Source organism: Mahella sp., from assembly GCF_020054945.1.
GTDB lineage: Bacteria > Bacillota > Clostridia > Mahellales > Mahellaceae > Mahella.
This window is the reverse complement of record NZ_JAIHAU010000005.1, coordinates 1-101,947: the sequence shown is the minus strand read 5'-3', so window position 1 is coordinate 101,947 and position 101,947 is coordinate 1. Positions and strand designations below refer to the sequence as shown.

Below are 101,947 nucleotides of genomic sequence, written 5' to 3'. Positions count from 1 at the left end.
CGACAGCATGGTGCGTATGGCACAGGATTTCAGCATGAGATATCCATTGGTAGACGGGCATGGTAATTTCGGATCAATAGACAATGATCCTCCGGCGGCCATGCGTTATACCGAGGCGCGCCTGTCGCGACTGGCTATGGAGATGCTGACCGATATAGATAAGGAAACCGTTGATTTTATACCGAATTTTGATGAAACCTTAAAAGAACCGGTGGTGTTGCCTTCGCGTTTCCCCAACCTTCTAGTCAATGGCTCGGCTGGTATAGCTGTGGGAATGGCCACTAATATACCGCCGCATAATCTGAAAGAAACCATAGATGCGGCTATAAAGATCATGGATGATCCTGATATATCCGTAGATGAATTGATGAGAACACTCAAGGGTCCGGACTTTCCTACCGGCGGCATTATAATGGGAAGAGACGGAATAAAGCAAGCATATAATACCGGCCGCGGCAGGATAAAGGTAAGGGGTAAGACATCTATAGAACCTTTACCAGGCGGAAGATCGCGTATAATAGTAAGCGAGATACCTTATCAGGTCACTAAGTCTGATCTTGTTATACAGATAGCTAATCTGGTAAAAGATAAAAGAATAGACGGAATAGCCGATATAAGGGACGAATCCGATAAAGAAGGTATGCGCATCGCCATAGATTTAAAGCGCGATGTAAACCCAAATGTCGTATTGAATCTGTTATATAAACATACGCGCCTGGAAGATACATTCGGTATTATAATGCTGGCTTTAGTCGATAATCAGCCTAGAGTGCTAAATATAAAGCAGATGTTCTATTACTATATAGACCATCAAAAAGACGTCATAGTAAGGCGCAGCCGATACGATCTGGAAAAAGCCGAAGCTAGAGCTCACATACTGGAAGGTCTGCGCATAGCGTTGGATCATATAGACGCTATAGTAGCGCTTATACGTTCGTCAAAGACAGACCAAATAGCCAAAGAAGCATTAATGTTTCAGTTTAATCTGTCGGATAAGCAGGCCCAGGCCATATTGGATATGAGGCTCAGGCGGTTGACGGGTTTGGAAAGGGATAAAATAGAAGAGGAATATACCCAGCTTGTGAGCACCATAGAGTATTTACGTCGTGTGTTGACCGATGAGGGCATGGTATATAAGATAATAAAGGATGAACTTAAAGCTATACGCAACAAATACGGCGATGACAGGCGTACACAGATAAGCAGTAAAGCCGATGAAATGGAAATAGAAGATTTAATACAGGATGAAGATGTGGCCATAACCCTGACCCATTTCGGATATATAAAGCGTTTACCACTGGATACTTATAAATCTCAGCGACGCGGCGGCAAGGGTATAACGGGCATGCAGACCAGGGATGAGGATTTTGTGGAACACATATTCGTTACATCTACGCATAGTCATATGCTGTTCTTTACCAATAAAGGAAAGGTGTATATGATGCGCGCATATGATGTGCCGGAAGCAGGCCGCCAGGCTAAAGGCACAGCCATAATAAACCTCTTGAACTTATCGGTGGGTGAAAAGGTAAGTGCTGTGATACCCATAAGGCGCATAGACGACGAAAAATACCTTATAATGGCCACGCGTGAAGGTTATATAAAGAAGACTTCTATAGAAGAATACGATAATATCCATAAAAACGGCCTCATGGCCATAGGCCTTGGCGAAGGCGATGAGCTGATAGGCGTTGAACTGACCAACGGCAATAATGAGGTTATAATAAGCACAAAAGAAGGGATGGCCATCCGTTTCCCGGAAGAGGATGTGCGGCCTATGGGCAGAACTGCCCACGGTGTTAAGGCTATAACGCTCAACTCTGGCGATAAAGTGATAGATATGGAACTGGTCGATGAATCCGCAGATCTTCTTATGGTAAGCGAGAACGGTTACGGCAAGCGGACGCCGCTTAAAGAATACAGAAGCCAAAGTCGCGGCGGCAAAGGTATTATCACCATGAAGATCACCGATAAGACCGGACCGCTGGCAGCTATAAAAGTGGTGCATGAAGATGATGAGATAATGATGATAACGTCCGATGGTATAATAATACGCTTGGGAGTCAAGGGCATACCGTTACAAGGGCGCAATACTCAGGGCGTGACATTAATGAAAGTGGAAAACGGTCAGAGAATAGTTTCTCTTGCCAAGTTTGAAAGCGAGGATTGATAAAAAGCCGCGGAGTCATACCCGCGGCTTTTTATCAAACACTACATTTTTGTTTTTAAAAATGTACCCAGTGCTTTGTCGGTATTGCCTATGTGCTTTATAAGCCAGTCGACTACCGTACGGTTGGTTTGCAGCACTAGCTGTATACCGGGGCCTTCGCTTTCGAATTTCTTCTTGAGCTGGCCGAAGCTGCCGATAAAGCCGTCATGCATAGCTTTATGAGCATTATAATCCGGATAATCATACTGCTGCATGTATTTTTCTTCGGCGCCAAAATGTGTCACCACATAATCGCCGAGAAAATCTATTATTTCGCCCACGACCTGTTTACCCTTGCCTTGATTACAGGCATCAAGAAGGGCATTTACCCTATTAAAAAGTTCCTTATGCTGGTTATCGATCTCATCGATGCCAACGGATAACGACTGATCCCACTGTATGGCCATTAAAACACTCCTTTCTCTATTGATGTTTTATCATATTCTCCTGATATCTTTTATTGCGTATGTATAACAATATGTCGATGGCTACCATGATGCTGTTGATTATATAAAGTATTATAACATTATCATAGCTGTAGAAAATCTTATGCAGTATACCGGATATATATCCGATCAGCAAAAGCAAAGAAAATACCAGGCTTTTTCCGGCAGTAGACCTGGACTTATACGATTTATAGATGGAAAAAGGCCATGCTGCTCCAAAGCAAAGCAGCATAATTGACTCAAATATACTCACTGATGTATGCTCCTCTCTACAAATGATATTCTAGCATTTGTGCATGATAATTGCAAATATCAAAATGTTTTTGATTGCAATGCTATTTTCCCCTAACTGATTGTAAGATTATGAGTCGTTGACAAACTAAGATTATATTATTAAAATTACATATGGGCAATGTTAACGAAAGGGAAAATATAAAATGATTAATAAAAAGGAGATTCAAGACCAAATAATTCAGGCAGTCGAAACAGTAAAACGGGAAAATCCCATGGTGGGGTCAATTACCAATACTGTAACGATCAATTTTGTAGCTAATGCTCAGCTTGCCGTCGGGGGTTCTGCTGCTATGGTTTATTTGCCCGATGAGGGTGAATTTTTGGCGAAAGCCAGTGGGGCCACTTACATAAATGTCGGAACATTTATACCACTTTATGAACAGACCTTACCTCGCGTAGCAAAAATTTTGCATGAAGCGCGGAAACCATGGGTGCTTGATCCAGTAGCCGTGGGTATCGGTTCCCTTAGAACTCAGCTGTTGCGGGAGTTTAAGAAGTATAAACCCACTGTAATTAGAGGGAACGCTTCGGAAATCCTAGCATTGGCTGGCTTGTGGGGATTAGAGGGAGGTACAGCTCTATCCAATGTTCGCGGTGTTGACTCGACGAATTCTGTAACTGCCGCTAAAGCTGCGGCTGTTGCGCTGGCAAAGTGGACAGGAGGGGCTGTTGCCGTATCAGGCAAAACGGATTTAATAACCGATGGTTCTGTCGTAGCCTTTTCTCATGGAGGGGCGCACTTTATGGGGGAAATTACTGGGGCAGGCTGTTCATTGGGTGGAGTCGTCGCGGTCTATGCAACGGCATCTTCACCATTTATTGCGGCACTTACTGCTACTGCAGTTTATAATTTAGCGGGAACTCGCGCTGAAAAAAAGGTGGATGGTCCCGGCAGTTTTCAAATTCAGTTTCTCGATGAACTGTACAAAGCAAGCGCAGTAGACATTGCTAATAATCCGCTTGAAATTGAGGAGGTTTAATTCATGAATACATTAATTGCTGTTGCCATAGCACCCTTCGGTATAGGTGATGAGCTTGCACCTAAAGTAGCTGAAGTTATAAAAGTGATTCGTGATTCGGGCTTACCGTATCATACGACTTCCATGTTCACAGAGATCGAAGGTGAGTGGGATGAAGTAATGAAAGTTATTAAAGATGCAACATTTGTACTTGCCGACAAGGGTATCCGTACCGAAGTTGTTCTGAAAGCCGATGTGCGCCCTGGTTATACAAACATGATGACTGAAAAAGTCAATAAAATCAACGATATTTTGGGCGAGGAAAATAATGAGTATCAGAAAAAATTTGATATACCATAAATTTTTGCATTGTCAATTAAGAGAAAATCTGATATATTGAGTATTGAATGACGGTTTCTACGAGCATTCGGAGGCAGGCTCGCAGAGGGCAGTACTAATGGGAATTTTATTTATTTGCCTCTACAAATATTATTATACGAGGTAAGATTGTTATGAAAACTGCTGTTATAGGATACCCGAGAATAGGGGCTTTAAGAGAATTAAAATTTGCGGTAGAAAGATATTTTAGGAAAGATCTGCCAAAAGAAGAGCTTCAAGCTATTGCATCTGAGCTTAGAGAAGAGCATTGGAAAATTCAAAAAAACAATGAAATTGATTTTATAACTTCAAATGATTTCTCTTTTTACGATAATCTGCTGGATACCGCTGTTTTATTGAATATCGTGCCAAATCGTTACAAGCAACTTAAATTGGATGTCTTTGACGAGTACTTTGCTATGGCAAGGGGATACCAGGGTGAAAAAGGCGATGTAAAAGCTTTGTCCATGAAAAAATGGTTTAACACAAACTACCATTATATGGTGCCTGAAATTGATGACGAAACTGAAATTTTGCTTGTAGGGACTAAGCCATTCGATGAGTATGTGGAGGCAAAAAATTGGGGAATTGAAACTAAAAGCGCTATCATTGGGGCTTTTACATTTTTAAAACTTGTAAAATTTACAGGTAAAAAAACAATTGAGGATTCTATAACTGATATTGCCAGTGCATATTCAGATATTTTAAGTAAATTTAATGATTTGGGAGCTAAATGGATTCAATTTGATGAACCAGCTCTTGTTATGGATTTATCTGAAGAGGATATAATTCTTTTTAATAAACTCTATGAGAATATTCTTTCAAAAAAGAATAATACGAAAGTGCTTTTGCAAACTTATTTCGGTGATATAAGGGATTGTTATAGTGAAGTTATTGCAATGCCGTTTGATGGAATCGGTCTTGATTTTGTCGAAGGGAAGAAGACGCTGGAAATAGTAAAAAGTTTTGGCTTTCCGGATGATAAAATCCTTTTTGCAGGAATTGTTAATGGAAAGAACATTTGGAAAAATAATTACTCCAATACGGTAGATTTGATTTCGGAATTAGGTAGATACTGCAAAAATATAGTATTAAGTACATCATGCTCTCTTCTTCATGTTCCATATACCTTAAAAAATGAAAATGGTATTTCCGATGATTACAAAAAGCGCCTTGCTTTTGCTGAAGAAAAATTAACGGAGCTATCTGAATTAAAAAAAATATTATCAACCAGCAATCCTACGTCGGCTGCTGAATATAGTGAAAATCAAACGATATTCAACGAATCGAGAAATTGTGAGAATGCGAATGTTCAGGCGGTTGTTTCATCTCTTTCTCATGACGATTTTATAAGGCATCCTAATTTTGAAAAACGTGAAAAAATCCAGAAAAAAGAGTTGAAGTTACCACTGCTTCCGACAACAACAATTGGTTCATTTCCGCAAACGCCAGAAGTAAAGGCAAACCGTTCTAAATATAAAAATGGAAGCATTACATTTGAGCAATACACTGCATTTAACAAAAAAAAGATTGCTGAATGTATTGCGCTGCAGGAGAAAATCGGTCTTGATGTGTTAGTCCACGGCGAATTTGAGCGTAACGATATGGTTGAATATTTTGGAGAAAACCTTGACGGGTTTTTATTGACCGAGAAAGCATGGGTGCAATCTTATGGTACAAGATGCGTAAAACCACCCATAATTTGGGGAGATATATCTCGTTCTAAGCCGATTACAATCGATTATGCTGTATATGCACAGTCGCTTACATCAAAACATGTAAAAGGCATGCTGACAGGCCCTGTAACGATTTTAAACTGGTCATTTCCGCGTGAAGATATTTCGTTGAGGGATTGTGCATTTCAGATTGCTCTTGCTATAAGAGATGAGGTCCTTGATCTTGAAGCAAACGGAATCAAAATTATTCAAATTGATGAAGCGGCTTTAAGAGAAAAATTGCCTCTTAGAAAAAGTGATTGGTACAGTGAATACCTTAATTGGGCAATCCCCGCTTTTAGGTTTGTTCACAGCGGTGTAAAGCCAGAAACACAAATTCATACTCATATGTGTTACAGTGAATTTGCAGATATTATAAAAGATATCGATGATATGGATGCGGACGTTATCACTTTTGAGGCGGCACGGTCTGATCTCAGCATTATTGAAACATTAAAAGAATACGGCTTTAAAAGGGAAGTGGGCCCTGGTGTTTATGATATTCATTCGCCAAGGATTCCAAGCATATCTGAAATTAAGGAAGCGTTGTTTAAAATGCTTGAAAAAATACCGAAGGAAAAGCTCTGGGTTAATCCCGACTGCGGTCTTAAAACAAGAAGATATGAGGAAACTGTTCCGAGTCTCGAGAATTTAGTTGCTGCTGCAAAAGATGTTAGAAAAAGCATATCAGCATGAAGATTGTTCTATGCCAAGGTGGCGGGCGCTACTGTGATAGATGGTTCTGTGCCGGGCATATGCAAGGGCATGCTTAAGCTTTAAGCCTTGATGAATGTATCATCAAGGCTTAAACAATATATTTATAATGTTTTTAACATCATCGTCCACCACTTTATAGCATACTTCCAGGCCGTTGCGCCGGCCTTCTATAATGCCGGCGCTTTTTAGCTTGGCCAGATGCTGCGATACGGTAGACTGGGGCAACCCAAGGCATTGCTGTATATAAGATACGTTGCATTCGTGTTCCATAAGGCCTTTGACTATGAAAAGCCTGTGCGGATGGGCGATGGTTTTCAGCTTTTGCGCCAATATTTCGTAGCGTTCCGAGTTATCCATATCGATCATTTATATGAACAGCGATGCATCGGACTGCTCAGCTGCTCCGATAAACGATGCCACGCCCCCTATCTCCACACCGTCTATAAGTTCTTCCTTCTTTATGCCCATTATATCCATGGACATATTGCAAGCCACTATCCTAACACCGTTCTTTATAGCCTGTTGGATCAATTCCTCGAGAGAGAAGATGTTTTTTTCTTTCATAAGATGCCTTATAAGTTTAGGTCCTATACCAAACATATTCATGCGCGATAACGGCAGCTTCATGGAACCTCTTGGCATCATGGCGCCGAACATCTTGCTCAGAAAATCCTTGTGTATTGGCACTTTTTCGGGTTTGCGCAGTATATTAAGCCCCCAGAAAGTGAAGAACATCGTTACCTTGCGCCCCATTGCTGCAGCGCCGTTGGCGATGATGAATGAGGCTATGGCTTTATCCAGATCGCCACTGAATACTATCATGGCTTTATCATGGCTTTGAGATTCAACCTGCCGCTCGTCCGGGAGAACGCCGCTTTTTTGAATGCGGGCTACCAACGTGCGTCCCTGCCATCCTATGTCCAGCAGTTTGTGGCCTGTGCGCTGACACCATACCTTTATATCGCCTTCAAATCCCGGATCGCTGGCCTTTATTTGCAATATATCACCGGGTTTCATGTCCTGCACGGCATTATATACTTGCATTATAGGGCCGGGGCATTGTAAGCCGCAGGCATCGACCTCTATGGTGTTGCCTGACGGTTTCTCCTCTTGCGAAGGGATGGACGCCTCAACGTGGCTAGAGCTGAAAGTATCGTCATAGTGGAATATGCCTTCGTTGCTCTGACGTCCTGTTGCTATCTCGTATGTCACGTATCCACCGCTTAAGTTTTTGACATTAGCAAATCCATGCTGCTTCAATATCCTGCAGGCCAGGTACCCACGCAGGCCTGTCTGGCAAAATATCAATATTTCCTTATCTTTAGGTATCTCATCTAATCTGTCTCGCAGGTCGTCGATCGGTATATTTATGGCGCCGGCTATTGTGCCTATGTTGTATTCCAAAGGAGTGCGCACGTCTATGAGCACGGTTTTATCGTCATCGCGTTCATCCACCTCGTTCCAGTGAAATACATCATAATCGCCCTTCAATATATTGGCTGCCACATATCCGGCCATATTCACAGGATCCTTGGCGGATGAATATGGGGGTGCGTAGGCCAGTTCCAGCTTCTCCAAATCATATACCGTCATGCCCGCGCGTATGGCTGTGGCTATGACATCAATGCGCTTATCCACACCTTCATAACCCACTGCCTGTGCACCTAATATCCTACCATCGTCAGGTGAGAATATAAGTTTTATAGATATAGGCAATGCATCCGGATAATAACTTGCGTGAGAGTTGGGATGAATTATCGATTTCTGATATTTTATACCGTTGCGCTCTAGTTGGCGTTCATTGTTGCCGGTTGCTGCCACTGTCATATCGAACACCTTGGCTATGGAAGTTCCTTGAGTGCCCTCATATGCGCTAGACCTGCCCGCTATGTTGTCGGCTGCTATACGGCCTTGTTTATTGGCCGGCCCCGCCAGCGGTATCACGACGTCCTGCCCGTTTATAAAGTCTTTGACCTCTACAGCATCACCGACGGCGTATATATCAGGATCAGAGGTGCGCATATATTGATCTACTTTTATGCCGCCGCGCGTCCCTATAGCCAGGCCGGCATCTTTGGCCAGCTTTACATCAGGTTTGACACCTATGCCCATTATCACCATATCTGTATCTATGCGTTTGCCGCTGTTTAACACGACGGACAGATAATCGTTCGTGGGGTGTATGGCGTTCACACCGTCTTTGAGATAAAGCTCGACATTTTTGCTATGCAGGTGATTGTGTACTATGGCTGCCATCTCATAATCTATCTGCCCCATGATATGATCGGCCAGCTCCACTATGGTGACGTTTATACCGCGGGCGTGCAGATTTTCAGCTACTTCGATACCTATGAAGCCTCCGCCTACTATCACGGCTCGGCGAGGTTTATGCTGATCTATGTAGTCCTTTATCGTATAGGTATCCGGTATATTTCTCAAGGTAAACACCCGGCTGTCGTCGGCACCTGGTATATTAGGTTTTATGGGTTCAGCACCGGGCGAGAGGACGAGCTTGTCATAGGTTTCGCTGTACTCTTTATTATTCGTTAAATCCCTAACTATCACCTCTTTATTATTCGGTACTATGCTAATTACCTCGCTTTTTGTCCTCACATCTATATTGAAGCGCCTGGACATATCTTCAGGGGTCTGTACCAGCAGCTTATCTTTTTCCTTTATTACGCCGCCTATATAATACGGCAAACCGCAATTGGCGAACGATATATATTCGCCTTTTTCAAAAAGTATTATTTCAGCGTTCTCATCAAGACGCCTCAATCTGGCTGCAGCCGATGCACCGCCGGCCACTCCTCCTACTATGATAACCTTCATTTATGATATCCTCCATATCGTTATATTCATATATTATAATAATACAATATAGCGATGAGATTGTCAAATATTTATCGATGATTTGTTATTGACAAATTTATTTTATGATATATAATTTTTTACAAAGAGAAAATATATATGCGCACATTGAAAAAGTCACTAGTCCATTTGCGATTTCGATAGTATTTGCAATAGGAACAAGCGCAATAGCGGCATGAGTTGGTACTGATCTCGAATAATGTTGAAGAATCATATGATATAGGCGATGTTTTCGTTGAAGAGATTAGCTTTATTGAAAACGGTGAATTGATATATTATAAGAAAAATATTTAACAATTGGAAAAGATTTGACAGCACCAATGCGAAAGGAGTAGATGAAGATGAGTAATAAGAAGAGCAATGTTTGCTTACAAATAGTGGGGTGGCTGATATGGCTAATTGGGATGTCAATATTTTTGTTCGTGAAGGAGACAACGTTTTACATTAGGTTGATCGCTGTAACGAGCTGCACTATATCTTTTTTGATATTTACCACTTCTCAAAAAAGTAGAAAAGAAAACCGATAAAAAATAAATGCAACAAAAAAAGATGTTGCATTTATTCAGGAGAGGAATTTTACCGAATTAATATGGGATAATAATTTTCCTACAGGAACGGCAAACAAAAGCAATAGGATATGAAATGGGCCCCATTATAAATGGTGGAAATGGTATTGCATTTCTTTTTTCCATCGAGCAATTAAAATATGTTAATGGGACTTTTTCACCCATCGGTAAAAAATAATTTCCGCCTCGGCTTCTAAAAGTTCCTCGTTCCATTTTTTTGCCGCACCATGGGCAAGTTTCTATTTCATTTTCATTATCCATGAACAACTCTCACCTCCATAATATAAGTGCGCCCAAAGTTACATAACATCTAAATTTTCTCGTATATGCGGCTTTCAATGTTTCATAACTCCACTTTATATATTCTACATTTATTTTATAATTCCTTCTTTTTTTAAAAATTTATTTATACTTTAGTGCTTTCGAAACGTAAGAGCCAGGAAGTAATAAGTTACCAGAATCGCGGCTGCAGCACTTTCTTATTGCATTGCCTGACACTTTGCAATATAATAATGTTTGGCATTATAAAGGGGAGTAATTCACCACAACAGTGGTTTTGCCGATCGTCATCACGATATAGCTCTATATCCGGTCGGCGAAGGAAGAAATGAGACCTTTATCCGCAAGGATAGGGGTCTTTTTTGATCCCTATAATTCTAAAAATCTTTTTTGGAGGGTTATATGGAACAACTGTTACAAGGGTTAATGGCTATGACGTGGGGCAACGTCATAATGATACTCGTAGGCGGTCTTCTTATATACCTTGCTATAAGGCGCGAGTATGAGCCTATGCTGCTTTTGCCGATAGGCTTTGGCGCCATACTGGCCAATATACCGTTGTCATCGGCCATCGGGCCGGAAGGATTTCTGTCGATCTTGTACGATGCCGGCATAAAAACGGAATTATTCCCGATACTTATATTCATAGCTGTGGGGGCTATGATAGACTTCGGCCCGTTGCTGGAGCAGCCGGTTATGATGTTTTTTGGAGCGGCGGCGCAATTCGGCGTATTCGCCACCATAGTTGTGGCAGCACTTCTCGGCTTTCCCATAAAAGAAGCAGCTTCAATAGGAATAATAGGAGCAGCCGATGGTCCTACATCAATATATGTCGCTACCAAGTTTGCGGAAAGGCTTGTTGGGCCAATAACAGTGGCAGCCTATTCTTATATGTCATTGGTACCCATTATACAGCCGCCGGTTATAAGAGCGCTGACCAGTAAGGAAGAACGATGCATTCATATGGAGCCTTCTGCCGTACCGATATCCAAAACAGTAAAGATTATATTTCCTATAGCGCTCACGCTTATAGCGGGTATAATAGCGCCGATGAGCGTGGGTCTGGTAGGTTCGCTTATGTTTGGGAATCTCATAAGGGAGTGCGGCGTATTGGACAGGCTGTCAAAGGCCGCTCAGAATGAACTGAGCAACCTGGTCACGCTACTGCTTGGCATTACCATAGGCTCTACCATGACGGCGGATAAATTCCTGACGCCTGAGACGCTTATGATAATAGGTTTGGGGCTTGCGGCCTTCATATTCGATACGGCAGGTGGTGTTATATTTGCCAAGGTACTCAATTTGTTCCTGAAGAAAAAAATAAACCCGATGGTCGGGGCAGCTGGCATATCGGCTTTCCCGATGTCGGCAAGGATTATACAACGCATGGCACAAAAAGAGGATCCGGGTAACTTTATACTTATGCAGGCGGTTGGTGCCAACGTGGCCGGTCAGATAGGATCCATCATAGCCGGCGCTATGGTGCTGGCGCTGATACCATGACGGAAGGGGTGTGTGAATATGGTAACTGAAGCATTGCGCGTAGCTGCGCTGGGCATGGTGGGCGTGTTCGCCGTTATAACTATCGTTTACGGTGTGATAAAGATTATGGTCAAGATATCGCAAAAGCAGTAGCATTTATGCCGACCTCCGGCTGCCAACTGTCAGCGGACTTAGACAACTCAAATATTGCTTCGACAGAGCGACTGTTATGTGACTATAATTTTATTCTTTTTTATCTACCCAAAATCTCCTGTAATATCAAGGCTTTCAGGAGATTTTGGTGCTTTTGAACTGTAAAACTCGGGAGGATAGCGCCTAAGCCTTTATTGTGGTATAATAAACTTAAGGATTAAAGAGAAAGGGTGAGTATACATATGGATAATTTTGAATTTTTAAGCCCTACCAAAATCATTTTCGGCAAGGGTACGGAGAACCAGGTGGGTCAAGAGATAAAAAAATGCGGGGCCAAGAAGGTATTATTTCACTACGGCGGCGGCAGCATAAAGCGCTCGGGCCTGTATGATAAGATAGTAGCTTCACTGAAAGAAGCCGGCATTGACTTTATGGAATTGGGCGGCGTACAGCCCAATCCGAGGGTGAGCCTGGTACGCGAGGGCATAAAACTCTGCCGGGATAATGGCATAGACTTTATATTGGCTGTGGGCGGCGGCAGCGTTATAGATTCATCCAAGGCTATAGGTGTGGGTGTGCCATATAGCGGCGATGTGTGGGATTTTTACGCCGGCAAAGTCGAACCTAAGGAAACGCTGCCGGTAGGCGTTGTGCTGACCATACCGGCGGCAGGTAGCGAGGCTAGCAAGAGCTCTGTTTTAACAAATGAGGACGGATGGTATAAAAGGGGACTTAACGTGGAAATCATAAGGCCCAAATTTGCTATAATGAATCCGGAGCTTACCTTTACGCTTCCGCCTTATCAGACCGTATGCGGAGCGTCCGATATAATGGCGCATATCATGGAGAGATATTTTACGCATACGCCAAATGTGGATTTGACCGATAGGCTATGCGAAGGCACGCTTAAGACCGTTATAAGAAATGTGCCTATAGTGCTCGAACAGCCTGATAATTACGATGCGCGTGCTGAAATAATGTGGGCCAGTACCATAGCGCACAATGACCTTCTGAGCACCGGCCGCGTTGGCGATTGGGCGTCGCATGGCATAGAACACGAGCTTAGCGGTATATACGACGTACCTCATGGCGCCGGCTTGGCCGTAGTATTTCCGGCATGGATGAAGTATGTATATAAAGAAGGCATGGATAAATTCGTGCAGTTCGCAGTGCGCGTGTGGAACGTGGATATGGATTTCGAGGATCCCGAGCGCACAGCGCTGGCAGGGATAGACAGGCTTAAAGCATTCTATAAGAGCGTTGGTCTGCCAACGTCATTAAAAGAACTGGATATACCGAATGACAGACTGGAAGAGATGGCCGATAAATGTACGGCCGGAGATACTCAGACTACCGGTAATTTTAAAAAGCTTGGCAAGCAGGATGTATTGAATATATTAGAAATGATGCTGTAGTCATAACCACAGTATGCAGCCCATGGTGTTTTAACCATGGGCTGTTGCCTATTCCGTATTGGATGAGCCAGATTGCAAACTGCCCGTCTATGGCGTATAATCATCTTATGAAAACGACAGTAATAAACATTGATCCTGAAAATATAAACGAAGATGCTATAAGGAAAGCTGCTGTGTTAATAAGACAAGGCGAAGTAGTAGCATTTCCGACCGAGACGGTGTATGGCCTGGGCGCCAATGCCCTGGATGCCTCTGCAGTACATCGTATATTCGAAGCAAAGGGCCGGCCGGCCGATAATCCGCTCATAGTCCATATATCCGATATGTCGATGCTGGAAGAAGTGGCGGAACAGGTGCCGTCTAAAGCGCGTTTGCTTATGGAGCTGTTCTGGCCGGGACCACTCACTATCATTATGAAAAAACATAAGAAAATACCTTATGAAGTTACTGCCGGCTTGGATACGGTAGGCGTGCGTATGCCTGATCATCCCATAGCTTTAGCGCTTATAAGGAGTGCGGGCGTGCCTATAGCAGCACCCAGCGCCAATATATCCGGCCATCCTAGCCCCACAAAGCCCGAACACGTTATAGCCGATATGCAGGGACGTATAGCGGCTATAATAGCCGGAGGCACATGCAGGGTGGGGGTGGAGTCCACTGTTTTAGATTTAAGTGGGGATAATCCTGTGCTATACAGGCCGGGCGGCATAACATTAGAAATGCTGGAGGAGGCCATAGGCAATGTGGATACTGCATCGGGCATACTAAAGCCTGTATTTGCCGAGGGGGCGGTGCCGTCGCCGGGCATGAAATACAAACATTATTCTCCCAAAGCCAGGGTTATAATAGTGGACGGGCCAATTGAGAGGGTTGTTGAGAGGATAAAGAAGGAAGCTGACGCATATGGGCAAAAGGGCTATAAAGTGGGCATAATGGCCACTGAGCAAACCAAGGCCATGTACAGCGAATATATGGTCATAACGGTCGGCGACAGGGAAAAGCCGGAAACCATAGCTGCAGCGTTATTCGACACATTGCGCTCGTTTGACAAGGCCGGGGCTGATGTGGTGCTGGCCGAAGCAGTGGATGCAAACGGCGTTGGGCTGGCTATAATGAACCGCATGATAAGGGCGGCAGGTTTTGATATAATACACGCATAAGGAGTATGTATGATAAATTCCATATTATTCGTATGCAGCGGCAATACGTGCCGCAGCCCCATGGCACAGGCCATGGCCGAGGCTATGTTTAGAGAGGCTGACAGCGGTTTAGAAGCTATAAAGGTCATGTCGGCAGGTGTTGCCGCCATGGACGGCCAACCGGCTTCAGCCAACGCGATAGAGGTCATGCGCGAGATGGGTATGGATATAAGCCGCCATAGAAGTCGTGAATTGAATGCTGAATTGGTGGCACAAGCCGATCTTATACTCACCATGACGTTACAACATAAGCGTCATGTATTGATGATGTTCCCGGAGTCATACGACAAGGTCTTTACGCTTAAGGAATATGCTGATTGCGGTAGCAGCGACATACCGGACCCATTTGGCGGTTCCTTGGAAGATTACAAAGAGAGCGCTGATGAGATACGGCAAGCGTTGTCCAGGCTGGTGGAGAAGTTAAAACGTGGCCAATAGCGGGCTTAGGTTTTATATCGTTTGAAGGCGCTGAATTTGCCATAACACGAATCGCACAGCGTTGAAAAATATTTTGACACAAATGCGGTCTTGTGCTATTATAAGTATGCAATGGGGATATAGCTCAGTTGGGAGAGTGCCTGGATCGCACCCAGGAGGTCAGGGGTTCGAATCCCCTTATCTCCACCATTTGAAGTCGGAGATCAGTCGATCTTCGGCTTTTTTCAAATGTATAAAAGTTTGTAACGGAGGCAAAAACGCAATATGCGTAAATCACAAGGAACTGCCGAGCAATTGGCGCACCAAGTCAATGCGGCGCAACATATGAGATGGAATTAAAACATATAGCGGGTAGCACGTTTTATATAAATGACGATACCAACTGCAACATAGGCTTATATATGCTAAACAATAACCGATGCATTTTGATAGATGCAGGTTATGAGCAAGAGGCCCAGGCATTGCTCGATTATCTGCATGCCAATAGCCTGATTCCGGCAGCCGTTATAAATACACATGGCCATGTAGACCATGCGGGGGCCGATAAATTCATAAAGGAGCGCAGTGGAGCGACCATATATGCTCCGTTGGGCGAAAGCTGGGTAATAGAGAAACCGGAACTGGAGATGATAGGACTAACGGGTACCCCATCGTTTGGCACACTTAACGATGCCTTTTTGCGAGGCAGACACTGTCATCCTGATGTCATGCTGCAGCCGGGGGCAATTACTATATATTCGGTTCAATTGAACGCTTTATCATTGCCGGGCCACAGCATGGACCATATGGGCATAGCGACGCCCGATGACGTGTTATTCTGCGGCGATGCCGTATATACACATGAATTTATAAAAAAATATAAATTGCCTTATATAAACGATGTGGCTGCTACGTTCACTACTTTGGAACACCTTAAGGATATGACATATGCGTATTATATGCCGTCCCACGGTATAATGCTGCGCGATATAAGGGCTGCTGCGGAGGAAAATATAAGGCTGTTAAAAGATGTTTTAGGGTATGTGGTTGACAGCCTTGATGAGCCTGTAACGCGTGAAGAATTATGTGTTAATATAATGAAATATTATCATGTATGGATGAGCATGCCCCAGCATTTTTTGATGATGTCGTATACCTCGGCATTGTTGCGCTACCTTTATGAAGGAGATATTATAGAACCTGTTATCGAGAACTATTCATTGAAATGGAAGGCGAGGGTGTAAAATAAGTAATAAAGGTAATCGCGGTATATATAGAAAGTATATAAAAAGGTGGCTTGATTTTATATTATCATTGTGCGCTATCATAGTCTTATCGCCGCTGTTACTGGTTGTAGCTTTGCTTGTAAGGATTTATCTCGGTAGGCCGGTGATATTTAAGCAGAAGAGACCCGGCCTTAATGAGAGGATATTCACATTATATAAATTTAGGACTATGACTGAGGGTAAAGATGAGAACGGCTATCTGCTGCCCGATGAAGTCCGATTGACCAGATTCGGAAAGTTTTTACGATCTACCAGCATTGACGAGCTGCCCGAGCTATTTAATATTTTAAAAGGGGATATGTCTATAGTTGGTCCAAGGCCGTTGCTGGTGCAGTATCTGCCGCTTTATAACGAACATCAGAGACGCCGACACGAGGTCAGGCCTGGCTTGACGGGTTTAGCCCAGGTTAGCGGCAGAAATGCTATCAGTTGGGAGGATAGGTTCGATCTTGATGTACAGTACGTTGATAATGTCAGCTTTATAGGCGATTGGAAAATTATACTTTTAACCGTCAAAAAGGTTTTTGCGCGGGAAGGCATAAACTCAGGCTCATCCGCCACCATGGAGCCTTTTGAAGGCACGGCAAAAAATGAGGATCGATAGCATCTGTTCATCTTCGCCTTATAACGGGTTTGTGCGTAAAGGGCGCTATCTGTATAGATATGTTCTGGATCTCCGCGCTTTTTATAAAGGAACGGAATTCGAATATTCGCTCTAAAGGAGCGTCCGGTGTATCTATGCCCAGCACATATTCTCCGCTGTCCAGACCTTTTACAGATATTGAAACGGGCAAAAGTTTGGGTTGCGGTATAAACAGCCATGACTGCCCCTTTGCATTGGACATGGCGTGAGACCGCACACTGCCGTCTCGGCCGGTATTGATCAGGCTGATCGATATGGGGCCGTCGGCTATAATGCTTATATATGATGTTATGCTCGATGCATGGACCGGCTCTACTGGTTTTGATATACCCAATATATGAGAAATAATATGACTGGCTTCTACAGGCAGAGCGCTGTGATATGCGGGAAAGACATATTGTTGTCCCCCTATATATCCGCTGCTGGCTGTCAATACCGTTCCGTCGCCGTGGCGCGATGTGTAATGCCTTACGGGGCGGCCATCCGGCCATACCTTTGCCGGGGCGGATGAAGCCGCCGCAGAGCTTGCTATGCTTATATGTGCTATAGTCGGCTTAGTATCGCCTATAATACTGGATATGTGTATATCTCTGGTGAAAAGATTGTAGCTCAAGCGGTTTAACTCGTCGAGGAAATGGTTCCTGTAATACACGTGTTCCACAGGTATAAACTGTTTTTGATTAAACGGTTCGTCGCTCATTAAATATGGCGGATGCTGAACGGAGGGCAGCATATCCTGCAATGACGGCAATGTGATGTGTATGGTATCCAGCGGTGACGGAGCGTCCAATATCCTCGCAAACAGCCAAGCATAACCCTTCAATAGCCAGTGCGACGCTATGCCGACGGCGCTGTCATCGGGCGGTACGGTACCACCGGCCCATGGATAATAGGCTTTGACAGAACCTGTGTGTGGGGTTCCTATCATTATGAATTTGTCTATGTCATACCCGTATAAGGTGCTTTGTATATAGCAGCGCCCCAGTAATCCCCCCATGCTGTGAGCTATGATATCTATCTTATCCTGATGGCATTTGGCTTTGACCTCATGTATTTTGGGTACGAGATAACGTTCGGTGCATTCTTTTACACTTTTGCGCCAATCATAAAAACATATAAACAAATCGTGTCCTTCCTTATAACCCATAGACGTCAGCCGTTCTATAAATGGTCTGTAATTTATGGCAGCCAGACCGAAGTCCCAATCGCCGGTGCCCGGTATTATATCCTCGCCCATCGAACCGAACAATCCGGGGATGAAGATCAAAGCCTTCATATGAGCCCTCCTTCCGCTCGTTGCTATACATTCCTGCTGCTAAAGTATATTTTTAATAAAAAAATATTATGCTTGAGTTGTACCTTGGCCTATGATATAATCGGAAAACGTAAGCGATGATGAGGAGGTTTATCATGCCTATAAGGTTTGTAAATGATTCAGATTTTGCCCGAATGCAGTTCATAGCTACTTACTGTTTTCCATGGTTACATCAGGCGCAGGACAAGATGGCGGCATATGCGCAAAAATATATAAAGCCGGAGTATGTCCTCGGTTATTACGATGATGCGGATATATTAATGGCGGCCATACAGATGCTTCCTTTCAGGATCATGGTCGGCGGGGCTCCTTTGGATATGGGTGGCATAGCCATGGTATCATCTATGCCGGAAGGGAGGCATGGCGGACGTATAGCCGATCTCTTGAAGAAATCTCTGGAAGTAATGAGGGAGCGAGGACAGGCGGTATCGATGCTTGCTCCATTTTCCTTCGAATTCTATAGGAAGTACGGTTGGGAAATGGGGTTCGATCGCATGGATTATGTTATTCCCATAGGACACCTGAAAGCTTTTAGCCATAAGGCCGGAAATATAACGGCGGTTACTGAGCAGGATATAGATGCGTTAAACGATATATATACAGCATATGCTAAAAAGCATAACGGCTGCGTCATCCGTGATAGGATATTGTGGAGAGATTTCGTACTGGATGATCCTTTCGCCGATGAATATAAAAAGTATTCCTATCTTTGGCATTACGATAACGGTGAGCCTGGTGGATACATAATATATACGATACGCGATGGTAAGATGAATATATATGAAATGATATATAAAGATATAAAAGCGCTCGAAGGCTTGCTGTGGTTTATATACGCTCATGAGGCCCAGATAGAGCAGGCCAAATGGTCTACGGCCGTGGATGAGCAACTGCATGTTTTGTTGCCCAATCCGCGCGTTGATATGAAATTGACACCGGGTATGATGTTCCGCGTTGTGGATGTGAATAAAGCTTTGCTGGAGCGAGGCTATCCTGATGATATCGACGAGGAATTCAGCATACGAATAACTGATACATCTGCCCCATGGAATGAAGGGCCATGGCATGTGCGCATAGCTAACGGCAGAGCTCGGATAGAAAAGACCGATACGGCCTCCTTAAGCTGTGATATACAGGCCTTTAGCCAGATGTTTTTGGGCTATATGCCGGCCGAGAGGCTTGCGGCCATAGGCAGGATAGAGGGCGAGGCGAGCGCTATAAGCGCTGCAAATAAAACCTTCCCGCCTTCGGCGACCTTTAACAATAACGGATTTTAAACCTTTAAGCGCCGGCCGATCAACCGGCGCTTTGCCTTTACGATAGTTTTTCTATTATCTCTTTGGCATTGTCGGATACAAGGTAGTCGCTCATATCCTTGCCTTGCTCTATGAATGAGCGCAGGCGCACGGACTTTGATATATCCCCTAACATGATAGCACCCACAAGGCGATTGCCATCTAAAAACAGCTTATAATATTCAGTATCGCCTGTATACTTTATCTCTTTAAATCGATTTTCCCGGTTGTCTATATTGCCTACGGAAAAACAATCGATACCCATTACTTTCAACGTATTGGAAGGCGGTATAGTTTTGTATTTTTCCTGCTCGCCTGCGGCGTTTATGCCGGCTATCTTGCCCTGGGCACTGGCTATAGGCCATATGCCCGGGATAGCGCCTTTGTACTCGGCCACATCTCCCGCCGCATAGATATCGGGTACATCAGTGCGCATGTATTCGTCGACCACTATACCTTTGTTTAAGCTTATGGGCGTATCCTTTACAAACTCAACATGTGGCCTTACGCCGGATGAGAATAGAACAAAATCGCCGGATATAAATCTGCCGTCTTTCAGTACAACCCCGTCAGCTTTGTCATCACCGCTTATATTGGCGGCTTCCACGCCTAGATAAAGCTCTATGCCGAGATTTTCTATAATGCCTTCGAGTATGACAGAACCTTCATCATCCATTTGCCTGGGCAATATGCGGGGGAAGAATTCCAGAACCGTCACATCGATACCTTTCTGTTTTATAGCCCAAGCTGATTCCAAACCCAGTAATCCGCCGCCTATCACTATAGCTTTGCTGCTCTGCTCTATAGCGTGGTTTATTTCGATTAAGTCATCCATGCCTCTCAAGGCGAATACACCTTTTTTATCGGAACCATCTACAGGGGGTATGAAACAGTAACTGCCGCTGGCTATTATTAGTTTTGTATAATTGATATCGCCCTTGTCGGTTTTTAAAACTTTACCGTCGGTATCTATACCGATGGTTTTGGTATTTAAAATTATGCTTATGTTCTCTTTGTCATACCAACTTTGAGGATGAATATATAGGACCTCCGGCAATATATTCTCGCCAAGATGATGGGACAGTACAAGTCTCATGTATGTGAGATAATTTTCATCGCTTATAACTGCTATGGTCCGATAAGCATCGTTTTGTCTTATGGCCTCGGCCGCGCTTAGGCCTGCTACGCCGTTGCCGATTATAACGTAGTAAAATTCTTGCTGCATAGAAGTTTTTCTCCTTTTCGCTTTACCTATACCATAATTATACTATGCTATACCGGCAATATCAATTTTTTCTGTTGATTTCCGGCATAACGGCGCTGTACATCGGGCATATATTTATGATAAAATGAGTTAAAACGATAAAAGATAAGCGCGTGACAATATCGAAGATTATGTGAAAGGTGAAGTGCATGAACGACTATGTAACAATAATTATCGGTATACTCATTCCTTTTGTAGGTACAACCCTCGGAGCCTTAACCGTCATATTTTTGAAAGGCGAAATGAAACCGCATACGCAAAATGCGTTGCTCGGATTCGCCTCGGGAGTAATGATCGCGGCCTCCGTATGGTCATTGCTTATACCGGCGATCGATATGGCTGCCGAGCAAGGAAAGCTGGCGTGGTTGCCTGCATGCGTGGGATTCTTGTTGGGAATCGGTTTCCTCTTATTGCTCGATAATGTTATTCCTCATCTTCATCTAGATGAGGAAAAACCGGAAGGTATACCCTCTAAGTTGAATAAGACCTCTATGCTGATACTGGCTGTAACACTGCATAATATCCCCGAAGGTATGGCCGTCGGAGTGGTGTTTGCCGGTATAGGCAACGTAAGTTCCGGCATCAGCCTGGCCGGGGCTTTTGCATTATCTATCGGTATAGCACTTCAAAATCTTCCTGAAGGTGCGATAATTTCTCTACCGCTGAGAAGCGAGGGTATGAGTCAGAAACGCTCTTTATCATACGGTATTTTGTCCGGCGTGGTTGAACCGATAGCGGCCGCAATCACAATTTTACTGGTAAATATGATTACTGCTGTACTGCCATATATTCTGGCTTTTGCAGCGGGTGCCATGATCTACGTGGTTGTAGAGGAACTGATACCGGAATCGCAGATCGGCGAGCACTCTGACATTGGAACTATTGGCGTGGCAATAGGTTTTGTATTGATGATGGTTCTTGACGTCGCACTGGGATGACGGGGATAGAGCTAGTGGCCACTATTTAGTAACCGAGCTTGATTTTTGCCAGGACGTATTATCGTGGCATAGCAGGCGGTATCGGCAAAAGTTTGCTTATATTTCTGCTGCTGCCGTCGTCGACTACTACAACCTGCATTCTCCGTTTTCAGTTTATTTACCTGAAGCATAGCGGAATACCAACTCCTGAGAGGCTTCATGACGCAACAATTCCTTTGCTATGCGCCCTTTATGGAGCACCAGTAGCCGATCACACATACCCAGAAGCTCGGGTAATTCAGATGATATCATTATTATGCCACTGCCACTGCGGGCCAGTTCATTCATAAGATTGTATACCTCCACCTTTGAACCTATGTCTAACCCGCGCGTAGGCTCGTCCAAAATAAACACACGAGCTTTTGCCAGCATCCATTTAGCTATCAATACCTTTTGTTGGTTACCGCTGCTAAGCTTTGAAACTGCCTCTTGACTTTTCGGCGTTTTAATGCCCAGCTTTTTTATATACATATTAGCCAGCTTATCCTCTTTATGCTTGTTTATCATAAGATCCTTAGTGAATTGACGTAGATTGGCTGCCACCATGTTAGCTGATATACTCATATAAGGGAATAAGCCTTGTTCCAGACGGTCTTCGGAAAGAAGCGCTATCCCATTTTCTATGGCTTCTTTAGGCGAGCTTATTTGCACTTTTTGCTGATCTATAAATATCTCACCCGTGCTTATAGATTCGGCGCCGAACAAAGCCTTGGCCAATGTGCTGCGCCCAGAACCTAAAAAGCCTGCTATGCCCAATATTTCGCCTTCATGGAGAACAAAAGATATGTTGTTTAATTGATCTTTAACGCTCAGGTCTTTAACGCGAAAAACCTCTGTGCCTTTTTTTATGGGAAGCTTCGGATATTTATCCTTTACGTCTTTTCCTATCATTTGAAATATGAGCGAATCTGGATCGGTGGCATCTACCGCTGCTGTGCTTATAAGCGTGCCGTCGCGCATGACGCTTACGCTATCGGCTATCATCCATATTTCTTCTAAACGGTGAGTGACGTATATAATAGATGCACCGCGCTGAGAAACTATGTTTTTCAGTACGGAAAATAATTGTATAATTTCCTGCTCGGCTAGAGCTGATGTAGGTTCATCCATTATCAATATGCGGGGGTGTTGCGCTAAAGCCCTAGCTATCTCCACCATTTGGCGCTTTGGCATATTTAGATCCCTTACTATAGTACGCGGATCTATAGGGAAACCTAATTGTTCCAATAAAGCCTCGGCTTTGCAAAATAAGGCGCGCCAGTTTATCAAATCAGCAGAGCCTTTTATCATAGGCTTATTGCCTATAAATATATTTTCGGCTACAGTAAGATGAGGAAATAGCGCAAAATCTTGATATACCATGCTTATGCCGAGCTTTTGGGCATCAGCGGGGGAGGAAATGGTAACTCTTTTCCCATCTATATATATTTCTCCGCTGTCCATGGGAACAGCACCGGTTAAGACCTTCATAAGCGTGGTTTTTCCAGCACCGTTTTCTCCAAGGAGGGCATGTATCTCGCCCCTTTTTAATATAAGCGATACGTTGCTTAATGCCGCAGCATTTGTAAATTGCTTGCACACATTTTTGAGCTCCAATATTACTTGATCCATAGCTAGCACCTCCGACCTCTCATAATTGATAGGTAGTGAAGATGGGTATTTCTTCATCAAAAAAGTATTTTTTAAATTCAATAGGTACTTTATCATTGGTTATGACTTTACCGGCATTGTGTATCAGCCCTATTTGATTGAAGGCTATTTTGCCAAATTTAGTATAATCTGCTACTATAATGACCTCTTTTGTTATTTTCATCATAGCCTTTGCGACGGAGGCCTGCTGCGCATTGTTAATGGTGTAACCCCTATCTTCCGATATACCATCCACTTCGATGAATGCCTTGTTTACAAACATATCGCTTAAGAATTTCTCGGTCAAATCGCCATATAGGGATAGACTGGATCCAATCAAATACCCGCCGGGTATTATTATATTTATATTGACGCAATCAGCCAATTCTATAGCGATATTAAGATCTATGGTTACTACTGTGAGGTTATTTTTATCTTTTAAATTCTTGGCTATTTCCAGGCATAACGAACCAGAGCCCAATAATATGGCTTCATTGTCGTCTACCATGTGAGAGGCTATTATGCCTATCTGCTCGCGCTCTTCTTTTAATGGATCGTCTTCTTGCTGAGGAGGATTGGCGTCCGACTCCTTCAATATAGCCCCTCCATGAGTTTTTGTCAGAAAGCCTTGACCTTCGAGCTTTTCCAGGTCGCGCCGTACTGTTACCTCAGATACGTCCAATATGGAGCTCAAGGTTACTACATCTATTTGTTTTTTCTCCAGGAGAATCTCTTTGATTTTTTCCAATCTTTGTGCTGCAAACATATATTATCCTCACCCATTTCATTTTATGATAATTTTCTTGTATTATCAATAGATTTTATTATTCTTTAGATGCTTTATAAATCGGAAGCATATTAATAAAAATTGATAAAAAAAAATAAAAAAAAATAATTCAGAAAAGAAGGATTTTTAATTTTTATGTCGAATATATAAGTATGATAATAAAAAGGAAGGAGGAAGAAAGTTGTCTGGCAATGAAACCCTATTGAATGTAAGGGATATAGTAAAGAGGTTCCCCGGTACAGTTGCATTATCAGGCGTATCGCTGGAAATATTTAAAGGTGAAATACACGCGCTGGTGGGTGAAAATGGTGCCGGTAAATCGACACTTATGAATATTATAGGTGGTGTATTGCAGCCCGATGAAGGCGAGATCTTCTGGAACGGACAGAAAGCGCAGTTTGCTGACACTCGCCATGCTCAGGAAGCCGGTATAGGCTTTGTGCACCAGGAACTAAGCTTATGTCCGGACGTCAGCGTGGCCGAGAATATATTCATGGGCAGGATGCCTGTTAAAGCTGGCGGAATGATAGACTATGATGAGCTTTATAAGAGGTCATCGGAGATACTTAAGATGCTCGACAGCAATATTTCACCCAGAAAGCAACTTAGGGAATTAAATGTCGGCGAGCAGCAGATAGTGGAAATAGCCAAGGCATTATCGCTTAACTGCAAACTGCTAATATTGGATGAACCAACGTCATCGCTTACAGAAAATGAAGTTGAAATTCTTTTCCGGTTACTGCGTTCTCTAAAGAGTCAGGGTATAAGCGTGTTGTATATAAGCCATAGATTGCAGGAAATATTCGATTTATGCGATAGGGTGACAGTACTACGGGACGGGCATTATATAATGACGCGTCTGGTGAGCGAAGTTACCGAAAATGACCTTATAGTATCCATGGTAGGCAGGAATATAGATGCTATGTATCCTGATAAATCTGAAGAGAGAGGAGAGCTTATACTTAAAATAAGCGATTTATCCCGCGCCGATGATTTTAAAGATGTGGAATTTGAGTTATATAAAGGTGAAATATTAGGTTTTGCCGGCCTTATAGGTGCAGGTAGAAGCGAAATGGCGCGCGCTATATGCGGCATAGACCCAAAAGACAGCGGCGAAATATATGTTCACGCTCAAAAGCTGAATATATCAGAATATGGCGACGCTATCCAAAATGGTATAGGATATATGACTGAAGACCGTAAAGAACAAGGCCTTTTTCTTAATCTGGAGGTTAAAAAAAACATATCGGCTGCTAAGCTGTCCAATATCGCAAACGGCATCTTTATAGACGATGACCGGGAAAAACGTCTGGCCGAACGTTTTGTGACCTCGCTGAATATAAAAGTATCGTCTATAGAGCAACCGGTAGAGAGCTTAAGCGGCGGCAATCAGCAAAAGGTTATGCTGGGGAAATGGCTGGCTATAGAGCCAAAGATACTTATTATGGATGAGCCCACAAGAGGTATAGATGTCGGGGCGAAAGCGGAGATACACGCTTTGATGCGGCAACTCGCTGAGCAGGGTGTGGGTATAATACTCATATCGTCTGATATGCCGGAGATAATCGGTATGAGCGATAGGGTCATAGTTATGCATGAAGGGTGTATATCAGGTGAATTGAGCGGTTCGAATATAACTGAAGAAAACATAATGACATTGGCATCAGGCGTCTGTCAGACAAAGTAAGTACAGATCGGAGGAAGAATATGGAACAGACAAATAGTGAAACAAGTCTAACGAATACTGCTAAGCCGTCGTTTTGGCAGCGTATGATGGCTATACGCGAAATGGGCCTGCTGCTCATAATAATAGGACTGATGATTGTGCTTTCACTGGCTAGCCCGCACTTTTTAACGGCCAGCAATATAACTACTACTCTCATAGGCCTGGCTACAGATGGTATTATAGTCGTCGGAATGACTATAGCACTGGTATCTGGAGGCTTCGATCTGTCAGTAGGGTCGGTCCTGGCTTTAAGCGGTGTTACTGCAGGAGCCCTTTATATAGGCGATATGAATATATGGCTTGCTACTATATTAGGTCTTGCAATATCAGTAGGTTGCGGCATGGTAAACGGCTATTTCATAGGCAAGATAGGCATAAATCCTATGATAACCACATTGAGCATGATGAATATAGCTCGAGGTGCAGCCTATGTTTTAACACAGGGATCGCCTTTGTCTCTGGCTCAAACGCCGAAAGCTTTTACAAATTTAGGTGGAGGTACGGTGCTGGGTATACCAGTCATAGTATTGATATTTATAGTAATAGCGGTCATAGGCGATTACATGATGAGGCACTCGGCGTTTATACGGCAGGTATTTTATGTGGGCAGCAATTCCAAAGCTGCTTCTCTGTCGGGCATAAATGTAAGCAAGGTTAAATTCCTGGTATTTATAATTGTAGCTGTGCTCTCGGGTATAGCCGGTATATTGACCTTGTCGCGCTTTAACGTGGCTACACCGTCGGCGGGGCTCGGCACTGAAATGAGGGTTATGTCGGCGGCCATAATAGGTGGCGCAAGCCTGAGCGGCGGCGAGGGCACGGTCTTTGGTGCTGTATTGGGCGTTATACTACTGGCACTGGTTAATGATGGTCTTGTGCTGCTGGATGTATCGGTATATTGGCAAGATTTGATAAGCGGCATAATATTACTTGCGGCAGTTACTCTCGATTATATAAATCATACCAGACGTAGGACTGCGTAAAAATAAGAATGGAGGTTGTTTGATATGTTTAGAAACAAAGGCAAAAGGATATTGGCATTGGTCATGGCGATAGCGCTCATGACAGGATTGATGCTGACAGGGTGCGGCAATACAGATAATGCTTCGCCAACAAATTCGTCGGATAGCAGTGGTACAACATCATCTTCCTCAGATTCGTCGTCTCAGACGCCGTTTGCAGGGAGCGAAGACGAGGAATATTACATGGTCACGTTTTCCTCAGGTATAGAATATTGGAAAGGTTGCTTCAAGGGATTTGAGGATGCCGGGAAACAACTGGGGGTAAAGACTACATATACCGGTGCAAACCAGTACGATGTGAACCAGGAAGTGACGGTATTAGAACAGGTCATAGCTAAAAATCCGGCAGGTATAGCAGTTACATGTATAAACCCGGATGCTCTGGCGGCACCTATAAAAAAGGCGAAGGATGCAGGTATACCCATCGTTACATTCGATGCCGACTCTCCGTCGTCAGGAAGGTATTCATTTTTGGCTACAGGCAACAAAGCAGCCGGCGCCATGGCAGCCGACTACCTCGGCAAAGAGTTGAATGGTAAAGGCAAAGTAGCTATATGCACGCTTCCTGGTCAATTGAACCATGAAGAACGCGTCGCAGGCTTTAAAGAAACTATGGCCAGCAAATACCCGGATATAGAGATAGTATCTACAGTAAACGGCAAAGCCGATCAAACCATAGCGGCTACTATGATGGCTGGTGTGTTGCAGGCAAATCCTGATGTAAATGGCATATTTGCATCAGATGCCACCAGTGGCGTGGGCGTTGCTACAGCAGTAAAGGAAGCCGGCAAAGAAGGACAAATAAAAATAGTAAGTTTTGATACCGATAAAGGCACGTTGGACCTTATAAAAGAAGGTACTATAACAGCTTCGGTGGCGCAGGGTACATGGAATATGGGTTATTGGTCAATGATGTTCCTCTATACCTTGCATCATGACCTGGTCAATCCGGTAGAGGGTTGGAAAGATAAGAATATAAATCCTCTGCCGCCATCGGTAGATACCGGTACCAATATGGTCACCAAGGATAATGTTGATGCTTTCTATACAAAATAGAGGTCTATTTATAGAGCATTAAGAAATCTCCTTGATTTTGCGCAGTGGGGTTAAAGGCCCTCACTGCGCAAAATTATTTATAATTTCCATCCAATATTTTCTCTTAAAGGGGTTTTATGCTATGAGACGAATGCCATAAAATAATCCTTTCTCATTTTTAAATAAAATGATGTATAATATTATTGTATTATATACAAAATGGTTGGTGGGAGAGAATATTGAAAATAAAGAATAAACTTCTCATATCCTATATGCTGGTAGTACTTTTACCGGTACTGCTTATAGGCATAATATTGACCAACGCTATTAAAGAAATGGCTCTGGATGCCGCTGTCAAAGAGGCGTCAGATAATGTTAACAGAATATACAATAAGTTAAATGAAACATTTAATACAGCTATAGATATCTCTCTGCAGGTGCAGGGGGATGATAACTTAGAAGCCCTTTTGACCACAAGCTATACGTCGGTGTCAGATATACTGGATGCCTATAGCCGCTACAAGACGTTTGACAGCTATTTGCTTTTATACAGCCAATTGCAGGACATCAAACTATACGTTTACAACCCATCTATACTGAATAGCGGCTATTTCATAAAAATAACGGATGATGTATACCAAACCTCATGGTATAAAAATATTTATCAAAAAAAAGGCCAAATATCGTGGCAATATGTATATGACGAGCGAAGGAATGAATATTCCCTATGCGTGACAGGTCTTTTAAAAAACCGGTATGCCAGCAGCCCTTTAGGAGTAATGCTCATAAGCTTGAAAAATGATTACTTGAATTCTATTTTTGAAAATGAACCTTTCGATGTTATGCTTATAGACGATACAGGCCATGTAGTTGCCGCGAAGGATAGGAAGTTGGCGGGAAAAACTGTAAAAGAAACTGGTCTTTATGATATTGCCGCTGCATCGGACGGCATATATGAGATGATGTATGGCAACAATCTTTTTCAGGTTATAGTGAGGGATATAATGCCGAGCGTTAACAATGAGAATTTCAAAATTGTATCTCTATTTCCTATTAAAGAAATAGAGGCTAAGGCGGCACCGGCAAGCCGTCTTGGTTTTTCCATAATGGCCATAAGTCTGGCTGTGGCTCTTGCGCTCATATTAATTTTCTCCAATACTATGAGTGCAAGGATCATGGCAATAAGCAAAGATATGCATAGGATTGCGGGAGGCGACTTTGATTTTTCTCCCACATTAAAAGGAAAAGATGAAATCGGGCAACTTTCGCGGGATCTTGGTGTATTGACTAAGAGCATAAAGACGCTCATACATGAGGTGTATGAATCAAATATGCAAAAAAGCCAGCTCATGGCAAAACAAAAAGAAATAAAGCTTCAAATGCTGGCTAGTCAGATAAATCCTCATTTTCTATTCAATACGCTTGAAACCATACGCATGCAGGCTCATAGTTCAGGAGAAAGGGAGATAGCTCGGGTAGTAAAGCTGCTCGGGAAAATAATAAGAAGAAATCTTGAAGTAGGAAATGAACTAGTAAAGCTTAGCTCCGAGATAGAAATGGTGAACGATTATCTGGAAATAGAAAGATTCAGGTATGGCGATAAAATTAACTATAATATAAGCTGCCAGGAAGGTATGGCAGATTACATGATATTACCATTGCTGATACAGCCAGTAGTGGAAAATGCTATTGTGCATGGTCTTGAGCGAAAGCAAGGCAAGGGCAACATAGTTATTAATATTTTAAAAGAAGGTGGCTTATTGAAGATAATAATCCAAGACGATGGTATAGGCATGGACGATGAGGAATTAAATAAAATAATAGCTGCACTTGATGTAATGGATGATATGCCAGGATACAGGATAGGCCTGAGAAATGTGCATCAACGTATAAGGTTGTTTTATGGTGATGCTTATGGCATTAAAATATACAGTAAATCTGGAAGTGGTACGCGCGTAGAGATGACCCTGCCGGGGAATGAAGTGATACCATGCTGAAGGTCCTAATAATAGATGATGAGCCTATTATCAGAAATGGGCTTAAGACAATAATAGATTGGAATAAATATGGTTTTGAAATAGTGGGTGATGCTGCGGACGGTATAGAAGGCCTCAATAAGTGCCGAGAACTTAAACCCGACCTGATAATAGCCGATGTAAGAATGCCTGGCATGGATGGTTTGGAAATGATAGAGACATTACAAAAGAAAGGTATAGATTGTAAATTTATAATACTTTCTGCTTACTCTGATTTTGAATATGCACAAAAGGCCATAGAGCTGGGAGCGAAATTTTATATATTAAAGCCTATAGAAGAATCAGAACTCATAGATAAACTAGAAAAGGTTTATGAAACGATAAAAAATGAGAGGGAAATAAAACAAAGTATCTTTTTATCGCGCGATAAAGCTTTGGAAAATATAATCTTAGGCCATTATGAAGAGTCTTATAACGAAATATATAATTTAGGATTTCCCTGGAGGGCATATCAGGTCGTGCTCCTGCACTTGTGCGAAGAAGGTGCTCGGGCAAAAGAAATTGCAAGAGATAAGATGGTGGAGCTGGTGTTATATCGCTTCAGAGGTTACGTAACTGATGTTGAAGGCGATATATGCTTGCTTATGGAAAATGATAGACATGATCAGGCGCTCATATGCTTTTTTGCGGATATATTATCCAAACTGGAAAGAATATTAAATATAAGACTATTTATAGCCCTTGGCCGGCCTGTCTGCAATACTGAAGATATTAATATATCCTATGTACATGCCCGACGGTTGATGAATCAGAGATTTCTTCTATCTAAGGATGGCATTATAGCGGACATACAAAGCCGCCAACTCGATACAACCGTATGCGATATGGACGTTTTGTTAGATAAATTATATGGTGCCATTGATTCGGGCAATACACTTCGTGTAGATGAGCTCATGGAGGACTTTAAAAACTCGTTTATTCTAAAAAATGCATCAGAAGAGATTATTAAAATAAGTTACGTTAATCTTTACACCATGATAATTGACAGAATTAGAGCAAATGAAAGGAGCCTATCAGAGAGCGCGTCTATTAATGAGAGCATAATAGACAAGGCCTACTCTGCTCTTGATCTCAAAGAATTGCACGAAGATATAAAGGGGAAATTGATCTCTTTATCTGAAGAATTAGCCCAAAAGCGTCCGTATAGTCTTATGGAGAAAATATTGGATTATATTAACAGAAATTATAATCAGGATATCAAATTGAATAAATTAGCAGATATTTTTGGATACAACAGTGCATATCTAGGTAAACTGTTCAAGGACTTTACAGGTGATAACTTCAACGATTACTTAAATAAGACGAGAATACAAAAAGCTAAAGAATTTCTGCGAGCGGGGATGAAAGTATCTCAAGCGGCAGAGAGGGTCGGCTATAAAGATGTAGATTACTTTTACCGCATGTTCAAAAAATATACTGGAGACATACCTTCCACATATAAAAAATGACACATCTAATTTTTACATGAAAACATCTAAAGTTTATAGGATATTTATACAAAGCAGATCATGATATATTTTAAATTGTAAATACTATAAATCGTTTGGGAGGAGGAAATTCTTGATGAAATCGACCGGCGTAGATACCTCTATGCCCATGAACAGGAATTTAAAACGCAAAAACATATGGAGTACTATATCCCAGCAGAAATATTTGATAATGATGTGTTTGCCATTTGTAATATGGGTAATAGTATTCGCATATGTGCCATTGTGGGGATGGACCATGGCCTTTCAAGATTATAGGCCGGGTCTACCGTTTTCCCAGCAGGAATGGGTGGGTTTTAAGTACTTTATAGAGCTTTTCCAGGATAATTATTTCTATCTCGTTTTAAGGAATACCTTGGCTATGAGCCTTCTAGGTTTAGCATTTGGATTTACCTTGCCCATTGTGCTGGCGTTGCTGCTGAATGAGATAAAAAACGATTTATTTAAAAGAACGGTTCAGACAGTATCATATTTGCCACATTTCGTATCTTGGGTCGTTGTGGCTAGCTTAGTTACTGAAATGTTATCAGGTAGCGGCACTGTAAATAATATATTGTTGGCACTAGGAATTATAGATAAGCCTATACAATTTATGGCCCAGCCTCAGTATTTCTGGTGGATAGTCACAGGAGCGGATGTATGGAAAGAGATAGGTTGGAATTCCATAATCTTTTTAGCAGCTATTTCCAGCATAAATCCGGAGCTGTATGAGGCGGCGACGGTGGACGGAGCAGGTAGATTTACTAAGATGTTGCACATAACGTTGCCTGGTATCATGCCTACTGTAATGGTTATTTTGGTTATGACCATAGGGAATTTGGTCAATATAGGGTTTGAAAAACAAATGTTATTGAGAAATCCTTTAGTAAAAGAATATGCTGATGTTATAGACCTTTATATTTTGGATTTCGGCATTGGCGGTGCCAGATATGCACTGGGTACGGCGGCAGGTATGTTCAAATCGGTAGTAAGTGTTATATTGCTTTTTATAGCAAATACATTTAGCAAAAGATTTGCAGATATAAGAGTGGTATAAAGGGGGTGCTATTTTTGAAACGTTCAGCAGGAGATTTAATATTTGATGTAATAAATTATAGTTTAATGATAATACTGGCAGTGGTAACGCTGTATCCTTTCCTTCATGTGCTGGCAGTATCACTCAATGATTCTATAGATACTATAAGGGGTGGTATTACTATATTTCCCAGGGAATTCACATTGGCTAATTATAAGGAGATTCTAAGTTCTCCCAATATTGCCTGGGCTACATTTATATCGATTGCGCGCACCGTAATAGGTACTATAACTGGCATCATAGCGACTTCCATGGTAGCTTATGTTATAAGCAGGCAGGACTTTTTTGCCAGAAGATTTGTATCAGGGCTTTTCGTCGTAACAATGTATATAAGCGGCGGTATGATACCGAGCTATATGCTCATGCGCAGCCTGCATTTGATCAATACTTTCTGGGTTTATATATTTCCAGGTCTTATAAGCGCTTTCAATGTGATAGTGCTGAGGTCATATATAGATGGCTTGCCGATAGATCTCCAAGAGTCGGCCAAGTTGGATGGCGCTAATGATTTTATAATATATGCTCGCATAATAATGCCTTTATGCACGCCTGTAATAGCGACGCTATGTTTATTTATAGCAGTGGGACACTGGAACTCATGGTTTGATACCTACCTTTATAATCCATTTAACGAAAAACTGACCACCTTACAGTTCGAATTACAGAAGATGCTTACCAACGCTCAAGCGCAAATGACATCTTCTCAGGATATATATGGATTTGCGCATAGCGAGCAGGCTAAGAGGATATCGCCGGATTCGTTGAGAATGGCGATGACCATTGTGGCTACGCTGCCCATATTAGTAGTGTACCCATTTGTACAGAAGTATTTTATGCAGGGTCTTATACTTGGGGCAGTGAAGAGCTGAGGAGGGTTGCTAAAATCCTTTATATTACAAGGATTTTACAATAAATAAAATTTAAAGGAGATGGTTTTGTAATGAGAAGGACTGTTGCTTTGTTGCTGGTGATGTTTACGGTGCTCATGGTTTTTGCTGGCTGTGAGAATACCGGTCAGACAAATGACACGACGACAGGAGAAACCTCTGATAAGGCCACGGCTGAGGGGGAAACTACGAAAGAGCCTATTACATTTACTATGTATAGTGCTGATACAAACCCAAACGCCGATCAGTTCAAAAGCCCCGTGGCAGAGAAGATAAAGGAAATAACAGGAGTAACGCTCAATATCAATCATGAAGCCGGCAGCGATCCTAAGCAGACGTTGTCTATAATGGCGGCTAGCGGCGATTATCCAGACCTGGTATTTGCTAAAGGCGATCTTTATCTGTTAAAAGATGCTGGCGGAATACTTCAGTTAGATGACCTTATAGAGCAGCATGGGCCGAACATTAAAGCCCTGTTTGGCGATTATCTTCCCAGATTGCGTTGGAGTCTAGATGATCCGCATATATATTATGTAGGATCGTATCCAGTATACCAGGAAAGCCTTACGCCAGGAGGAGCATTCTGGCTGCAGCATGCGGTAGTTAAGGATTTGGGATATCCTAAGATAAATACATTGACCGATTACGAAAATGCTATAAAGGAATATTATCATAAATACCCTGAAATAGATGGGCAGCCTACCATACCGTTTACCTTGCTGGCTGACGGATGGCGATTCCTCATATCGGTGACTAATCCGGCATGGGCGGCTACTGGTGGTTCCGACGATGGCGAATGGTATGTCAATCCTGATACTTATCAAGCCGTGCGCCATGTTACCAGAGAAGAGGAGAGAGAATATTTCAGATGGTTAAACCATATGTATAACGAAGGTTTATTGGATCCGGAAAGCTTTACACAGAAATACGATCAGTATAAGGCTAAGATAGCATCCGGAAGGGTACTGGCTATGCCTGACGCACAATGGGAGATCAACGATGCTGAGGTAGCTTTGAGACAAGCTGGTATGGAAGATCGCATGCATGGCTTATATCCTGTCATGCTGTCGAGCGATATCAAATGCCGCGTGAATCAGAGCCCGGGTTATACTGGCGGTTGGGGTATATCTATTACTACCAAATGTAAGGACCCTGAGAGAGCGATAGAATTTTTGGATTGGATGTCTACCGAAGAAGCGCAGATACTCACTCACTGGGGTATAGAAGGCGTGCATTGGAAGTATGACAGTAATGGCAAGCGCGTATTCTTGCCAGAGATAGAAGAACAAAGACGCACAGATCCGTCTTTCAGTAAAAAAACCGGTATAGGCAATTACACTTACCCATTCCCTGAATGGGGTAATGGTAAAAAGGATTCTACCGGCAACTATGTACAGCCCGACAGCGAAGTAGCAGATGTTGTTAAGAATTATACTGATACAGAAAAAGAGGTGCTGGCTGGTTATAATGCCACTACATGGATGGATCTCTTCCCCAAACCCAATGAATTTCCGGTTAAACCGTGGGGGGCCGTGTGGATGTATCATATAAGTGATCCTGACATAACGGCTATAGACAGCAAACTGACCAACGATATAGGGCCTCGTTTGGTACCCAAAGCTATACTGGCGCCTGAAGATCAGTTCGATAAAGAATGGGATAACTACTTGAATGAGATGGACAAGGCAGGCCTTCCAAAAGTGACAGATGAGATCAATAAACTGCTGCAGGAGAAGCTGGAACTCTGGGGAGAAAAGTAATATTGATTTTGCAGCTTGATATATAACTTTCATAAAATTGTCCAGCATTCATGCGTATTGCTGAGTGCTGGACTAATGTTATTATCTTCTGTACGGAGTGGCACTTGAATAGTTATGGTGTTTTTATGGATTTTTTATATTCTGAAGGCGTCATATCGGTGAATTTTTTAAAAACCTGACTAAAATATTGCGGGTTATCGCCAAATCCTACTTTGCATGCGATCTCATTTATAGAAGCATTAGGTTTGCTGAGCATAAATTTTTTGGCTTGCTCAATACGTATCCTAGCAAGGAAGCAGGAAAAGTTTTCTCCTACTTCCTTTTTAAATAATTTGCCTAAATAATCAGGATTTACATATAAAATTTGTTCGGCAAGGTAAGTAAGATAAAATTGTTCGTTGCCGACGTTGAGGGCTATATTTTTTAAAGCTTCTTTGATTAACGGATGGATCTTTTTATAGTTCGTTATGTAATCGTCAATATCCCGGATAGTAATGCTGTTTTTTATAGCATTATCCTTGTTTACCCGGGATAGCACGAATTCCACTTCTTTTTGATTTTCTATATCATCTATAACGTTTTTCATCACATCTAGTATTTCGTCTTCATTGCACGGTTTGAGGATATAATGTTTTATACCGTATTTCATGGCCTTGTTAGCAAAGTCGAATTCCCCGTAGGCGGAGAGTATTACAAAGTAAATTGCGGGATAGCGATTCTTTACTTTATCTATAAGTTCTAGGCCATTCATTCCAGGCATCTTAATATCGGTTATAACAATATCGGGCGGAGCAACAGTTATTTTTTCCCATGCCTCAGCTCCACTTGCTGCGGTATCTATACATATATTAAGGGAATTCCAGTCCACTATAGTGGAAATACCTTCGCGGATCACGCGCTCATCATCGACCAGCAATACTTTGTACAACTTCTTCATCTCCCTTATATGGAACTAACATATGAACTTGCGTTCCGCGGCCGATAGTGCTTTCTATTTTTAAACCGTATTCAGGGCCAAAAACTATCTTAAGTCGTTCATCTATATTCTTGATACCTATACTATTTTCGCTCGGATTGATTTTGTTATTATTTAGCTTTTCGAGGCGTTGTTCTGGTATACCGGGACCATTGTCGCTTACTGTTATGCATAAGCGGCCTTTTAATTCTGTCGCCGATACGGTTATTATGCATGTACCCTCCAACCTTTCCAAACCATGCTGTATGGAATTTTCAATTAAAGGCTGCAGGGAAAGTTTGGGTATCATTACATTGAGGTATTGATCTGGTATATCTATATAAACGCTAAGGCGTTCTTCATATCGGTAACTTTGTATAGTTAAGTAATCTTTTAAAATAGCTAATTCTTCTTTTAAGGGCACCAATAGGTTGCGCGTGTCGATGGAATTTCTCAATAAATTACCCAGCGATTTTGCCATAGCAGCTATAGGTTCTTGTTTATTCATTCTTGCCATCCAATTTATAGACTCTAGTGTATTATAAAGAAAATGAGGATTGATCTGTGCTTGTAAGGCTTTAAGCTCTGCTTCTTGCATGGCTATATGCTTTAAATAATTTTCTTTTATAAGTTCATTTATTCTTTTAGCCATTAGGCAAAAATCTTGCTGAAGCTTGCCTATCTCATCCAACCGGTTTTGGCCGACGGTTATATTTATCTCATCGGTTATCTCAAAATTGCCTTGTTCCAATGCTTTCATTTGCTCGGTTAATTGGCTTACAGGGATTGTTATGCTCTTATACAGCTTCATTCCTAAAAATATGGCGGTACCGAATGCACATAAGCATACTGCGAGCATTACATTCCTTGTGGCAATGATTTTGCCATAGATGATGTTGTAAGGTATGGCAATAATGAATTTCCATCCGGTATAAGGCGATGTTATATGACTTATTATTAATTTCTCATTCCCTGTATCTTCAATATAGTAACTGCTATCGGCATTTAATTCGGCAAACCGATTTAGGGCATAAGGCTGCCTGTTAGATTGATAAATAGTTATATTATCGTTTGATAACACATACATATTCGCAAAATATTTACTATGCAGCAGTTGGTTTTCTTCAAATAACTTTGCCGGATAGATTCTAAGCACTAAGGTACCGAGGCTTTCGAAGGTAAGATTTTGTATACAGCGTATATCCCTTACGACTGTTATAAAATTATTATCTTCTACCGGTTCAAGCCATGCGGCCCTACCTTTGTTATCGTAAGCGTTATTTCGCAGAGAAATGATTTCATCAATATCTCTGACCACTTTGTTTGTTCTGCCCCATGAATATTGTTTATTTGTGCTATCTATAATGCTTATAGATGCAATATAATTCCTATATTGAGACCATGGCAAGATTATATCTTCCAATTGATCGATTGCTGCATAACGCTTATATGATGCTGGGTTCGTGGATTTCATGGTTTTAAGAGAATCTTGTACCGTTTTATCCGTGACTATTTTAAAAGAAATTTCATCAATTTCTTTTACCTTTGCTTCAGCTACATTGGAGGATAAAGTCAAAACGTCTTTTATTTCTTGTTGCAATATATTATCATAACTGGAAAGCGAAATCTGAAAAGCAAATAAACTGGTAGCACTTATAATTATGGATGTGAGGAATAGTATCAAAAATAATCTTTCCCTTATTTTTAGATTTAAAAACAATCTCCTCATATATCTACCTCGCTTTTGTTTACATTATATCTTTTTTATGCTTTCCCAGTCAAGCAAGGGATCACGGCAGCAGGGGTGAATGCCTTATTCGGGATAAGAGAGCCCGAATAAGGCATGGACATTCATCCTTTCAAACCGGTTGTGCTTATGCCTTCTACTATATATTTTTGGCACATAACAAAAATTATGAATACCGGGACCAACGATAAGGTGGACATGGCAAACATAGCGCCCCAATCCGTGACTGCAGCCGGATCCGAGAACATCTTTAATGCTAAAGAAACCGGATAAAGGTTTGGTTTCTTTAAATACAACAGTGGCCCAAAGAAATCCTGCCATTTCCAATAAAAAGAGAATATTGCCGATGTGATCATTGCCGGCCTTATCAAGGGCAACAATATACGGAAGAATATGCCCCATTGATTACATCCGTCGATCCTCGCAGCTTCATCGAGTTCTCTTGGTATGCCCTCCATAAATTGCATCATCAAGAATATAAAGAACGGATAACCGAAATATGATGGTACGACCAAAGGCCTGAACGAGTTAACCCACCCGAGCCTGCTGAACAGTATATACTGCGGTATCATTAGGACCTGGGAAGGCAGCAGCATCGTTATTATCATACAGGCGAATAAGACCCTTTGCCCCACGAATTTAATCCTGGCAAAACCGTATGCGACCAGCGCGGAAGATGCCACCTGCCCTATAGTAGACAGTATTACTATTACAAAAGAGTTTTTAAAAAACGTTCCAAAGGATATGCCGCCGAAACCTTTCCATCCTTGCATATAATTATCAAATTTTAGGGAGCTCGGTATCAATGAATAAGACTTTTGGAATATTTCGGCTTCATCCTTAAAAGAGCTTGCTATCAGCCATAGTACCGGGTACATCATAAAAAAACCAAATATCCATATAAAACCGTGATAAGCTATAGTGGTGAAAATGCGTTTTTCTTTGCGCAATCCCATAGTTTTTATTCTCCCTTCGATTCAGAATATACCCAATAATTGGATGTCTTAAATATGATAGCTGTAAAGACGCCCATAATCAGCAACAACACCCATGCCAAAGCGCATGCATAGCCCATATTGTAGAACTGAAAGCCTTGCTGGAACAAATAAAGTGCATAAAATAACGTTCTGTCAAACGGCCCGCCTTGGGTTATTATATAGCTTTCAGTGAAAGCCATGAAGCCGCTTATAACTTGCATTACCAGATTGAATAATATTATGGGGGTAAGCATAGGCAAAGTGATTTTTACAAATTGCTGTATCCCATTAGCTCCGTCTATGGATGCCGATTCATAATAACTCGATGGTATTTGTTTTAAACCTGCGAGAAATATGAGCATTGGGGAGCCAAATTGCCATACGGCAAGGAGGATAAGCGTCCAAAGAGAGGTATCAGGATTTCCTATCCAACTTATTTGTTTATCTAATAGCCCCAGGGCAGATAACACGCCATTTAAAGCGCCGTCAGCACCGAACAATTGGCGCCACATAACGGCTACGGCGACACTGCCGCCTATTATGGAAGGAAGGTAGTATATAGTTCTGTACAACGGTACTAATTTGCGATTTTTAACGAATAACATTGCGATAAATAAAGCGAATATAAGACGCAAGGGTATTGCCGTGAATACATATTGGAATGTGACGCTAAGGGCTGTTCTGAATCTGTCGTCTGAAGTAAACATATTCCTATAGTTCTCTAAACCTATCCATTTGGGCGTAGACAATACATCATATTCTGTAAAAGAAAAATATAAAGCCAAAAGCATCGGAAATACCGTAAATATAATAAAGCCGATAAGCCAAGGGGATATAAAAGCATAACCGGCCAAATTATTATAACCGCTTTTATTTATGCCCTTCCTTTTATCTTTTACGGTTTGAATATTTACCATAATATTTGCCTCCCTTTATGTTGTGTTAAAAAACCGTTGCAAAGCACACCGTACTGCTTTGCAACGGGAAGTATTATTATTGAGCGTTCTGAGCCAATATCTTATTTGCCTCTTCTCTAAACTTTATAGCAGCGTCGGCGGGGGTTATTTGTTCATAACATATCTGTTCTTCCAAACTCTTTAAGAGCTTATCTATTTCCGCGTGTCCTGCCGGTTGTGGGGGGCCTATTGGAGAAGAATTTTCGATTACAAGGTCGACATAGTCGAACATTTGCTTTTGCGCGTCCGGCAAAGAGGGTGTTAATGCTTCCCTTACCTTTGAAGAAATAGGAACGCCGCGTTCTGCCATCATCACTTTATTGGCTTCTATATCGTTTATAAAGTAATCCACAAAAGCTACTGCCTGATCGGGATATTTGGTATCTTGACTGATTGAGAAAAACATAGATGGTTTTATATATTGCCCTTCCCTTACCTGATCCTTTGCTTTAGGCAATAAGGTCATTTTTAAAGGGCGCCCGGCGGCATTAGCAACCGCTACTATCTGATTGCTGTTTATAGCGCCTACCATAGCAGCTTTTTTAGAAACTACTAAACCTTCTTCTGGTGTCTTTATCTCGTTTCTTATTTCAGGCAACGGTATGGCTCCTGTCTTGACAAGGTCGAGTTCCATACTGAAAAACTCTTCAAACCATTTATCATTGTCATAACCAAGCTTTGTGCCATCTTCAGAATAGAGATCGTACTCAGGGCCGTGCTGGCGTATATAGTGATTTAACCCATGAAAATAGTTGCCAGGAATATTTTCATCGCCATAAAGCCCGGTTTTCTCATGAATAGTTTTAACGGTATTTACGTAATCCTCCCACGTTAAATCCGGTGTTGGCTCAGCTACCCCAGCCTGTTTAAATATTTCGGGATCATAGATCATGCACAGCGAATTATTGCCGAGATTAATGCCATACAATTTGTCGTTTATTATTCCACCGGCTATACTGTTTTGATCAACGTTTGTAAGGTCGAGCTTGCCATTATCTACGTATGGCTGCATATCTAAAAGCAGGCCTTTATTTGCGTACTGTGCGATATATTGGTAATCCTGCTGCCAAACATCGGGCAAGCTTCCCGCTGCCGCTTCTGTAGCGATCTTTTCCCAATAGCCGTCCCAAGCCGTGAATTCAGGCTCAAATGTTATATTCGGATACTTTTCCTGAAACATTTCTAGGACCTTCAATGTTTGATCGTGTCGTGTCTGAGAGCCCCACCAGGTAATACGCATAGTGACCTTTTCATTATCACTGCTTTGAGATGTGTCAGTTGTTCCTGTACCAGCCGAAGCGTTGTCCTTAGATGATGTATCATCTGCATTACTACAACCAAACAATGCAAACGATGTCATCAAAGCCATCGCTATCAATAGAACCGACCATTTCTTTGCCATTTTGTCTCGTCCTCCTTTTCGATATTGCTATGATAAATTCATTATAGCAGTTGTTGAAATATTCTAAAATATAATAAGCCGATTTAAATGTTTAAAAAACAGTGTTTCAGTTTATTCAATTCTTTTACACCTCTTTTTTGCCAGGTGCATTCTTCGCATATCTTGCATTGGTGACAATCAAAGGGATATTGCTATCAAATACTGTTTCAAGAGTCTCTTCTATTTCTCAAGAGCGGTGAACCCTTGATAAGGTTTATAATCAATGTTATACTTACATTATATTTCAGAGGTATCCTGTTTTATTTATTGCAATGGGAGATCCTAACGTTAAATAGCCTCATGAAGAAGGAACTGAAAAAATGTATTCTGCAAATTTAAGCTACAGGAAGGAATGAAAATTTTATGCACACGATTTATCAATGTTTCCCCGGTGGGAAATACAAGGCGCTTACCATGAGTTATGACGATGGCAGGGTTTACGACAGAAAGCTTGTGTCCATATTCAATCGGTACGGAATCCGTGGGACATTTCATCTAAATTCTGCGTTTTTGAGTGATGGAAACCATGTTACTAGCGAAGAGGTGAAGACCCTTTATGCGGGCCACGAGGTCGCTTGCCATACTGCGACGCACCCAACCATTACGCGCTGCCCACTCGAGCAAGTTGCACGTCAGGTGCTTGAAGATCGGGAACAGCTCGAAGAACTTGTCGGTTACCCGGTGCGGGGGCTTTCATATCCGAATGGCTCATATAACGCGCAGATCAAAACACTGCTGCCCGCGCTAGGAATTCGGTATTCGCGGGTTACAGAAGGCACAGATGGCTTTGGGCTTCCGGAGGATTTTTATGAGTGGAAGCCGACTTGTCATCACGCACACCGTCTGCTGGAGAATGGAAAGGTGTTCGCGGAGCTGCACAAAGAGCAGCATCTGTACCTGATGTATGTTTGGGGTCACAGCTACGAGTTCAACGACGCGGATAACTGGAACCTGATTGAGGAATTCTGCCATATGGTTGGCGGGCGCGAGGATATATGGTATGCTACCAATCTTGAAATTGCCGATTACATGGAGCTCTGTTCGGCACTGCGCTTTTCGGCCAGGGGAGATTTCGTGTTCAATCCCAGTGCAGCTTCGGCATTTCTTTCTGTGGATGGGAATATCGTGGAGGTGCCAGGAGGGAAACAGGTGCGGTTGTATGAATAGAATTGACCCTTTTTACATGGCATTTTCATAGACTTATTTCTCTATGTTATTTTATTCACCTGTTGGATTCAAGGAATAATTCAACCCGAGAAGTATACGAACAAAGTACTTCTCGGGCATTTTTTATTATATCTAATTAAAGCAGTAAATAGGTTAATTTTGTCCACTTATTATATCTATTTGTGCTGCTTGTCAAGAGGCTCAAAAAATTGTATTATGGTTGTGAAAATAATGAAGGAGAGATAGTCATGAACAGCGTTAAAGCTCTTAATCTGAAAAATATAAAAAGCGGTGATAATTCCCTTTTGGGTAAAAGGGTTCATACGGTGTTAAACAATACACTTTCTTATCAGTGGGAGGCCTTGAACGATCAGGTACCCGATGCACCTAAAAGTGGATCTGTGAATAATTTCCGCATAGCTGCTGGCGAAACGACTGGTGAACACTACGGCCCGGTGTTTCAGGACAGCGACCTTGCAAAATGGACGGAGGCGGTTTCATATTCACTGGCGTTGCAAAACAACGATGAGCTGAAAATCCATCTAGATGAAGCAATAAATTTGGTAGTTAAAGCGCAAAAAGAGGACGGCTATCTAAACACATACTTTACTATAAAAGAGCCGTCTGGCCGTTGGACCAATATAAGAGATAAACATGAGCTTTACTGTGCGGGGCATATGATAGAAGCTGCGGTAGCTAATTATGAAGTGACAGGCAATAAAGCTTTGCTCAACGTGGCTTGCCGGTTGGCTGACCATATATACTCGATGTTTGGGCCGGAGCCGACTAAAAGGCACGGATATCCCGGACATGAAGAGATAGAATTGGCACTGGTAAAACTTTATCATTCCACAAATGAGAGAAAGTATCTTGATTTGGCACACTACTTCATACGCGAACGTGGCAAAGCACCCTATTACTTCAAAATAGAAGCAATGGCTAGGGGAGAGGCTAAACTCGATGAACTGTGGGATCCATCAAAACTGGAATACTTCCAGGCACATGTGCCTGTGACCGAACAGGAAGCTATAGGACATGCGGTTAGAGCTATGTATCTTTATAGCGGCATGGCCGATGTAGCTATGGAAACGGGTGACGAGGCTCTTATGCAAGCTTGCCGTAGGCTATGGGACGACGTCGTAAAAAGAAAGATGTATATAACCGGCGGAATAGGCTCCACTAGTTTCGGAGAGGCCTTTACATTTGCATATGATCTTCCCAACGATACGGCATATACAGAAACATGCGCTTCTATAGGCCTTATATTCTGGGCTCAGCGTATGTTCAAGATGGAGCAGGATGCAAAATACATAGACATAATGGAAAGAGCGCTCTATAATACGGTGTTTGCAGCCATGTCGCTGGATGGTAGAAAATACTTCTATGTCAATCCTCTTGAAGTCTGGCCCAAGGCCTGCCATAAGAGAGAAGACCATCGCCATGTCAAGACTGAACGACAGAAATGGTATGACTGTGCATGTTGCCCGCCTAATATTGCAAGGCTCCTTACATCGATAGGCAAGTATGCATATGCACTTGACGAAGATAAGAATACGCTATTTGTGAACCTATATATGGACGGACAAATTGAGTTTAACCTGAACGATAAAGGAATTACATTAAAGCAGGATACAGTTTATCCATGGGATGGGAACACCAGTTTTACGGTGGCATCGAATACCACAGTCGCATTTTCTTTAGCACTCAGGATTCCTGATTGGTGCAAAAAGTGGAGCATAAAGATAAATGGACAGGAAATTCAAGAGTATGAGACAAATAAAGGATATGCCATGATAACCAGAACATGGGGGAAAAACGACAAAGTAGAGCTTACGTTGGACATGGCGGTGATGATGATGCGGGCTAATCCTGAGGTACGCGCAGATGCAGGCAAAGTAGCTATACAAAGGGGACCTATAGTCTACTGTGCTGAGGAGGCAGACAACGGGCCTAACATAGCGAATATTGAGCTTTTACCCGAGCCGAACTTTGCAGTTATGTATGATGAAGAGTTGCTGGGCGGCGTATGCTATATAACGGCGAAAGCGAGGAGGGCTAAAGTAGATAACTATGACGGGCTTTATAAAGAAACGGATAATGACTATGAAGAAACCGTTGTAAAACTCGTACCCTACTATGCATGGAATAACCGCGGCGAAGGTGAAATGATGGTGTGGTTGAGGCAAGCATAGTTCAAAAAGGTAGAAAATATGACCCCTACACAGTTCAGAAATGCTTATAGTTTTATACACATGAACAATCATTAATTCACCAGGTGAGCACTATGAGGTAGAACAATCGATAATAGTTCTGTTCATGTCCAGCCATCGACGGGGTTTTGATATAACTTAAGATATATTGCAAAAGCCATATTAACTATATAAAATTGTATAAGGTAACAAATCAGATATAGAAAGAGGGTATACTAATTGAAATATGGCTATTTTGATGATGACAATAAGGAATATGTCATAACCACGCCTCAGACACCATATCCATGGATAAACTATCTCGGTATGCAGGATTTCTTCTCCATTATTTCCAATACTGCCGGTGGCTATTGCTTTTATAAGGATGCACGCTTAAGGCGCATTACGCGGTACAGGTACAATAACGTACCTACGGACAACGGGGGAAGATATTTTTACATATACGATAACGGTGATTTCTGGTCGCCAGGCTGGATGCCAGTAAAAAGAGATCTGGACAGCTATGAATGCAGGCACGGGTTGGGCTATACCTCCATAACCGGGCAAAGAGGTGGTATAGAAGCTAAAGTTTTATTTTTTGTACCGCTTGATTTCAATGGAGAAATACACAAAGTAACGCTAAAAAACATTGGCGATCGGGAAAAAAGAATAACGCTATTTTCCTTTGTAGAATTTTGCTTGTGGAATGCCTACGATGATATGACGAATTTTCAACGAAACTTCAATACGGGCGAAGTGGAAATCATTGGTTCAACTATATACCATAAGACTGAATACAGGGAGCGGCGCAATCATTATTCTTTCTATTCGGTCAATGCTAATATAAGCGGGTTTGATTCGGATAGAGAGAGTTTCATTGGTCTTTATAACGGTTTTGATGCACCGCAGGCAGTGACAGCCGGTAAGTCTAATAATTCAGTAGCCGACGGCTGGTCGCCTATAGCTTCTCATAGTATAGATGTAGTGCTGCAACCCGGGCAGGAGAGAGATTTTGTATTTATACTCGGTTATGTCGAGAATCCCGAGGATGAGAAATGGGAATCTCAAGGTGTTATAAATAAAAAACGGGCACTGGCTATGATGGAAAAATTTAAGACAACGGAACAGGTGGATAAAGCCTTGAATGACCTAAAGAGTTACTGGAATGGGCTTTTGCTGAAATATCATGTGGACAGCGGTGACCCCAAATTAAACCGTATGGTAAATATATGGAATCAATACCAATGCATGGTTACGTTCAACCTTTCCAGGAGCGCTTCTTACTTTGAATCCGGCATAGGTCGAGGTATAGGATTCAGAGATTCCAATCAGGATATACTTGGCTTTGTACATCAAGTGCCGGGTACGGCGCGGCAGAGAATATTGGATTTGGCTGCCACACAACTTGAAGATGGCGGTGCCTATCACCAGTATCAGCCGCTTACCAAGAAGGGCAATAATGAGATAGGAGGAAATTTCAACGATGACCCGCTGTGGCTCATACTCTCGACCGCTGCGTATATAAAGGAAACAGGTGATTTTTCCATACTAGATGAAATAGTACCGTTTGATAACGACCCTTCCAAAGCAGCCGATATGTTCGAACATTTAAAGAGATCATTTTATCATGTAATAAATAATTTAGGCCCACATGGCCTGCCGCTGATAGGTAGAGCCGATTGGAACGACTGTCTGAATTTGAATTGTTTCTCGACCGAGCCTGACCAGTCGTTTCAGACTACAACTAATAAAGATAGCAAACTGGCTGAATCGGTGCTTATAGCAGCTATGTTCGTATTTATAGGTAAAGAGTATGCGGAGATCTGCAAACGCCGAGGCCTCGACGAGGAAGCGCGTGTTGCTCGGCATTATATAGACGAGATGAAAGAAGCCGTTATGAAATATGGTTATGACGGCGAGTGGTTCTTGAGGGCATATGATAGTTATGGCAATAAAGTGGGCAGCAAGGAAAATGAGGAAGGCAAGATATTCATAGAGACGCAGGGCTTTTGTGTTATGGCCGGTATAGGACTCGAAGACGGTTCAGGTATAAGAGCATTGGACTCGGTGAAAAAGTATCTGGATACGAAGTACGGCATAGTGCTTCTTAATCCGGCTTTTACCCGATACTATGTTAATCTTGGTGAGATATCAAGTTATCCACCTGGATATAAAGAAAATGCAGGCATTTTCTGCCATAATAACCCGTGGGTAATGATAGCTGAGACGGTGGTAGGCAGAGGAGAAAGGGCGTTTGAATACTACAAAAAAATAGCGCCGGCTTATGTGGAAGAAAGAAGCGACATACATCGCATGGAGCCATATGTATATTCGCAGATGATAGCCGGCAAGGATGCAAAGAGGTTCGGTGAGGCCAAAAACTCGTGGCTTACGGGTACGGCTGCATGGAATTTTGTGGCGATATCGCAATGGATACTGGGAATAAAGCCGGATTACGATGGCCTGGTCGTGGATCCCTGCATACCGCCGGACTGGGACGGTTATACAATTAAAAGGATATTCAGGGGTGCCAGATATACTATAACGGTAGAAAACCCTGAGCATATATGTAAAGGCGTGAAGTCGATGACCGTAGACGGACATCCGGTTCAAGGCAACGTACTGCCAGTATTCACGGATGATGAGGAACATGAGGTGCGTGTAGTTTTAAGCCGCTGATTCTTTACTGCAGTCGGGATAATAAGGCTTCTATATGCCAACAAAGGTATATAGAAGCTTTATTTGGGTTATGGAATCGCATTTTCCCTCAACCTAAAAAAAGCAAACCAGAAGATAAGAACAATATTATATTAGATACTGTATCAACAAAGCGGTTTGCACGGTTATTACCGAGCGTAAAAAAGTATAAATACATAGCCAGGATAGAAATGATTATCGCTGCAATACTCTTTATCCAACCTGAAGAGAGAATAGCACAAAAAACGGCTAAAATAAGCACTGTACTAAGACAACATATAAGGCTATAACTATATACAATTGTTGTAAAAGGATAAGGAATGAAAAAGCCTGCTTTATGCTTGTCAACGATAGCCATAATTTGTTTTGAATAAATCTGCTTTAGGTTAACCAAAAAGGTAGTAACCGCAAGCATAGCAATAACAGGCGCGATATTAGGGTCGCCTATGATCGGTATTTCTGAGAATAGCATTGTTTTATTTAATAACAGGGCAAATACCAAAAATAGACCGAGTACTGCGATAACTTGTTTACTCATTCGCAATGTTTCGATTAGAGCTTTACATAGAAGCGCATTACTGCGTTTAAGTGGAAGCGCATAAATTTTTAAAGAATGGCGTGCGGTTGCAATATGATCGATGGCTATTTGCTGCATTTCGGCCATATTCTTGTGTCTGGTGGCATTATTTGTTTTTTCCATATATACTAAATCATCATAATATTTACCCCAATCGATTTTTATTTTGCTATTATAATAAATGACAAATAAAGATAAGACAAATAAAGGTATATTTGCCGGTAAAAACATTTTACTTAAAGACAAAACAAATAATAAGCTGGTACAAGCATAAAGCAGAGCCACCATAATAAAATTTAATTTATTATATTTAAACCATTTAATGAAAGAACCTGCTATCAGATATATAAACATGCTAAAAGTGGCTATTCCCAGATCAACTGAGAGCTTGAAATTAAATATTATAAGGCATAATAAAAATGCCAAAACCAATTTCCCAATAATCTTTTTGATAAAAGCAATTTTTTTCACTAAATTTAGCTGTGGAGAGTTGAAAAAGTAATGTAAAGCGGCAGGATGTATTTCAAACACGAGGTTTCTTTGGGAAATAATACTAAGCAACTGAATAATGCAAATTATAATGCTGACCATCAAAAGATTATCTGATAATGAAACGTCACTTGCATAAATGGTTCTTATAATTGTTTTAACTGTTTGGAGAAAGACAGCAAAAAAAATGATAAGCCCGATCATCTCAAGCAAATAATTTTTGATTAATATTTTCCATTCTCTTATTGATTCCATCAAAAGAAACCTAATCATATTTCTTCCCTCCGAAAATTTATCAGCAATCTGCGAGATATAAGTAAAGTTCTTCCAGAGTGGAGCATTTACTATTATTGATAAGTTCGGTTAATGTTCCTTGTGCCAACAATTCTCCGTCGTCAATCATAATATAGTAGTCACAGATATTTTCAATCATATCCAATAAATGCGTGGAAAGCAGTATTGTTTTTCCTTTTTTCTTTTCCTCAAGCAGTAGGTCCTTAAACGTTTTTATTTGTTTGGGATCAAGTCCCGAAAATGGCTCATCGGCTATTAAAAAATCAAAGTTCCTTAATAATGCACAAGCAATTATTAATTTTTGTTTGGTGCCTCTTGACAATACTGAAGGAACTTTATCAAGATGCCTTTCCAATTTTAAAACATCGATTAGATTTTGCACATTACTTTCAGTTTGATACATGGCACTGATAAACGATAAATGCTCCTTGACCGTCAATTCTTCAAAATATATAGGCGTATCTGGAATATAGGATATTGGAAATGATGAATCGGGCAAGGAATATATATCTTTATTTCTATATAATATTGTGCCTGAATCTGGAGTTAGGTATCTTACGATAAGGCGTAACGTTGTAGTTTTACCAGCTCCGTTTGATCCTATAAGCCCCGTTATTTTATTTTCCGGAACCTTAAATGATAATGATTTTAAAGCTGTGACACTCTCAAATTTTTTGGTAACATTATCAAAGGATAAAATAAATGATGACATAATGTTTCCCTTTCTTTCCTTCTTCCTGCTTTTATTATAACATTTTTTTGCCCTGTCGTGCTATAATGTGATACAATTTATAAAAAGATGGATTAACATTGAGTTGGAGGGATGCATATGTTCAAAATAGCACTGGTGCCGGGTGATGGCATAGGCCCGGATATAATAAAGCAAGCCGTAAAGGTGCTGAAGGCCATAGAAAGGCCGGGTGAAATAGAATTCGAATTTACCGAGGTATTAGCTGGCGGGACCGCTATAGATAAGACCGGCCATCCTTTACCTGAAAAATCGCTAGATGTTTGTTTGGCCAGCGATGCGGTGCTGCTCGGAGCTGTGGGCGGTCCCAAATGGGATGATCTGCCTGGCGACCTTAGGCCGGAGCAAGCGCTGCTGGGGCTGAGAAAAGGCCTTGGAGTATTTGCCAATCTGCGCCCCGCGGTGTTGTTTCCCCAGCTGAAAAAGGCATCGCCGCTGAAAGAGGAGATAATAGGCGAAGGCATAGATGTGCTGGTGGTGCGCGAGCTCATAGGCGGTATATATTTCGGCCAACGCGGCAGGGATGGTGACAAGGCGTATGATACCGAATGCTATAGTGTGCCTGAAGTTGAGCGTATAGCCCGCGTCGCTTTTGACACCGCGCGTAAACGCCGCCGCAAAGTCACGTCGGTGGATAAGGCAAACATATTGGAGAGCTCGCGTTTATGGCGTGAGACGGTAACGCGCGTGGCCGAGCAGTACCCTGACGTGGAGCTGAATCACATGTATGTCGATAACTGCGCTATGCAGCTTATAAGGAATCCGCATCAATTTGATGTTATAGTGACCAGTAATATGTTCGGCGATATATTAAGCGACGAAGCATCCATGCTGGTCGGTTCGCTGGGTATGCTTCCGTCGGCTAGCCTCGGGGATACTAAACAGGGCTTTTACGAGCCCATACATGGTTCGGCGCCTGATATAGCAGGTCAGGATAAAGCTAATCCGCTTGCTACTATACTGTCGATTGCCATGATGCTGCGTTACAGCTTCGACCTGACGCGTCAGGCTGATATGATAGAACATGCCGTGGCTCAGGTCCTGGAGGATGGCTACCGTACGGCGGATATTATGGAGAATAATATGAAGCTCGTAGGGACTGATAAAATGGGGGATTTAGTGGTAGAGTATCTGAACCGTATATAGAGGGGTGAGACTATGTTCAATGGTACTCAACGCCGGGAAGGCATATTGAATAAATTGAAGGAAGCCAAAACTCCTATAACCGGCACTGATCTGGCCGCGGCATTCGATGTCAGCCGCCAGGTTATAGTGCAGGATATAGCTATATTGAGGGCGGCCGGTATAAATATAATAGCCACGCCGCAGGGTTATATGCTGCCTGATACCATAAAGCAGAAAGTGAGCCGCGTATTCGCGTGCCGCCATACGCCGGAGCAGATCGAAGATGAATTATGCACTATTGTTTCACTGGGGGGCAAGGTAATAGACGTGATAATAGAGCATAAAGTTTATGGTGAGCTGCGCGGCCTTCTGATGCTGTCGTCTATCAGCGATATACAGGATTTCATGTATAAGATAAATCAAAAGGGCGTAGAACCTCTGTCGTCATTAACTGGCGGCGTACACCTTCATACGGTGGAGGCTGACGATGTAGAGATACTCTATATTAAAAGGAGGTCAATAAGTAAAATGTTTGGTGTTGGTATTGTAGGTTGTGGTGTTAGCAGAAAAGCATTTCGCTTTTCGTGTATAATTATATCGCGGAGGGGGTAATATAACAATAGGCGAATTATATAAAAATTCGACTTTTTTTTATACATTATTCATAAAAATTCGGTTTTTTGGCATGATTCTTGTTGGGCTCATACAAGTTAAGGGCATAAATTCAGATTCTCCGCAAAACCCATAATATTATATCAAATCGGATAACTATATGGTATAATTAAATAGAAAAATCTGCGATTTGTTCTATAACAAATTCATCATGCCATTGTGAAAGGATGCGATACAATGCCTGAATTGGTAACTTTGGGCGAAACCATGGCGGTATTTAACCCGGCATCATCCGGGCCGCTGCAATACATAGCCGATTTTAAGCGCCTTATAGGCGGCGCCGAATCCAATGTGGCCATAGGGGTATCCAGGTTAGGCCATTCGGCCGGGTGGATAAGTCGATTGGGAGATGATCCCTTCGGCAGATTTATAAACAACTTCATAAGAGGTGAGGGGGTGGATACGTCAAGGGTTATATTCGATGAAGTGCATCCGACCGGCGTGTACTTCAAGGAGATAAAAGCTAGCGGCGATGTCACGGTATATTATTACAGGAAAGGGTCGGCGGCCAGCACGATGTCGCCCGCGGATCTTGATGGGGATTATATAAAGAACGCGCGTATACTGCATGTAAGCGGTATAACTCCGGCTCTTAGCGATAATTGCAGGGAAACAGTGTTTAAGGCCATGGAGATAGCCAAGGTTTCCGGTGTCACGGTTTCCTTCGATCCCAATATAAGGCTCAAGCTGTGGAGCGGTCGGCAGGCGGCCGAGGTGCTCAAAGAAATGGCCCGATACGCCGATATAGTGCTGCCCGGGATAGACGAGGGGGAAATAATATTCGGCAGCCGGGATCCTAAAACCATCGCTGAAGAATTCTTAAAGCTCGGAGCATCTACGGTGGCCGTTAAACTGGGGAAAGAAGGTGCGATGGCCGCAACGCGTGATGAGGAGATAATGTCGCCGGCCTTTGACGCTGGACCGGTCATAGATACCGTAGGTGCCGGCGATGCTTTTGCATCGGGTTTTTTAACGGGGATATTAGAAGGCATGCCCCTTGAACAGGCTGTCGGTCTGGCCAATACCTGCGGTGGGTTTGCTACCACTATAGTGGGCGATGTGGAGGGTTTGCCTTCCAGAAAAGAAATAGAGGCGCTTACAGGTAACAAACGCCTTATAGAAAGATGAGGAGCATTACGCGCATTGCCTATTAAGTATCATTTGGATACCATACCGGTATGGGAGGCATTTGAAGAAGGCGGCGAATGTCCTTTATGTTGGCTGGAGGATAAAGCTGAAAAACAATACATAGAATTTTATCTCGGCGGCTCGGTTATGGAACCGGATAATCGCATCGATGTCAATGGAAAAGGATTTTGCCGATGCCATTATGCATTGCTCTATCAAAATACCGGCAATAAACTGCCCGTGGCGCTGATGGCTCAAACGAGAGCGCGCCAGATCATGGACGAATTATCGGGCATGGCTCCGGCAAATACCTCGGCCAAGCGGTCGTTTTTGGGCCGCGGTGGTGGCGACAGCGTACAGGCCGTGGTCTCATATATAGACGCTGCTTTGAGCAGCTGCGTTATATGCGATAAGCTGGATGATTCCATGAAACGCTATGAATATACGATTTTGCACCTGTGGCAGCACGACAAAGGCTTTAAAGATACGCTGCTCGGATCCAAAGGTTTCTGCCTGCGCCATTTCAAGGATGTACTTATCATGGCGCGCGATACCATGTCGGGCAAAGCTGCAGACGAATTCATACAGGCTGTATGGCCCGTTCAGATGAGCAATATGCAGCGCGTGCAGGCCGACCTCGATTGGTTTATAGATAAATACGATTATCGCAATCAGGATAAGCCGTGGGGGACATCCAAGGATGCTTTGCCCAGGATGCTGCTCAAATTAACAGGACGGTTTTAGGAGGATGATATTGTGAATAAAGAAGAATTTTTATATAAGCTGAATCTCATAAGGGATTTGATGAAAGCTGAAGCCCTTGACGGCATATTGATAAATAGTCTGGCTAATTTTTCATGGCTAACAGGAGGGCGAGGTTTCATAGGAATAGCGTCTGAAAATTTATGCGCTTCGATACTTGTCACATCCGATGCGGCATATTTGCTGACTAACAATATCGAGTCGGGCAGATTGGCCAATGAAGAAGTAAACGGGCAACTGTTTACGTTCAAGGAGTTCCCGTGGTTTCGAGAGTCTGAGAAGCAGAGGCTGATCAAAGAAATAATGGGCGAGGGCAGGTATTGTACTGATACACAGCTCAACCAGCAGTTCGTATACATCAGAAGCCGGCTCAATGAGCAGGAAAAAGAGCGATACAGATGGCTTGGCCTAAATACTGCGAGGGCGGCGGAAAGGGTATGCAGACAGTTGAAAGAAGGCATGAGTGAATTTGAGGTAGCGGGTATGGTGAGCCGCGAATTGTGGTCGCTGGGCATAGAACCGGTTACGCTGCTGGTTGCTTTTGACCAGCGTATATCATCATACAGACATCCGTTGCCAACAGACAATAGGCTGGTCAAGTATTGCATGATAGCGATAGGCGGGCGCAAATGGGGGCTTGTTGCCTCTGCTACTCGATTGGCAAGCCTTGGAGCGCTCGATGATGATATCATGAAAAAGCACAAGGCGGTGGCCAAAATAGATACATGCTTTATCAGCAATACCAGACCCGGCAACAGCGTAAAGGATATATTCAATAAGGCCGTGGCCTGCTATAGCGATGAGGGGTATCCGGATGAGTGGAAGAAGCATCATCAGGGCGGATTGACCGGATATGCGCCGAGGGAATACAGGGCTACTCCGGACATCGACCAGACAGTAAGCGCAAACCAGGCTTTTGCATGGAACCCGTCTATTACCGGAACCAAGTCAGAGGACACCATCCTCATATTGGAGGACGGAAATGAAATCATCACCCATACCGGCCAATATGCATATATAGAAGCGGAATATGATGGTTATAAGCTTATGCGGCCGGATATTCTGATCTTATAATATTTATCATTCCATATCGACGCGGCTTCTAATGTATTTCCATTTACCCGAGCGATAGCGCATATATACGATGGCCGAGCGGGTGTACTGATCGAGAACCATAGCCACCCACGCGCCTATAAGGCCCCAGCCGAAGATATTGACGAATATATAGGCTATAACGACGCGGAACACCCATATACCAAAGGCAGAAGCATATAGCGGGTACATGGTATCGCCGGCGCCGCGCAGTGCGCCGGCGAGCACGAGCTGGGTGGATTGCCCGGGTTGTGCCAGGGCCATGATTTTGAGCACCGTGCCGGCCATGGCTGCCACTGCCAAGTCATTGGTATAAAGCCGCGCTATAGGATGGGAGAAAAAGATAAACATCAAACCTATAAAACAAGCTACAGCCATACCCATCTTATGGATAAGATCGGCGCATTCCTGTGCTTTTTTTGTATCATTGGCCCCAAGGCTCTGCCCTACCATGGTTGTGGCTGCTACGCCGAAGGCCTGGCTGGGCGAGAAGGTCAAGCCGTTTATATTTAGCCCTATCTGATGTGCGGCATATGTCGCTGTTCCTAATCCCGATACGGTGCGAGCAAAAAGTATGAGACCGCTTTGCAGTACAAACTGCTCTGCAGCCGCCGGTATTCCTATTCTGAATACCTGTTTTATAATGCCGAAATCCGGGCGGTAGTCGCCCTTTATTGTCAAGGCCAGCTTGGTCTTGCGCGAGAAGAATAAAACGTAGAGTCCGGCAAGGCACGCTAGCATACGCGCTATGTCGGTCGATATAGCGGCGCCTGTTACGCCCAGGGCGGGGAAGCCCAATTTGCCGTATATAAGCACATAGTTGCCGAATACGTTCAACAGATTTGCCCCTAAGTTATATATCATGGGTATTCTGGTCTCGCCGGCGCCTCTCAAAGCGGCGGTGACGGCCATTGTTATGACCTGAAATACAAGTCCGGCCGATATGATCTCGAAATACTGTGTGGCCGGTCCTATAGTATCGGGTTTGGCGCCCATAAAGGTTATTATGTATTTGGCGGAAAATAAGCCTATGATGCTTATCACTATGCCCAGCGTTGTTCCGACAGTGAGCGATTGTCGCGTGACTATACGTGCTTTTTTGAGGTCGCGGGCTCCTATATTCCATGCCACCAATGTGGTGGTGCCTACATTTAATGCCGCAAATACCGCTATAAGCAACATAAACGGCTGGTTTGTCAGCCCGACCGCGGCTATGGCGCTTGGGCTTACCTGTCCTACCATTATCATGTCGACCATGCCGAACAGCGTTGACATGACCAGTTCAATAAAGGCGGGCCATGTGATCTGCAAAGCCTCTTTCAGCAGTGCGTTGGAATGTTGTTGATCCTCATCCCCACATCCATCTTTTAATGCAGCAAACTTCAAAGCAATCTCCCTCTCGTTTGGTGTATATACCGAGAATGTATTATTTATATAAATGATATTGTATACCCAAACGCAGCTTATGTCAATTTATGATGTAATAAAATGGTAAATATATTATAGAAAATAACGATGCTGCGATTCTATCTTTGTCAGCCGACAGGTAACCTTCCCATGTTATATGATAAAAATTCATTAAAAATAAGACATAAAATTTGTGTCAACCGCTTGACATATTTATAAATGCATAATATAATGAAACTACAATCAAGAAACTTTATGAGAAGCTTCTTGTTGTGGAATCCAGCGGTTAAATATCGAAGCTTAATTGAAAATTGCACATTAAAAAATCAATATTTACGGTTGTCTTTGAGCACGAAAAGGTAACCTCACTTAGACCTGCTACAGCTAATTGTAAAACATGGTATGAAATGGGGCGGGCCAAGTTCTATTCCTTATGGTCAGTACCTGGTTTACCAAGCAATTTACCGTTTTAAGGAGGTGATAAGAACTTTTGGCAACTTTTTAAACCATCTTTAGTAGCGGTACCAAACCCTACATAGTGGAACAATACCGTGCAACAATGACATTAATCCTTAATATTATTATTACCATAGACTAAAACTAAAGTAAATAGCGATATTCAATTTTCAAAGGACACGGTTGCAAAGATGTAACCACTATGTAGCAAACCTTGTTGATAATACTGACAGGTTCTATGGGCTTTTAAAGACGGGCACATTAAGGTAATACCGCTGGAATTTTTGTTGGTTTGTTTTCACAAGTACTATTATATGGGAGGAGATCATTATGAAAAGAAAAAAATTATTGTTAATTGTTGTATCGTTAATCTTGATGCTCTCACTTGTTGTAGGTTGTAGTACGACAGATAGCAACTCGCCTGCTACAACGAATAATAATGCGTCCACCGAAAGCAATAATACATCAACTGAGAGTACTGAAAGCGTTAAAATTACATTTTTAAATTCAAAAGGTGAAATACAATCACAGTTAGAAACTGCTGCTGAGCAATTTGCAAAAGAGAATCCAAATATTACCGTTGATGTAATTCCAGCTGCTGCAGGACAATCTCCTTTTGAGAAAATCTCTTCTATGTATGCTTCTGGAAATGCTCCTGCTTTGGCTATGCTCGATCCTGGTGATATTGTGCAATTCAAAGACAACTTTTTGGATTTAAGCAATGAAAAGTGGGTATCTGATACAGTAGCAGGTGCATTAGATGATGCTACTATAGATGATAAAGTGATGGCTTTTCCTTTCGCAATAGAAGGATATGGCTTAATATACAATAAAGTAGTTTTGGACAAGGCTTTTGGTGGAAGTTTTGATCCGAAATCAATAAAAACAAGAAATGACTTAGAAGATGCCTTTAAGAAAGTTGAAGCTACTGGTGTTAAAGCACTGGAAATTTCTCCGATGGATTGGTCGTTAGGAGGGCACTTTTTACCTATTGCTTATACAGCTCAATCAAAAGATCCTGCTCAAGTTTACGCGTTTATATCTGATTTAAAAGCTGGCAAAGTTGATCTGGCAAATAATGAAGTATTTAACGGTTTAATGGATACGTTTGATATGATGAAAAAGTACAATTTGGACAAAGATGATCCTTTGTCTCCTACTTATGATAAGGGTCCCCAAGTCATAGGGCAAGGGCAAGTCGGTTTTTGGTTTATGGGGAACTGGGCATGGCCTCAGATAAAGGAATTTGATACGGCAAACGAACAATATGGTTTTGTGCCGGTTCCAATAAGTAATGATCCGAATGACTATGGTAATTCTGAAATACCAGTCGGTCCTACTAAACTTATAGGAGTAGACAAAGCTCAAAATAACCAAGCGCAACAGGATGCAGCGAAAGAGTTCTTAAATTGGTTAGTGTATAGTCAATCAGGACAAGATGCGCTTGTCAATCAATGCAACGTAATTCCAGCATTCAAAAACATCGAGCTTGTGCCAAATGATCCGTTGGCAAAGTCAATTGAACAATATATAAGCGAAGGGAATACCCTAAAATTTATAACAGCTCCATTACCAGCCGATCATTGGTCAAAATTGGGTGCGTCAATGCAAAAATATTTAGCTGGAGTTATAGACAGAAAAGGCTTAGTCAATGATATTGAAAGTTACTGGGAAAGTGTACAATAAATAATTTTACTGAATAACAGATAGAATATTCTATCTGTTATTCAGCATTATTCAATGTTATGGAGGGTTTAATATGAATATAGAGAAGAACTTCTTGAGCAAACTAAAAACATATCTGATATTTGCCGGGCCGATGACTTTTGCTTTTTTAACAGTAGTAATATTGCCTTTTATATATGGAATATATCTTACTTTCACTGACTGGAACGGTATATCTGCTACACACGCATTCGTTGGTTTAGATAACTATTTACAAGTGTTTAACGATAAAGTCTTCTGGTCATCTTTTTTGCTAACTCTAAGGTATGTGCTTTTTTCTGTAATACTGGTTAATGTTATTGCTTTCTTTTTAGCATATTTGCTGACAAGTGGCATAAAAGGACAGAACTTTTTCAGAACGGGATTTTTTACTCCAAATTTAATTGGCGGAATATTACTTGGCTTTATTTGGCAGTTTATATTCTCCAATATACTTGTTTATATTGGAGAACTTTTTAATCTGCCTATATTTAGTGCGTCTTGGCTTACTGATCCTAATAAAGCCTTTTGGGCGCTGGTTATTGTAACCGTATGGCAATACTCTGGATATATGATGGTCATATATATTGCAGGATTTATGAATATTCCCAGAGAGCTTATAGAAGCCGCAGACATCGATGGCGCAAATTCATATTACAGACTTAAAAACATAATTCTTCCACTGATGGTACCATCATTCACAATATGCATTTTTTTGACATTACAGAGAACGTTTATGGTCTATGATGTAAATTTGTCTTTAACAAACGGTGGACCATATAAAAGCACAGAATTAATCTCAATGCATGTCTACAATACTGCTTTCTTAAGCCAGCAATACGGAATAGGCCAGGCAGAAGCATTCTTCTTATTTTTGATAGTAGCTATTGTTACATTATCACAAGTGTACTTTAGCCAGAGAATGGAGGTAGAAAGTTAATGCAAAAGAAAAATGGTGCTTTAAACGCCATAAAGATAGTAGTATTAAGCGTTGTATTTTTACTTTATATATTTCCATTTTTTGTAGTATTGATAAATTCATTTAAAGACAGAAAAGACATATTGATGAATCCACTAATGATACCTGCTAAATTAAACCTTAATAATTATATTGAAGCATTTACGAAGATGGATTATACTCATGCGTTTGTTAACTCATTAATTATCACAATATTTAGTGTAATATTGATTATTGTGCTTTCCGCAATGACTGCATATATTTTTGTAAGAAGAAACTGGAAATTTAATCAATTTATGTTCTTCTTCATGATCGCATCAATGACTATACCATTTCAAGCCATAATGATACCACTTGTAAAAATATATGGCTCAATAGGGATGATGAACAATAAATGGTCTTTAGTTTATATGTATATTGGTTTTGGTGCATCATTAGCTGTTTTTATATATCATGGTTTTATAAAAAGCATACCTTTAGAATTAGAAGAAGCGGCGTTGATAGATGGATGCAGTCCGCTTCAGACATTTTTTAAAATTGTTTTTCCACTTCTAAAATCGACAACAGTTACTATCGCAATATTGGATATTTTATGGATTTGGAATGATTTTTTACTGCCGTCTTTGGTTTTGATATCACCTGAGCAAAGAACATTGCCATTATCTGTTTTTTACTTTTATGGAACATACACAATTGAATATGGTTATGCAATGGCAGGATTAATGCTTGCTATTATTCCTATAATAATTGTCTATTTAATAATGCAAAGGCAAATTATAGAAGGAGTTTTGCGAGGTTCAATTAAATAGTAAGGGATGGGTAGAATGCACAAAATTAGCAATGCAGACGAATTTATAAGACATAATAAAGAAAAGCTAATCTCAACGTATAGATCTAAATACCATTTAATGGGCCAATATGGATGGATAAACGATCCAAATGGATTCGTTTATTTTAAAGACAATTATCATTTATTTTATCAGCACTATCCATATGATGCTGTTTGGGGGCCGATGCACTGGGGCCACGCTGTAAGCAAAGATTTGATTAAATGGACTTATTTACCTATAGCTTTAGAACCTGATAAAGCTTATGACCGAGATGGATGTTTTTCTGGAAGTGCCATCGAAAAGGATGGTAAATTATACCTTTTTTATACAGGTCATATATGCACTGAAAAAGGGAAAAATGATAATTATAAACAGGTCCAGAACATGGCCGTATCGATAGATGGCGTTGCTTTTGAAAAATACGAGAAAAATCCTATAATAGATGTAGCACAGATTCCAGATGGAGCCAGCAAAAAAGATTTCAGGGATCCGAAAGTTTTAAAAATGGGCGATACCTATTATCTTTTAATTGGTTCTAATGACGGACACGGGATTGGACAGATTCTCATGTATAAGTCAATGGATTTGATAAAATGGGAATTTGTAAATATTATTTTAAAGGGCAATGAAGATACGGGCACTAACTGGGAGTGCCCTGATATGGTTAGATTTGACGACAGAGATGTTTTGTTTGTGTCAGCACAGAACATGAGACCTAAAGGTGTTTATTTCAAGAATATACATTCTTCTATTTATTTTAATGGTAATTTAAATGTAGATGAAGGAAAATTCACACATACGGACTATCAACTGGTGGATTACGGATTCGACTTTTATGCTCCACAGACGACAGTGGATAAGTATGGGAAGGTTGTAATGGTGGCTTGGATGAATATGTGGGAGACAGATTTGGTTACGAATCGTCTTGGCCATAATTGGGCTGGCGCTATGACGCTTCCCAGGGAAGTTATAAAAATAGATGAAAGAATATATTTCAGGCCAATATCAGAAATAGTTGAGTATAGGGAAAATGAATACAGCTTGCAAGACATAGAATTAAATGGCGAGGTTAACCTTGAAACAAATGGGCTGTATTATGAGATTAATGTTGAATTTGAGCCGCAAGATGAATGTGAATTTGGAGTTAAGGTATTTAAAGGAAAGCTTGAAGAAACTGTTTTGTCGTACAATTGCTGCGAAGGATTATTTACTTTTAATCGTGAAAGATCAGGCATTGGCCCTAAAGGCAAGAGAAGCGCAGAAGTTGAGTTGATAAATGGCAGGTTAAGGCTTAATATTTTCGCGGATGTATCATCTGTTGAAGTCTTTATAAATGACGGGGAAAAAGTAATGACTGGAAGAGTTTATCCTGACAGCCAATCTGTAAATATCTCTTTGTTTTCTGATGGGCCATGCAAAGTCGTGAGTTTTAAGAAATGGGATATTGGTTTGGAATAAAGTAATGGAACTGAATTATGGAGGGCATCAATGTTTAACTTTAATGATAAAATTATGTTTAATGATAAAAAGTATGATGTGTTGACAGTCGGTGAAATGCTGGTCGATATGATTTCTACAGACTATAGTGATGATTTTGAGGTTGATACTTATAAAAAATATTTTGGAGGGTCTCCTGCAAATATTACTATAAATACTAGGATGCTGGGTATAAATCCAGTTATTGTATCATCGGTTGGCGATGACGGGCTTGGAAGGTTTTTGTTAAAAAAGCTACAAGAGCACAATATTGAAATTAAGTATATAAGACAGGTTGACTATTCAACAAGTATGGTTTTGGTCACAAAAAGTAAAAGCGATCCTATACCAATATTTTATAGAGATGCGGATTATCATATCGAATATTCAGATGAACTAAAATACTTAGTTGAGAATACAAAAATAGTTCATTTTTCCAGCTGGCCTCTATCTAGAAATCCATCAAGGAGAACGGTGGAGAAGGTTATCGAAGAATGCAGAAAAAATAATGTTTTAGTATGCTTTGATCCAAATTATCATCCTATGATCTGGGAAAGAGGCCACGACGGCAGAGAATATATAAAATCTTTAATAGCAAAGGTCGACATTATAAAGCCATCTGAGGTTGATGCCGAAAGGATTTTTGGCAAAGATACGCCAGAAAATCAACTTGAAAAATTTTTGAAGCTTGGCGCTAAGTTGGTGATTCTTACATTGGGTAAAGATGGAGCAATAGCTTCAAACGGGAAAGAAACGATTAGATTTGATACATTAGCAGATGAAGTCGTAGATACTACTGGTGCAGGTGATGCATTTTGGTCAGGTTTCTACAGTGGTTTGATAAAAGGGTATACTTTAAAAGAATCATTAGAGTTAGGCTTTGCAGTTAGTGCGTATAAACTGAGATATGTTGGAGCAATAGCTGATTTGCCGGACATTGATACAATAAAGTCCATCTATAATTTAAAAAGCTGAGGTGGTATTAAATGTTGATTAATAATAAAGTGCAACTAATAACTTATCCAGACTCTTTGGGAGGCAACCTAAAAGCTTTGAACAACGTATTGGAGAAATATTTTTCCGATACATTTGCTGGCGTTCATATTTTGCCTCCTTTCCCGTCATCTGGCGACAGAGGGTTTGCCCCTATAACATATAACGAGATAGATCCTAAATTTGGGACATGGTACGACATTAAGAAAATGGCTGAAAATTTTGATATTATTTTGGATGTAATGGTAAATCATATATCTAAGAATTCCAGCTATTTTCAGGATTTTATGAAAAAAGGGAGAGCGTCAGAATATGCTGATATGTTTATTACGCTAGACAAACTTTGGAAGGACGGCAAACCTGTCAAAAGCGATATAGAAAAAATATTTTTGCGAAGGCCTTTGCCATATTCAATATTCAAAATAGAAGAAACAGGTGAAGAAGAAAGGATTTGGACGACTTTTGGCAAGACAGATCCATCAGAACAGATTGATTTGGATATAAACTCAAATTTAACAAGAGAATTTTTATTAGGGATCTTAAAAACATTTAGCAATTTTGGCGTTAATATGGTGAGGCTTGATGCTGTAGGATATGTAATTAAAAAAATTGGTACCAGCTGTTTTTTTGTAGAACCGGAAATATATGAATTTTTAGATTGGATAAAAAGCCAAGCGGCCTCTTGTGGAATAGAATTGCTTTTAGAAGTACATTCGCAGTTCGAAATACAATATAAATTGGCGGAACGTGGATTTTGGATTTATGATTTTATTCTGCCTTTTACTGTTCTTTATACTTTAATGAACAGATCGAATGAAATGCTGTATGATTATCTGAAAAATCGCCCTATGAATCAATTTACGATGCTGGATTGCCATGATGGAATTCCTGTGAAACCCGATTTGGATGGGCTTATTGATACTAAGAAGGCCAGAGAAGTGGTTGATATATGCGTGCAAAGGGGTGCGAATCTAAGCCTCATATATGGAGACAACTATAAATCTGAAGATGGCTTTGATGTACATCAAATCAGATGCACATATTATTCGGCATTAAATTGTGATGATGATGCATATTTGGCAGCCAGAGCCATTCAACTCTTCACGCCAGGCATACCCCAGGTATACTACGTAGGGCTTTTAGCCGGGGCAAATGACTTTGAAGCAGCAAAAATTACAGGAGACGGGCGGGAGATAAATAGGCATAATTATAGTTTGAATGAAATAGAGGAATCAGTTCATAAAGATGTCGTTCAGAGATTATTGAAGCTGATAAGGTTTAGAAATGAATATGAGGCTTTCGATGGGAAATTTTTAATTAAAGATTGCCAAAAAGATGAAATTAGCCTTTCTTGGGTAAAAGATGATAAACGTTGTAGTTTATTTGTGGATTTAGGCTCATACAGATCGGTCATCAATTACGTAGATAAGAATGGGAAAGAGGTGGAATATGTGGTATAATAGGTTTATATAAAATAAAAGACAGCTTTATAAACAAAAGGTGGATGTAATGGCTACGATAAAAGATGTGGCAGAAGAAGCTGGTGTAACCGTTACGACGGTATCCAGAGTTTTAAATAATAGGGGATACATAAGCGAAAAGACGAGAAAAAAAGTGTATGAAGCAATGAAAAAGCTAAATTATCAGCCTAATGAATTAGCTCGTTCGCTTTATAGGAGAAAATCTTACTTAATAGGGCTTCTGATCCCCAGTATCTCGCATCCTTTTTTTGCAGAGCTTACAAGCTATATTGAGTATTACGCATATCAAAATAATTATAAAATATTGTTATGTAATTCTCTGAAGGATGTAGAGAAAGAGAAAAGCTATATAGACATGTTAAAAAGGCATCAAGTTGATGGCATAATAATAGGAAGTCACACTTTAGAAACCGAGCAGTATCTAAATGTAAACCTGCCTATAGTTGCTGTCGACAGGTACTTTTCTGAGAAAATACCGTATGTTGCGTCGGACAATTACAATGGAGGTGTATTAGCAACAAAGCTATTGATACAAAAAGGGTGCAGGGAAATTGCACATATCAGTGGCCCATTGATTTTAAATACGCCTGCAAATAATCGTTATAAAGCTTTTATGGACATCGTGAAAGAACATAGCATCGAAAATGTTGTAGTAGAAACGAAATTAAACGTATTTGATATCGATGAGTATAAAAAATTGATTATTAAGCTTTTTGAGGACCACCCTGATATTGATGGTGTATTTGCTAGCAGTGACTTGATCGCGGCTACGATTATAAATGCAGCTAAAGAAATAGGCAAAGAAGTTCCTAAGGATTTGAAAATTGTAGGTTATGACGATATTAACATTGCAAAGCTTATTGTCCCACCACTAACGACCATAAGGCAGCCGATAGAGGCGATGGCTCAAAAAATTATTGAGATAATTTTAGGCCAAATTGAGGGCAAAGAGGTAAGCAGAGAAAATATACTGCCTATTACGTTGATTGAAAGAGAATCTACATAAAATTGCTAGCTTAGTTTTTCTTTCCTGACTGTCAATCGCTCGGATGATTTTTTATAGGAATATATTAGAGGTGATGGTATAATATAAATAAAAACGAATATGAAGAGGGTCTTATGGCGTTAAATAATATCAAGTGTTTTATATTGGATATGGATGGAACATTTTATTTGGGAGACCGGTTACTGCCCGGCGCTATGGAATTTATAGCGTTTCTGAAAGCTACCGGCCGAGATTATCTCTTTTTAACCAACAATTCTTCCAGAAGCGCCGCCTTTTATGCGGATAAAATACGGCGAATGGGGCTCGACGATATCACCGACGATAAGGTATTCACGTCCGGACAGGCCACCGCCATATATCTGAACGCACAAAATAAAGGCAGACGCGTATTTCTCGTCGGCACGCCGTATCTACGGCAGGAATTGGAAGGATACGGCCTTACTATAGTCGATGATGAACCGGATTTCGTGGTAGTGGGCTTTGATACGACGCTGACATACGACAAGCTGTGGAAAGCCTGCGATTTTATAAGGGAGGGTGTAACATATATAGCCACGCATCCCGATCTCAATTGCCCTGTGGAGGGCGGCGTTATGCCGGACTGTGGCGCTATAATCGCTTTTATAGAGGCTTCGACGGGCAAGCGGCCGTTTATAGTGGGAAAACCGTACGGAGAGATAATAAGGTGTATATTCGAAAAAACGGGATTAGGGCCGCAGCAGCTTGCCATAGTGGGCGACAGGCTTTATACCGATATACAAACCGGCATTAACGGCGGCATAACCTCCATATTGGTATTGAGCGGAGAGACTACTGTTGATGATTTAGAGCATTCCAGCGTAAAACCCGATTACGTTGTGGATGGCATAGGCGACATAATAAAGCTGGTACGATGAGAAATCGCTATGCCGAAATTATACCTGCCCTGTTGTCGCCGGCGATATTGTAATCCCACAGCGTCAGCTGCTGCCCGTCTTTGGCAGCGGAGTCCAGCGAGGGATAATATTTGCCGTTTATAGTTACAAAAGGCAGCAAGTGCTTTAAAACAGCGCCAGTGGCCTTTAACTGCATGGGGTCTGTGATTTTGCCGGTGCGGCGCATGGCTTCTATGCGCTTTGCCGATATCGGTCCTATACCGGGTATGAGCAGCAGCGTTTGGTAATCGGCCTTGTTTATTTCTATGGGGTATAGCTGGGGATTGTGTAGGGCAAAGGCCGTTTTGGGGTCGACATCCTGCAGCAGGTGGCCGCTGTTATCGAATACGAGCTGGTCCGGAGTAAAACCATATTGTCGGAATAAAAAGTCTACCTGATATAGCCGCGTTTCGCGTATCAATGGCGTAGGAGCCTTATTCTCAAGAGGTGTGTCTATGACCGGCGTAAACGCGCTGAAATATGTGCGCGCCAGTGAGAAACGTTCTTTCAGATTCCACGTGGCATAGACGATGTCCCTATCGCTCTCATCGGTTGCTCCGACTATGAACTGAGTGGTTTGGCTTATGCGTATGCCCTTTTGCCTTAGCTTGTTTATATATTCCATACCGCCGGCCAAATCGGCATAACGTTTAGAGCGGCTGAGCATTTTAAGATGCTCGGCATCCGGCACCTCGAGGTTTATAGACAATCTGTTGGTCACTGTTGCCGCCGCCTCTATATGCGCGGTGGAGGCGCCGGGCAGTATTTTCATATGTATGTAGCCCTTGTAGTTATACCGTTGACGCAATATCTGTGCTGTTTTTATCAAATTATCCATGCTGGATGAGGAATTGGGCTGTATGCCTGAACTTAAAAACAGGCCTTGCACTTTGCGCTGGCGAAAAAGCTGTATAAAAAGGCGTGCCATGTCCTCGGGCGCGATGGTAGTCCGCGGGACATCGCGTTGTACGCGGTTTTGGCAATATGCGCAGTCACGCGTGCATTCGTTGGATAGCAGTACCTTGAATATAGAGCAAGTGCCGCCGGATGTCTTGACGCGGTAGATACCGTTGTTTATATAGTCGTCTTCCGAGACGCGGCCGCATCCGCACATATCATATCTTGCACCCATGCCCAATATACCGAGCTTTTCTATGGTATCCATTTATTCGTCCTCTTTCCAACTCAATCTTCGCCTATATTATACTGCTATTATCTTCAAAAGTCAAACATATGTTCGCATATTTATATCATATATCAGCATTTTTATGACGCAGTATCATATTGGACAGCACGAAGCCTGCCACTGCTATGGCTTGCACTATTATGCCTACCTTATATATTGCGTGTATCTCGTAGCGATCTATTATAACGCCGCCGAGATAACTGCCCAGTATGCCGCTTATGCCCATGTATGCCGCGGTGGCTATGGTCTGAGCGGTAGCCTTGAGGCCGTCGGGGGCTATCTCGTTTATATAATATACCGTGCCGGTCAGAAACAGGCCAAAGGATAAGCCTTGCAATACCTGATTCAATATAGCCAGCCATGGCGCATAGGTAAAAGCGTATATCACCAAACGCGCCATGAAAAATACGGATGATAGCAATATGATATGCAACGGCTTATAGCGTGTATTAAGGCGCTGCCCAAGAAATAATATCGGCGCTTCGCTGGCCGCCGATACAAACCATGCCGCCCCCAATTGAGCGCTGGTGCCACCGATGCTCGAAAATAGCTGGGGTAAAAATGTAAAGCTGGCTTTATGCGGCGTAAAAAGGAGCGAGCCGAATATCAGAAATAGCACAAAATTCGGATTGGTAAACAGTGATAGCGCGCTGGGGTGCGCTTTAGTGCTTGCGGTATCCTCAGACTTTATAACAACATCGGGATCGGGTAACGACAGCACCATTTTTATAATGAATATGGCGAAAAAGCTGTATGCTATGAACATAATGCCGGTACCGTATATTTCCATAAATAGACCTATAAGATAGGCTGTTATGGCATAGCCTACAGACCCCCACAGCCGTATGCTTCCATAGCTGGTATTGCTCATGCGGTGCATATTCTGCATGACCACACTGTCCAAAAGCGGTGGATTCGGGCTGTCGGTAAAGGCTATCAGAGCCATTATAAGGGTTATGGCCCATAATTGATTTATAGAAGGCAATATAAGTATTGCTATAGCGGTCAGCGAGGCGCATGCGGCCATGACCTTATTTATAGCCCCTGTACGATCGCTCACATAACCCCATATGGGCGGTGATATTATGGATATAACAGCGGTCAGCGACATAATAGCTCCTATAGAGCTGTTGCTGTAACCTCGCTGGCTCAAATACATCACTATGTAGGCATAATAGCAGGCGCTGGCCGACCAATAAGCGGCTTCCAAAGTGGATAATCGCTTAGGCAGCTGCATGTAATCTGATTTTTTCATATTTCTCCCTTTAAATTCCGTTACTACTCAGCTATTTTACACTATTTTTTATCTCTACTCAACGGTTTTTTGTCTATATGTATATATTTCTGGTATAATGTAATGGGTGATGATGTTTATGGCATATACAGCGATATACAGAAAATGGCGGCCTCAAACCTTCGACGATGTGTACGGCCAGCCGGCCATTGTCAGGACGTTGAGGCATCAGATAATGAACCATCGCATAGCTCACGCATACCTTTTTTGTGGCTCAAGGGGTACGGGTAAGACCAGCACAGCCAAGATAATGGCCAGGGCAGTCAATTGCCTGTCGCCTGTGGACGGTAATCCGTGCGGCCGCTGTGATGTATGTACAAAGCTTTCCGATGAGAGCAATATGGACATAATAGAGATAGATGCCGCTTCCAATAACGGCGTGGATGAGATACGTGACCTGAGGGAGAAGGTGAAGTATCCCCCCACCATAGGGAGCTATAAGATATATATAATAGACGAGGTGCATATGCTGTCTACGGGTGCTTTTAACGCGCTGCTCAAGACATTGGAAGAGCCGCCGCAGCATGTGATATTCATACTGGCTACCACCGAGCCCCATCGCCTGCCCGCCACCATACTGTCGCGCTGCCAGCGCTACGATTTCAGGCGCATAGGCGAGCAGGATATGGTCGAGCGCATGCGCGTTATACTGGCCGCTATGGAGATGCACGCCGAGGATGAAGCGCTGCGGCTCATAGCGCGCTCGGCACAGGGGGCTATGAGGGACGCCCTGAGCATGCTGGATCAGGCCTTATCCTTTTGCGATGGCAATATAGGTTATGCCGACGTATTGGATATGCTGGGCGCCAGTGGCACCGACTTTATAGCCGGTCTGATCGATGCCGTTATAGCAGGAGATGACGGAGGCGCTTTGTCGTCGATAGACCAGGCGGTGGAGCAGGGCAGGGACCTAACCGCCCTTGTACGCGAGATAGCTTGGTATGTGCGCGATCTCATGATAGTCAAGTCCTGCCGCCAGCCTGAGACAATGATATGGGCCTCGCAGCATCAAATGGATATCTACAAAGCCCAAGCCGACAAGATCGACGAGCAAAAGCTTGTGGCATATATGGATATACTCTCGGTTACCGATAATCAATTGCGTTTTGCCGCTCAGCCGCGCATAACCGTGGAGATGATGGTTATAAAGCTGTGCCATTTGAGGGAGGCGAGCTCTATGGATGCCATAGTAGCGCGCATGGATATGCTGGAAGGCAAGCTGGACAGATTGATGAACAGCGGCGGCACGGCAGGGGCCGAAAGACAAAGTGCTCAAACCGAGCCGGCGCAGCAGGCCAAACCGATCCCCAAAAAGCCCAAAGCTGCCGACAAACCGCCTGCTCAGCCTGCTTCAGTGCAGAATGAGACAAAAGCCGGTGGATTAAACGAGGTCATGCGCGCATGGTCTGCCATATTGCAGGCTGTAAAAAAGGAAAAGATGACCGTATACACCTTTCTGTGCAACGCCACACCGACGGCTCTGGAAGGCGAACAGTTGACGCTTGCATTTCCTGAGGGTAAAAGCATCTTCGCTGCCGCTATCGAAAAGGATGAGAACCGGCAGTTGGTGGAGAAGGCCATATCGGCTATAACCGGCAAAGAACTAAGGGTAAAATGTATTACCGGTCAATCTGCGGCGCATGAGTCGGCAAAGGATGTCGACATAGTGGAAAAAGCCAAAGAACTTTTTGGAGAGGATAAAGTGGAGGTAATAGATGATTAAACTCAGTGTACTTGGTGGCAGCAGCTACTATACGTCGCTGCTCTTTGAGGCGTTAGTGCAACATAAGGAGGATATAAGGGTTACAGAGCTGGCGCTGCACGGGAGGAACGAGTCAAAACTCGCAGATCTGGCGCGTTTTGGAGCTAATATGTTCCATAAAGCGGGTATCGATACCGCGGTTACATTTACCACCGATCGCAAGAGGGCTATAGAAGGCAGCCAGCTTATATTATGTCAGATCCGCGTCGGCGGCATGCAAGCCAGAGCCATAGACGAGTCTATACCGCGCCGCTATGGGATTACCGGCGATGAAACAGTAGGCCCGGGCGGGTTTAGCTGTGCGCTTCGCACCGTGCCGGTTATGGCCGACATAGCAGCCGATATACGCCGATGGGCGCCCGAAGCGCTGGTGGTGGATCTGACCAATCCCGCCAGCATAGTGGTGGAGGCAATTTTAAATCGCGAGAATATAAATATAATAGGGATATGCGATCTACCGCTTGTCGTCCTCGAGCGCGTGGCCGGCGTTTTGAATCTCGACTATGACGGACTGAGCGGACGATATTTTGGTTTGAATCATCTCGGCTTTTATAGTAATATATATTATAATGGAGATGATATTACCGCCGCTGTATTGGAGCATACAGAACAGCTCGGACTGGGAATAGACGCTGACCTTGTGCGCGGCATGGGGCTGGTGCCGGTGCCGTTTCTGCGGCATTTTTATCATCATAGCAAGGTGGTGGAGGAACAAAGACAACAGCCTGTGCGCGGTCAGGTGTTGTATGAGAACGAGCAACAGTTGAGCAGATTGTTCGCACAGCCTGAACTCGACGAGATACCACAGCTTATAAGGCAAAGGAACGCTATATGGTACAGCCACGCCGTGGTGCCGTTTATGGCCGCCTATGTTTCGGGCCAAAAACGCCGCTTTATAGTCAATATACGCAATCGCGGACGTATAGCGGGTCTGGATGACAATGCGGTAGTAGAGGTGGCGGAGGATATAGATGCGCTTAAGATGTGGCGCACCGATGCCATAAAGATGCCGCTTTATGTAAGAGGCCTGGTACAGGCGGTTAAGGCTTTTGAATCCATGACGGTGCAGGCCATATACGAAGGCTCATACGACAAGGCGGTGCTGGCGCTCATGTCCCATCCGCTGGTAGGCCAATACGATGTGGCTAAGGCCATGGTGGACGATATACTGCGCAGCTATCCCGAAGTGGATTATTTAAAATAGAAAGGGGACCGGAACATGCCAAAAGGAGGATTTGGTAAAAAGGAACTCGTCGATATAAAGATCGACCCTCAGGTTGTGGACTCGGACGATGTGGAGATGCTGCAGGATCTGATACTGGCTGCGTGCAACGAGGCGTTGCATAAGGCCGAGGATATGATGGCTGAGGAAATGCAAAAACTCACAGGAGGATTAAATATACCCGGTCTATTTTAACCGGGGCGAAATATGAATTATTATGCTGAACCGATTTCGCGTCTGATAAACGAACTCTCGAAACTGCCCGGCATAGGGCCTAAGACGGCGCAGAGGTTAGCTTTTTATATGCTGCATATGCCCAAGGATGCCGTACACACCCTGGCCCAGTCGATAAACGATGCGCGGGATAAGATAATATACTGCTCGATATGCGGTAACTTGACCGACGTGGACCCGTGCGCGATATGCAGCAGCCCTGCACGCGATAGCAGCACGATATGCGTCGTGGAGAATCCTACCGATGTGGTGGCTATGGAGAAAACGCGAGGGTATAACGGGCTTTACCATGTATTGCACGGTGCAATATCCCCGATAGATGGCGTGGGCCCCGACGACATACGCATAAAGGAGCTGCTGACCCGTTTGCGCGACAGCCAGGTAAAAGAGGTTATACTGGCCACAAATCCCAGTGTGGAAGGGGAGGCCACGGCCCTTTATATATCGCGCCTGCTCAAACCCATGGGCTTTAAGGTGACGCGCATAGCCAACGGTATACCGGTGGGCGGCGACCTGGAGTATGCCGATGAGGTGACCATAGCCAGGGCATTGGAAGGACGCCGCGAGATGTGATGATGTATAATCCTCTCAATGAATGGAAATAATTAAAATGTCTATTTCATTCTATTGGGAGGATTAACCTAAAATGAAAAAGTTGGCTTTTCTGAGTTTCTTAGGCGATATACCCGAGGATAACAGCGCGTATGACCAAGAAACCGTTGAATTTATGAATACATTGCAGCAGGCCAGAGAGGAATGGCTGGCTGCGCAAAATTTCTTTAACAGCGTCAATGACCCGGACCTTGTGGACTATGCGATATACGGTGTGGAGGCTGCCCGGCGCAAGTATATGTACCTTATAAAGCAGGCAAAAGTACTGGGCATAAAAATCGATGCCGACGGCCTGGAAGGTTGAGTTCTGCATACAGGCTGTCCGACATATACATAGAATATCGATCGTGGCATACTCCCACGAATAAATTCGTTGGATCCCGGATCAACTTTTACGCAGCAAACCAAGACTTGCTGCAACTGCCTATCGATTATCAAAGTGCTGTGACTATAATAGCACATTTGAATGAAAGAAGGCCGATCGTAAGGAGGCTCTTGTTGTGTGGTGGTTTAATTTATTGGCCATAGATATACCATTCAGTACTATACTGGCTTTTGCAGGAGGGCTGGTGCTGCTTTATTTGGTGGGCTGGCTGTTGCTGGTGCCGCTCAAGATAGTATGGCGTCTCATATACAATGGCATAATAGGCGGTGTTGTATTGTGGCTGCTTAATCTGATAGGCGGCTATTTCGGTTTTACACTGGCCATCAATCCCTTGACTGCCCTCATAGTTGGCTTTTTAGGCGTACCCGGCGTTATACTTTTGGTGATATTGAAGTTTATATTGCCTTGAGACTAATCGTTACCGAGCTAACCAATTTCCGAACCGCAAATTGCCGAAAAAGCTGTGGATTTTATTCCGCTTATGTTGTATAATGTTTGCAATGATTGCTTTTTAAGCACATAGGGGGTATAAAACATTATGGAAGAATTAAGACGGCAGTTTGGCAATCCTGGAGAGGACTATAGGAGCGCACCGTTCTGGGCATGGAATGACAGGCTAAGCCCTGAGGAAGTGGCCTGGCAGATCAGGAACATGAAACAGGCCGGCATGGGCGGCTTTTTCATGCACTCGCGCGAGGGGCTGGAGACGCCTTTTATGGGTGAGGAGTGGATGGAATGCGTGAAGGCGGCGGTAGATACGGCCAAAGAGGTGGGCATGAATGCTTGGCTGTACGACGAGGACCGTTGGCCGTCGGGCTTTGGCGGCAGCATGGTGGCAGCTGAGATAGGCGATGAAGGAAGGGCCAAGTTGCTCACGATGGTAGAATTGGAGCCCGGCCAAAAAGTCGAGGGTGTTTTATCAGCTTTCTATATACAAATGGATGATAAAAAGATAGCATCGCTGGCTCAATTGAATTCGGGCGATACTGTAGCGCCCGACAGACGCGCTGTAGGCTTCAGGCGTGAGATATGCGCCAAGAGCGATTGGTTCAACGGCGATGCCTATGCTGATAATCTGAATCCTAAAAGCGTGCGCACTTTTATAGAGTCGGTTTATCAACCGTATTATGAACGATTCGGTCAGGAATTCGGCAAAACGATACCCGGCATATTTACCGATGAGCCTAACATTTTTTCCGGTCACAATCCTGGCATGAGAGGCATACCGTGGACCGATGCATTCCCGCGATATTTTGAGCAGAAACGCGGCTATGATATATTACAATTCTTACCGTACATATTCTTTGACGGTGATAAATCCACAGAAGTCAGACACGATTATTGGCGTACAGTATCGGAATTGTTCGTAGAGGCATACTCCAAGCAAATTGGCCAATGGTGCGATGAACATGGTTTGAGGTTCACCGGCCATTACCTTTATGAAAACGACTTTGCGCAATGCATAAGGAGCGGCGGCAGCGTCATGCCGCATTATCAATATGAACACCAGCCCGGCATAGATATATTGACCGAGTCCATAAGCGAAACGCTGACAGTGAAACAATGCAGCAGCATGGCCAATCAATTCGGCCGCAGCCGCGTGGTGTCAGAGCTTTACGGCTGCACCGGCTGGGACTTTACTTTTGAAGGCCAGAAATGGGTAGGCGACTGGCAGTATGCGCTGGGCGTCAATATGCGATGTCAGCATCTGGCGCTTTATTCGCTGCGCGGCTGCCGCAAACGCGACTATCCTGGGTCATACAATTACAATAATACATGGTGGAAATATAACAAGGTAACCGAGGACTATTTTGCGCGCTTGTCGCTTATGCTCTCATCGGGTCAAGTCAAGCGCGACATATTGGTGGTGCACCCCATAGAAAGCGCATGGTGCTGCTTCACTGGGGAGAATGACAGCGAAGTGGATGAGATGGGGCGTTCTTTCCAAAAGCTATGCGATGGCATTTTGGCTATGCACCGCGATTTTGATCTTGGAGATGAATCCGTTATAGAGGATTATGGGCGCGTAGACGACGCTTCCTTTATAGTAAATAAAGCGGCATACAAGGCTGTTATTCTGCCGCCCATGATTACCATAAGGCGCAGTACAGCGGATTTATTGAAGGCTTTTATGGATAAGGGCGGCAAGGTGGTAGCTGTAAAGCCATGTCCCACCATGGTGGATGCCCGCCCCGACCAAGGGCTGGCCGAGGTATTTGCACATGAGAATATAATAGTCGTCGATGATGAACCGTGCCGGATAGAAAGAGCATTGGACGGCATATTACCGCGCACTATAAGTATAGACGATAAAGCCGGACAACAAGACGAGGCCTTCATATATATGGAGCGCTGTGCGGATAACGATCACATATTCTTTATAGTAAATACCGACCGCAATAATACCCATAAAGTGCGCATCTGGCTAAAGGGCATAGGGCATATAGAACAATGGGAGGCATTGACCGGTGATATCAGACCGGTAGCCGCCGATGTCAAAGATGGCTATATGGTGTTTGACGCCGAATTCGGTCCGGCGGCATCCATGCTGTATGTGGTGGATGAGAGCCGTCAACCGGCCGATATAGCATACGAGCCGGTTAAAGAGATAGATGCGAGGTATATAGGGCCGGTATGCGACTTTGCCCGTACCGATCCGAATGCGCTTACATTGGATCATTGCCAGTACCGCTTTGACGGCGAGGACTGGTCGCCGTTTATGCAGGTATGGCAGGCCCAGGAGGCCATACGCAAGCGTTTGGGCATGCGTTCTGTAGCCGTCAACGGTCTGGAACAGCGCTGGCGTTGGATTTATACGCCGCATCCGAATGATGGGGCTCATGTGCAGCTGCGCTTTGCATTTGATGTAAATGAGCGGCCGATAGGGCATGTGTATTTCCTGGTGGAAAATGCTGAGGACTTCGACATCACATTTGACGATATGCTCATATCTAATGAGCCGCACGGCTGGTATCTGGATAAAAGTTTCGATAAAATCGAGCTTCCGTTGCTGCTGCCAGGCCGTCATGAAATAGAATTAAGCTGCCGGTACGAGAACCGCATGGAGCTTGAGGATTGCTATATCATAAGTAATTTCGGTGTGGATCCGTTGACCAAAGCCATTATAGCCGAACCCGACAGGCTGCATTTTGGCGACTGGTGCTCGCAGGGTTACCCGAATTACCCGGGCGGCATGGTGTATAAGGAAAGCATAGAGTTGCACATAAAAGACGGGCAACGGGTATATATCGATTTGGGCGAATACAGAGCTACCACGGCGGCTGTATGGGTAAACGGCAATATCGCGGCACATATACCGTGGCGTGCCGCGAATAGCGCCGATATAACTGAATTCCTTCACGACGGCGTAAACGAGATAGGCATAGAGATGATGGGCAGTCCGAGGAATATGATGGGCCCATTGCATCAGAAGAGCGGCAAACGCCCATGGACCGATTCGCGGTCATTCCGTACCATAGGCCATGAATTTACATCCGACGAGGTGTTGGTACCCGAAGGATGCTTTGGGCAGATTAAACTCTCTATAGTACAGTGAGGATATTAAAGGCGTTCCTATTCAAGGAACGCCTCTTTTGTTACTTCAGCCGCCAAATTCTCCAAGCAGCCTATGTCATCAGCCAGTCGCAGTACCGTATAACGCGTGCGTATATACATGGCATTGAGCAGCGTTTGATGCAGTAAGCCGGCATCGACATTTATATGCCCGGCGCTATATGCTGCGCCGGCATCGGCCAAAAGGCGTTTTATTTCTTGCGGATCCGGTACGGATGATCGTAAGGCGTCCCTTATAGCAGTCCACCTCTCGGCTATATAATGCGCACGCTGCTTTTGCTCATCCTCTGACAGCCATACGCTTGAGCTCTCGGCTATGACCTCATCAGCCAATTGGCCGAATGCGTCGGCTACGCGTTGGCGCCGCACGCTTGGGCTTACCGGCGTGTATGCATCGGCCATGGCTTTTATCTGTGTCTCGTCCATGTCCGTCAGTTTTTTGTAGACCGAGGCTATCACAGGGGTGGCTATGCCTACCTTTGCGCCGTGGTATGCCTGCCGGAAACCTTTTTGAGCAAACAGCATCTCCCAGTAGTGCGCCATATGATGTTCGCTGCCCGAAGCCGGCCGCGAATTGCCCACCAGCATCATGGCTATGCCCGATAGTATGAGGCCTTCCATCAGAGCCTTTATGGCGTCGGGCTTGCGTTGGCGTATGCCGGCTGGATCGGATAAGCACTTTTGCACCGCGGAGCTCATCATATCAAAGGATGTCTGGCACAGGTACTCATCGTCTAGCACATGCCCGAGTTTCCAGTCCGAAAGAGCGGTCAGCTTGCCGACCATATCGCCGAAGCCTGCCGCTATCATAGGAGAAGGTGCGTTGCACAGCACATCCGTATCGGCTATTATGGCTGTCGGATATGTGCCGGGTACCGTGCGCTTGAAACCGTCCATGAGCAGCGGCACCACAGTGGAAGCATAGCCGTCTACCGACGGCGCAGTCGGTATGCTTATATACGGTATGCCGGTGCGCGAGCTCACAAAGCGTACCAGGTCGTTTATAGTGCCGGAACCTACGGCCAATAAGAAAGCCGTATCCGGCTTCAATGCCACCATTATGCGTACTATGGAGCGCTCATCTGTGGCTATGGCATCGGCCGGCTCCCACGGAGAGGAGATGCCGGCCTGCGCTGCCGATGTTTCATCAGCATCGTACCCGATACTCGGCCGCTTTAACATGCATATATCTGCATTAAAACCATGATTTATTAACGCCTCATATACCCTTGCCCCTGCGACTTTATATGTATTATCATCAGCTACCAAAAGCGCATTGCCGCTTGCAAACAGCTTGCGGCATACATCGGGTAAGTGATTTATAGCGCCGCTTTCCACTTCCATATGCTTTATAAGGACCTCGTGCCTGTGCCCGCAGTCGCATTCTATGCTCCTGCCGGCCAGATCTGATATATTGTACATTTTATAACACCTCGTTCATTCTGTTTTTAATATTATATCACGATATCAGAAACAGGGTATAATCCGCAAATCTTACCGAACGACAAGGCTAGTACACTGTCTGACTTTGAACGAAAAATAGGTACAGCGCAAATAGCTCCATAAAACACGAATGAAGAGAGAAAACTGAAAGTGAGCAATATCAACACTTAGCGGGGGCAAAAAAAGTTTTTGGGATGAAAAATAAAGCTGGACTTCCCAAAAGGGTTGTGTTACTATAGACTTGGAAGGGTAGGTGAGAGCCAAGTCTATGGATGATACTATCAGGGTGTTTTCCGGCAGGACATTCAGTCCTGAAGATATTGAGACAATAATATGGGTGACCAGGACATATCCGAAACTTTCCAGGACGGAGATAGCCTCAACGGTTTGTGAGCTGATCGGCTGGGTTACGCCTGCCGGGAAGCCGAAGAAACCGCAGTGTGCTGCGTATCTGAACATATTAGAAGCAAATGGGTTGATTAAACTGCCGATCAGCAAAGCGGTTAAGAGATCAGGTGGAAACTCAGAATCAGCGCCGAGGACTGCAAACAGCACACATCCGGCAGATATAACGGAATGTGGGGCCATTACGTTGGAACTGGCTGATGATGCGAACAAACGCCGTCGCTGGCGCGAATACATAAGCGAGTATCACACAATTGGCTATAAACATGCATATGGGGCGCAATTACAATACTTCATAACATCTGATGGAGTAGATCTGGGGTGCTTACAGTTTTCCTCAGCAGCATGGGCACTGCAAAAACGCGACGAATGGATTGGGTGGAGCGTGGAAGACCGAAAAGCCAGACTGAACCTGGTGGTGAACAATTCACGCTTCCTCCTGCTGCCCTGGGTACATATAAGGAACCTATCAAGTCGCGCACTCTCGGCAGCTGCACATAGGATATGTGAGGATTGGCTGGAAGCATACTGCTATGCTCCTGTGCTTTTAGAGACTTTTGTAGACACTGCGTTTTATCACGGCACCAGTTATCGCGCAGCCAACTGGGTTTACCTTGGCGAGACCCAGGGACGGGGGCGGATGGACAGGTACCATGAACAGGGGCTGTCGCGGAAAGCCATATTAATGTATCCTCTGCGGAAGGACTTTCGAGCTGTACTCAAAGGGGAGAAACCTTGTAGGATGGTAAACGCAGATGAGTAACAAACGCAGGCTCGAAAAACAAAAAGAGCGCGACATCGAGCTTTTTGACGATATCCTCTCTGGCAAGGTCAAGTTGGCATGCTACATAGGAAAGCCTCAAAAACGCCCTCTGCCGAATAAAATCGCCTCCGAGGGGACGGATGAGCAGCAGCAAATGCTGGGTCAACTGGCGCGCGTCTATCGTATAATCTTCCCCGGCTTGATATGGAAGCTCAGCGAAGTGAATGACCCCCGAAGCCTCAGAAATCAAGACCACTCATTGCTTGTTCTTCTGCTTCACGTGATATTAATGTTTGCGTTTCATGTAGAATCCCGACGAGCAGCGAACGAAGTACTCGCAGGGATGGGTGCAATAGGGATCTTGCAGGCAGTCTTCCCCGAAATGAAGACCATGCCTCATGCGGATACCGTAGCCAATATGCTTGAGAATATCAATGCAGAAGAAATCCAGGATGCATATACAAAGATGCTCAAGGAGTATATCAACAGTCCCGGGTTTCGGGACAAGTACGCAGACGGGCCGCTCTTGGTGGTTGTTGACGGATCGCAGAGTTTTGTCCGTGATTACAGATGGGATAAACATGCTCTCTGTCGCCACGTTGGTGAGCAAAAGAAAGAGCAATTCTACACAAGTTACCTCAATGCCGTCCTTGTTCTCAAAAACGGAGCCGTACTGCCTGTGTACACGGAAGTGATTGAGAACGACGGAGAGGTCGACGGGGACAAGAAACAAGATTGCGAAACGGCGGCATTCTACCGCATGGCGGGGAAACTTCACAGAATCTTTGGCAGTGGAGGGCTGACACTTGTTGCCGATGGGCTGTATGCAGGCGGTCCTGTTATTTCCATATGCAACAAATATCATTGGGGGTATATGTTAAGTTTGAAGGACGGCGATATGTCATCGGTTTGGGACGATGCAGAGGGCTTGATGAAGGCCGAACTGTCAAACCTGCTGGAAGTGCAGTGGGGAGAGCGCGTTCAATCAATCCGATGGGCGAATGGCATTGAGTACACATACGGAAACAACCACACCAGGCGATGAAGGCTTACCACTATCTTATGAAGTTTGCCCATTTCTTCAACACCCTGGTTGCCTACAGCGGGTTAATTGTCGATTACACTAAGAAAAAGGGGTGGCGTGGGCTTATCCGAAGTTTCAAAGCCGCTCTATACAACGGCAGGATCGATGTATCTCGAATTCGTGCAATGGCAGAAAAGAAAACAAACCGATGGAAAATGGTGACCGAGAATATATTCCAAGTTACGGCCAGCCCATAATATAGGCTCAATGGTCGGATAATACAGTTGTATTAATAGTAATGGCGCTGTCATGAGCAACAATGATGGCGCCTGTTTGCCATGCTTTTTTTTTAGCGATGGTCAAGTCTATCGGTAGCGGTTTTTGCAGACAATTATGAATGCAATACCAAAAAAACGTGTCTTCTGGAGATTTATGATTACGGATATGATATCCATTAACAAATATTACTATCTATGAGTTTTCACTCTTCAGCTTTGTCCATAAAAAATAAAAGTTGACAAATCAACTTTGAATGAGATAAACTTTAGGATAAGAAAGACGGGCGCCAAGAGAGCTTGACGTTCCGGCGAGCAGGTTGAGCCACTGGGTGTCAGCGGCAAAAATTGGCGCGATGGACACGGGAGCAGGGCCTCAACCTATATTGACAATTTTAATTAGAAAGCAGGTACGAGATATGGTAAAAAGGAAAAGACAACTATTAATGGCCTGGACGATGACGCTGATGATGATTATAAACGTGTTTTTGCCGTCTATTGGAGCGTATGCCGCGGATATCGACGCCTCGGTGCTTACGAACTTCACAGCGACAATCACGCAGGATGGAGCAACCATCCCCGAGGGAGGCACCATAACGAGCACCAAGCCGATCCGGGTGTATATCTCTTTTGGCGTGCCGGTTGAGGGCGACGATCCAACACCTGCGAACCCGGTACAAAAAGGTGACACGGTGACATTCGACCTGAGCGACGCGTTCAAACTGCTTCCGGGAGACACGATTGAATTAAAAATGGGAACGCTGGTGGTAGGCCATGCGGCTTTTACGACGGACCCCGATACAAATATAGTGTCTGCCACGGTCACGTTTGACGGCGATGATTCGGTTTTCGATGGAACATCCAATACCGTAACGTGTGAATTCGGCGCTAATTTTGAATATGACAGCAGCGGCGCCAATGGCAGCACGGGGGATCATATTGTAACAATACTGGAAAAAGAATATAAGGTGAACGTCCCTGCTTTGCCGATTGAGTACGCTGTTACAAAAACTGGTACGGCGAACCTGGCCGACCAGAGCATTACATGGACGGTCAATGTCAGCGCGACGCAGGGCGGAGCGGCCGTTGACTTAGCCGGCTATCAGTTTTTTGACGATTTGCAGAATGTGGGTACATATATTACATCGTCATTTCAGGTGGACGGCGCGGATGCGTCCCCTGATACAGCGGACAATGCTCTTCGTTATGTCTTCCCATCCGGCTCAACCAGCCCCAAGACAATAACATTCAAGACAAAAATATCCGATAGTGCGTATTATGCCACTTCCGAGCAAACGGTGAACAACAAAGCCCAGCTTCTAAACAGTGAATCAACAGTGGTGGACGAGGGGCAATTCGAGGTCAAATTTACGCCTAAATGGATTGAAAAAACAGGTGCGTCAAGCGATGCCGGCAGCACCGGCGACTACGACCCGACAAACCGCACAATTACCTGGACGATCACGGCCAACCACATGGGGGCAACGTTGAATAATGTCGTCATAACCGATGCATTACCGACTGGCTTGACCCTCGATACCGCCAAATGGCAAGCCTGGACAGGCTCAAACTGGGGTGCCGAGACTTCCATCACGCCCGATGCCTCCGGCAATTATGCCATTGGCGACATCAACTCAATGATTCTGCTTACTATCGTAACCAATGTTCCCGACGACGCATATACGACCGGAACAAAAACGTACACTAATTCGGCCAGTATTCGCTGGGACGGCTTGTCGGGTCCCGGCCTCGGTACGGGCGGCGTTGGTGTGACGATTGGGTATAACGCAATATCAAAATCCGGCGTAGCGGATACTGCGAACCAGAAAATTCACTGGACCGTCAATGTAGATACTAAAGGCCAAAGCATTCCCGATTTGAAGGTATATGATCTTCTTGTTTATGGGAACAGCATCAACCTCGGAGCGGTTACCGGTATTCCCGACGATATTACTGCCACCGATCTAACGCCGTGCTACGGGCAGAAATATGCCGGAAACTTTTCCGGCTCGGGAACAACAGCGGTGAATGTGATTCCCATTATGCAGGGCACCACTCAGGTTGCCGATTTGCTGGAAATCACGGGCTTGTCTACGACCGTATTGAACACCCTCAGCTTTGACAGTCAGGTCGTAGACCCGAATATATTCGCCGGCAACAAAACGTCTACCGTACGGAACACGGCGACGCTGTTCAGCGCCAACGCAAAGCTAAATGTCGCGACCGGAAATGTGAATTATACGAACAGAATGTTGCTTAAGGGGATGTTAAAGCGGGAAGCGATGTCTGATCCGGCGTCTGGCGTAAACTCCGGCCTTACGAGTAATGCGCTGGAGGGCTTCGACTATCAGGACAAGTCGGTTATTTTCCGGCTCAACGTCAATGCGGACGGCATCAATTTGACCAATGCGACAAACGCAGTGGGACAAGCGCTGGGAACGGCAACCCTTACCGACACACTGCCGAATGGATGGGAGTTTGCCGACATCGTTTCAGGATCAAAGTACCTGATTTTTGAAGGAACCGGCCAATCCAACGGAACCGTTCTGGCAACAGATACCACGCCCGATACGGTTACAGATCTTACAACAGGCTTCATCGGAGGAACCGCGACCTTTACGTTCACGTCGCTTAACAAACCTTATGTGATTCTGGTCAAGGCAAGGCCCACCAGCGAAACCGCAGCGCAGTATTTCTCCGTTAATCAAACGAAAACGGAACGCAACAATGTGACTTTGAATACCGAAAACTGGACTACCGGCGTAAGCAGCTACCAGGACGTAACCATTGTCAGCCAAATTCTGGCTAAAGACACCACGCAACCAAAAGCGGGTGAATTACGTTGGACGGTAGATTACAAGCCCTACGACCTTGCGCATACGGGTGCAAGGATAGAGGATACGTTGCCGCTAGGCATTGATCTGCGTACAGATTCAAGTGGCGCTTTGCTGCTCGCGGGAAATATTACGGCCAACGAGATGACACTCAACGCCAATGGGAGCTATACGGTAGGGAACCCTATTACGTTGGAGCTGGGGACAAACGTGAGCTATGATAACGCGACGCGGACACTGGGCTTTGCTATTCCCGACAGCACAAAGGCTTATCGCTTCAGTTATATCACTGATATCACGGGCGAGCCGGGAACTGTTACGAACAAAGTGTCTCTGCTGGGGAGTGACACGGAGCAGGAAGAAACGTCCAAACCGTACATTATTACAGCTTCGGATGGCAGCGCCAGCCTGCAGAGGAATGGATGGATCAGAATTACGAAAACTGATGGAGCAGGTGCACCCCTTGCTGGTGCTGAATTCACGCTATACGCGATGGATGGCACTACTGTCATCAAAAAAGGTGTCACCGGCAGCGACGGTACCCTTCGGCTTAAAGTTATCCCCGATGGTGAATATCTCCTTCAGGAAACAGCGGCACCTGCCGGATATACCTTGGAAAGCGTGACCCGTGACGGTGCCGATACCGCAAAGAAGTTTAATTTTACGGTAACCTTCGACGGTGCATCCGGTACCTATAATTACACGGGAAATGGTGTGCCGGCTGGAACGATTAAGAGCGGTGGTACCATTTCCCTAGCCCATGGTCAGAGCATTACCATCGTGGGCTTACCGAAGGATGCAACATATACGGTGGTTGAAGCGGACTACTCCGGCGACGGGTACACTACTACCAGCACAGACGCGACCGGCAGCATCGTGGCCGATACTACGCAAACAGCATATTTCACCAACACGAGAACAGTCGGGGATCTGACCATCAGCAAAACGGTGGGAGGCAACGCCGCAGATACCAGGAAAAAATTTGACTTTACTCTTACGCTGGACGGCAGCGGTGCATCCGGTACCTATAGTTACACGGGAAATGGTGTGCCGGATGGAATGATCAGGAGCGGGGATACCATTTCCCTCGCCCATGGTCAGAGCATTACCATCACTGGCTTACCGACAGGTATAACATATACGGTGACTGAAAAGGACTACTCCGGCGACGGGTACACGAAGACCAGCACAGGCGCGACCGGAAGCATGTGACGGTGCCGATACCGCAAAGAAGTTTAATTTTACGGTAACCTTCGACGGTGCATCCGGTACCTATAATTACACGGGAAATGGTGTGCCGGCTGGAATTATTAAGAGCGGGGATACCATTTCCCTAGCCCATGGTCAGAGCATTACCATCACTGGCCTACCCGCCGGCACGGCGTATCAGGTGATCGAGGAAAATCCTTCAGCGCAGGGTTATTCTGTTGAAAGCGCAGGAAGCTCCGGAGTTATTTCGTCTGGATATGATGAGACGGCCGCCTTTACCAACACAAAGCTACCGGCTTCTGTGGGCAGCCTTACCATCAGCAAAACGGTCACGGGCCAGGGCGCGGATCTCGCCAAAAAATTCAAATTCACCGTCACTTTTACCGATGCGCCGGACGCTTACCCCTATACAGGCTCGTCGGCCGGAACTCTCCGCAGCGGCGGATCCATCTTGTTGGCAGACGGAGAGAGTATCACGATCACCGGCTTGCCGGAGGGCGCGCAATACACCGTGACGGAAGCCGATTATACCAAAGAGGGGTATACCTCCTCAAGCACAGGGGCTAGCGGCATCATCCATGCTGATGCTTTACAGACCGCATCGTTTACGAACAAACGGAATAGTGTTCCGGTCAAACCCGGAACACCTGAAAATCCCTCTGATAACACTGACGATGGGGGTGCCCCGCAGGGGCCTGCGGATACAGGAGAAAACGGCATGCCTGACACGGGCGATAACCAGACAGGCAGACTTGCAATGTTCGGATTGCTTTGCTTCTCCGTAGCGCTTGTGGTTCTTTCCTTCGCCGATTTCACCCTGCGCAGGAAATACTCCAGACAGAGAAACAGTAAATAATCAGAAAGAGAACCGGCGGCGGGAAGCATAAAATCCTGCCGCCTTTTTTTCGGATAGAAAGGATAACGTAATGAAACACTCTGGGGAAGCGCTCCCGCGTCGGATACTGCATATTTTGATGATACTATGCGTGTTGGGCATTCTGGGCTCCGCTTTCATCCTATTTTCAAACAGTCGGGAGTATGCCAGGGGTGATGCCTCCTATCAGCAAGTTCGCCTGATCCGGGAATCACCGGAAACTGTCGGTGAAGCATCATCAGAAGAAAAGCAAGAGGAACAGGCAAAGGGAGTCGACTTCGCGTCTCTTGAAAAAATCAATCCGGACGTAGTGGGATGGCTTACCGCTGAAGATACGGCAATCGATTATCCCGTGGTACAGGGAAAAGACAACGATTTCTATCTTCGCCATCTGTTCACCGGTGAGCGTAACAAGCTGGGTTCTATATTTATGGATTATCGTAATAACAGCGATTTTTCAGATAAAAACACGGTTATATACGGACATAACATGAAAGATGGTTCCATGTTTTCCTCCTTGACAAAGTACAAGGATCAACGTTATTACGACAACTTCTCGACCATGCTGCTTTATACCCCTGCCGGTGACTTTACGATTGAGCTGTTCGCCGGAATTGTTGTTGATGGCAATTATGAATCTGTCAGATTTGATTTCAAGGATGATCATGATTTTCAAAGCTATGTTGATTCGCTCAAAAAAGAGTCAACGTTTAAATCCGACACGATTGTTAAGGCTGATGACAGGATCGTCACTTTGTGTACCTGCTCCTATGAATTCAACAACGCAAGATATGCGTTATATGGAAAATTGACGCTGATCCGGCAATCAGCAAAAAATGAAACCCCTTAAAGTGCTGTAAAGCGACAAAGCTGCATTCCTATCCCAATCAGACCGCCTTACCGTTCTCTTTTGACATTTCGCTGATCGCCATTTTATTTTCTCAAAGTTTCTCTTCTTCGAGTTAAACCTGCCAATTTTTATTGTATTACATCAAATCATCAAATGGCGAAATGAGACTATCCAGAAATTTTCTGTTATTGCCAAGCAAAAAGTACACAAAACAAACATTTTACATTAAGGTAGCGCCTATACAATGAATTTTTAAGATGATATCATATAAATAACATGAGGTCACTAATTAATGTCAAAGCTAAGTATTATTATTGACTGTTTTATTTTAACATAAATCTTCTTAACTTTATGTACATTAAGTATTTGTGTACCTCAAAAAATCATTAGGGAGGAATTAGCGTGAAAAGGTTTTTTACAGTTGTTTTGTCGGTTTTACTGGTTGGTTCACTGCTTGTTGCCTGCAGTAGTTCAAATTCAGGCACATCAAATTCGGGTACATCAAATTCAGCTTCTTCAAGTTCGACAGAACCGGTGGAATTAACTATGATGTACAATGGTACTGCAACAGATCCTACGCTTGGTCTCGTAGAGGGAGTTGTATCGGATTTTAATGAAAATAATACAGTAAACGCGAAACTTACGCTTCAGGCTTATGAAAATGAGCAGTACAAAACGAAATTGACAACTTTAATGGCGGCCAACAGCGTTCCCGATATCTTTTTTACCTGGGAACTGGATTATCTGAGGCCTTTTGTTGAAGCTGGCAAGGTATATGAAATTGGTAAATTACTAGATGCAGATCCGACTTGGAAAGATAGCTTCCAAAGTGGGGTATTCGATCCGGTGACATATAACGACAAAGTATATGCGGTGCCACATGCAAAATCAATATGCGTTATGTTTTACAATAAGAAAATCTTTAAAGATAATAATTTGTCAATTCCCACTACTTATGAAGAATTTCTTAATACGTGCCAAACACTGAAAGACAAAGGAATTACGCCTATAGCCATGGCGGCGCCTGATGCCTGGATTCCTGCACAGCTTGTACAGCAGATTGCCGACGGCATCGGTGGGATGAAGATTTATAACGGCTTGCTTGATGGCAGCGTAAAATGGAATGATCCGGCTTATATTGAAGCAGGAAAAGAAGTCCAGGATATGGTAAACAAAGGCTATTTCCCAGATGGATTCCTTGGGATGAAAAGTGCTAACAGCACTCAATTGTTTAAAGATGGCGAAACAGCGATGTATTTTATGGGCTGTTGGGATATCGCCACAGTTACAGATAAATCCACGAGTTCCATTGTGGATGATGTAGGTGCTTTTGCTTTGCCGGCGAAAAACCCACAAAACAATAATATCCTGGTTGGCTCGATAGATCAAAGCCTTGCAATTAGTGCGAATTCAAAAAATCCGGAAGCTGCCGCTGCTTTTATAAAGCTTTTTGGTTCTCAGAAATATCAGGAAGAATTCTTATATAAAACAGGGCGACTTCCAACCACAAAGATAGATATAGACAAAACAAAGGTATCATCTGTTACAGCGGATGTGCTGGATATTTCAAGCAAGGTTGTAGGGTTAACGCCATGGCTTGACAGGGCATTCGGTGCAGGTGAAGGGGTCGAGTTCAATAACAAGTGTCAAGCTATTGTCGGAGGTAAGGATCCGGCGAGTGAATTCAATGCGCTTCAGAAGTTTGCGGAAACAAATAGCGATAAATGAGATAATTGATTAAGAAGAACGGGTATGTCGAAAGTATCCGGTGTATATTTAGCTGACATACCCGTTTTATAAGGAGTGTTTACTGATGAACAAGGTCATGGAGAATAAAAAATACATTTTATTGTTTGTTTTACCAGCCTTTTTGATATATTTGTGCTTTTCGCTGATTCCAATAATTTACAATTTTATTATCAGCATGTATTCGACGGATTTGATGAGTCCTGGCATTTTTGTGGGATTGAAAAATTATATAAGTCTTTTTACTCAGGATGATATATTTTGGCAGGCATTAGGCAACAATATGCTTATGGTTATAGGTTCACTCATTGCACATATGCCGCTGGCCTTATTGTTTGCTAATATATTATTTAATAAAATAAAAGGAAGCCGTTTCTTCCAAACGGTATTTTTCCTCCCGAACGTCATTTCTGGGGTTGCAGTCGGCCTTATGTGGTCGTTTATGTATAATTCTCAATTCGGGTTGGTCAATGAATTTCTCTCGTTAATCGGATTAGGCCGTTTCTCGCAGGATTGGCTAGCTAATCCAAAAACTGCTATATTTGCTATTATCATAGTTGTAATGTGGCAATATGTGGGCTATCATATGATCATCCAGCTTGCAGCCATGAAAAACATACCAAGTTCTCTATATGAGGCTGCAGAAATCGATGGAGCATCCAAATGGAAGCAGTTTACAAATATTACTTTGCCGTTGATTAAAAATGTCCTGCGCATTGATGCAGTACTGATCATAACTGGTTCTCTAAAGTATTACGATTTAGTCGCAGTTATGACAGGTGGCGGGCCAAACCATGCAACTGAGCTTATGTCGTCATATATGTATTATCGGGGATTCCGCACATTGAAATACGGCTATGCATCGGCGATCGGCGTGATATTGTTGGCTTTGTGTGTGCTTTCTCTTGTAATATCAAACATCGCGTTTAAATCCGAAGATATACAGTATTGAGTATTAAAAGACTGCGAAATGGAGACATAGCATCTTGGCTTGAACCGACTGCATAGTTAATGTAGAATATTATCGTAGGAGTGATTGAATCTTATGACTGTGAAAATAAAAAACAAGGCATCGCTTATTTTGGAATATACTGTTATGATCGCCTTTACAATATTATGCTTGTATCCTATTGTATGGCTTTTTATTAATTCTTTTAAGACTAACAAGGAATTGTTTGCTGACCCATGGGGTCTGCCTAACACACTTTCTTTGCAGAATTATGTCGATGCATTTGTAAAGGGAAAGATAGGTACTTATTTTTTTAATTCTGTCTTCATCGCAGTTTGCGTTTTAATTTTTGGTATATTATTGAGCAGTATGGCTGCATATGCTATATCGCGTATGAAATGGAAGCTATCTAAGGTAACACTGAACATTTTCTTGCTTGGGTTGATGATTCCGATTTATGCAAGCATTGTTCCACTGTTTTCTATATTTAATGCTTTGAAGATTTTAAACACACCTTGGGCTGTTATTATCGCTCAGGTTGCAGGAAGCTTTCCTATGGCTATGTTTATACTTACAGGTTTCTTCACTACTATTCCGAATGATATGGAAGAGGCGGCGGTAATTGACGGTTGTGGAATCCTGCGTATATTCTTTAACATAATAATGCCAATATCGAAATCATCTATTGTTACAGTGGCTGTTATTATATTTCTTGCTACTTGGAATGACTTATTGCTGCCACAGATTCTACTTTCTGATCCAGCAAAAATGACTCTGCCGGTCGGCTTGATGGCGTTTCAGGGACAGTATACAACAAACTATGTTGGCATGATTGCCGCAGTAATTGTAACTATTATACCTACAATAATTGTTTATATATTCCTTCATAACAATATAATGGAAGGCATGGTTGCTGGAGCAGTTAAAGGATGATTCCACCATGGGGAGGAAGTGATTGCATGAAATTGCTTATTGCCGATGATGAATATTTTATCCGGCAAGGTTTGGCTACTTTAGATTGGGCTTCTTTAGGTATAGATGAGGTGTTGACCGCTGAAGACGGTTTAAGCGCAAAACAAATTTTGTCGGTCCAAAATATAGATATTGTTATAACCGATATTAAGATGCCTGGTTTGAGCGGCTTAGAGATTTCTGATTATATAAAGCATAATAATCTTAATACGAAGGTAATAATTCTTTCGGGATTCAGCGATTTCGAATACGCAAGACATGCAATTACTGCAAATGTTTTTTCTTATCTTCTAAAGCCGATTAATCTGGATGAACTCATGGATGTAACCAGGAAAGCTATAGAAGAGATAGAATATGAGAGGCAAAAGGAGGAAATAATCAGCCGATATGAAATAGTCAAGGGCTCTATGAACAATACTGAAAGGATAATAAACAGTTTTTATTATTGTAGTAAGAGCGTAATCGAAATTTTGAAATTTATTGCAGAGAATTATAATTGTCAGATATCGCTTAATTCGTTGTCAGCTAAGTATCATTTTAATCCGGTTTATCTTTCGCACCTGATAAAAAAAGAAACAGGATATTCATTTAGTGATATTCTGCTTTCTATTCGGCTGATAAATGCAGCAAAACTGATCTGGCATACCAAAGAGAAAATCGGTATAATTTGTGAGCAGGTGGGTTTTAAAGACCAAAGATATTTCAGCCAGGTTTTTAAAAAAGTTTTTAATATGACGCCGCATGAGTACAGAAGGATTAAACAAGAACCGAAAGAGTATAGTATAGTGCAGATGATTGAGACTTTAAATTCCAATAAATTAATGAAAGAAGAATGATTGTATGGACAAAAAAATTGATTTCAAGGACTTAACGATGGGTGTTTGCTATTATCCGGAGCAATGGGGGCAATCGTTCTGGGAAAGCGATTTGGAGCGTATGCTGGATAGCGGCATTCGGGTAATACGCATAGGTGAATTTGCATGGAATAAATTTGAACCTGCTGAAGGTGAGTTTACTTTTGAGTTTTTTGATGAATTTATGAATGTGGCCCGCAAACACGGCATGAAGGTGATATTCGGTACACCGACGGCTACACCGCCGGCATGGGCGTCTGAGAATTATCCAGAAATCCTTAATGCAACTAAAGACGGAATTCTTTATAGGCATGGTTCGAGAAGGCATTATAATTATAATTCACCCAAATATATAGAGCTGACAAAAACCATTGTAGAAAAGCTTGCCCAACACTATGGCCATGATGATGCTGTCATCGGCTGGCAAATAGATAATGAGCTTAATTGCGAGTTGGATGAATTTTACTCTGAGAGCGATACAGTAGCATTTAGAGAGTTTTTGAAAGAAAAATATATAACGATAGATGCCCTTAACGAAGCGTGGGGCACGGTTTTCTGGAACCAGACCTACAACGATTGGAATCAGGTATATGTACCACGCAGAACACCAAACGACTCTCCAAACCCGCATCAGGTTTTAGACTATATCCGATTTATATCGCACAGCCTTTGCCGTTATGCCGGCATACAAAGCAAGATACTGCGGCGGCTCATATCACCTAAGCAATTTATAACTACAAACGGAATATTCGGCAATGTAGATAATCATCGGCTGGTTAAAGAATCCCTTGATTTTATGACATTTGATTCTTATCCTGATTTTGCGTATGCGCTGTCTGCAGATCCTAAGCATTCCGATGACTTAAATGACCGCAAATGGAGCAGACGTCTAACGGAGGTGCGCTCCTTATCTTCCAACTTTGGCGTTATGGAACAGCAAACCGGGGCCATAGGCTGGAATACTCGCATGGAAGCCCCTATGCCGAAGCCAGGTCAAATAACCCTTTGGAGCATGCAGAGCGTAGCTCATGGTGCTGATTATGTTGGCTTTTTCCGATGGAGAACGTCTGTAATGGGTACGGAGATATACTGGCATGGGATTCTTGATTATAATAATAAGGATAACCGCAGGCTAGCCGAGGTTAGGGACATAAGCAACAAATTTGGGAAAATTTCTTCAATAACAGGTGCAAAATATAAAGCAAGTTTTGCTATCGTGAAGGAGTACGACAATATATGGGATGCCAGGTATGACGTGTGGCATAGGCGCGTGGAAGATGAAAGTGAAAAAGGGTGGTTCAATGCTTCACAGCTGGCCCATATTCCGATGGATTATGTTTATATAACGGAGGATGCGACGATTGATACTCTATCCAAATATCCTTTGTTGGTATATCCTCATGCCACGATTTTAAAGAAAGCGACTGCCGACCTGCTCAAAGCGTATGTTGAAAATGGAGGGACGCTTTTGATGGGATGCAGAACCGGCTACAAGGATGAGAGCGGGAAATGCGTTATGAGGCATATGACGGGGTATGCGGCTGATATCTGCGGAGTTGACCTTTCGGAATACACATTTGTAGGACCTGCCGATGACAAAGTAAATGTTCTTTGGGATGATGCGGTGTTGGAAGCTGCGGTATTCAACGATGTACTCAAGCCCATCTGTGATACTGTCGATGTTATCGGTACGTATGATTCCAATTATTATAAAGGACAACCAGGCTTAACCGTTAACAGCATCGGAAAAGGCAAAGCCTATTATTTTGGAGGGGCATTTACGGGAAAAACAGCGGAGATATTTTTAAAAAAGCTAGGAATTGAATCACCGTTTGCGCCGTTCATCGATGCTCCGGCTGAAAGTGAACTGGCTATTCGGGAAAAAGAGGACGAAAAATACATGTTTGTACTCAATTTCACTGATGGGAAAATTGATATCAACTTAAAGCAACCGATGCTTGATATGTTCACTGGCAAGCAAAGTTATGGCGAAGTTGAGCTTGGAGCTTTTGAAACAAAGGTATTCATGCTATAATATAACAATAGAAAGTTTTGCAGTGCAAAAGGGTAGCTATTCGTAATTATATTTAATTGTTTACTCTTTTGCACCGCAAATATTAAAGGATGAAAATAAGTGCTGGTGACATAACATGAAATTAAGGAATAAGCTTATAATATTGTTTACGGTTTTAACAATTGCAATAAGCATTGTTATATCTATTTCTTCCGTAAGATTTGCTTCACACGTAATTACCGACAAGAATGACCGGTATTTCGACGACATATCAAGTCAGGCAACTAATAATATTTCGCGCAACATAAGAGATATAGACCAAATTACATTTAATATTTTGACTAATAGTACGATACAAAAAAATCTCAAGATAGTAAACGCTTTACCCTTGGAAGGCTTAGATAAAACGCTTATTGCTAAGGATATTGAAAATTTCATTTTTAAGTATATGGTGAATAACAATGATATCATTTCTATAAGTATTTTTTCCGATAACGGTATAGAATTTACCATTAATCAGAATGTCCAAGATAAAACCTACCAATTGTTTGAGAAGGATGCCATTTATGAGGCCAACGGGTCTGCTTTATGGGGGCTTAACAAGGATGGTAGCGGGAATTTTTGTATGGCACGTGCTATTTTGGATCTTGTCACGCAAAAGCCGGTCGGATATATGAATCTTGTACTCAAAAGTAGCTATTTCAGCGATATAGTTAAAAACATATCAAGCTCGATTTTGAGCGGGACCTATTTGCTAGATAATAACGGCATCGTTGTTGCTACAAATAGCGCTGATAAAGTCGGTAGCCAGCTGCCGCATTATAAAGAGTTAATAGACGAGCACGGGTCGTCTTTGTACGTATTGGATGGAAGAGAAAATTATGTATACAAAGGAGAACAGCTGAGCAATGGTTGGACTTTGATCAATTTAATACCCCAAAATGAACTTAAAAACGGAACCAAAGCGCTTGTCGAATTAGTATTTCTGACCGATATTGTAACTATAATGCTGGCATTTGGGCTTATTCTATTTTTCATAAAACGTTTTACGGATCCAATAACCCAGCTTTGCAAAAGCATGGAAAATGTTGGGCGGGGGGATTTTGAGGAAAAGTTCGTTGTTGAATCAAATGATGAAATAGGCATGCTTAGCAAAAGTTTTAATAGTATGACTAAAAACATTGATAACTTAATAAAAACGGTCTATAAATTAGAAGTGTCCAGAAAACAGGCTGAGCTTGATTCATTAAAAATGCAAATCAACCCTCATTTCCTTTATAATACCCTTGAAACGATTAACTGGATGGCACGGCTTAAAAATAATATAAATATCACGATAGTAACAACGGCCTTAGGTGAATTCCTTAGAGCCAGCGTGCACCAAAATGATTTCATTACCGTGACAGAGGAAATCAGGAATATAAATAATTATTTGACAATACAGCAATATAGATTCGGCGATAAAATAAAAACCGAAATTTTGGTAGACGATAAATGCTATCATGAATTGATTCCCGGTTTTATTCTTCAGCCACTTGTAGAAAATGCTATTATCCACGGATTGGAGCCAAAAATATCCAGCGGAAACCTTAAAGTTAAGGTTTGCTTAGTAGGGATGGACTTGTTATTTACAGTTCAGGACGATGGCGTCGGAATAAAAGAAGAGAAACTACAGCAAATACGTAAAGATTTAGCTGAATTTAACACAAAAAATTTTATTGGTCTGGGCAACGTAAACAAGCGCATTTATTTAAATTATGGCGAAAATTATAGAATTGATATAACTAGCGAACTTAACAAAGGAACTACCGTAAGCTTTCGAATTCCACGCAAAAAATTGGAATAAGAAGTGAAATCGTCAAATTAAAAAATAACTTTCACTCTTATCTCAGTAAATATTTGAGCGAAAAATATGTACAGCGCAAATTGTTCGTCGAGAGCTAATTGCGCTGTCTGAAAAGGCAGATAAATGGCGCCTTAGCAGGTATAGGAGAAAAATATTTTACTCCATACACATGCCTAAAAATAGCGGGATATTAAATATCACAATATCAAAAACAGTGATGAGGGATGAGTTCAACAAAATACTACCGAACGCCACAATATGCTGTCTTGTTTATGCCTCTGTGTATTGTTAAGATTATAACATATAAAACAGATATCAGGAGGATACTTTTGTGACAGGAAAAGAACGCATATACAGTACTATGAGGCATGAACAGGGCATAGACAAGGTGGCCTGGGTGCCGTTTGCAGGTATATATGCAGGCAAATTGACGGGCCATAGCACTACCGACGTATTGACCGATGAGGATAAATTATATGAATCGCTGGTGAAGGTGAACGAAACCTATAAACCGGACGGCCAGCCGATAATGTTCGACCTTCAGATAGAGGCTGAGATATTGGGCTGCGAACTGATGTGGGCGGATAAAACGCCTCCCTCGGTAAAGACACACCCGCTGGAGTCAAACGACGATATCCCCGATTATATACCGAAGGAATACGACGGCCGGATACCGGTAGCGCTAAATACGCTAAAGAGGCTTAAAAACGGCGCCATAGGCCAAAATACCGCTCTATACGGTCTGATATGCGGGCCTTTCACCCTTGCATCGCACTTGAGGGGCAACGATATATTCATGGATATGATAGACAAACCCGAATATGTCAAAAGGCTTCTCGATTATACCGCCGATGTGGCCCAAGCCATGGCCGGCTATTACATCGATGCCGGCGCTGATGTTGTGGCCGTGGTCGACCCGCTGGTATCGCAGATATCGCCCATCCATTTTGCGGAGTTTTTAAGCGACAGGTTTGCGCGCATATTCTCATTTATAAGGCAAAAGGGCGTATTTTCGTCGTTCTTTGTATGCGGCAATGCCACCAGAAATATAGAGGAGATGTGCAAGACCCGTCCCGACTGTATATCCATAGACGAGAATATAGATATGCCGTCAGCCAAGAAGATAACCGACAGGTACAACATAGTCATAGGCGGCAATATACCGCTCACATCAGTAATGCTGTACGGCTCTCAATATGACAACATGAAATATGTTATCGGTTTGCTCGATGCCATGGACCATCATAACCTTATAATATCGCCCGGATGTGATATGCCATATGATGTGCCACCGGAAAATGTCGTCGGCGTACGCCAGGCAATAGATGATACCGAAGCCGTAAGGGGCATGTTGAAGAATTACAAAATCGGTGCACAGCAGAAGGAAATAGAGATCGAACTGCCCGATTACGATAAGCTCGAAAGGCCGCTCATAGAGGTATTCACCATCGACTCGGCCACATGCGCCGCCTGCGGTTACATGGTAGACGCCGTAAAGGTCGCAAAACAGCATTTCGGCGATAAAATAGACTTTATCGAATATAAGGCCGTTAACAGAGAAAATATATACAGGATACAAAAGATGGGCATAAAGAATCTGCCCTGCATATTCATAAACGGCGAGCTGAAATACTCGTCGATCATACCCGACAGAAAAGAGCTGTTCGAGGAGATAGAAAGGTATCTGGTCAAAAAATGAGCCGAGACGATAGCAAGAAAGTCTATTTAATAACAGGATTTTTAGGTGCCGGTAAAACCACATTGATAAAAAATATCATAGAAGGGCATCCCGACAAGAAAATAGGCGTCATAGTCAACGAATTCGGCAAAGTGGGCGTGGACGGCAGCGTTATAGCCAAGGATGGCTTGGCGGTGCACGAGATAACCAACGGCTCGATATTCTGTTCCTGCCTTCAGGCGACATTTGCTCAAAGCCTGATCGAGTTTTCCGCCTTGCCCGTAGATATATTGCTCATCGAAGGGTCGGGTATGGCCGACCCTTCCAATGTGGATGCCATACTGGAGAGCATCAAGGATAAAACGCATGCGCCGTTGATTTACACGGGTGATATATGCGTGGTGGATGCAGCCAATATAGACAAGCTTGTACAGGTATCCCGACCGGCCGAGAAACAGATAAAATATGCCGATTATATAATAATCAGTAAAGCGGATAAAGTAGACGCAAGCAAAATAGATGCCGTAAAACGGTTGATAGCAGAGCTTAATCCATACGCGGCCATAGAGGTGGCCAGCTTTTCGGCCGTAAGCGGCGATATACTCGATAAGGTACGGGTATTCGGCAAAGAAGGAGCTGAGATCAGACAAAGCTGCAATACGCCGTCCAACAGGCCTTCCATCATCTATATAAAATCCGAAAGCGGCATGGACGAAGAAAGGTTTAAGCGGTTCATGCAATCGATAATAGGCGATGCCTTCAGGGTAAAAGGCTTTTTCAAACTGAGCGGCGACTGGAAACACATAGACGGGACAACCGATGAATTCACCATAAAGCCCATAAACATACAGAGGGAAACATCCGAGTTTGTGATATTCCCCAAAACGGATGAGAACTCGGTGCGGAACATAAAGCAAAAAAGCGCCGAGTTCCTGCACTCGGCCATTTAATAAACGCCCTGCCGGAGAGGCATTATATCTCCGGCCCAAATAGTATGTGACCAGCCTTCTAACCTACTTGTATAAAGCGTTTGGTTATGATAACATTTAGATAACGTTAGGGTAAATGCTTTCATTTTCAAAACTGATGGAAGTCGGGGAAATCTAAAGAAATTCTGAGAATGATGGCGAAAAATAAATCAAAATATCAAGTCAGGAGGAGAGGCATATGGAATACGGATTCATGCAACAAGGCGATTGCCTGATACGCCAGATCTATGGCGAGAAACTTTGTATCCAGCCGTGGGGGGAAAACAGCTTACGCGTCAGGAGTATAAAAGGGGACAAATTTATTGAACAAGATTGGGCGCTCGATTCTGTTCTAGACGATAATGGTGAATACGCGATAAGCATCGGTGAAAAAGAGGCTACTATACAAAATGGCAAGATACGTGCTGTGATTCGCTTTGATGGCTTAATAACATTTTATAACCAAAAGGGCAGAGTGCTCTTACAAGAGTACATAAGAAACAGAAACGATTTCAGCAGATACTGTAGCCCGCTCAACATATCCGCCAGAGAATGGAGACCGCGTTTGGGAGGAGATGAGTATTCACTAACCGTTCGATTTGAATCTGATCCTAATGAAAGGTTATTCGGCATGGGACAATATCAACACGGATTTTTGAATCAAAAATATTGCCGCTTGATGCTTGAGCAAAGGAATACCCAAGTTTCTATTCCCTTTGTATTATCCAGCCTCGGGTACGGTTTTTTCTGGAACAATCCAGCTATTGGATGGGCCTCTTTCGATAAAAACGTTACAGAATGGCATGTAATATCCACAAAACAAATGGATTATTGGATAACAGCCGGTGATACCCCTGCTGAAATAGAAGAACAATTTGCGGATGTAGTGGGTAAACCGCCGATGATGCCTGATTTCGCCATGGGTTTTTGGCAGTCAAAATTACGCTATCAGACACAGGATGAGCTTTTGAACGTAGCTAGAGAATATAAACGCCGCGGGTTACCTATATCTGTGATAGTGGTGGATTTCTTTCATTGGACTAATCACGGCGATTGGAAGTTCGATCCGGAATACTGGCCGGATCCCGAAGGTATGATCCGCGAGCTGAGGAGCATGGGCATAGAGCTCATGGTGTCTATATGGCCTACAGTAGCTAAGAACAGTGAGAACTACGATGAGATGCTTAAAAATGATTATCTCGTAAAAAATGATATGGGTATTACAACACATATGGAATTTATGGGCAATACAGTATTTTTTGATGCTACCAATCCTGGTGCTAGGGAATTTATATGGAGCAAAGTAAAGCAAAATTATTATGACAAGGGAATTAGAGTATTCTGGTTGGACGAAGCAGAACCGGAATATGGAGTGTACGATTTTCCACTTTACAGATATTACATAGGACCGGTTCTTCAAAACAGCAATATCTATCCTCGCTATTATGCAAAGGCATTTTATGATGGCATGACAACAGCAGGTCAAGATAAAGTGATAAATCTAGTGCGCTGTGCTTGGGCGGGGAGCCAGAAATATGGTGCTTTAGTTTGGTCCGGCGATGTTGATTCCAGCTTTAGAGGCTTGCGGGAGCAGTTTACGGCTGGGCTCAATATGGGATTAGCGGGAATCTCATGGTGGACTACCGATATAGGAGGGTTTTTAAGGGGCGATATAAATGATCCTCATTTCCATGAATGCTTGATACGGTGGTTCCAATACGGCGCGTTTTGTCCGGCATTTAGAATGCATGGTGAACGCTTACCTTATAAAAAACCTATAGGCACCAGCGGTGGCGGTTTGTTTTTCTCTGGAGCAGATAATGAGGTTTGGAGTTTTGGAGAGGAAACCTATGAAATACTTAAGAAGTATATGTTTCTTAGAGAAGAGCTTCGTCCATATATAAAAAGCTTGATGAAAGAAGCCCATGAAAAAGGAACGCCAGTTATCCGCCCATTGTTTTATGATTACCCGGAAGATCAGCATAGCTGGGAAGTAGAAGATCAACAGCTTTTTGGCCCAGATGTGTTGGTGGCGCCCGTTATGTATGAGAATATGCGCGTGCGCTCGGTGTATTTACCGAAGGGGAGCCACTGGAAGGATGCTCATACCGGCCGGGTATATGAGGGTGGATGCACGGTGGAGTGCGATGCTCCTTTGGATGTCATTCCTGTATTCTTAAGAGAGGGGGGCCAAGCGAGCTTCACCATTTGATTGTCGACAGGTAAATTTGATTATAAAGATCAGGAGGTATATTTATGGAACGATATAAGAATTTTACAGCTGCTATTTACTGCCCTGTGGGGGATCTGGTACGCATTACTGATTTGAATGCATTTGCAGAACGCTTTGCATGGATTGAAAAGCATGTGAAGGTAGGAAAGGTTTACCTAGAGACTTATCGCCACGGCTTGACAATCGATCGGCAGCAAATAGAGCGCATCCGCGATTTCTTCCGCAGTAAAGGGATAAAGACCGCAGGCGGTATAACTACTGATGGCGTATCCAATGCTGAAGGTGGATTCAATCCTTTTTGTTACACTAATCCAGAAACTGTTAAAATGTTGACCGAAATATCTGAGTTTACGGCATCGCTGTTTGATGAGATCATACTGGACGATTTCTTCTTCACAAATTGCAGATGCCCATCCTGCATAGAGGCAAAAGGAAACAGGACATGGGCACAATTTAGACTGGATTTAATGCGAGAAATATCCGAAAATGTAATCGTTAAACCGGCTAAGCGCATTAATCCTAAAGTAAAGATGGTCATAAAATATCCAAATTGGTATGAACACTATCAGGATAGCGGATATAATCTGGAGGATGAACCGCACATTTTCGATGGGATTTATACGGGTACTGAGACGCGTAATCCTACTTATACTCAACAACATCTACCTAAATATTTGAGTTATTTCAATATGCGCTATTTAGAAAATGTGGCGCCGGGGCGCAATGGAGGTGGGTGGTATGATCCTTACGAATGTTCCTATAACTTGACATCTTATGCTCAACAGGCGTATTTGACCTTGTTCGCTAAAGCCAAAGAAGTAATGATGTTTTCCCTCGGTTCTTTGTTAAATCCCGAATATTCCTTGTGCATTCCCATCAACGGGCAGTTGTTTGATGATGTGGATAAATATCTAGCAGAACTGGGGGAGCCCATAGGAGCCGCTTGTTATCTACCGTTTCATAGTCATGGCGAAGACTATCTCCACAACTATATAGGTATGTTGGGTATACCGCTAGAGCCTCAGCCGACTTATCCTGATAATGCCGCGACAGTATTTTTAACCGAAAGCGCAGCAATGGACGAAGATATTCTTTCTAAAATCCAGACGAGCCTTATAGATGGGGCAGATGTGATCGTAACTTCGGGCTTCCTTGAGGCCGCCACACCATTGGGATTTCAGGAAGTGCTGGCAAATGTAAGGGTAACCGCTCGCAAAGCATTTGTGAACCGTTATGCGTATTCGAACGATGGGGGTGTCTCCTTTGGCGGATGTGAGGAATCTGCAAAAGCCATTCTGATCCCGCAGCTGGAGTTTCAAACCAATGATACTTGGGAATTGATTGCTGGTATAGGCGAGGACAACAATTTTCCGATCTTGATCAAGACATTATATGGTCGAGGCCGCTTATATATCCTTACAATACCCGAGAATTATGGTGATCTGTATAATTATCCTAGAAAAATCCTTTTGCCCATACGTCAGGTTTTCAGCAAATGTATTCCTGTGCTTTTAGATTCATTTTCAAAGATTGGATTTTTCGCATATGATAACCACTCATTTATATTGCATTCGTTTCAACCTTGGTATGATGAAGTGCGTCTGGAATTAAAGGATGGTCATACCGCTATTGAGGATTTGGTCAACGGGCGTATTATCGAAGCTCAGCCAGAAGGCGAAAGAATGGTCGTGAAGCTTCGCCTTTCACCAGGGATAAATAGGGTATTCAAAATAAAATAAAAATAGCAAAAAAATTTTTTCGGCGGTATTGACAAAATGATATGTGCATTATATAATATTAACGTTTCCGGTAACGTTAATGCAACATAGAACATAATTGGTTTGATATTATTTGGCATTCATGAAATATAAGGGGGAAAATGATGTGGCAAAATATACTATAGGCATCGATTACGGTACCGAATCAGCGAGAGCACTGCTCTTAAATCTAGATACAGCAGAAGAAGTAGCGACTGCAGCCATGAACTATCCGCACGGCGTTATGGACGAAAGATTGCCCAACGGCATACCTCTGCCACCGGATTGGGCGCTGCAGCATCCAGACGATTACATAGAAGTCCTAAAGCATATAATACCTGAAGTCATAAAAGGCATTGATAAAGAAGATGTGATAGGTATAGGCATAGACTTTACATCCTGCACAATACTTCCTACCAAAAAAGACGGCACACCGCTTTGCGATATAGATGCATACAAAGATAATCCTCATGCATACGTGAAACTGTGGAAACATCATGCCGCACAAGATGAAGCCAACCAATTGAACGAAATCGCCAGACAACGAGGCGAAAGCTTTCTTGAGCGCTACGGCGGTAAAATATCCAGTGAATGGGTAATACCCAAGGTGTGGCAGATACTGAACGAAGCCCCGGAAATATATCAAGCGGCTGACAGGATCATGGAAGCCACAGATTGGGTTGTCATGATGCTGACAGGCAATGAAATGAGAAATAGCTGTACAGCCGGATACAAAGCCATATGGAGCAAAAGAGAAGGATACCCGTCGAACGAATTCTTTGCTGCACTTGACCCGCGGCTGGAACACATTGTAGATGAAAAACTGAGCCGCGACCTCTACCCCGTAGGTACAAAAGCAGGAGGTCTTACTGAGAAGATGGCACAGATGACCGGGCTGAAACCCGGCATAGCGGTTGCCGTAGGCAATGTGGACGCCCACGTATCGGTGCCTGCAATAGGCGTCACATCGCCTGGCAAGATGGTCATGATAATGGGCACATCCATATGCCATATGGTATTAGGAGACCAAGAAATACATGTACCCGGCATATGCGGAGTAGTAGAGGATGGCATAATACCCGGGCTGTTCGGATACGAAGCCGGACAATCAGCCGTAGGTGACATATTCGCATGGTTTGTAGAAAACTGCGTGCCGGCGGAATATCAAGAAGAAGCAAAAACCAGAGGGATCAACATACACACACTTCTCACTGAAAAAGCATCAAAACTCAGGCCTGGACAAAGCGGCCTATTAGCATTAGACTGGTGGAACGGCAACAGGAGCATACTGGTAGACGCCGATCTTACCGGAGTAATACTAGGCATGACGCTGATAACCAAGCCCGAAGAAATATACAGAGCGCTGATAGAAGCCACGGCATACGGAACCAGGACCATAATAGACGACTTCAACGAACAC

The 101,947-nt window shown here is 43.1% G+C and carries 79 protein-coding genes, 1 tRNA gene and 1 pseudogene; 61 read left to right on the top strand and 20 right to left on the bottom strand.

Going from position 1 to position 101,947, the window contains the following annotated elements:
• On the top strand, positions 1–2,170 hold a 2,170-nt coding region (gene gyrA, locus JG770_RS02375), incomplete at its 5' end, for a DNA gyrase subunit A (RefSeq protein WP_291954686.1).
• Between the two features lie 41 nt (positions 2,171–2,211).
• On the opposite strand, the gene JG770_RS02370 is transcribed toward gyrA, so the two are convergent.
• Together JG770_RS02370 and JG770_RS02365 are read right to left on the bottom strand one after the other, a co-directional pair.
• Complete coding sequence (locus JG770_RS02370) at positions 2,212–2,616, bottom strand: bacteriohemerythrin (protein WP_291954682.1); 405 nt, start codon at positions 2,614–2,616, stop codon at positions 2,212–2,214.
• 16 nt (positions 2,617–2,632) lie between these two features.
• Positions 2,633–2,908: a hypothetical protein gene (locus tag JG770_RS02365; protein ID WP_291954681.1), complete on the bottom strand. Its 276-nt coding sequence runs from the start codon at positions 2,906–2,908 to the stop codon at positions 2,633–2,635.
• Between the two features lie 184 nt (positions 2,909–3,092).
• Between JG770_RS02365 and thiM the strand changes: the two genes are divergently transcribed.
• From thiM to metE, 3 genes are all read left to right on the top strand, one after another.
• A complete protein-coding gene (thiM, locus tag JG770_RS02360; RefSeq protein WP_291954679.1) occupies positions 3,093–3,929 on the top strand; it encodes a hydroxyethylthiazole kinase in 837 nt (278 codons plus the stop codon).
• Positions 3,930–3,932: 3 nt separating this feature from the next.
• Positions 3,933–4,268 carry a thiamine-binding protein gene (locus JG770_RS02355; RefSeq protein ID WP_291954676.1) on the top strand — a complete coding sequence of 112 codons (336 nt, stop codon included), beginning with the start codon at positions 3,933–3,935 and terminating at the stop codon, positions 4,266–4,268.
• A 152-nt stretch (positions 4,269–4,420) separates the two neighbouring features.
• Positions 4,421–6,697, top strand: a complete 2,277-nt coding sequence (gene metE / locus JG770_RS02350) for a 5-methyltetrahydropteroyltriglutamate--homocysteine S-methyltransferase (protein WP_291954674.1) — start codon at positions 4,421–4,423, stop codon at positions 6,695–6,697.
• Positions 6,698–6,799: 102 nt separating this feature from the next.
• Here the strand turns inward: metE and JG770_RS02345 are convergent, their stop codons facing one another.
• The 3 genes from JG770_RS02345 to JG770_RS02335 all read right to left on the bottom strand — a co-directional run bounded on the left by JG770_RS02345 (position 6,800) and on the right by JG770_RS02335 (position 10,416).
• Entirely contained in the window at positions 6,800–7,084 is a 285-nt protein-coding gene (locus JG770_RS02345) for a metalloregulator ArsR/SmtB family transcription factor (protein ID WP_363320881.1), read from the bottom strand.
• Positions 7,085–9,550, bottom strand: a complete 2,466-nt coding sequence (locus JG770_RS02340; RefSeq protein WP_291954669.1) for a CoA-disulfide reductase — start codon at positions 9,548–9,550, stop codon at positions 7,085–7,087.
• Between the two features lie 623 nt (positions 9,551–10,173).
• Positions 10,174–10,416, bottom strand: coding sequence for a PF20097 family protein (locus JG770_RS02335; protein WP_291954667.1), 243 nt, complete (start codon positions 10,414–10,416; stop codon positions 10,174–10,176).
• Positions 10,417–10,836: 420 nt separating this feature from the next.
• Here JG770_RS02335 and JG770_RS02330 point away from each other — a divergent pair, with 420 nt between their 5' ends.
• The 7 genes from JG770_RS02330 (at position 10,837) to JG770_RS02300 (ending at position 16,990) form a co-directional block, all read left to right on the top strand.
• The gene (locus tag JG770_RS02330; protein ID WP_291954665.1) at positions 10,837–11,937 is read left to right on the top strand and encodes a sodium ion-translocating decarboxylase subunit beta; all 1,101 of its coding nucleotides are present in this window, start codon (positions 10,837–10,839) and stop codon (positions 11,935–11,937) included.
• Positions 11,938–12,311: 374 nt separating this feature from the next.
• Positions 12,312–13,484 (top strand): iron-containing alcohol dehydrogenase, encoded by a 1,173-nt coding sequence (locus JG770_RS02325; protein ID WP_291954663.1) that lies wholly within the window; start codon positions 12,312–12,314, stop codon positions 13,482–13,484.
• Between the two features lie 107 nt (positions 13,485–13,591).
• A complete protein-coding gene (locus JG770_RS02320; RefSeq protein WP_291954660.1) occupies positions 13,592–14,644 on the top strand; it encodes an L-threonylcarbamoyladenylate synthase in 1,053 nt (350 codons plus the stop codon).
• Between the two features lie 9 nt (positions 14,645–14,653).
• Positions 14,654–15,121, top strand: a complete 468-nt coding sequence (locus JG770_RS02315; RefSeq protein ID WP_291954658.1) for a low molecular weight protein arginine phosphatase — start codon at positions 14,654–14,656, stop codon at positions 15,119–15,121.
• Positions 15,122–15,234: 113 nt separating this feature from the next.
• Positions 15,235–15,310 (top strand) — tRNA-Ala (locus tag JG770_RS02310).
• Positions 15,311–15,450: 140 nt separating this feature from the next.
• Entirely contained in the window at positions 15,451–16,344 is an 894-nt protein-coding gene (locus JG770_RS02305; RefSeq protein ID WP_291954656.1) for an MBL fold metallo-hydrolase, read from the top strand.
• Position 16,345: 1 nt separating this feature from the next.
• Positions 16,346–16,990 (top strand): sugar transferase, encoded by a 645-nt coding sequence (locus JG770_RS02300; RefSeq protein ID WP_363320883.1) that lies wholly within the window; start codon positions 16,346–16,348, stop codon positions 16,988–16,990.
• A gap of 7 nt (positions 16,991–16,997) precedes the next feature.
• Here the strand turns inward: JG770_RS02300 and JG770_RS02295 are convergent, their stop codons facing one another.
• Positions 16,998–18,305 (bottom strand): hypothetical protein, encoded by a 1,308-nt coding sequence (locus JG770_RS02295; RefSeq protein ID WP_291954653.1) that lies wholly within the window; start codon positions 18,303–18,305, stop codon positions 16,998–17,000.
• 134 nt (positions 18,306–18,439) lie between these two features.
• Here JG770_RS02295 and JG770_RS02290 point away from each other — a divergent pair, with 134 nt between their 5' ends.
• The gene (locus JG770_RS02290; protein ID WP_291954650.1) at positions 18,440–19,621 is read left to right on the top strand and encodes a GNAT family N-acetyltransferase; all 1,182 of its coding nucleotides are present in this window, start codon (positions 18,440–18,442) and stop codon (positions 19,619–19,621) included.
• Between the two features lie 37 nt (positions 19,622–19,658).
• Here the strand turns inward: JG770_RS02290 and JG770_RS02285 are convergent, their stop codons facing one another.
• Positions 19,659–20,864 carry an FAD-dependent oxidoreductase gene (locus JG770_RS02285; protein ID WP_291954647.1) on the bottom strand — a complete coding sequence of 402 codons (1,206 nt, stop codon included), beginning with the start codon at positions 20,862–20,864 and terminating at the stop codon, positions 19,659–19,661.
• A 188-nt stretch (positions 20,865–21,052) separates the two neighbouring features.
• On the opposite strand from JG770_RS02285, the gene JG770_RS02280 reads away from it, so the two are divergent.
• The gene (locus JG770_RS02280) at positions 21,053–21,841 is read left to right on the top strand and encodes a ZIP family metal transporter (protein ID WP_291954644.1); all 789 of its coding nucleotides are present in this window, start codon (positions 21,053–21,055) and stop codon (positions 21,839–21,841) included.
• A gap of 153 nt (positions 21,842–21,994) precedes the next feature.
• Here the strand turns inward: JG770_RS02280 and JG770_RS02275 are convergent, their stop codons facing one another.
• On the bottom strand, positions 21,995–23,491 hold the full coding sequence (locus JG770_RS02275) for a sugar ABC transporter ATP-binding protein (protein ID WP_291954642.1): 1,497 nt from the start codon (positions 23,489–23,491) through the stop codon (positions 21,995–21,997).
• Between the two features lie 19 nt (positions 23,492–23,510).
• Complete coding sequence (locus JG770_RS02270; protein WP_291954639.1) at positions 23,511–24,275, bottom strand: DeoR/GlpR family DNA-binding transcription regulator; 765 nt, start codon at positions 24,273–24,275, stop codon at positions 23,511–23,513.
• A 202-nt stretch (positions 24,276–24,477) separates the two neighbouring features.
• Here JG770_RS02270 and JG770_RS02265 point away from each other — a divergent pair, with 202 nt between their 5' ends.
• The 8 genes from JG770_RS02265 to JG770_RS02230 all read left to right on the top strand — a co-directional run bounded on the left by JG770_RS02265 (position 24,478) and on the right by JG770_RS02230 (position 35,324).
• Positions 24,478–25,983: a sugar ABC transporter ATP-binding protein gene (locus JG770_RS02265; protein ID WP_291954637.1), complete on the top strand. Its 1,506-nt coding sequence runs from the start codon at positions 24,478–24,480 to the stop codon at positions 25,981–25,983.
• Between the two features lie 20 nt (positions 25,984–26,003).
• Complete coding sequence (locus JG770_RS02260; protein WP_291954635.1) at positions 26,004–27,005, top strand: ABC transporter permease; 1,002 nt, start codon at positions 26,004–26,006, stop codon at positions 27,003–27,005.
• 24 nt (positions 27,006–27,029) lie between these two features.
• A complete protein-coding gene (locus JG770_RS02255) occupies positions 27,030–28,100 on the top strand; it encodes a substrate-binding domain-containing protein (RefSeq protein ID WP_291954632.1) in 1,071 nt (356 codons plus the stop codon).
• A gap of 218 nt (positions 28,101–28,318) precedes the next feature.
• Entirely contained in the window at positions 28,319–30,076 is a 1,758-nt protein-coding gene (locus JG770_RS02250) for a sensor histidine kinase (RefSeq protein ID WP_291954629.1), read from the top strand.
• Positions 30,070–31,563 carry a response regulator gene (locus tag JG770_RS02245; protein WP_291954627.1) on the top strand — a complete coding sequence of 498 codons (1,494 nt, stop codon included), beginning with the start codon at positions 30,070–30,072 and terminating at the stop codon, positions 31,561–31,563. Before JG770_RS02250 ends, JG770_RS02245 begins: the two co-directional genes overlap by 7 nt.
• Before the next feature lie 148 nt (positions 31,564–31,711).
• A complete protein-coding gene (locus tag JG770_RS02240) occupies positions 31,712–32,638 on the top strand; it encodes an ABC transporter permease subunit (RefSeq protein WP_291954694.1) in 927 nt (308 codons plus the stop codon).
• Between the two features lie 14 nt (positions 32,639–32,652).
• A complete protein-coding gene (locus JG770_RS02235) occupies positions 32,653–33,546 on the top strand; it encodes a carbohydrate ABC transporter permease (protein WP_363320879.1) in 894 nt (297 codons plus the stop codon).
• Between the two features lie 71 nt (positions 33,547–33,617).
• Positions 33,618–35,324: an ABC transporter substrate-binding protein gene (locus tag JG770_RS02230; RefSeq protein ID WP_291954625.1), complete on the top strand. Its 1,707-nt coding sequence runs from the start codon at positions 33,618–33,620 to the stop codon at positions 35,322–35,324.
• A 112-nt stretch (positions 35,325–35,436) separates the two neighbouring features.
• Here JG770_RS02230 and JG770_RS02225 read toward each other — a convergent pair whose 3' ends face one another.
• From JG770_RS02225 to JG770_RS02205, 5 genes are all read right to left on the bottom strand, one after another.
• Entirely contained in the window at positions 35,437–36,252 is an 816-nt protein-coding gene (locus JG770_RS02225; RefSeq protein ID WP_291954622.1) for a response regulator, read from the bottom strand.
• Positions 36,227–38,008 carry a sensor histidine kinase gene (locus tag JG770_RS02220; RefSeq protein ID WP_291954618.1) on the bottom strand — a complete coding sequence of 594 codons (1,782 nt, stop codon included), beginning with the start codon at positions 38,006–38,008 and terminating at the stop codon, positions 36,227–36,229. Before JG770_RS02220 ends, JG770_RS02225 begins: the two co-directional genes overlap by 26 nt.
• Before the next feature lie 122 nt (positions 38,009–38,130).
• On the bottom strand, positions 38,131–38,907 hold the full coding sequence (locus tag JG770_RS02215) for a carbohydrate ABC transporter permease (RefSeq protein ID WP_363320882.1): 777 nt from the start codon (positions 38,905–38,907) through the stop codon (positions 38,131–38,133).
• 80 nt (positions 38,908–38,987) lie between these two features.
• The gene (locus tag JG770_RS02210; protein ID WP_291954614.1) at positions 38,988–39,920 is read right to left on the bottom strand and encodes a sugar ABC transporter permease; all 933 of its coding nucleotides are present in this window, start codon (positions 39,918–39,920) and stop codon (positions 38,988–38,990) included.
• A gap of 76 nt (positions 39,921–39,996) precedes the next feature.
• Positions 39,997–41,361, bottom strand: a complete 1,365-nt coding sequence (locus JG770_RS02205) for an extracellular solute-binding protein (protein ID WP_291954612.1) — start codon at positions 41,359–41,361, stop codon at positions 39,997–39,999.
• Positions 41,362–41,763: 402 nt separating this feature from the next.
• Here JG770_RS02205 and JG770_RS02200 point away from each other — a divergent pair, with 402 nt between their 5' ends.
• From JG770_RS02200 to JG770_RS02190, 3 genes are all read left to right on the top strand, one after another.
• Complete coding sequence (locus tag JG770_RS02200) at positions 41,764–42,567, top strand: polysaccharide deacetylase family protein (protein ID WP_291954611.1); 804 nt, start codon at positions 41,764–41,766, stop codon at positions 42,565–42,567.
• 248 nt (positions 42,568–42,815) lie between these two features.
• Positions 42,816–44,759, top strand: a complete 1,944-nt coding sequence (locus JG770_RS02195) for a beta-L-arabinofuranosidase domain-containing protein (protein WP_291954609.1) — start codon at positions 42,816–42,818, stop codon at positions 44,757–44,759.
• A gap of 237 nt (positions 44,760–44,996) precedes the next feature.
• Positions 44,997–47,435, top strand: a complete 2,439-nt coding sequence (locus JG770_RS02190; protein WP_291954606.1) for a glycosyl hydrolase family 65 protein — start codon at positions 44,997–44,999, stop codon at positions 47,433–47,435.
• 88 nt (positions 47,436–47,523) lie between these two features.
• On the opposite strand, the gene JG770_RS02185 is transcribed toward JG770_RS02190, so the two are convergent.
• Positions 47,524–48,792 (bottom strand): hypothetical protein, encoded by a 1,269-nt coding sequence (locus JG770_RS02185; protein ID WP_291954602.1) that lies wholly within the window; start codon positions 48,790–48,792, stop codon positions 47,524–47,526.
• A 22-nt stretch (positions 48,793–48,814) separates the two neighbouring features.
• Positions 48,815–49,525, bottom strand: coding sequence for an ABC transporter ATP-binding protein (locus tag JG770_RS02180; RefSeq protein ID WP_291954598.1), 711 nt, complete (start codon positions 49,523–49,525; stop codon positions 48,815–48,817).
• Between the two features lie 117 nt (positions 49,526–49,642).
• Between JG770_RS02180 and leuB the strand changes: the two genes are divergently transcribed.
• The 5 genes from leuB (at position 49,643) to JG770_RS02155 (ending at position 54,322) form a co-directional block, all read left to right on the top strand.
• On the top strand, positions 49,643–50,707 hold the full coding sequence (leuB, locus tag JG770_RS02175) for a 3-isopropylmalate dehydrogenase (protein ID WP_291954596.1): 1,065 nt from the start codon (positions 49,643–49,645) through the stop codon (positions 50,705–50,707).
• A gap of 12 nt (positions 50,708–50,719) precedes the next feature.
• Positions 50,720–51,298, top strand: coding sequence for a transcription repressor NadR (locus tag JG770_RS02170; protein WP_291954594.1), 579 nt, complete (start codon positions 50,720–50,722; stop codon positions 51,296–51,298).
• A 237-nt stretch (positions 51,299–51,535) separates the two neighbouring features.
• Entirely contained in the window at positions 51,536–52,486 is a 951-nt protein-coding gene (locus JG770_RS02165; protein ID WP_291954592.1) for a sugar kinase, read from the top strand.
• A gap of 15 nt (positions 52,487–52,501) precedes the next feature.
• On the top strand, positions 52,502–53,230 hold the full coding sequence (locus JG770_RS02160; protein ID WP_291954590.1) for a DUF6062 family protein: 729 nt from the start codon (positions 52,502–52,504) through the stop codon (positions 53,228–53,230).
• Positions 53,231–53,242: 12 nt separating this feature from the next.
• Positions 53,243–54,322: a M24 family metallopeptidase gene (locus JG770_RS02155; protein ID WP_291954587.1), complete on the top strand. Its 1,080-nt coding sequence runs from the start codon at positions 53,243–53,245 to the stop codon at positions 54,320–54,322.
• Positions 54,323–54,328: 6 nt separating this feature from the next.
• On the opposite strand, the gene JG770_RS02150 is transcribed toward JG770_RS02155, so the two are convergent.
• Positions 54,329–55,726: an MATE family efflux transporter gene (locus JG770_RS02150; protein ID WP_291954585.1), complete on the bottom strand. Its 1,398-nt coding sequence runs from the start codon at positions 55,724–55,726 to the stop codon at positions 54,329–54,331.
• A gap of 807 nt (positions 55,727–56,533) precedes the next feature.
• On the opposite strand from JG770_RS02150, the gene JG770_RS02145 reads away from it, so the two are divergent.
• The 8 genes from JG770_RS02145 to JG770_RS02110 all read left to right on the top strand — a co-directional run bounded on the left by JG770_RS02145 (position 56,534) and on the right by JG770_RS02110 (position 65,547).
• The gene (locus tag JG770_RS02145) at positions 56,534–57,889 is read left to right on the top strand and encodes an ABC transporter substrate-binding protein (protein WP_291954583.1); all 1,356 of its coding nucleotides are present in this window, start codon (positions 56,534–56,536) and stop codon (positions 57,887–57,889) included.
• A gap of 73 nt (positions 57,890–57,962) precedes the next feature.
• Positions 57,963–58,847: a sugar ABC transporter permease gene (locus tag JG770_RS02140; protein ID WP_291954581.1), complete on the top strand. Its 885-nt coding sequence runs from the start codon at positions 57,963–57,965 to the stop codon at positions 58,845–58,847.
• A complete protein-coding gene (locus JG770_RS02135; protein WP_291954578.1) occupies positions 58,847–59,674 on the top strand; it encodes a carbohydrate ABC transporter permease in 828 nt (275 codons plus the stop codon). Before JG770_RS02140 ends, JG770_RS02135 begins: the two co-directional genes overlap by 1 nt.
• A gap of 15 nt (positions 59,675–59,689) precedes the next feature.
• Positions 59,690–61,153, top strand: a complete 1,464-nt coding sequence (locus JG770_RS02130) for a glycoside hydrolase family 32 protein (protein WP_291954577.1) — start codon at positions 59,690–59,692, stop codon at positions 61,151–61,153.
• Between the two features lie 30 nt (positions 61,154–61,183).
• Positions 61,184–62,146, top strand: coding sequence for a sugar kinase (locus JG770_RS02125; RefSeq protein WP_291954576.1), 963 nt, complete (start codon positions 61,184–61,186; stop codon positions 62,144–62,146).
• 11 nt (positions 62,147–62,157) lie between these two features.
• Positions 62,158–63,624 carry a sucrose phosphorylase gene (gtfA, locus tag JG770_RS02120; RefSeq protein ID WP_291954574.1) on the top strand — a complete coding sequence of 489 codons (1,467 nt, stop codon included), beginning with the start codon at positions 62,158–62,160 and terminating at the stop codon, positions 63,622–63,624.
• 49 nt (positions 63,625–63,673) lie between these two features.
• The gene (locus tag JG770_RS02115) at positions 63,674–64,651 is read left to right on the top strand and encodes a LacI family DNA-binding transcriptional regulator (protein WP_291954572.1); all 978 of its coding nucleotides are present in this window, start codon (positions 63,674–63,676) and stop codon (positions 64,649–64,651) included.
• A 113-nt stretch (positions 64,652–64,764) separates the two neighbouring features.
• Positions 64,765–65,547, top strand: coding sequence for an HAD-IIA family hydrolase (locus JG770_RS02110; RefSeq protein WP_291954570.1), 783 nt, complete (start codon positions 64,765–64,767; stop codon positions 65,545–65,547).
• Positions 65,548–65,554: 7 nt separating this feature from the next.
• Here JG770_RS02110 and JG770_RS02105 read toward each other — a convergent pair whose 3' ends face one another.
• Entirely contained in the window at positions 65,555–66,730 is a 1,176-nt protein-coding gene (locus JG770_RS02105; protein ID WP_291954568.1) for a radical SAM protein, read from the bottom strand.
• Between the two features lie 85 nt (positions 66,731–66,815).
• Positions 66,816–68,006 (bottom strand): MFS transporter, encoded by a 1,191-nt coding sequence (locus JG770_RS02100; protein ID WP_291954566.1) that lies wholly within the window; start codon positions 68,004–68,006, stop codon positions 66,816–66,818.
• A gap of 118 nt (positions 68,007–68,124) precedes the next feature.
• Here JG770_RS02100 and dnaX point away from each other — a divergent pair, with 118 nt between their 5' ends.
• The 7 genes and pseudogenes from dnaX (at position 68,125) to JG770_RS02065 (ending at position 75,816) form a co-directional block, all read left to right on the top strand.
• The gene (gene dnaX / locus JG770_RS02095) at positions 68,125–69,768 is read left to right on the top strand and encodes a DNA polymerase III subunit gamma/tau (RefSeq protein WP_291954565.1); all 1,644 of its coding nucleotides are present in this window, start codon (positions 68,125–68,127) and stop codon (positions 69,766–69,768) included.
• Entirely contained in the window at positions 69,761–71,011 is a 1,251-nt protein-coding gene (locus JG770_RS02090; RefSeq protein ID WP_291954564.1) for a hypothetical protein, read from the top strand. The genes dnaX and JG770_RS02090 overlap by 8 nt, the downstream gene beginning before the upstream one ends.
• 33 nt (positions 71,012–71,044) lie before the next feature.
• A pseudogene (locus JG770_RS02085) lies at positions 71,045–71,224 on the top strand (YbaB/EbfC family nucleoid-associated protein); the annotation flags it as partial.
• A 12-nt stretch (positions 71,225–71,236) separates the two neighbouring features.
• The gene (gene recR / locus JG770_RS02080) at positions 71,237–71,836 is read left to right on the top strand and encodes a recombination mediator RecR (RefSeq protein ID WP_291954559.1); all 600 of its coding nucleotides are present in this window, start codon (positions 71,237–71,239) and stop codon (positions 71,834–71,836) included.
• 73 nt (positions 71,837–71,909) lie between these two features.
• On the top strand, positions 71,910–72,179 hold the full coding sequence (locus JG770_RS02075; RefSeq protein WP_291954556.1) for a YaaL family protein: 270 nt from the start codon (positions 71,910–71,912) through the stop codon (positions 72,177–72,179).
• A gap of 196 nt (positions 72,180–72,375) precedes the next feature.
• Positions 72,376–72,669 carry a pro-sigmaK processing inhibitor BofA family protein gene (locus JG770_RS02070; protein WP_291954554.1) on the top strand — a complete coding sequence of 98 codons (294 nt, stop codon included), beginning with the start codon at positions 72,376–72,378 and terminating at the stop codon, positions 72,667–72,669.
• 129 nt (positions 72,670–72,798) lie between these two features.
• Positions 72,799–75,816, top strand: coding sequence for a glycosyl hydrolase (locus JG770_RS02065; RefSeq protein ID WP_291954552.1), 3,018 nt, complete (start codon positions 72,799–72,801; stop codon positions 75,814–75,816).
• A 17-nt stretch (positions 75,817–75,833) separates the two neighbouring features.
• On the opposite strand, the gene JG770_RS02060 is transcribed toward JG770_RS02065, so the two are convergent.
• Positions 75,834–77,255, bottom strand: a complete 1,422-nt coding sequence (locus tag JG770_RS02060; RefSeq protein ID WP_291954551.1) for a sn-glycerol-1-phosphate dehydrogenase — start codon at positions 77,253–77,255, stop codon at positions 75,834–75,836.
• A 289-nt stretch (positions 77,256–77,544) separates the two neighbouring features.
• Here JG770_RS02060 and JG770_RS02055 point away from each other — a divergent pair, with 289 nt between their 5' ends.
• From JG770_RS02055 to JG770_RS01975, 17 genes are all read left to right on the top strand, one after another.
• Complete coding sequence (locus JG770_RS02055) at positions 77,545–78,444, top strand: Druantia anti-phage system protein DruA (RefSeq protein WP_291954549.1); 900 nt, start codon at positions 77,545–77,547, stop codon at positions 78,442–78,444.
• Entirely contained in the window at positions 78,437–79,489 is a 1,053-nt protein-coding gene (locus tag JG770_RS02050; RefSeq protein ID WP_291954546.1) for a transposase family protein, read from the top strand. Before JG770_RS02055 ends, JG770_RS02050 begins: the two co-directional genes overlap by 8 nt.
• A gap of 17 nt (positions 79,490–79,506) precedes the next feature.
• Complete coding sequence (locus tag JG770_RS02045; protein WP_291954543.1) at positions 79,507–79,725, top strand: hypothetical protein; 219 nt, start codon at positions 79,507–79,509, stop codon at positions 79,723–79,725.
• A 437-nt stretch (positions 79,726–80,162) separates the two neighbouring features.
• Positions 80,163–83,789: a SpaA isopeptide-forming pilin-related protein gene (locus tag JG770_RS02040; protein WP_291954540.1), complete on the top strand. Its 3,627-nt coding sequence runs from the start codon at positions 80,163–80,165 to the stop codon at positions 83,787–83,789.
• Positions 83,790–83,871: 82 nt separating this feature from the next.
• Positions 83,872–84,642 carry a DUF5979 domain-containing protein gene (locus JG770_RS02035; RefSeq protein ID WP_363320878.1) on the top strand — a complete coding sequence of 257 codons (771 nt, stop codon included), beginning with the start codon at positions 83,872–83,874 and terminating at the stop codon, positions 84,640–84,642.
• Positions 84,643–84,712: 70 nt separating this feature from the next.
• A complete protein-coding gene (gene srtB / locus JG770_RS02030; RefSeq protein ID WP_291954539.1) occupies positions 84,713–85,510 on the top strand; it encodes a class B sortase in 798 nt (265 codons plus the stop codon).
• Positions 85,511–85,912: 402 nt separating this feature from the next.
• Complete coding sequence (locus JG770_RS02025) at positions 85,913–87,238, top strand: extracellular solute-binding protein (RefSeq protein ID WP_291954536.1); 1,326 nt, start codon at positions 85,913–85,915, stop codon at positions 87,236–87,238.
• An 85-nt stretch (positions 87,239–87,323) separates the two neighbouring features.
• Positions 87,324–88,208, top strand: coding sequence for a sugar ABC transporter permease (locus JG770_RS02020; RefSeq protein ID WP_291954533.1), 885 nt, complete (start codon positions 87,324–87,326; stop codon positions 88,206–88,208).
• 93 nt (positions 88,209–88,301) lie between these two features.
• Positions 88,302–89,138: a carbohydrate ABC transporter permease gene (locus tag JG770_RS02015; RefSeq protein WP_291954530.1), complete on the top strand. Its 837-nt coding sequence runs from the start codon at positions 88,302–88,304 to the stop codon at positions 89,136–89,138.
• A 26-nt stretch (positions 89,139–89,164) separates the two neighbouring features.
• Positions 89,165–90,013 carry a response regulator gene (locus tag JG770_RS02010; RefSeq protein ID WP_291954527.1) on the top strand — a complete coding sequence of 283 codons (849 nt, stop codon included), beginning with the start codon at positions 89,165–89,167 and terminating at the stop codon, positions 90,011–90,013.
• 4 nt (positions 90,014–90,017) lie between these two features.
• Positions 90,018–92,066, top strand: coding sequence for a beta-galactosidase (locus JG770_RS02005; RefSeq protein ID WP_291954524.1), 2,049 nt, complete (start codon positions 90,018–90,020; stop codon positions 92,064–92,066).
• A 115-nt stretch (positions 92,067–92,181) separates the two neighbouring features.
• Positions 92,182–93,891: a sensor histidine kinase gene (locus JG770_RS02000; RefSeq protein WP_291954523.1), complete on the top strand. Its 1,710-nt coding sequence runs from the start codon at positions 92,182–92,184 to the stop codon at positions 93,889–93,891.
• Positions 93,892–94,222: 331 nt separating this feature from the next.
• Positions 94,223–95,590, top strand: coding sequence for a uroporphyrinogen decarboxylase family protein (locus tag JG770_RS01995; RefSeq protein WP_291954520.1), 1,368 nt, complete (start codon positions 94,223–94,225; stop codon positions 95,588–95,590).
• Positions 95,587–96,519, top strand: a complete 933-nt coding sequence (locus tag JG770_RS01990; protein ID WP_291954517.1) for a GTP-binding protein — start codon at positions 95,587–95,589, stop codon at positions 96,517–96,519. The genes JG770_RS01995 and JG770_RS01990 overlap by 4 nt, the downstream gene beginning before the upstream one ends.
• A 217-nt stretch (positions 96,520–96,736) precedes the next feature.
• Positions 96,737–98,749, top strand: a complete 2,013-nt coding sequence (locus tag JG770_RS01985; RefSeq protein ID WP_291954515.1) for a glycoside hydrolase family 31 protein — start codon at positions 96,737–96,739, stop codon at positions 98,747–98,749.
• 44 nt (positions 98,750–98,793) lie between these two features.
• Positions 98,794–100,509 (top strand): permease, encoded by a 1,716-nt coding sequence (locus tag JG770_RS01980; RefSeq protein ID WP_291954512.1) that lies wholly within the window; start codon positions 98,794–98,796, stop codon positions 100,507–100,509.
• 145 nt (positions 100,510–100,654) lie between these two features.
• The coding region (locus JG770_RS01975; RefSeq protein ID WP_291954509.1) for a ribulokinase at positions 100,655–101,947 on the top strand (1,293 nt) is incomplete at its 3' end.

Bases quoted from the DNA above. Each gene is read 5' to 3' on its own strand.
- JG770_RS02370 (WP_291954682.1), bottom strand. From the start codon at position 2,616: ATGGCCATACAGTGGGATCAGTCGTTATCCGTTGGCATCGATGAGATC.
- thiM (WP_291954679.1), top strand. From the start codon at position 3,093: ATGATTAATAAAAAGGAGATTCAAGACCAAATAATTCAGGCAGTCGAA.
- JG770_RS02355 (WP_291954676.1), top strand. From the start codon at position 3,933: ATGAATACATTAATTGCTGTTGCCATAGCACCCTTCGGTATAGGTGAT.
- metE (WP_291954674.1), top strand. From the start codon at position 4,421: ATGAAAACTGCTGTTATAGGATACCCGAGAATAGGGGCTTTAAGAGAA.
- JG770_RS02345 (WP_363320881.1), bottom strand. From the start codon at position 7,084: ATGATCGATATGGATAACTCGGAACGCTACGAAATATTGGCGCAAAAG.
- JG770_RS02340 (WP_291954669.1), bottom strand. From the start codon at position 9,550: ATGAAGGTTATCATAGTAGGAGGAGTGGCCGGCGGTGCATCGGCTGCA.
- JG770_RS02335 (WP_291954667.1), bottom strand. From the start codon at position 10,416: ATGGATAATGAAAATGAAATAGAAACTTGCCCATGGTGCGGCAAAAAA.
- JG770_RS02330 (WP_291954665.1), top strand. From the start codon at position 10,837: ATGGAACAACTGTTACAAGGGTTAATGGCTATGACGTGGGGCAACGTC.
- JG770_RS02325 (WP_291954663.1), top strand. From the start codon at position 12,312: ATGGATAATTTTGAATTTTTAAGCCCTACCAAAATCATTTTCGGCAAG.
- JG770_RS02320 (WP_291954660.1), top strand. From the start codon at position 13,592: ATGAAAACGACAGTAATAAACATTGATCCTGAAAATATAAACGAAGAT.
- JG770_RS02315 (WP_291954658.1), top strand. From the start codon at position 14,654: ATGATAAATTCCATATTATTCGTATGCAGCGGCAATACGTGCCGCAGC.
- JG770_RS02305 (WP_291954656.1), top strand. From the start codon at position 15,451: ATGGAATTAAAACATATAGCGGGTAGCACGTTTTATATAAATGACGAT.
- JG770_RS02295 (WP_291954653.1), bottom strand. From the start codon at position 18,305: ATGAAGGCTTTGATCTTCATCCCCGGATTGTTCGGTTCGATGGGCGAG.
- JG770_RS02290 (WP_291954650.1), top strand. From the start codon at position 18,440: ATGCCTATAAGGTTTGTAAATGATTCAGATTTTGCCCGAATGCAGTTC.
- JG770_RS02285 (WP_291954647.1), bottom strand. From the start codon at position 20,864: ATGCAGCAAGAATTTTACTACGTTATAATCGGCAACGGCGTAGCAGGC.
- JG770_RS02280 (WP_291954644.1), top strand. From the start codon at position 21,053: ATGAACGACTATGTAACAATAATTATCGGTATACTCATTCCTTTTGTA.
- JG770_RS02275 (WP_291954642.1), bottom strand. From the start codon at position 23,491: ATGGATCAAGTAATATTGGAGCTCAAAAATGTGTGCAAGCAATTTACA.
- JG770_RS02270 (WP_291954639.1), bottom strand. From the start codon at position 24,275: ATGTTTGCAGCACAAAGATTGGAAAAAATCAAAGAGATTCTCCTGGAG.
- JG770_RS02260 (WP_291954635.1), top strand. From the start codon at position 26,004: ATGGAACAGACAAATAGTGAAACAAGTCTAACGAATACTGCTAAGCCG.
- JG770_RS02255 (WP_291954632.1), top strand. From the start codon at position 27,030: ATGTTTAGAAACAAAGGCAAAAGGATATTGGCATTGGTCATGGCGATA.
- JG770_RS02245 (WP_291954627.1), top strand. From the start codon at position 30,070: ATGCTGAAGGTCCTAATAATAGATGATGAGCCTATTATCAGAAATGGG.
- JG770_RS02240 (WP_291954694.1), top strand. From the start codon at position 31,712: ATGAACAGGAATTTAAAACGCAAAAACATATGGAGTACTATATCCCAG.
- JG770_RS02230 (WP_291954625.1), top strand. From the start codon at position 33,618: ATGAGAAGGACTGTTGCTTTGTTGCTGGTGATGTTTACGGTGCTCATG.
- JG770_RS02220 (WP_291954618.1), bottom strand. From the start codon at position 38,008: ATGAGGAGATTGTTTTTAAATCTAAAAATAAGGGAAAGATTATTTTTG.
- JG770_RS02215 (WP_363320882.1), bottom strand. From the start codon at position 38,907: ATGATGTACCCGGTACTATGGCTGATAGCAAGCTCTTTTAAGGATGAA.
- JG770_RS02210 (WP_291954614.1), bottom strand. From the start codon at position 39,920: ATGGTAAATATTCAAACCGTAAAAGATAAAAGGAAGGGCATAAATAAA.
- JG770_RS02205 (WP_291954612.1), bottom strand. From the start codon at position 41,361: ATGGCAAAGAAATGGTCGGTTCTATTGATAGCGATGGCTTTGATGACA.
- JG770_RS02200 (WP_291954611.1), top strand. From the start codon at position 41,764: ATGCACACGATTTATCAATGTTTCCCCGGTGGGAAATACAAGGCGCTT.
- JG770_RS02195 (WP_291954609.1), top strand. From the start codon at position 42,816: ATGAACAGCGTTAAAGCTCTTAATCTGAAAAATATAAAAAGCGGTGAT.
- JG770_RS02185 (WP_291954602.1), bottom strand. From the start codon at position 48,792: ATGATTAGGTTTCTTTTGATGGAATCAATAAGAGAATGGAAAATATTA.
- JG770_RS02180 (WP_291954598.1), bottom strand. From the start codon at position 49,525: ATGTCATCATTTATTTTATCCTTTGATAATGTTACCAAAAAATTTGAG.
- leuB (WP_291954596.1), top strand. From the start codon at position 49,643: ATGTTCAAAATAGCACTGGTGCCGGGTGATGGCATAGGCCCGGATATA.
- JG770_RS02170 (WP_291954594.1), top strand. From the start codon at position 50,720: ATGTTCAATGGTACTCAACGCCGGGAAGGCATATTGAATAAATTGAAG.
- JG770_RS02165 (WP_291954592.1), top strand. From the start codon at position 51,536: ATGCCTGAATTGGTAACTTTGGGCGAAACCATGGCGGTATTTAACCCG.
- JG770_RS02145 (WP_291954583.1), top strand. From the start codon at position 56,534: ATGAAAAGAAAAAAATTATTGTTAATTGTTGTATCGTTAATCTTGATG.
- JG770_RS02140 (WP_291954581.1), top strand. From the start codon at position 57,963: ATGAATATAGAGAAGAACTTCTTGAGCAAACTAAAAACATATCTGATA.
- JG770_RS02135 (WP_291954578.1), top strand. From the start codon at position 58,847: ATGCAAAAGAAAAATGGTGCTTTAAACGCCATAAAGATAGTAGTATTA.
- JG770_RS02130 (WP_291954577.1), top strand. From the start codon at position 59,690: ATGCACAAAATTAGCAATGCAGACGAATTTATAAGACATAATAAAGAA.
- JG770_RS02125 (WP_291954576.1), top strand. From the start codon at position 61,184: ATGTTTAACTTTAATGATAAAATTATGTTTAATGATAAAAAGTATGAT.
- gtfA (WP_291954574.1), top strand. From the start codon at position 62,158: ATGTTGATTAATAATAAAGTGCAACTAATAACTTATCCAGACTCTTTG.
- JG770_RS02115 (WP_291954572.1), top strand. From the start codon at position 63,674: ATGGCTACGATAAAAGATGTGGCAGAAGAAGCTGGTGTAACCGTTACG.
- JG770_RS02110 (WP_291954570.1), top strand. From the start codon at position 64,765: ATGGCGTTAAATAATATCAAGTGTTTTATATTGGATATGGATGGAACA.
- JG770_RS02105 (WP_291954568.1), bottom strand. From the start codon at position 66,730: ATGGATACCATAGAAAAGCTCGGTATATTGGGCATGGGTGCAAGATAT.
- JG770_RS02100 (WP_291954566.1), bottom strand. From the start codon at position 68,006: ATGAAAAAATCAGATTACATGCAGCTGCCTAAGCGATTATCCACTTTG.
- dnaX (WP_291954565.1), top strand. From the start codon at position 68,125: ATGGCATATACAGCGATATACAGAAAATGGCGGCCTCAAACCTTCGAC.
- JG770_RS02090 (WP_291954564.1), top strand. From the start codon at position 69,761: ATGATTAAACTCAGTGTACTTGGTGGCAGCAGCTACTATACGTCGCTG.
- recR (WP_291954559.1), top strand. From the start codon at position 71,237: ATGAATTATTATGCTGAACCGATTTCGCGTCTGATAAACGAACTCTCG.
- JG770_RS02075 (WP_291954556.1), top strand. From the start codon at position 71,910: ATGAAAAAGTTGGCTTTTCTGAGTTTCTTAGGCGATATACCCGAGGAT.
- JG770_RS02065 (WP_291954552.1), top strand. From the start codon at position 72,799: ATGGAAGAATTAAGACGGCAGTTTGGCAATCCTGGAGAGGACTATAGG.
- JG770_RS02060 (WP_291954551.1), bottom strand. From the start codon at position 77,255: ATGTACAATATATCAGATCTGGCCGGCAGGAGCATAGAATGCGACTGC.
- JG770_RS02055 (WP_291954549.1), top strand. From the start codon at position 77,545: ATGGATGATACTATCAGGGTGTTTTCCGGCAGGACATTCAGTCCTGAA.
- JG770_RS02050 (WP_291954546.1), top strand. From the start codon at position 78,437: ATGAGTAACAAACGCAGGCTCGAAAAACAAAAAGAGCGCGACATCGAG.
- JG770_RS02045 (WP_291954543.1), top strand. From the start codon at position 79,507: ATGAAGTTTGCCCATTTCTTCAACACCCTGGTTGCCTACAGCGGGTTA.
- JG770_RS02040 (WP_291954540.1), top strand. From the start codon at position 80,163: ATGGTAAAAAGGAAAAGACAACTATTAATGGCCTGGACGATGACGCTG.
- srtB (WP_291954539.1), top strand. From the start codon at position 84,713: ATGAAACACTCTGGGGAAGCGCTCCCGCGTCGGATACTGCATATTTTG.
- JG770_RS02020 (WP_291954533.1), top strand. From the start codon at position 87,324: ATGAACAAGGTCATGGAGAATAAAAAATACATTTTATTGTTTGTTTTA.
- JG770_RS02015 (WP_291954530.1), top strand. From the start codon at position 88,302: ATGACTGTGAAAATAAAAAACAAGGCATCGCTTATTTTGGAATATACT.
- JG770_RS02010 (WP_291954527.1), top strand. From the start codon at position 89,165: ATGAAATTGCTTATTGCCGATGATGAATATTTTATCCGGCAAGGTTTG.
- JG770_RS02005 (WP_291954524.1), top strand. From the start codon at position 90,018: ATGGACAAAAAAATTGATTTCAAGGACTTAACGATGGGTGTTTGCTAT.
- JG770_RS02000 (WP_291954523.1), top strand. From the start codon at position 92,182: ATGAAATTAAGGAATAAGCTTATAATATTGTTTACGGTTTTAACAATT.
- JG770_RS01990 (WP_291954517.1), top strand. From the start codon at position 95,587: ATGAGCCGAGACGATAGCAAGAAAGTCTATTTAATAACAGGATTTTTA.
- JG770_RS01985 (WP_291954515.1), top strand. From the start codon at position 96,737: ATGGAATACGGATTCATGCAACAAGGCGATTGCCTGATACGCCAGATC.
- JG770_RS01980 (WP_291954512.1), top strand. From the start codon at position 98,794: ATGGAACGATATAAGAATTTTACAGCTGCTATTTACTGCCCTGTGGGG.